Source organism: Pseudoalteromonas piscicida (assembly GCF_000238315.3).
Classification (GTDB): domain Bacteria; phylum Pseudomonadota; class Gammaproteobacteria; order Enterobacterales; family Alteromonadaceae; genus Pseudoalteromonas; species Pseudoalteromonas piscicida.
Genome location: NZ_CP011924.1, coordinates 57,672 through 173,014, shown reverse-complemented (window position 1 = coordinate 173,014; position 115,343 = coordinate 57,672). Strand labels below are relative to the sequence as shown.

At 43.3% G+C, this 115,343-nt stretch carries 101 protein-coding genes and 1 pseudogene (2 of these 102 cut by a window edge); 61 read left to right on the top strand and 41 right to left on the bottom strand.

All coding sequences use genetic code 11. The features are described 5' to 3' along the window. A protein-coding gene (locus PPIS_RS00875) for a DUF3019 domain-containing protein (RefSeq protein WP_010370801.1) crosses the window boundary here: on the bottom strand, nucleotides 1–284 show its 5' portion. It extends 115 nt beyond the left edge of the window; 284 of the gene's 399 nt are visible here — the first part of the coding sequence; the start codon lies at nucleotides 282–284; its stop codon lies off the left edge, out of view. Further along, complete coding sequence (locus PPIS_RS00870) at nucleotides 274–1,089, bottom strand: MipA/OmpV family protein (protein WP_010370798.1); 816 nt, start codon at nucleotides 1,087–1,089, stop codon at nucleotides 274–276. The genes PPIS_RS00875 and PPIS_RS00870 overlap by 11 nt, the downstream gene beginning before the upstream one ends. A gap of 211 nt (nucleotides 1,090–1,300) precedes the next feature. Here PPIS_RS00870 and PPIS_RS00865 point away from each other — a divergent pair, with 211 nt between their 5' ends. Genes PPIS_RS00865 through PPIS_RS00855 form a run of 3 tightly spaced genes read left to right on the top strand, consistent with a single transcriptional unit; the run spans nucleotide 1,301 to nucleotide 4,007 of the window. Continuing rightward, nucleotides 1,301–2,311 carry a phospholipase C/P1 nuclease family protein gene (locus PPIS_RS00865; RefSeq protein WP_010370794.1) on the top strand — a complete coding sequence of 337 codons (1,011 nt, stop codon included), beginning with the start codon at nucleotides 1,301–1,303 and terminating at the stop codon, nucleotides 2,309–2,311. Next, entirely contained in the window at nucleotides 2,311–3,489 is a 1,179-nt protein-coding gene (locus tag PPIS_RS00860) for a peptidyl-prolyl cis-trans isomerase (protein ID WP_010370792.1), read from the top strand. Before PPIS_RS00865 ends, PPIS_RS00860 begins: the two co-directional genes overlap by 1 nt. Beyond that, a complete protein-coding gene (locus PPIS_RS00855) occupies nucleotides 3,486–4,007 on the top strand; it encodes a hypothetical protein (protein WP_010370789.1) in 522 nt (173 codons plus the stop codon). Before PPIS_RS00860 ends, PPIS_RS00855 begins: the two co-directional genes overlap by 4 nt. A gap of 56 nt (nucleotides 4,008–4,063) precedes the next feature. On the opposite strand, the gene PPIS_RS00850 is transcribed toward PPIS_RS00855, so the two are convergent. From PPIS_RS00850 to dapE, 4 genes are all read right to left on the bottom strand, one after another. Beyond that, nucleotides 4,064–4,732 (bottom strand): hypothetical protein, encoded by a 669-nt coding sequence (locus tag PPIS_RS00850; RefSeq protein WP_010370787.1) that lies wholly within the window; start codon nucleotides 4,730–4,732, stop codon nucleotides 4,064–4,066. A gap of 27 nt (nucleotides 4,733–4,759) precedes the next feature. Next, a complete protein-coding gene (locus PPIS_RS00845; RefSeq protein ID WP_010370784.1) occupies nucleotides 4,760–5,131 on the bottom strand; it encodes an acyltransferase in 372 nt (123 codons plus the stop codon). 188 nt (nucleotides 5,132–5,319) lie between these two features. Continuing rightward, a complete protein-coding gene (locus tag PPIS_RS00840) occupies nucleotides 5,320–5,766 on the bottom strand; it encodes an Hsp20 family protein (RefSeq protein ID WP_010370781.1) in 447 nt (148 codons plus the stop codon). A 155-nt stretch (nucleotides 5,767–5,921) separates the two neighbouring features. Continuing rightward, nucleotides 5,922–7,103, bottom strand: a complete 1,182-nt coding sequence (dapE, locus tag PPIS_RS00835; RefSeq protein WP_010370778.1) for a succinyl-diaminopimelate desuccinylase — start codon at nucleotides 7,101–7,103, stop codon at nucleotides 5,922–5,924. Nucleotides 7,104–7,362: 259 nt separating this feature from the next. Between dapE and PPIS_RS00830 the strand changes: the two genes are divergently transcribed. Continuing rightward, nucleotides 7,363–8,013, top strand: a complete 651-nt coding sequence (locus tag PPIS_RS00830; protein WP_010370776.1) for an OmpW/AlkL family protein — start codon at nucleotides 7,363–7,365, stop codon at nucleotides 8,011–8,013. Nucleotides 8,014–8,087: 74 nt separating this feature from the next. Here PPIS_RS00830 and PPIS_RS00825 read toward each other — a convergent pair whose 3' ends face one another. Then, complete coding sequence (locus PPIS_RS00825; protein WP_026345578.1) at nucleotides 8,088–8,621, bottom strand: acyl-CoA thioesterase; 534 nt, start codon at nucleotides 8,619–8,621, stop codon at nucleotides 8,088–8,090. A 200-nt stretch (nucleotides 8,622–8,821) separates the two neighbouring features. On the opposite strand from PPIS_RS00825, the gene PPIS_RS00820 reads away from it, so the two are divergent. Beyond that, complete coding sequence (locus PPIS_RS00820) at nucleotides 8,822–9,388, top strand: hypothetical protein (protein ID WP_010370769.1); 567 nt, start codon at nucleotides 8,822–8,824, stop codon at nucleotides 9,386–9,388. A 24-nt stretch (nucleotides 9,389–9,412) separates the two neighbouring features. On the opposite strand, the gene tyrR is transcribed toward PPIS_RS00820, so the two are convergent. Then, nucleotides 9,413–10,969: a transcriptional regulator TyrR gene (gene tyrR / locus PPIS_RS00815; RefSeq protein WP_010370766.1), complete on the bottom strand. Its 1,557-nt coding sequence runs from the start codon at nucleotides 10,967–10,969 to the stop codon at nucleotides 9,413–9,415. A 434-nt stretch (nucleotides 10,970–11,403) separates the two neighbouring features. Between tyrR and PPIS_RS00810 the strand changes: the two genes are divergently transcribed. From PPIS_RS00810 to PPIS_RS00780, 7 genes are read left to right on the top strand one after another with little or no spacing between them, the layout of a single operon-like run. Further along, nucleotides 11,404–13,464, top strand: coding sequence for a CapA family protein (locus PPIS_RS00810; RefSeq protein WP_010370764.1), 2,061 nt, complete (start codon nucleotides 11,404–11,406; stop codon nucleotides 13,462–13,464). Nucleotides 13,465–13,479: 15 nt separating this feature from the next. Then, nucleotides 13,480–15,453 carry a hypothetical protein gene (locus PPIS_RS00805; RefSeq protein ID WP_010370760.1) on the top strand — a complete coding sequence of 658 codons (1,974 nt, stop codon included), beginning with the start codon at nucleotides 13,480–13,482 and terminating at the stop codon, nucleotides 15,451–15,453. Beyond that, nucleotides 15,454–18,558, top strand: a complete 3,105-nt coding sequence (locus PPIS_RS00800) for a poly-gamma-glutamate biosynthesis protein PgsC/CapC (RefSeq protein WP_010370759.1) — start codon at nucleotides 15,454–15,456, stop codon at nucleotides 18,556–18,558. Next, nucleotides 18,545–20,797, top strand: coding sequence for a hypothetical protein (locus PPIS_RS00795; protein ID WP_010370757.1), 2,253 nt, complete (start codon nucleotides 18,545–18,547; stop codon nucleotides 20,795–20,797). Before PPIS_RS00800 ends, PPIS_RS00795 begins: the two co-directional genes overlap by 14 nt. After that, on the top strand, nucleotides 20,784–21,536 hold the full coding sequence (locus tag PPIS_RS00790) for a hypothetical protein (protein ID WP_019647400.1): 753 nt from the start codon (nucleotides 20,784–20,786) through the stop codon (nucleotides 21,534–21,536). Before PPIS_RS00795 ends, PPIS_RS00790 begins: the two co-directional genes overlap by 14 nt. Continuing rightward, the gene (locus PPIS_RS00785) at nucleotides 21,515–25,738 is read left to right on the top strand and encodes a hypothetical protein (RefSeq protein WP_010370753.1); all 4,224 of its coding nucleotides are present in this window, start codon (nucleotides 21,515–21,517) and stop codon (nucleotides 25,736–25,738) included. Before PPIS_RS00790 ends, PPIS_RS00785 begins: the two co-directional genes overlap by 22 nt. Further along, a complete protein-coding gene (locus PPIS_RS00780; protein ID WP_010370750.1) occupies nucleotides 25,728–29,795 on the top strand; it encodes a capsular polysaccharide biosynthesis protein CapB in 4,068 nt (1,355 codons plus the stop codon). Before PPIS_RS00785 ends, PPIS_RS00780 begins: the two co-directional genes overlap by 11 nt. A gap of 11 nt (nucleotides 29,796–29,806) precedes the next feature. Here the strand turns inward: PPIS_RS00780 and PPIS_RS00775 are convergent, their stop codons facing one another. Further along, nucleotides 29,807–29,986, bottom strand: coding sequence for a hypothetical protein (locus tag PPIS_RS00775; protein WP_010370747.1), 180 nt, complete (start codon nucleotides 29,984–29,986; stop codon nucleotides 29,807–29,809). A 100-nt stretch (nucleotides 29,987–30,086) separates the two neighbouring features. On the opposite strand from PPIS_RS00775, the gene PPIS_RS00770 reads away from it, so the two are divergent. Beyond that, nucleotides 30,087–31,124, top strand: a complete 1,038-nt coding sequence (locus PPIS_RS00770; RefSeq protein ID WP_021032472.1) for an NAD(P)H-dependent flavin oxidoreductase — start codon at nucleotides 30,087–30,089, stop codon at nucleotides 31,122–31,124. A 114-nt stretch (nucleotides 31,125–31,238) separates the two neighbouring features. Next, complete coding sequence (locus PPIS_RS00765) at nucleotides 31,239–32,255, top strand: CDP-glycerol--glycerophosphate glycerophosphotransferase (protein WP_010370739.1); 1,017 nt, start codon at nucleotides 31,239–31,241, stop codon at nucleotides 32,253–32,255. Between the two features lie 71 nt (nucleotides 32,256–32,326). Here the strand turns inward: PPIS_RS00765 and PPIS_RS25115 are convergent, their stop codons facing one another. From PPIS_RS25115 to PPIS_RS00760, 3 genes are all read right to left on the bottom strand, one after another. Further along, nucleotides 32,327–32,488: a hypothetical protein gene (locus PPIS_RS25115; RefSeq protein ID WP_019647401.1), complete on the bottom strand. Its 162-nt coding sequence runs from the start codon at nucleotides 32,486–32,488 to the stop codon at nucleotides 32,327–32,329. 110 nt (nucleotides 32,489–32,598) lie between these two features. Then, complete coding sequence (locus PPIS_RS25110) at nucleotides 32,599–32,766, bottom strand: hypothetical protein (protein ID WP_017217813.1); 168 nt, start codon at nucleotides 32,764–32,766, stop codon at nucleotides 32,599–32,601. Nucleotides 32,767–33,010: 244 nt separating this feature from the next. Further along, nucleotides 33,011–33,484 (bottom strand): VOC family protein, encoded by a 474-nt coding sequence (locus PPIS_RS00760; RefSeq protein ID WP_010370736.1) that lies wholly within the window; start codon nucleotides 33,482–33,484, stop codon nucleotides 33,011–33,013. 197 nt (nucleotides 33,485–33,681) lie between these two features. Here PPIS_RS00760 and PPIS_RS00755 point away from each other — a divergent pair, with 197 nt between their 5' ends. Next, complete coding sequence (locus PPIS_RS00755) at nucleotides 33,682–36,234, top strand: Ig-like domain-containing protein (RefSeq protein WP_010370733.1); 2,553 nt, start codon at nucleotides 33,682–33,684, stop codon at nucleotides 36,232–36,234. A 117-nt stretch (nucleotides 36,235–36,351) separates the two neighbouring features. On the opposite strand, the gene PPIS_RS00750 is transcribed toward PPIS_RS00755, so the two are convergent. Next, nucleotides 36,352–36,555 (bottom strand): hypothetical protein, encoded by a 204-nt coding sequence (locus tag PPIS_RS00750; RefSeq protein ID WP_010370730.1) that lies wholly within the window; start codon nucleotides 36,553–36,555, stop codon nucleotides 36,352–36,354. A 314-nt stretch (nucleotides 36,556–36,869) separates the two neighbouring features. Here PPIS_RS00750 and PPIS_RS00745 point away from each other — a divergent pair, with 314 nt between their 5' ends. Together PPIS_RS00745 and PPIS_RS00740 are read left to right on the top strand one after the other, a co-directional pair. After that, the gene (locus PPIS_RS00745; RefSeq protein WP_010370728.1) at nucleotides 36,870–38,219 is read left to right on the top strand and encodes an MFS transporter; all 1,350 of its coding nucleotides are present in this window, start codon (nucleotides 36,870–36,872) and stop codon (nucleotides 38,217–38,219) included. A gap of 74 nt (nucleotides 38,220–38,293) precedes the next feature. After that, nucleotides 38,294–39,253 carry a hypothetical protein gene (locus PPIS_RS00740; RefSeq protein WP_010370725.1) on the top strand — a complete coding sequence of 320 codons (960 nt, stop codon included), beginning with the start codon at nucleotides 38,294–38,296 and terminating at the stop codon, nucleotides 39,251–39,253. A gap of 7 nt (nucleotides 39,254–39,260) precedes the next feature. On the opposite strand, the gene PPIS_RS00735 is transcribed toward PPIS_RS00740, so the two are convergent. Further along, nucleotides 39,261–40,367, bottom strand: a complete 1,107-nt coding sequence (locus PPIS_RS00735) for a helix-turn-helix domain-containing protein (RefSeq protein WP_248694164.1) — start codon at nucleotides 40,365–40,367, stop codon at nucleotides 39,261–39,263. Between the two features lie 197 nt (nucleotides 40,368–40,564). Between PPIS_RS00735 and PPIS_RS00730 the strand changes: the two genes are divergently transcribed. Beyond that, complete coding sequence (locus PPIS_RS00730; protein WP_010370720.1) at nucleotides 40,565–41,179, top strand: DUF2306 domain-containing protein; 615 nt, start codon at nucleotides 40,565–40,567, stop codon at nucleotides 41,177–41,179. A 64-nt stretch (nucleotides 41,180–41,243) separates the two neighbouring features. On the opposite strand, the gene PPIS_RS25590 is transcribed toward PPIS_RS00730, so the two are convergent. Continuing rightward, complete coding sequence (locus PPIS_RS25590) at nucleotides 41,244–41,375, bottom strand: hypothetical protein (protein WP_019647403.1); 132 nt, start codon at nucleotides 41,373–41,375, stop codon at nucleotides 41,244–41,246. Nucleotides 41,376–41,427: 52 nt separating this feature from the next. Here PPIS_RS25590 and PPIS_RS00725 point away from each other — a divergent pair, with 52 nt between their 5' ends. Next, nucleotides 41,428–41,997: a hypothetical protein gene (locus tag PPIS_RS00725; protein ID WP_010370718.1), complete on the top strand. Its 570-nt coding sequence runs from the start codon at nucleotides 41,428–41,430 to the stop codon at nucleotides 41,995–41,997. Nucleotides 41,998–42,118: 121 nt separating this feature from the next. Beyond that, complete coding sequence (locus PPIS_RS00720; RefSeq protein WP_010370715.1) at nucleotides 42,119–43,294, top strand: alpha/beta hydrolase-fold protein; 1,176 nt, start codon at nucleotides 42,119–42,121, stop codon at nucleotides 43,292–43,294. Here the strand turns inward: PPIS_RS00720 and PPIS_RS00715 are convergent. After that, nucleotides 43,286–44,152 (bottom strand): alpha/beta hydrolase, encoded by an 867-nt coding sequence (locus PPIS_RS00715; protein WP_010370711.1) that lies wholly within the window; start codon nucleotides 44,150–44,152, stop codon nucleotides 43,286–43,288. The genes PPIS_RS00720 and PPIS_RS00715 overlap by 9 nt on opposite strands. Nucleotides 44,153–44,559: 407 nt before the next feature. On the opposite strand from PPIS_RS00715, the gene PPIS_RS00710 reads away from it, so the two are divergent. Together PPIS_RS00710 and PPIS_RS00705 are read left to right on the top strand one after the other, a co-directional pair. Then, entirely contained in the window at nucleotides 44,560–45,300 is a 741-nt protein-coding gene (locus PPIS_RS00710; RefSeq protein ID WP_010370707.1) for a hypothetical protein, read from the top strand. Nucleotides 45,301–45,494: 194 nt separating this feature from the next. Further along, nucleotides 45,495–47,270, top strand: a complete 1,776-nt coding sequence (locus tag PPIS_RS00705; RefSeq protein WP_010370705.1) for a sulfatase family protein — start codon at nucleotides 45,495–45,497, stop codon at nucleotides 47,268–47,270. 50 nt (nucleotides 47,271–47,320) lie between these two features. Here the strand turns inward: PPIS_RS00705 and PPIS_RS00700 are convergent, their stop codons facing one another. The 8 genes from PPIS_RS00700 to PPIS_RS00665 all read right to left on the bottom strand — a co-directional run bounded on the left by PPIS_RS00700 (nucleotide 47,321) and on the right by PPIS_RS00665 (nucleotide 54,649). Beyond that, entirely contained in the window at nucleotides 47,321–48,223 is a 903-nt protein-coding gene (locus tag PPIS_RS00700; RefSeq protein ID WP_010370701.1) for a DUF808 family protein, read from the bottom strand. A 71-nt stretch (nucleotides 48,224–48,294) separates the two neighbouring features. Then, nucleotides 48,295–50,268 (bottom strand): DUF2207 domain-containing protein, encoded by a 1,974-nt coding sequence (locus tag PPIS_RS00695; protein WP_010370697.1) that lies wholly within the window; start codon nucleotides 50,266–50,268, stop codon nucleotides 48,295–48,297. A 204-nt stretch (nucleotides 50,269–50,472) separates the two neighbouring features. Then, complete coding sequence (locus tag PPIS_RS00690) at nucleotides 50,473–51,408, bottom strand: endonuclease/exonuclease/phosphatase family protein (RefSeq protein WP_010370694.1); 936 nt, start codon at nucleotides 51,406–51,408, stop codon at nucleotides 50,473–50,475. Between the two features lie 12 nt (nucleotides 51,409–51,420). After that, nucleotides 51,421–52,059: a DUF1826 domain-containing protein gene (locus PPIS_RS00685; RefSeq protein ID WP_010370692.1), complete on the bottom strand. Its 639-nt coding sequence runs from the start codon at nucleotides 52,057–52,059 to the stop codon at nucleotides 51,421–51,423. A gap of 23 nt (nucleotides 52,060–52,082) precedes the next feature. Continuing rightward, nucleotides 52,083–52,460: a MerC domain-containing protein gene (locus PPIS_RS00680; RefSeq protein ID WP_010370690.1), complete on the bottom strand. Its 378-nt coding sequence runs from the start codon at nucleotides 52,458–52,460 to the stop codon at nucleotides 52,083–52,085. A 310-nt stretch (nucleotides 52,461–52,770) separates the two neighbouring features. Then, nucleotides 52,771–52,956: a hypothetical protein gene (locus PPIS_RS00675; protein WP_017217836.1), complete on the bottom strand. Its 186-nt coding sequence runs from the start codon at nucleotides 52,954–52,956 to the stop codon at nucleotides 52,771–52,773. Nucleotides 52,957–53,097: 141 nt separating this feature from the next. Next, nucleotides 53,098–53,562, bottom strand: coding sequence for a hypothetical protein (locus tag PPIS_RS00670; RefSeq protein WP_010370688.1), 465 nt, complete (start codon nucleotides 53,560–53,562; stop codon nucleotides 53,098–53,100). Nucleotides 53,563–53,629: 67 nt separating this feature from the next. Then, the gene (locus tag PPIS_RS00665; RefSeq protein ID WP_010370686.1) at nucleotides 53,630–54,649 is read right to left on the bottom strand and encodes a PDDEXK family nuclease; all 1,020 of its coding nucleotides are present in this window, start codon (nucleotides 54,647–54,649) and stop codon (nucleotides 53,630–53,632) included. A 324-nt stretch (nucleotides 54,650–54,973) separates the two neighbouring features. Here PPIS_RS00665 and PPIS_RS25585 point away from each other — a divergent pair, with 324 nt between their 5' ends. Then, nucleotides 54,974–55,105, top strand: coding sequence for a hypothetical protein (locus PPIS_RS25585; protein ID WP_019647404.1), 132 nt, complete (start codon nucleotides 54,974–54,976; stop codon nucleotides 55,103–55,105). A 45-nt stretch (nucleotides 55,106–55,150) separates the two neighbouring features. Here the strand turns inward: PPIS_RS25585 and PPIS_RS00660 are convergent, their stop codons facing one another. Beyond that, nucleotides 55,151–55,678, bottom strand: a complete 528-nt coding sequence (locus PPIS_RS00660; protein ID WP_010370685.1) for a cytochrome b — start codon at nucleotides 55,676–55,678, stop codon at nucleotides 55,151–55,153. Then, nucleotides 55,671–56,681 carry a catalase family peroxidase gene (locus PPIS_RS00655; protein ID WP_010370684.1) on the bottom strand — a complete coding sequence of 337 codons (1,011 nt, stop codon included), beginning with the start codon at nucleotides 56,679–56,681 and terminating at the stop codon, nucleotides 55,671–55,673. Before PPIS_RS00655 ends, PPIS_RS00660 begins: the two co-directional genes overlap by 8 nt. Nucleotides 56,682–56,947: 266 nt before the next feature. Here PPIS_RS00655 and PPIS_RS00650 point away from each other — a divergent pair, with 266 nt between their 5' ends. The 5 genes from PPIS_RS00650 to PPIS_RS25105 all read left to right on the top strand — a co-directional run bounded on the left by PPIS_RS00650 (nucleotide 56,948) and on the right by PPIS_RS25105 (nucleotide 62,127). After that, nucleotides 56,948–58,369 (top strand): DEAD/DEAH box helicase, encoded by a 1,422-nt coding sequence (locus PPIS_RS00650; protein ID WP_010370683.1) that lies wholly within the window; start codon nucleotides 56,948–56,950, stop codon nucleotides 58,367–58,369. Nucleotides 58,370–58,464: 95 nt separating this feature from the next. After that, nucleotides 58,465–59,274, top strand: coding sequence for a fascin domain-containing protein (locus PPIS_RS00645; protein ID WP_010370681.1), 810 nt, complete (start codon nucleotides 58,465–58,467; stop codon nucleotides 59,272–59,274). Nucleotides 59,275–59,373: 99 nt separating this feature from the next. Further along, entirely contained in the window at nucleotides 59,374–60,762 is a 1,389-nt protein-coding gene (gene dbpA / locus PPIS_RS00640; RefSeq protein ID WP_010370679.1) for an ATP-dependent RNA helicase DbpA, read from the top strand. A gap of 168 nt (nucleotides 60,763–60,930) precedes the next feature. Next, nucleotides 60,931–61,560 (top strand): SDR family oxidoreductase, encoded by a 630-nt coding sequence (locus tag PPIS_RS00635; RefSeq protein ID WP_010370676.1) that lies wholly within the window; start codon nucleotides 60,931–60,933, stop codon nucleotides 61,558–61,560. A gap of 396 nt (nucleotides 61,561–61,956) precedes the next feature. Next, a complete protein-coding gene (locus PPIS_RS25105) occupies nucleotides 61,957–62,127 on the top strand; it encodes a hypothetical protein (protein WP_010370673.1) in 171 nt (56 codons plus the stop codon). Nucleotides 62,128–62,199: 72 nt separating this feature from the next. On the opposite strand, the gene PPIS_RS00625 is transcribed toward PPIS_RS25105, so the two are convergent. Further along, nucleotides 62,200–62,448 (bottom strand): DUF3297 family protein, encoded by a 249-nt coding sequence (locus PPIS_RS00625; RefSeq protein WP_010370670.1) that lies wholly within the window; start codon nucleotides 62,446–62,448, stop codon nucleotides 62,200–62,202. A gap of 226 nt (nucleotides 62,449–62,674) precedes the next feature. Next, entirely contained in the window at nucleotides 62,675–63,088 is a 414-nt protein-coding gene (locus tag PPIS_RS00620) for a GNAT family N-acetyltransferase (RefSeq protein WP_010370668.1), read from the bottom strand. A 102-nt stretch (nucleotides 63,089–63,190) separates the two neighbouring features. Here PPIS_RS00620 and PPIS_RS25675 point away from each other — a divergent pair. Then, nucleotides 63,191–64,027, top strand: a pseudogene (locus PPIS_RS25675) (SPFH domain-containing protein). Nucleotides 64,028–64,101: 74 nt separating this feature from the next. Here the strand turns inward: PPIS_RS25675 and PPIS_RS00610 are convergent. Then, on the bottom strand, nucleotides 64,102–65,211 hold the full coding sequence (locus PPIS_RS00610; RefSeq protein WP_010370665.1) for a TRAP transporter substrate-binding protein: 1,110 nt from the start codon (nucleotides 65,209–65,211) through the stop codon (nucleotides 64,102–64,104). A 285-nt stretch (nucleotides 65,212–65,496) separates the two neighbouring features. Between PPIS_RS00610 and PPIS_RS00605 the strand changes: the two genes are divergently transcribed. Then, nucleotides 65,497–66,639 carry a hypothetical protein gene (locus PPIS_RS00605; RefSeq protein WP_010370662.1) on the top strand — a complete coding sequence of 381 codons (1,143 nt, stop codon included), beginning with the start codon at nucleotides 65,497–65,499 and terminating at the stop codon, nucleotides 66,637–66,639. After that, nucleotides 66,639–67,592: a hypothetical protein gene (locus tag PPIS_RS00600; protein WP_010370660.1), complete on the top strand. Its 954-nt coding sequence runs from the start codon at nucleotides 66,639–66,641 to the stop codon at nucleotides 67,590–67,592. Before PPIS_RS00605 ends, PPIS_RS00600 begins: the two co-directional genes overlap by 1 nt. A gap of 100 nt (nucleotides 67,593–67,692) precedes the next feature. Here the strand turns inward: PPIS_RS00600 and PPIS_RS00595 are convergent, their stop codons facing one another. Further along, nucleotides 67,693–68,199 carry a hypothetical protein gene (locus PPIS_RS00595; protein ID WP_010370658.1) on the bottom strand — a complete coding sequence of 169 codons (507 nt, stop codon included), beginning with the start codon at nucleotides 68,197–68,199 and terminating at the stop codon, nucleotides 67,693–67,695. 311 nt (nucleotides 68,200–68,510) lie between these two features. Here PPIS_RS00595 and PPIS_RS00590 point away from each other — a divergent pair, with 311 nt between their 5' ends. The 5 genes from PPIS_RS00590 to PPIS_RS00570 all read left to right on the top strand — a co-directional run bounded on the left by PPIS_RS00590 (nucleotide 68,511) and on the right by PPIS_RS00570 (nucleotide 75,049). Beyond that, on the top strand, nucleotides 68,511–70,007 hold the full coding sequence (locus tag PPIS_RS00590; protein WP_010370656.1) for a cytochrome-c peroxidase: 1,497 nt from the start codon (nucleotides 68,511–68,513) through the stop codon (nucleotides 70,005–70,007). A gap of 20 nt (nucleotides 70,008–70,027) precedes the next feature. Continuing rightward, nucleotides 70,028–71,497: an ATP-binding protein gene (locus PPIS_RS00585; protein ID WP_010370654.1), complete on the top strand. Its 1,470-nt coding sequence runs from the start codon at nucleotides 70,028–70,030 to the stop codon at nucleotides 71,495–71,497. Nucleotides 71,498–71,512: 15 nt separating this feature from the next. Then, entirely contained in the window at nucleotides 71,513–72,211 is a 699-nt protein-coding gene (locus PPIS_RS00580; RefSeq protein WP_010370652.1) for a response regulator, read from the top strand. A 132-nt stretch (nucleotides 72,212–72,343) separates the two neighbouring features. Next, a complete protein-coding gene (locus PPIS_RS00575) occupies nucleotides 72,344–73,426 on the top strand; it encodes an MBL fold metallo-hydrolase (RefSeq protein WP_010370650.1) in 1,083 nt (360 codons plus the stop codon). A gap of 237 nt (nucleotides 73,427–73,663) precedes the next feature. Then, nucleotides 73,664–75,049: a hypothetical protein gene (locus tag PPIS_RS00570; RefSeq protein WP_010370648.1), complete on the top strand. Its 1,386-nt coding sequence runs from the start codon at nucleotides 73,664–73,666 to the stop codon at nucleotides 75,047–75,049. A gap of 100 nt (nucleotides 75,050–75,149) precedes the next feature. On the opposite strand, the gene PPIS_RS00565 is transcribed toward PPIS_RS00570, so the two are convergent. Then, entirely contained in the window at nucleotides 75,150–75,398 is a 249-nt protein-coding gene (locus PPIS_RS00565) for a hypothetical protein (RefSeq protein WP_010370646.1), read from the bottom strand. A gap of 74 nt (nucleotides 75,399–75,472) precedes the next feature. Continuing rightward, nucleotides 75,473–76,378, bottom strand: a complete 906-nt coding sequence (locus PPIS_RS00560; RefSeq protein WP_010370642.1) for a LysR family transcriptional regulator — start codon at nucleotides 76,376–76,378, stop codon at nucleotides 75,473–75,475. Nucleotides 76,379–76,507: 129 nt separating this feature from the next. On the opposite strand from PPIS_RS00560, the gene PPIS_RS00555 reads away from it, so the two are divergent. After that, the gene (locus tag PPIS_RS00555; protein ID WP_010370639.1) at nucleotides 76,508–77,242 is read left to right on the top strand and encodes an SDR family oxidoreductase; all 735 of its coding nucleotides are present in this window, start codon (nucleotides 76,508–76,510) and stop codon (nucleotides 77,240–77,242) included. 10 nt (nucleotides 77,243–77,252) lie between these two features. Here PPIS_RS00555 and PPIS_RS00550 read toward each other — a convergent pair whose 3' ends face one another. After that, on the bottom strand, nucleotides 77,253–79,943 hold the full coding sequence (locus PPIS_RS00550; RefSeq protein ID WP_010370636.1) for a DUF2339 domain-containing protein: 2,691 nt from the start codon (nucleotides 79,941–79,943) through the stop codon (nucleotides 77,253–77,255). A gap of 241 nt (nucleotides 79,944–80,184) precedes the next feature. Here PPIS_RS00550 and PPIS_RS00545 point away from each other — a divergent pair, with 241 nt between their 5' ends. Beyond that, nucleotides 80,185–80,733 carry a CIA30 family protein gene (locus PPIS_RS00545; protein WP_010370633.1) on the top strand — a complete coding sequence of 183 codons (549 nt, stop codon included), beginning with the start codon at nucleotides 80,185–80,187 and terminating at the stop codon, nucleotides 80,731–80,733. A 135-nt stretch (nucleotides 80,734–80,868) separates the two neighbouring features. On the opposite strand, the gene PPIS_RS00540 is transcribed toward PPIS_RS00545, so the two are convergent. The 3 genes from PPIS_RS00540 to PPIS_RS00530 all read right to left on the bottom strand — a co-directional run bounded on the left by PPIS_RS00540 (nucleotide 80,869) and on the right by PPIS_RS00530 (nucleotide 84,264). Next, a complete protein-coding gene (locus PPIS_RS00540; protein WP_010370631.1) occupies nucleotides 80,869–81,435 on the bottom strand; it encodes a hypothetical protein in 567 nt (188 codons plus the stop codon). 128 nt (nucleotides 81,436–81,563) lie between these two features. Beyond that, nucleotides 81,564–81,812: a hypothetical protein gene (locus tag PPIS_RS00535; protein ID WP_010370628.1), complete on the bottom strand. Its 249-nt coding sequence runs from the start codon at nucleotides 81,810–81,812 to the stop codon at nucleotides 81,564–81,566. 745 nt (nucleotides 81,813–82,557) lie between these two features. After that, nucleotides 82,558–84,264 (bottom strand): hypothetical protein, encoded by a 1,707-nt coding sequence (locus PPIS_RS00530; protein WP_010370626.1) that lies wholly within the window; start codon nucleotides 84,262–84,264, stop codon nucleotides 82,558–82,560. A gap of 189 nt (nucleotides 84,265–84,453) precedes the next feature. Between PPIS_RS00530 and PPIS_RS00525 the strand changes: the two genes are divergently transcribed. From PPIS_RS00525 to PPIS_RS00495, 7 genes are all read left to right on the top strand, one after another. Beyond that, entirely contained in the window at nucleotides 84,454–86,724 is a 2,271-nt protein-coding gene (locus tag PPIS_RS00525) for a TonB-dependent receptor (protein WP_010370623.1), read from the top strand. Nucleotides 86,725–86,726: 2 nt separating this feature from the next. Beyond that, a complete protein-coding gene (locus PPIS_RS00520) occupies nucleotides 86,727–87,677 on the top strand; it encodes an alpha/beta hydrolase (RefSeq protein ID WP_010370619.1) in 951 nt (316 codons plus the stop codon). A gap of 9 nt (nucleotides 87,678–87,686) precedes the next feature. After that, entirely contained in the window at nucleotides 87,687–88,928 is a 1,242-nt protein-coding gene (locus PPIS_RS00515; protein ID WP_010370616.1) for an esterase/lipase family protein, read from the top strand. A 110-nt stretch (nucleotides 88,929–89,038) separates the two neighbouring features. Next, on the top strand, nucleotides 89,039–90,055 hold the full coding sequence (locus PPIS_RS00510; RefSeq protein WP_010370614.1) for a helix-turn-helix domain-containing protein: 1,017 nt from the start codon (nucleotides 89,039–89,041) through the stop codon (nucleotides 90,053–90,055). 127 nt (nucleotides 90,056–90,182) lie between these two features. Beyond that, entirely contained in the window at nucleotides 90,183–91,808 is a 1,626-nt protein-coding gene (locus tag PPIS_RS00505) for a Na/Pi cotransporter family protein (protein ID WP_010370610.1), read from the top strand. 142 nt (nucleotides 91,809–91,950) lie between these two features. Continuing rightward, the gene (locus PPIS_RS00500; RefSeq protein ID WP_248694167.1) at nucleotides 91,951–93,990 is read left to right on the top strand and encodes a prolyl oligopeptidase family serine peptidase; all 2,040 of its coding nucleotides are present in this window, start codon (nucleotides 91,951–91,953) and stop codon (nucleotides 93,988–93,990) included. 552 nt (nucleotides 93,991–94,542) lie between these two features. After that, the gene (locus PPIS_RS00495; RefSeq protein WP_010370606.1) at nucleotides 94,543–96,138 is read left to right on the top strand and encodes a hypothetical protein; all 1,596 of its coding nucleotides are present in this window, start codon (nucleotides 94,543–94,545) and stop codon (nucleotides 96,136–96,138) included. A gap of 107 nt (nucleotides 96,139–96,245) precedes the next feature. Here PPIS_RS00495 and PPIS_RS00490 read toward each other — a convergent pair whose 3' ends face one another. The 3 genes from PPIS_RS00490 to PPIS_RS00480 are packed head-to-tail and all read right to left on the bottom strand — an operon-like array spanning nucleotide 96,246 to nucleotide 98,657. Further along, nucleotides 96,246–96,854, bottom strand: a complete 609-nt coding sequence (locus PPIS_RS00490; RefSeq protein ID WP_010370604.1) for a glutathione S-transferase family protein — start codon at nucleotides 96,852–96,854, stop codon at nucleotides 96,246–96,248. 24 nt (nucleotides 96,855–96,878) lie between these two features. Further along, on the bottom strand, nucleotides 96,879–97,940 hold the full coding sequence (locus PPIS_RS00485) for an NADP-dependent oxidoreductase (protein WP_010370601.1): 1,062 nt from the start codon (nucleotides 97,938–97,940) through the stop codon (nucleotides 96,879–96,881). Between the two features lie 24 nt (nucleotides 97,941–97,964). Continuing rightward, complete coding sequence (locus tag PPIS_RS00480; RefSeq protein WP_021032473.1) at nucleotides 97,965–98,657, bottom strand: type 1 glutamine amidotransferase domain-containing protein; 693 nt, start codon at nucleotides 98,655–98,657, stop codon at nucleotides 97,965–97,967. Between the two features lie 158 nt (nucleotides 98,658–98,815). Between PPIS_RS00480 and PPIS_RS00475 the strand changes: the two genes are divergently transcribed. Further along, nucleotides 98,816–99,721 (top strand): LysR family transcriptional regulator, encoded by a 906-nt coding sequence (locus PPIS_RS00475; protein ID WP_010370594.1) that lies wholly within the window; start codon nucleotides 98,816–98,818, stop codon nucleotides 99,719–99,721. 24 nt (nucleotides 99,722–99,745) lie between these two features. Here the strand turns inward: PPIS_RS00475 and PPIS_RS00470 are convergent, their stop codons facing one another. Next, nucleotides 99,746–100,315, bottom strand: a complete 570-nt coding sequence (locus PPIS_RS00470) for a hypothetical protein (protein WP_010370591.1) — start codon at nucleotides 100,313–100,315, stop codon at nucleotides 99,746–99,748. 147 nt (nucleotides 100,316–100,462) lie between these two features. Here PPIS_RS00470 and PPIS_RS00465 point away from each other — a divergent pair, with 147 nt between their 5' ends. Then, on the top strand, nucleotides 100,463–100,894 hold the full coding sequence (locus PPIS_RS00465; RefSeq protein WP_010370588.1) for a hypothetical protein: 432 nt from the start codon (nucleotides 100,463–100,465) through the stop codon (nucleotides 100,892–100,894). Nucleotides 100,895–100,908: 14 nt separating this feature from the next. Here the strand turns inward: PPIS_RS00465 and PPIS_RS00460 are convergent, their stop codons facing one another. Further along, nucleotides 100,909–102,432 (bottom strand): LytR/AlgR family response regulator transcription factor, encoded by a 1,524-nt coding sequence (locus PPIS_RS00460; protein WP_010370586.1) that lies wholly within the window; start codon nucleotides 102,430–102,432, stop codon nucleotides 100,909–100,911. Between the two features lie 146 nt (nucleotides 102,433–102,578). Here PPIS_RS00460 and PPIS_RS00455 point away from each other — a divergent pair, with 146 nt between their 5' ends. From PPIS_RS00455 to PPIS_RS00390, 14 genes are all read left to right on the top strand, one after another. Beyond that, nucleotides 102,579–104,060, top strand: coding sequence for an alpha/beta hydrolase (locus PPIS_RS00455; RefSeq protein ID WP_010370582.1), 1,482 nt, complete (start codon nucleotides 102,579–102,581; stop codon nucleotides 104,058–104,060). A gap of 280 nt (nucleotides 104,061–104,340) precedes the next feature. Then, nucleotides 104,341–104,649, top strand: coding sequence for a hypothetical protein (locus PPIS_RS00450; RefSeq protein ID WP_010370578.1), 309 nt, complete (start codon nucleotides 104,341–104,343; stop codon nucleotides 104,647–104,649). A gap of 162 nt (nucleotides 104,650–104,811) precedes the next feature. Beyond that, nucleotides 104,812–105,531 carry a fimbrial biogenesis chaperone gene (locus tag PPIS_RS00445; protein ID WP_249031236.1) on the top strand — a complete coding sequence of 240 codons (720 nt, stop codon included), beginning with the start codon at nucleotides 104,812–104,814 and terminating at the stop codon, nucleotides 105,529–105,531. 28 nt (nucleotides 105,532–105,559) lie between these two features. Next, nucleotides 105,560–105,868 (top strand): hypothetical protein, encoded by a 309-nt coding sequence (locus tag PPIS_RS00440; protein WP_010370578.1) that lies wholly within the window; start codon nucleotides 105,560–105,562, stop codon nucleotides 105,866–105,868. A gap of 162 nt (nucleotides 105,869–106,030) precedes the next feature. Beyond that, nucleotides 106,031–106,726, top strand: a complete 696-nt coding sequence (locus tag PPIS_RS00435; protein ID WP_010370574.1) for a fimbrial biogenesis chaperone — start codon at nucleotides 106,031–106,033, stop codon at nucleotides 106,724–106,726. Nucleotides 106,727–106,842: 116 nt separating this feature from the next. Then, nucleotides 106,843–109,191 carry a fimbria/pilus outer membrane usher protein gene (locus PPIS_RS00430; protein WP_248694166.1) on the top strand — a complete coding sequence of 783 codons (2,349 nt, stop codon included), beginning with the start codon at nucleotides 106,843–106,845 and terminating at the stop codon, nucleotides 109,189–109,191. Further along, on the top strand, nucleotides 109,188–110,051 hold the full coding sequence (locus PPIS_RS00425; protein WP_010370569.1) for a hypothetical protein: 864 nt from the start codon (nucleotides 109,188–109,190) through the stop codon (nucleotides 110,049–110,051). The genes PPIS_RS00430 and PPIS_RS00425 overlap by 4 nt, the downstream gene beginning before the upstream one ends. 148 nt (nucleotides 110,052–110,199) lie before the next feature. Next, entirely contained in the window at nucleotides 110,200–110,700 is a 501-nt protein-coding gene (locus tag PPIS_RS00420) for a hypothetical protein (protein WP_010370567.1), read from the top strand. Nucleotides 110,701–110,921: 221 nt separating this feature from the next. After that, a complete protein-coding gene (locus PPIS_RS00415; protein ID WP_010370564.1) occupies nucleotides 110,922–111,425 on the top strand; it encodes a hypothetical protein in 504 nt (167 codons plus the stop codon). 397 nt (nucleotides 111,426–111,822) lie between these two features. Beyond that, a complete protein-coding gene (locus PPIS_RS00410) occupies nucleotides 111,823–112,596 on the top strand; it encodes a hypothetical protein (RefSeq protein WP_010370563.1) in 774 nt (257 codons plus the stop codon). Nucleotides 112,597–112,833: 237 nt separating this feature from the next. Then, nucleotides 112,834–113,148 (top strand): DUF6172 family protein, encoded by a 315-nt coding sequence (locus tag PPIS_RS00405; RefSeq protein ID WP_010370561.1) that lies wholly within the window; start codon nucleotides 112,834–112,836, stop codon nucleotides 113,146–113,148. A 220-nt stretch (nucleotides 113,149–113,368) separates the two neighbouring features. Further along, the gene (locus PPIS_RS00400) at nucleotides 113,369–114,142 is read left to right on the top strand and encodes a hypothetical protein (protein WP_010370563.1); all 774 of its coding nucleotides are present in this window, start codon (nucleotides 113,369–113,371) and stop codon (nucleotides 114,140–114,142) included. A 237-nt stretch (nucleotides 114,143–114,379) separates the two neighbouring features. Beyond that, the gene (locus PPIS_RS00395) at nucleotides 114,380–114,694 is read left to right on the top strand and encodes a DUF6172 family protein (RefSeq protein WP_010370561.1); all 315 of its coding nucleotides are present in this window, start codon (nucleotides 114,380–114,382) and stop codon (nucleotides 114,692–114,694) included. Nucleotides 114,695–114,897: 203 nt separating this feature from the next. Continuing rightward, a protein-coding gene (locus tag PPIS_RS00390) for an RNA methyltransferase (protein WP_010370559.1) crosses the window boundary here: on the top strand, nucleotides 114,898–115,343 show its 5' portion. It continues 58 nt past the right edge of the window; only the first 446 of its 504 coding nucleotides appear in the window; the start codon lies at nucleotides 114,898–114,900; its stop codon lies off the right edge, out of view.

The following is a 115,343-nucleotide window of genomic DNA, read 5'->3' as shown; positions in this document are numbered from 1 at the left end:
CTCTCATCAGAGCTAAAGTCTAACTCATATTTAAAAGTATCCGCTTTGGCCCAACACTGGAGGATCTTTTTCGACAAACTCTCTCGAATGCAATAGTCACCTTCAGTTGGTGCATTTACCGTTACTTTGACGTCCGCATAGCAAGTCCTCCCCTGGTTCAGGGCAACACACTTGCTCGGTACAGCATGAAGTATTCCCACTGAGTTAGTTTCTTCGGCGTGGAGCTGGTGGCTCAACATGATCCCAAGAAACAACACTATCCATGTGATTAATTTAGAATACATATTTCACCCCAGTAAAGAATACTCTGGCGTGGCGAGAGCGAACTAAGGGGCTATCTAACGTATCTTGAGAACCAACTAACCATGATGCGCCTGCGCTAAACACCCAATCTTCTGCAATTGGATAATTTAGTTGCATTTGTACGAACGCCGAGGCCGAAGCACCGGGTTTATAGGGAGTCAAATAGTCATTGACCTCATCCTCTGAAACACCATAGAAGTAATTATGAAAATTACTAGAATAATAATTAGCGCCAAAGTTAAGCCATAAATCCCAGTTCCTTAATTCAAAGTTACGTGTCGCTTCGAGGTGAAAAACCCAACCATTTGTGTCACCAAAAACATCATAAACTATTTCAGCAACGGCAAGAAATTCACCGACATGGCGATAATAGGAAAAGCCTAGAGAATTATCTTGATCGCGTTTACGAATGCCTCTTAGCTCAGGTACCACATCGTCGGTATCGTAGTAACCACGTTCAGAAAAAGGCAACATATAACTACCATAAATGGCATCAATTCCCCATTCACCATTGTTGATAATTTGGTAACCAACATCCGAGCCACCAAAGAAATCTCCTGAGTGGGTATTCAAGTAAAAACTTTTATATTCTATTTTTGCATCGACTAGAAAAGTACCATGTTTGAATGTCGAGTCAGTGCCAATCAAAGCAGGCATTGTCATATCAACGTAAAAGGCACCAACACTCAGCTGCCAAGCAAACTCGTCATCAAGCTCGTCACTTTGTTCTTCGCAAATTCCATAAAACGGTAACAATAAACTGATTATTATAAGTAGTTTTTTCATAGTTCCATTCGTTTAGCGCAGGTGTGCCTAAATTCTCCCCGAGATCATACCTGACCCATTTGTGACCAACAAGCATCTTCTCTAATTTTTAACCCGAACATAATTTAACTTTATTTTAATAAATATTTCACATAAATTATTTTAAATAGCGCACTTTGCTTTAAGCATAAAAATTCGCGTTCACATCAATTAAAATCAATAGAGGCAATTCATGAAAAAATATTTACTCCCTTTGGCGCTAGTAGTCGCTGCTGGTCAAAGCCACGCATTTAGTCAAGAAACACATAAGCGTATCGTAATCGACGCTGTGAACTACATGGCGCAAAACCCGACAACAACACAATATGCAAAGCTACAAGCCTACGCACAAGCTAATGGTATGTCTGTATCTGCACTTGCCAACTTATTAGGTCAAGCGGCTTATGACGTCGATGATTTTGAAGATACGTTTTTTTGTGGTGCCATTACAGGTGACTGTGTACAAGCACCTCTTTGGGGTGCTGCTGAAAGCATCGTGAAATACACCAGCTACTGGCACTTCCAAAACCATACTCAAGGAGCTGATACTCACGGCAATGACTTCGGTGGTTATAATTATCAAAAGTTAACCGTGTGGGGCTCTGTTGATACGATGGCGGCGACTTGGCTAAAAGGCGATTATTTAGACGATGGTCATGGCGGCGAAACTGGATGGTTTAGTGCTGATGACACTGAATACGATAGTTATGGGATAACAGAAAAGCACTATCGTATTGATAGTCACTCAACGTACAGCATGTATGATGACTTTGAAGAAATGCCTTTTCAACCGATTGACAACTTAGGTCAGTATTGGTACCAAAGTTATGTGCAAAGCGGGAACCCACAAGTACTCGGTTTTGTATTTCACACCACGGATTTACTTCAACCACACCATACTTGGACAACATCAGATCTAAATCATGCTGGCTGGGAGTCTTGGGTGAAAGACTATTATGATCAAGAATCATTAAATGACTTTACTTTGGTCAAGCAAGCAATGAATAGTTTTAGTGCAGTTGATACTAACTCAACAGACATCCGCCCACTACTAACGCAAGGTGGCGCTTTCTCCTACTCACAAGGTGGTATCGTATTGAACTCTGAGGATCATTACGACCGCGTAAATACAGGAAAACAAGTGATCCCACATGCGATAGCTATGGTGGTTCACTTACTTAATCACGCGATGGACGTGAGATAATGCGATTTGTTTTACTTTTCTTGGTAAGCAGTTTTTGCTTACCAAGCTTTGCCTCACCAAGTATACCTAAAGCCCTGACGACTTTGGTTCATCAACTCTACCTAGAGCAAGGCCGAACGCTATCTAAAAAGCAAACTACGGCGCAGTTACTTGAAAATCAATTCTTATTATTCCAAGCGAAGCAACTTAACCCAAGTATTTTGGAGCGCCAATCTAACGTTGGTTTCAGCACCGAATATCATGTCGATAAGTTTCTCGCAAGCTCTCTCTTACATTGGTTCCCAGCACTTTCTCAGCTTGAAAAAAAACACTACCCTTTGGTATTTGATAAGGAGCAGATGCTGTCTTTACTAGGACAGTACCCCGCTGATGGGCGATACCCTGCTGAGCAATTACTCAAATGGCAACAGCTGCAGCTAACAAAATCAGCGCCACTGACACTCGCCCAAGTATTACATAGCCAATCAATGCAAAACCGCTTTAAACTTCACCAAGGAGAACTCGCGTTACTGCAAGCTATTGTCAATCAACATCTCAATCAACAGGCGCTATTTACCGCCGCAAAACCTTATGTTGCTAAGCAAGGTCTGACAATAGAACAGTTACGACAAGTGGTAACCGCAGAACTATTGAGGCCGAGCATGTTAGCATTTCTTGGTGTTAAGGAAGAGATGCATGGTGCAACGAGCCTGTATGTTGATACCCTAAGAAGTGAAATTCCAGAAAGCGCTATCGCGAAGTATTATGAGCGTCATAAGAAGCGGTTTAAATACATCAAGCAAGTCAGTGCGAGCGCAGCGAAATTTTCCGAACAAAAAGCCGCACAGCAATTTAATGATTATGCAAATGCACACTCATGGCAACAAGCCGTCGCTAAATATACCCCGATATTAATATGGCAGTCCCAACTCACTCCGCTGACGCGTCAAAGCATGCCGAAATGGGAAACACAGCTGGCGTTTAGTAATCAACAAGGCAAGATAACGCCTAGTATTCGCACACCAAGTGGCGAATGGCTGGTATTGTATAGCCAGTCACCGATATATGATTATTACGATGTGAAAAGTGAAACAGTACGCTACCAAGCACTGCGGGCACTGACCCAAGAGTTTGCTCAACACAAATTCGAGCAAGATTATATGGCTTGGAAAGCGGCAAACAGCGGAGCGGTAATATGAAGTATTGGCAAGTATTGATTGTCATATTTCTTGGGGCAGTGATCGCTGTATTCACACTGCGTTTTGCCAGCATAGGTTGGCAAAACCCCACATATAACGACCCCTCACATGCTGAGCCTGAGCAAGAGGAAAAAGTTGTAGTATTAAGCCCCCCTATCAATACTTATGCTCCTATCAAACCAAATGCAGAGACCTCTTTCAAAGGCGTTAAGCCAATCACGGAACCTGAATATCTGCCGCCAATAAACCAAGCTGAAAAGCAGATAGATGATTTTCAGGGCGATTTGTCGGATACCGAAGCTTACCAAGCATATTTGGATCAAAAAGACACCAAGCTAAAACAACTGTATATTGCGGCTGTTGATGGCAAAGTAGCGCAAATAGAAACGCTGCTAGCACGTGGGGTTAAAGAGGGATTACCACAACAACAGTTACAAGAGGCAAGAGATAAAATCACAGCACTTAAAGACATGCAAAGTAAATTGCGTACTGAATTGAGCGAACGTGATAACAAATAAAGTTAGCCAGTAGCTCCACTTGTGTTTCCTACACACTCAGTCAGAGAATAAAACTGTCAACGTACCTGAAGCTGAATGTTGCCGCTAGCTACATTAGGGTTTTTCATCACTGCATTGAGGACTACATCTTGTTGTCCTCCCTGATAATAACTAATAATTTCTTCAAGCACTTTTTTGGGAGTACTTGGATTCATGGCAAGTGAAAGGTGCGTAGCAAAGTCTCGTTTTAGACTCAAATAAGTTAGCGTGTTTGGTGCCGTCGCGGGGTTTTGTGCAACAGCGAGATCTATCACATCACCACTTTCAGGAAGATAAGAAACCAACGCTTCAAGTTGCTGAGCTGAAGTGCGGCTGTCTTTGGCTTGTTTTAACACTACAACATGTTGATTCATATTTAATAAGATATAAATCGCAATGCTGACAACACCTCCCCAAAGCACTAAGTGTGTATATTTGATGCTTAGCACTAAGCCATCGACATGCATGTCATGACGGGCAGCATGCATTTTCAAAAAGAAATAGCTAAAAATGGCACTAAATAGAAAAACCAAAAGGCTATAAATTAGCATCGCGTTTACGCCGGTATCTTGCGAAAAGGGCGAAAATTGCACTTGGTGATGAAATTGGGCAGACATGTGAAACAACAAAGTATAAAATCCACCCGCGATGAGTAACGATAACCCACCTGATTTCAACAACAATATCAGCTTATCTTTTAGTTCCATTCTTCATCTCTACGCAATATTTTTCTTCTACCATACAAGTAACTCGCTAAAAACACTACTTAGATAAAAACTAAATACAATGATCGAGCCGTTAAACAAAGATGCAATGAGAAAGTGCTGACTCGGATAACGATACCCCGTCACTTTAAATCCAAGCGCAAAAACCCCGAGTACAGCAAAGAATGGGGTAAATGTAAAAATAGTTTCTCCCACTACTAATCCAACAATAACGTCATGCAATGCGCCGCTCACGATAAAAGTAAACCAATAGCCAAGTTTTCCCCCCACTTTCGCTGTACATGGACGAAATACGAAGCGCGCCAAGTAATAACTCCAGATAGGATTCCAATAAACCCAGAAGCCATCGAAAGACTGAGCGCCGAAAGCGCGCCGTAACATGTTTCCTAGTGACTGACTATGACCCAGTGGTACACCATTTCGTCTTTTTACGTATTGTCTTAGTCCTAGTTTCATTTTCTGGGGGATAACAAGTGAGGCATAACTTTACTAATAACAAATGCTTTGTATTTAGGCAAAAAAAAGCCGCCTGACGGCGGCGAGTTGGAAATCAATAAATTAGATTGATATTACTTGTTTTCAAGCAAGTTGCCCGAGCCAATTTCTATTTTTCTTGGCTTCAGTGCTTCTGGGATCTCACGCTCGAGGTCAATAACCAGTAAGCCGTGCGCTAAGTCTGCGCCTAATACTTTGACATGATCACCAAGTTGGAATTTGCGCTCGAATCCGCGTTCGGCGATCCCTTGATGAATAAATTTACGCTCGTTGGCTTCTTCAGTCGCTTGCTTTTGTCCCTTTACGGTCAACGTATTGTTTTCTGATTCCAGTGTTAGCTCTTGCTCGGTAAACCCTGCAACAGCCATAGTAATTTGATACTTGTCTTTACCTAGCGCTTCAATGTTGTATGGTGGATAGCTAGGTTGTTTATCTGTTCTCGCAGCAGCATCCATCATAGAAGCTAAATGATCAAAACCGATAAATGAACGATATAATGGTGATAAATCTACTGTACGCATAATCTTGTATCCTCTTAAAGCTATACATAGGTGCTCACTCTTCAAAAAGAACCAATAAGCACTTTTAAAACAAATAGTTATTTAATTTATGAGGCCCTATCGGCGTCCTCATAAAGCTATTTATGGTCAGCAGATTTATTTTCAAGAAAATTCTTTTAAAAATTTTCAACTTTTTTAAAAAACCTATTTAAAACAGATAAGTATATTTTTTCTATCGCATGCAGGTCGCTGAGGGATAGATGTTCATTCACTTGATGAATTGAATCATTCTTTACCCCGCATTCGATCACTTGTGTTTTTCCGGTCGCAAAGAAGCGACCATCGGAGGTGCCGCCTGCCGTACTTAAACTCGGATATTGCCCCGTTGTTTCTTGGATTGCTTGTTCTACCAGCGTTAAGAAACAGTTTTCTTGCTTTGCGCCGGTATAAAACGACTCACAAGGCCGCTCCCAACTGATCGCTAACATGGCACCAGATTTAGCCAGCGACTCTTGGATATAGTGCACAACTTCTTGGCTCTTATAGGCATGGCTGTAACGAATATTAAAGGTGATTTCACATTCTGCTGGCACTAAATTATCCACGATATTTGGAACTGTGATCCCAGTAACTTGCAGCGTGGTTTGCGATCCCGCTTCATCTTTCCACCAAGGTAAAAGCGCGAGTTGACTAACCAACTGGCCTGCGATGTGAGCTGCATTAATCGTTTGTTCTGGATAAGCCACATGCCCCGCTCTTCCTTTAACTTGAATACGCCCAGAAATCGCCCCACGACGACCATTTTTAACCGTATCTCCTACCACTTGGTGTGAAGTCGGTTCACCAACCAAACAAGCATCTAGCTCGATGCCATTTTCAGCTAATCGCTCTGCAATCAATTTAGAACCAAACTCCGCCTCACCTTCCTCATCAGAAGTGAGCAACCAGTAAAAGCTTCCTCGTAATTTTTCACGATGCTGTAGTAATGTTTTGGTTGCAGCAAGCATTGCGGCAACGCCACCTTTCATATCCGCAGCACCACGTCCATACATCACGCCATCAATAATCTGCGCACTAAATGGTGGCACAATCCAGCCTTTATTATTTGCAGGCACGACATCCACATGACCAGAAAAAGCAAAGGTTGGTCCTTGAGAGAAGCGATAACTTGCAATTAAGTTTTTTACTCCCTGCACCTCAAACTGCTCAATAGTAAAGCCCAGCGCGGCGAGTTGCTCTGACATGAATGCGATAGTGCCTGCATCATAAGGCGTAACCGAAGGCGCTTGGATCAAACGCGTTAATATCTCTGTCGCGTATGAAGTACTGAGGTTTTGATACTGTGTTGCTAGTGACATAACTAAGAATGATTTGTAGGTGAAATCTAGCAATTATTTAAAGATGTAACTTTGACCACAGCATTGCAGTTTTAATGCAAATTAATGACATTGAGAAAACTTAATCTAAATCAAACTTTCAAAAATTTCTGAAATCTTACAATTTAAAAATTGATCTAGAACAGTTTTTCATTTTTTGAACCCTTTTAAGATGGCTTCATTGAAAACACACACTGTTTCACAGTTTAAAAATGTCCTCACATAGGGTTAGGAGAAGAAAATGAAAACTTTAAGCGCTGCACTTTTATCTACTCTGCTAGTTGCTGCTCCCTTCGCACACGCAAATTTCAGTGTTAATGTTGGTGCTATTAACGTAAACCCTGACAATTCGGCTTCTGCAATTGATCAAGATAACTCTCTTGGTCTAGTTGCTGACTCAAATACTCAGCTAGGTATCACGCTTGACTACCACTACAGCGATAACATCGTATTTGAACTGGTTGCGGCAACACCATTTTCTCACACAGTTGACGGTGCTGGTGGCTTAGCAGGTGCTGAAATCGCTGACATTAAACACTTGCCACCAACATTACTTGCACAGTATCACTTCTTTGATGCAAGCGCTAAGTTTCGTCCATTTATCGGTGCAGGTCTGAACTACACAGTATTCTTCGATGAAGAGCCAAGTGCAGCACTGAAAGCAACACTAAAAACTAACGACGTAGAAGTTGATTTGGATAGCTCTTTTGGTATTGCATTACAAATTGGTTTTAACTACGACTTAAATGAAAAGTGGGGTCTGCATGGCATGATCTCTAAAATGGACATTAATACCGATGCAACTGTTTACGCTAACGGCGTAAAGGCACTAACATCTGACGTAGAGCTAGACCCTGTTGTAGCAATGTTCGGTGTGAAATATAAGTTCTAATACCTAAACCGTATAGAACACAGAATTACTGTTACTTTCTCAATCCCCAAGGCCACTGATGTGGCCTTTATAGTTTATAGATTACTGTTTTTCTTTGCCTCTAACATGGCTTTCCAATGCATAATCTCAGGAGATAAAATAGGTACCTCACCGTCAAACCCAGCCACTTCTAGCATTTCTTCGACCGCAACTACACCGCCCTTACGTTTGAATACCCCACGCACATATGCAATCGCGTGCAGTCCACGCTTAGAATGAAAGCGCTGTTCAATGTAAAAGTATTTGTGATCCCATCCCACCACCTTAGTGGTAATGGTAAATTTTTGCAGCGGCTTGATATCGCGAATATAAGTAATCGCCGTTGCGTTCACAATTGGAAACCAGCGGCGTTTCATCACAGCTGCAAATAACCCAACTCGCTCTGTCATCCAAGTGCGTGCTAAGTCCATAAATGCGAGGTATCGTGAATTAGTCAAGTGCATATTGATATCGCAATCGCTTGGCAGGGCGCGGTACTCAATATCTATCGGAGACAAAATGGAATCTGCTGTTTGTTTATTCTGTCTTATTCTCCAAAACAGCAGCAGTAAACGAAAATATAAATTCATAACAATGGTCTTACCAGTTAATAATTTTTCGATTCTAGCATAGCAATTCATATTCTAAAGTGATTATTTTGCTACGCTTGCGTCTATAACCGATACATTACTTTGACCCTTGGTTGCGGTAATGCTGTCGGTAAACTAGATTAATAACCTGAGCTTCAAAAAATGAACGCCTTTCTAGCATGACCAGAAAGGCCCATAAAATGAGCTTAAAAACAATGAGTTCGGTTGTTACATACGCGAGCCTCAAATTAAGTAAAATAGCTGAAGTGAAGTCAATGAAAAAATTATCCCTTGTTACCTGTTCCACCTTATTTGCCTTTTCCAGTATGTGTTACGCAGACTTTGACTATAAAGGAGAAGGCGCGCTAACCTACCCAACCGGTGTAGAGAAAGCGTTTGAGTTTGGTTTTGCTTGGAACAAACAGACTGAACAGTTTCGCATCGGTGCAAATCATTATGACATGTCTGAACTACCAGAGTCTTACTCAGTTGCCATTACACTGAGTAAAGACGATACCCGCGTGTGGATCCAAGAATTCAATCAAGGTTTTATTTCTGAATTTAAGTGGCAAATTGCAGATCATCACATCTCTCTTGTGAAAAAAGAATTTAGCGACTCTGTAAAGGGTAATTACGTCTTAACGGTAAATGGGATAGATTACTTCTTTGCGCGAGATAACGTGAGTATCACAGTCTCTTTTGAAGAAGATGGCATCAAGAATATTAAGGTAGATGGCGTGACAAAAGACATGGGAACTAAATCATAAAGGCCACATTACGTGGCCTTTAGATCATACTTTGACTGTTTTTCTATTTATCCCATACTCACGCAGCTTGTTGGCTACGGCTGTGTGGCTTAATCCCAAACGTTTAGCCAATTGCCTTGAACTCGGATAAGCGGGGTAAAGCTTGCGCAACAAGGTTGCTTCAAATCGCTTCACCGCTTGGTCCAACGTCCCTTCAAAATCAGACTCCAAATAACCTAAGTCATGGGTAAAGGTCGGTAAGTTTAGATGCTCAGTACGAAGCTCTTTATCATCAAGCAACGAAACTGCACGATAAATGGCGTTTTCTAGCTGCCTCACATTACCAGGCCAAGGGTAACTCTCTAAAAACTCAATACATTCTCTAGCAAGTGTTGGCGCTGGATGACCATTTTGTTGGGCATATTTTTGTACAAAATGTTCAGCCAAAGGCCCGATATCTGCTTTTCTATCTCTCAGTGGAGAAATTTCAAGCGTTAGTACGTTAATGCGATAGTAAAGGTCTTCTCTAAATACGCCCTCTTGAACCATGGCAGGCAAGTCTTTTTGCGTTGCAGCTATGATGCGAACATTAACCTTAACTTCATTCTCGTCACCGACTTTTCGGAACGTGCCGTCTTGTAAGAAACGCAGTAACTTAGTTTGTAACTGGGTTGACATTTCACCCACTTCGTCAAGGAATACCGTGCCACCATCAGCCTGTTCTAATACACCACGTTTTGGCGCTGCATTTTCTTCATAGCCTGCATAACCAAAAAGCTCAGACTCGGCAACGTCATCTGGCAGCGAAGCACAAGAAAGCGCAATAAACGGCTTTAACGAACGGTTAGACGCATAATGACATGCTCTAGCCAATAGCTCCTTACCCGTACCAGTTTCACCTGTGATCAGAATTGGCGCTTCTAGCTGTGCCATTTTTCTGGCTTCACGCACGACTCTACGCATGGCTGTGCTGTGGTTATGAATCGTCGCAAAACTTTCTTGGCCATAACGACGAAACGCACTGACTTGTTGTCCTAATCGCGACTGCGATTTAATGTTAATCACCGCACCGGCTAATACATCGCCTTCGATCCCTTGGGGCACCGAAATTGGCAAAATATCAGCAATAAAATCTTCCCCACCCACTTCTACACGGGTTGTCTGGCCTAACACCTCTTTACCTTCTAACCAACGGGTAAAGTTAAACCCTTTCAAAAGGTTGTTAATGTTGGCACCGATCACTTCCTTTTCAACCATGTTAAGGTCGCGACAAGCTGCGTCATTGCAATGACGTACCCAGCCTTTAGCGTCGATAGAAATTACACCATCAGGTAATGCACTGAGCAAGGTATTCAGCTCATTATGCTCACGTTCTGACGGTAAAAACGCTGTGGTACGAACATCTTCAACACCATCGATTAAGCGGATCTCAGGCATAATCTTCTGAAACTGTTCAAATTCGATGGGTGGAAAGCTCACGTACATTCGACAATTTACTGAATCGACTTCTATACCTTTCAAATCGACACGGTAACTCACCAAGATATTGAGAATTTCTTGGGCAATACCAATACGGTCAGCGCAATGTATCTCTAGACGCATTTGTTCCTCAAAGCGGGTTTTCACAATTGACGAGATCATACTCTAAGAATAGCTGGCCGACTAGAAAAACGTAAAGAATATTGAACAGAATTTTAGCTATCCTCGCAAATTCTTGTCCTATACTAATGAAGAACTGAAAAAAGTTGTTTTTTAAGACGTTTTTAAGCACTTGTTAAGTTTTTGATTTCGAAACTTACATTCCATTTCTAAGGATTGCAACGCATAAAGAGTTACAGATATAATACTAAAGAATTGGATAATGTATCTTTTTTGAAAGCAGGCTAACCACAATGAAAAAAATCTTAAATGTAGTATTACTATTTGCGCTCACGGCCTGCTCAGTAGAGGACCCAAATGAAACAGGTCCTTCACAAATCGATAAGGATGAAGATAAAAGCCAATAAGATAGGGATAACCAGACGCCCAATTTAAGCGTGTTGCTGCAAAACACAGCAGCGACGCCCATTGCCAATGCAAGTCTCACGATAAATGATCAGTTATTTACCTCAAATAGCGATGGTATCTTTGACCTGTCGGCTCTAGCATACGGCGCTTATGTTGCGGAAATATCTCACCCCGATTATTTACCCTTAGTTTTTACCTTAGCGAATCAAAATAACAATGAACAGCAGCTCACGCTTGAACTAAAAGCTAAGTCTAGCACGCTAAAAACCTTACTTTTTGCGGGTGATACCATGTTTGGGCGTCGTTATTTCAACCCTGACCTCATTACCATGGGAAACTCATTGCCCAGCACCCCTGACGGACTTATCCAGCCCCAAAGCGCAGGATCTGATGCCCAAGCCCTAGTGCAGTTTATGCATCCTTTATTTAAACATGTCGATTTTGCTTCGGTTAACTTGGAGTCTCCAATCCTAAAAAACCCAACCACGGTCCATCCAAGTAAAGAGTTTGCATTTTTTAGTCTGCCAGAGTCATTAGTTGCCCTCAATGATTTGGGTATTGACTATATCGCACTTGGCAATAACCACGTTTATGACTATCGAGCATCTGGACTGAACGATACCTTGAAGTACGTCGAGCAAGCCGGACTAAAACACAGTGGCGCAGGCACAAGCGCGGCAGAGGCATTTAAGCCCTATAGTCTAAGCCTTGGTGAAGCAACCATAGACTTTGTTTCCGCGACTTCTATTACAGGCGATCAACATACCGTCACTTATGTGGCATCAGACGCTAAAGGGGGAGCTGCCGATCTAACAGATACCAATGGTATGAAAGAAACAGTGGTGCAAGCCAGTAACAACGGCCGCTTTGTTGTGGCTCAGCTTCACGGCGGTGATGAGTATTCATACGCACCAACGGCGTATATTTCAAACCGATTTGATTTACTTTCCAAAAATGGCGCTAACTTGATGATTGCCCATCATCCTCACGTTGCGCAAGGGTTTGGCTTATACAATGGCGTACCAAGCATACTTGGGCTAGGCAACTTTGTGTTTGAGCAAAATCGTCTTGAAACCTTTTTAGGACTGATAGCTGTGGTAGAGTTAGAAACTGCAGGCACACCTAAAATCAGTGCACTAAAAGCCTATCCCGTTTATCTAGAAGATTATGTTCCTAAGTTTGTAAGTGGCGACCTTGCCAATGCCCTACTAAAACGTATCGCTGAATTTTCTTCACCCGAAGTCGGTATCTCATTGCACTCGGGATTTGCAGAAGTCACCTTTGATAAACCGGTTCAAGCAAAAGCAACCGAGCAACAAGTTATTACCTTAGAAGCCGGTGAGCATATTGTCGATTTACGCCAATATTCAAGCAGTGCTGAGTTCCTTAGTAAACTCACAGCTAGTGATGCTCAAGCAGAGATTGTGCTTGGACGGGACTTATTGTTCTTTGGGGATTTTGAAGACTGGGACAGCGATAACGAAAAAGGGGAAGTCTCTCGTTGGTTAATTGAGGCCGACGATATCGCGCCGTGTTTAGTCGGCAAATATCGTGGCGTACAAGGGCTTTGTTTACAACGAACGCAATTTAACGAAACACCAACGCGTGTGCCGTTCAAACACACAATTCGTACCATGCCTATTACACCAGCGCCGAGCACAGCACAGGCTTACCATGAGCTCTCGCTCTTTGGTTATGCCAAAGGAGAGAACGCTGGTGAGTTTAAGGCTGATATTCGTATCTTAACATCAGAAGATAGCCTTATCTTTTCTGAGTCAACGCCCCAATTAAAGCCAGCGGGGAGCTATGAGTGGCAAACGTTTAGACAAGACATTACCTTACCTGACGATTCCGTTGTGCTTGGTGATGAAGGGCTGCCTGCTCGTGGAGTCCAGTTTGGCCTCTCCATGGCGCCACCAAGTAGTGGTGAAAGTGCCTTATTTTTAGATGATATTGCGATGATCTCGTGGCAGCGCCCTGTGCAACTTCAAAACGGTCAGTGGCAAAGCGCACAAATCCATGGCCAAGAATTTATTAAAGTAAAAGTAGCGAAGACGACTGAGCTGACTCTCACTTTTAGCCAACAATAAGAGAGTAAAAAAAGCATGTCGGTTTTTAGTCAATTAAACTTTATAAAACGCCAACGTGAGTTTTGGCTATTTATGAGCTTATTCGCTATTTTGTTGATCGCCTCAGCGTCCGGCTTGTATAAACAGGTAAACCTAATCGGGTTACAATGGTTTTCTAAGCTCAACACCACACAAGCAACGCAAGTAGTCGTGATTGAAGCGGAAAACTTACAACAACAACATCAGCAGTTGGTAAAAATACTCTCTGACTATCAACCAAAAGCCGTTGTGTTCTTTGCAAATACCGAACTTTCGCCACAACAATACGATGGCTCGATTTACTATCCATTCAATACGCAATCGGTTTGTCTGTTGGAAACAGAAAATTGGTATGGCAGCGCAATCAGCCTTGCACCACCAGCAAACACGTGTGACATACTGTGGGATAAAATATTTCCGCAGCATGGTGAATACCTCAACAAAATCATAGACTACTCGCTGCCTTATTATTCACTACCAAAATTCAGTGCGCAGAGAGTACTTGATGGTGACCTATTCACAGCACAACTCAGCGAAAAGGTCATCTTAGTTGCTCAGCATTCAAAGTTTTCACGCTTGAATAGTAATGCTTATTTTGGTGCGCAAGAACTTCCGCCTGTTTACCTACAGGCATTTATCGCCAATAGCTTTGCATCCGACAGCTTTATTCAGCCTTTAAATAAAGTGACGATAGTCGCACTCATGGTACTAGCATCAATATTTTTCTTAGTGTGGTACCAAAGAAATGCGACCAAGACCAATGTCATCATTGCGGTATCCACCAGCATATTACTGATCATAAGTGGCCTTGCTGCGCATCATTGGTACTCCGTGTTATTGCCGCTTGGTGAGCTGCTATCTTTGATATGGCTGACGCTACTTTGGGTGTTTATCTCTTTGAAATGGTCAGAAGAAGAAAACTTAAAGTCTCTCATCGCCCTGATCCAGCAACGTATGATGGGTCGATATCTACCACGGCACTTTCTTGAGCATAATGAACCTTGGGATGCAATAATCCAACTGGTTAATCAGCAGCTTAATCTGAGAAGAAGTATCTTTCTCACTCGCTTAGAGGGTGACCACAGAGTAACTGAAATACGCGCGATACACTGCCAGCTCAGTGATATCTTAGAGATGCGACGAGATTACGAGCGAGTACCTTATTCCGATGCAATCAAAGCCTTTGGTGCTATCAAAATTACTCGTCCTTTCTTCCAACATCTCGCGGAAGATGAGCAGCAGTATATCGCACCCTTGATGTACGCAGGAGATGTTCGGGGTTTTTGGGCGCTAACCGTCACTCCTCAAGATAACTTTGATGAGCAAGCATTTATTAAAAATGTAAATCTCTTTGCACATCAAATTGGTGAATTATTATTCCACTATAAAGTATTTTCTGCTGAGCAAAAAAACCTCAAAAGCACACTGACTCGGGCGCTGACTTTTTCTCTAAAGGAACCGTTAAGTCATAAAATCAAAAATGCAATTAATGAGATGGATCAAAAACTCACCTCATTGGAGCATGTCTTCAACCAGCTTCACAGTGCCAGTATTTTATATAACTTATTTGGCCAAATTGTGCAGGTAAATGAATCTCTTGAACGCTTTGCGAGAGAGCATAAGCTGTCTATTTTCGACATGTCCGCCTTAGACTTACTGTGTCGCTGTACCGAGATGGATAGTGAACAAGCTAAAGGAAAGCTGCGCTATTTAACCCTAAAACGTGGCAAAATCGTATTACCCGTATATTTAGACAATCGAACTTATTTACTAAGCATTCGCGCCTTACTCAAACAATCAACCAGCCTTAACGCCAGTACCCCATTTGAAACCAGCGGGGTGTTATTTGAATTTATTGACCTTGGCGAGCAGTTATCTCAGCTAGATGATAAAGAAGCCTTTTTAACACACTTGTCAGAGCAACTTGCGGTTAACGAGCAACTTTTGCCTGAAGAGTGGGATGACGAATAGATGGACTGGACGCTGACGCTATTCCCAAGTGCGGGCGGACTTGGGCAGTCCGTTATCACGTGTGTTTGGATAGGCATCGCGGTTGTTGCATTTTTCAATCTAAGGTTTGGCTTCCCGTTAACTGGTTTAGTGGTTCCAGGTTACCTAGTCCCTTTATTTATCGTGAGCCCAACATCGGCTTGGGTGATCATTGTTGAGGCCATTGTCGTTTATGGCTTAATGCGGTTTTTTGCCAAAACACTTGTTGAGCGACTGGGCTATGCAGAAATGTTTGGCCGCGACCGATTTTTTGCCATCGTTTTGTTAAGCATTATTGTCCGAGTTACCATGGATGTGCTGTTTTGGCCACTGGTCGCCGCGTACTTAACACAATGGGACATCACTTTTGATTACGCCGCACAGCTTTATAGTCTCGGGCTGATTATCATCGCCTTGACCGCCAATGTAATGTGGAATGGCGGCTTTAAATATGGCATAAAAGTCACTGCTATTCAGTTGATTGTTACCTATATCATCATTCGTTTTGGATTGATGACGTTCACCAACTTTAGCATTGCCAATCTTGCCGTCATGTACGAAGCTGTTGCGGCCTCCATTATTGCAGCCCCTAAAGCTTATATTATCTTGGTGATCACCGCGTTTATCGCATCAAGGGCTAATTTAAAGTACGGCTGGGAATTTAATGGCATTATGCTGCCTGCGCTGCTAGCTCTGCAACTGATGCAACCCACTAAGCTGCTCACATCATTCGTAGAAACAGCGGTTATTTTAGTCTTTGGATATGTAGTCTTAAACTTTACTCGTTTAAAACACGCCAATATCGAAGGCGCACGACTCATGCTGCTGTTTTTTAATATTGGCTTTGTCTACAAACTGATTTTAAACTACGTCGTCGTCGGTTACTTTCCAACCTTAAAAGTGACCGATACCTTTGCTTTTGGCTACATGCTATCGACCTTACTCGCCCTTAAAATTTACCAAAAAAATGCGCTAGGCCTTGTGATCCGTGCAACTTTTCAAACCTCAATTGTTGGTGGCTTTATCGCCATATGTATTGGTTTTGCAATTATGGTTATTCCAAGCCTATTCGTACAAAGTAATACATTAGCGATAAATGAAACAGCCAGCGATTTAACGCTCGGCCAAGTGATCAGTAATTACAAGAGCCAGCTGTATACTCAAAATGCGGCTAACGTTAATGTCAGCCAATATGTGACCGAGCAGCAACGTAGCCACTTTAAGCAAGCAATTAGGTTGCTTAAGCAGGATAGTGAGTCACGCTATGCCGAGGCCGCCACCTTACTGCGTCAAGCCGACTTTTCTTTGCAGCGTACGACACAATTTTTAGTAATAAAAGACAATCAACAAGATCATAAACGCGGCCTGTTTATCATTAATTTAGCTGCTCAAAAAGCCCATATCATCAGTGTGCCTTACCCCACCGCTGAGCGTCTTGCCAGCGAAGCTGGTGGGATATTGTTTTCGTATTGGCAAAGTCAGGCTATGGCATTTGGCAATGCGCGACCTAACCAAAGTGGCAATAAGAACGGCAAACAAAGCGAGTTCTACAGTGACTTTTTCATCGCGATGGATACCCCAGAGGTAGTCCAACTCAGAGAAATTAATCAGCAAGTAAGCCAATTGATGCACCAACACAGTTTAAAAGAAGACGCACAGATGTGGATATTTAACAGTGTGCCAAGCTCAGTACAACAATCTGAACTTGCTACCTTGTTTAACATCAACGATGCACACTTTGGTCTCGCGGCAAATGCACCTTTACCTTACAGCCAGTTCCATGGCCAAATGATTGAGGCGTATTTAAGCTCGGATAGCTATTCGTCGTTGCTAAGCGCATATGGCCTGCAACGTATCGACAAAGACATAGATAAAATAAGCACAAGCGATGAGAGCATACAGGCACTTATTGAAGCATTTTCCAGTCACATTAGCGCCAAAGGCAGCGGTGCATTTAGCGCACTGAGCGATACCAGTGCTGCACTGTGGGAATATGAAGTGTTAAGGCCGTTATTTGCTATCACCCAAAATCTTGAGATAGTGACAACGCCGGAAACGCTTGAGGTAAGACTGAGTCAGATAAATCGCGTAGCAAACCTATTACAGTACCAATTAACTTTAGTTGAAAATAATCAAGGGCAATTCGTTGCGCTTTCTCCTTTAGATACCAAATCTGCCTATGATTTGGGTCAAGGGGTGTACTTTATTGCCTTGCTGGCTAAACCATCCCTCACCATTGCGGTGCCTAGACCACTCTTTGAAAGTAACACCTTGGAGTTCTCTGGGCAGTTGTTTACGGCCACCCACGCAAAGTTACTGGCAATCGCTGGTGCTCACCCGTATACCAGCATCGATGCAAATGTCATGGCAGCCGACAACGTGCGGTCATTATTTAATGTGGTGTATCAAAGTGCACAGCGCTACTTTTACGACAACCCCTTACTTAATTTACAGATCCGCAGTCATAGCGCGCCTGCAAGCATCAGACCTTCAGCGCTTGCGTACCAATTTACAACGCCTAACCCTATTCATAATGACACCATTGCTACACTACAAAGGGTGCTAGCTGATCTTGGTGTTAATACTCAAACCGTATTAGGACAACAAGCAACAAGAGGCTTAGAACTCGGTACCACACCGCAGTCAGGATATCAGCTGTTCGCACCAAAAAGTGAGTTAGCGGCATTGTGGTTGGCATCGGATTTTAAATCGCACTTTGCCATTACCAACGATGCTTTATTGCAACGCCTTTTAGCCGTTGCACACACACCTAAGCTCAAAGTAATCGATTTGCTTGCCCTCTCTCCAAATGATTGGCATGAGGCGAGTGCGCAATTTATTGACGCACTTAATGTGGCCACAGGACGTTATGCCACCACCCAACATTTACCAATGCTCCAAGCGCTTTGTCAATTTGAAAGCCAATGTAAAATAAGCGCCTTCAGCACGCATAGAAATGGTGAGCTGGGATTAATGTTTACCCGAGATAACGTATTGCTCGCGCTATACTTACCAAGAAGAAATCGCGTTATTGATTTAGCCACTTATGCAAAAGCGGTTCATGAGGGGCGTTATGTACTGGATTAAGCAGATATTACGATTTGCTATTTTTATGGCTTTGCTGCTACTTTTTGTTTGGTTCGCCGTCACTTTATTTGTGTGGGTAAAATCGGCGGAGCCTTCAAATACCTCGACCTTGTTTAATATTCGCTCAAATGTGCATTGGCTAAAAACCGATAGTGCACTGAAGTTTTCCTTTTCTGCGTCTCGGACCATGTCTCTCCGGGTGTTGTCTAATGGAATATTCGAATCGCAGCCGTTGGATGATCAGCCTGTCAACTATGCTATTGAATATCAGTTACTTGATGCAAAAGGAGCGATTATTTATCGCGGTACTTATCACCATGCAGCTAAAGCCGCCTCGAACGACTTTCAGCAACAAGTAAAACAGATCATTGAAAACCGTGAAGCGTTGGCCGTGGCGTCTGGGCAATCCTTTTATTTAAATCGTGAAGAGTTACAACAGGCTGCAACCATCACGTTAAAGCTAATACCAGAAAATGCTCAGCTTAAAGGCGTGGTAGTACGCGTCCATGCCCAAACCAGTAACAGTATTATCGACCCTGCCAAAGCATGGCTGAAAAGGCCAACTGAGTGGCGTGAACGCATGACGAATTACCACACCATAGGTGAAAACGCCTTAACCAACGAAGAAAAATACAATTCGGTCATGTTAGATTGGCAAAAGCTAGCGCCACAGGGCGTGCCTAACATCGACTTTCGTGCTGACTTGTTATATGAGTCACTCCCCTACAATGTGCTTAATCATGATTTTTCGACCCAGCTAGACTTAGATAGTTTGTTTATTTCTGAGCAGCTAAGCGCAAGTTTTCGCGTCTATGAACACACTGAATATTTATTAAGCCATCCCGAAAATGCAAATCTTACTTTTGTTTGGCATGATTTACGCCAACTCAACGCGCCAAAGCCACTAACGCCTGAGATGCTAGCCACTACCCAATCTAGACTGAGCAACTTACCTACAGGCCTTGTTACCATTAGCGCAAACGCCCCCACCAGCATTCGGGTATTTAGCAATGGCGTCGACCCTATAGTCCCGCTGCATAGTTATTATTATATGCTCAACGCGCAAACGCCGGTTTACTATCAAGTCTCTCCTAAAAGCGATATCGCTTTAGAGTGGCGTGCGCCCATTGGCAGCACTCTCTCTGTGAGCCTCTACAGCAACAATGAGCGGATCAAGGACTATGTTTTTACCGCAACGGCAGAGCAAGCTTTGTTTGATAGACTGATAACTGAAACCACAGAGCGACAAACCTTACCAACCGCAGAGAAGCGTTATTTGGCAATACCAGATAACGTTAATCAAATCAAAATTGAAGCCGAAGACGCGATGGTAAAGCTGCAAGCCCGCAGCCCAACATTTAATTATCTGAATCATCGCTGTGACCCAGTGTGCGACCCTGAAAGTCCGATTTATCAGGGAATTGATGCATGGTTTAGCCAAAAGGCTGACAACCATTACCTCTTTCATACACAAAAACAGATAGCATCGGTGCGCTTATTTGAAGCGCCACCTGAAGTACCAGAGTTGCTGCCTCAATACCGATCCAAAGACTTAGATCAGCTTTTAGCTGTATCGGATATCGCGTTGGTGCCCATTGAGCAAGCTTACTTTGATAACTCAGTACCGCAAATGGAGTTTGAATATCGTCAGGTAGCTAAATCTGCACTCTTTAAGCTAGGTAAAGCAACAAGCTACCCAAGCAGTGTGATTGTGAAGCAAAAGCGTAAACCAACACTATTTGAAGTTCCGCTAAACAGCTTACAAATAGAGGAGTTAGCTAATACCCAAGCACTTTTCATCAATCAAGGGATCCCAAGAACCGTGCGGAAGATCCGCCTGTACAAAGTAGCGAAAGCAACGCCACTCACTGTTGCTGTTAGCGAGGATAACTTGCAACCTATCGCTTTGGTCGTCAAAGTGTTTAGTGCCGACCCTCAAGATGAAATTACGGTAGCAACCGCTCTGGATAGCACTAAGGTAATCACCCCAAGCGATGAATACACCATTTTAGCTAAACACTTTGTACTACATCTAAACCCAGCACAAACGAGGATGTTTTTTAACCCTAATCACGCGGAGCTGTACGAGTACCCAAGTATTACTTTGCCGCTGTTTCAAGACTTAACATCGCCTAAAACCATGACGCTTCGCTTTTCACATGATGTTTGGATAAGTGTATTAGAGGAACATGAACAGCCTGATGCAACATTAAACTGGTGGCAAGATGAGACACCTTAGTCGCTACGCACTTTACATTACATTGTGCCTGTCATTGAATGTTAACGCTGCGATTCCCGACAGCAGCAAAATGGCGCAATGGTTTAACCAACCTGTAGCGCTCGATGGCTGGCAATTTACGCACCAAGCAGAGCAATTTACACTGACGCCAAAGCCTCAAAGTGACGCGCACGGCGAAGTCACGTATGCGCCAACGCATCGGCCTTGCGTGGTGTCTGTTCCACATCGCTTTCATGATAAACATACGCTGACCATTGGTGAGCACATTTTCCAGCACAGTTGCCAAGTGTTACTGAACAACACAAAACACAGATACGATAACAATGACACTGGTAAAACCTATGATTACGCCAAGCAACCTCACAATATTCACGCGTCAGCTATCATAGCTTTTACATCTTTACACCCAATAGCAAAAGTGTTCCAAATACATGGGTTTAGTCAGAAGAAGCGAAAAACCGACGCCGGTAAACTAAGCGAAATAATTTTAAGCCAAGGTAAAACAAATGACGACACACTATGGAAGTTGAAGTCTTGTCTTGTTAAGCAAGGTTATCGGGCGCTGATTTACCCTCAAGAAGTGCAAGAACTTGGCGGGACGCAAAATATCATGCATCAGCTTGCGCTTCCTGAATATAGCTTCATCCATATTGAGCTAAGCTATCAAACAAGAAAGCAATTAATTAATAACAATCAACAACTAGAGCAGTTTACTAAATGCGTGCAATCACTTTTATAATGACACTACTGCTGTTTGCAACGATATCTCGAGCCAATGAGGTAGGGATACAAACGGCTGCCCAATGGATTGATCTGTCACGTATGCAATTTATCCAAGCCAATGCTAACAAGCACTTTGCACCGCAGCAAAAAGCGTGGCTGTTTTTGCCAAGTCACGCGTGGTTAGTAACGACACCAAATGCCCTCGAGACATTCGAGTTTTTTGCAGGGGAAACTCCAAAGCTACAACGTGCCATTCCAACGTCCGATTGGTTATGTATTCAATCCCGCTGCCAACTGAGTGCAACAGCACAAAACCGTTTAATTCAGGTTGCATACACAGGTGATAAAGCTCAATCTCTCGCGCTTTGGCAAGGCAGTATGCACAGCCATAGAGATCCGTATCGAAGAGCACTCAGACTGCCAGGACTTGACGACCAAATACTGCAATTAGCACAAGATACAGAGCACTGGTTTCACCTACAACCTACACAAGTGACAAGCGTATTCTTTGAGCACGCTAAAAAGCTCAAACTAGAGGTTCGAAAAGATCTGCACGCGATTGCGCAAAATGGTACTGTCACAATTAAAGTTAACGGTGAGGTTATCAGCACCATTGCAATATCAGATATCCAAGCGGATGAGTACCTTGAGCCTAAAGTCGGCTTATCTAACCAAGATTATATTGCTGTCCCGCAAGGTAGTTACCTCACTATCACAACATCGGTGCCTACCTACCTTAACTTACTACAAATGCACCGTGGTATTTACGACGACAATGCAGGAATAAAGCAGCAAGAGTCGTTATTTAATCCGTATTGGAATAAACAGCTGAACGAGCAGCTTAGCGCCCTTTACATGAATGGTGATACTTCTCCACTCACTTTTAGCGCTACTGATACAGCATTGGCGGTCAAACGTAAGCAAATGCTTAACGATATTGCCTCTACACTGTACTTTTTAACGCCAAGCTCCCCTCAACCGCTCACTCATCATGTTGCGATAAGTGGAGTAACACTGGGCAGCCGCAGCGCCGCTGGGCAAGTGCTGCTCACCTCGAGCGCTCAGAGAGTCAATTACATTACATCATCTCAGCCACTTAACTATCGTCTTGAAAACATAGTGAGAGTTGATAATGCAATTACCTTGTATGTTCGAGCAAGAACGCAAGAGCGCTTAACCATCACCAGCGAGCATGGCCGACATACGCTGCTTGTTGCGCCTAGCAGTCATTTTCAAAGACTTACCCTACACATAAATCCAGCATCCAAAGCTGTGACGATTGAAGGTGCTGCGCAAGCGCTTGATATCGCTGTAGCAGTCAACCGATTACAACCATTTCCCGACTTCTTGACCATGACGCAAGAAACGCTAGGCCAAGGGCCACTCGTTCAAGGTCTGTTGGCAAGAAGCAAACAAAATCGAGCGGACACTTATCATTTATCACTGAGTGGGCTGAGTGCGCCGGAAATAAGCGTTAAGACAGACAGCCACGACCAGTTTACCGCCACTAAAGTGCTTGCGGAACTGCAAATGGTAGCAAAGACCAAACCCCTCATGGCGCTTGCAAAACTAAAGCCGTATTTGAGTGGTCATAGTGAGCAAGTTACGTTAATGGCTTGGCAACTTAATATTGCTATTTTGACTCAGCTAGAACGCAGTGGAAACGCCGAGGTGTTACTAAAGTCATTGCTTAAAAGCACCGCCCAATCTTTAAGAGAATACGCTGCCAATGAGCTACTCTCGAGATATTTAGCAAGGAATGAATATATCCAAGCTAGCCTATTATGCGCTGCCCACGAAACCGATATCACGCAATATCAATGCAATGATATCCTGTTGACATATCTACTTGACTCCGGGCTTCAGCAAGAAGCGCTGTGGACAAGCCAGCAAATGGCATTAACACCAAAACAGGCCGAACAAATCGCGGCAATTCAAACAAATGAACTTACCGAACCACAATACAGCCTCAGTCACTATGGTTTACAAGTCGTGGAGTCACTGGATGATCAAACTGAGCACTATCCGCTAAGTTCAGATAAACCAATCAAGCTGGTTGCTAAAACACCTTTGACGCTCAAGCTAAGTGCACGTGCAGCCTACCAAGGACAAGAATACAAAAATACCCAATGGTTACTGTATGAACACAACACCAAAACCCGGCTTTTACCCATATTTAGTGATATTGCAGCAAACTTACAATTGCAACCACAAGCGACTCGGTTATCCATTGCATCACAGCAATATATTCAATTAGCAGCAAATGAAAGCCTCACGCTTTTCAGTAATAATGAGTTGTTTGTAGAGATCCGGGTGCAACCAGACACCGCGAATACTCCGGCTTTTACAGATAAGTCTGCACTCTTGGTTAGTCGCGCTGAAGCGCGTATAGCAAATGAGCTCAGCGCTAAAGAAATTGCGATAAATGCCTTGTATCAATTGAGTCAGCAAATATTGTCTAATGAAAGCTACAACAGGGTCCTTCAACGTCTACAGCCAAGCTTATCGGGTGATGCCGTTTTAACCGATTTATATGCCCGCTTGATGCGCTATGGTCAATGGCTTGCTGCGGAACAATACACTAGCTATGTTGGCACACAAAAGGTAAAAGTTGATACGCTTGCGGCGCAAAGCGTTGGTGACCAGATCACCGCACACCTCACAGAAAATCAGCCGTCAGGCCTGCCGCTCAGAGCAAACGAAATACTGACTATTGATTTTTCTGAGTATCAACAAGTGCAAGTAAGGGTAAAGTTTGCCTACTCTTCCGCCAAGCAAATCGTAGCACCGCCTGCTAATGTAGAACTAGTAGGGCCAAATCAAGGTGATGTGATCTCATTGCAGCCAACGCAACCGCTCTATTACGGCATTAAACAAATCGAGACGCAACAGGGACTATTGCAATTACGTTGGCTCAACCCTCTATCGGGGCAAAGCGTGAGCGTACGTCCGCAATACTTCAACCAAGGTCAATGGCGTGATATCCCATTGGATACGAGGCAGATTTTTTATCGCTCTGATGAAACAACCCCAATCACGGCGAAATTAACTCGAGATAGTCTGATTAAAATTGAAACCTTTGCCGATGGTATTAGAAATGAAGCCACCTATTTTCACCCAGCAGGACAAGTCTCACTAAGCGGCCAGCAACAACCAACGTTAGCACGCATGTCTATCTGGACGTTAAGTCCAACATTGCACCGCGTTAATCTAGTACCTGAAGTGCCAATGTTCTTAAAAGCCAAGCAACAGTTAACACCAACAAGTGCTGAGCCCGAATTTCAGCAAGCTCGCATTGAAACTGATGAAAGTAGCACTGGCGTCGAAGGATTTTTGAATATTGATAGCGACGACATTGTACAGACAACGGAGCCTAGCCCCAGCCGTACCACACTCGATTTAGGTGTATCATTGAGAGTGAAGGATGAGAATAACTGGTACCGCATCGATACTTTCTACACGATGGATAATCATCACCAAGACACCTTCTCTATTAATGGTCAATATGATTGGCTCTCACAGCAGTCGAACTGGTTTGCAGAAGCAAGAATGCGTAATCGCTGGCAGGATGCAACGGCAATCAGTGAAACCCATTTAAGCTCTAGTATTTCGGCAAAGTTTGGCCAAATTCACCGTTATAACAGCGGTTTTAGAAGCATTTGGTGGTGGCAGCCTTTTTACACGTACACCAGTATCAGCAAGGACGAATTTATTGCAGACGAGCAAATTGGTCCTGATATGTACACCTTTTACCGTAATAATCACAAGCACGGCTGGCAAGCGCATGCTGGGCTGCGCTATCAGCCTTGGGTTGATAGTTACTTCAGCTCCGGCGTTACACTGACGTCAAATCAAGATTGGCAAACGCTCGACAATGCACTGTTTTCATTTGATTGGTATCAATTTTATCAAGGCCATATTTTTCATGCCGGATTAACATCAAGCTATGTATTTGCCGATCAGAACCGTCCTAATCCAACATGGCAATACTTAACTCAATTGGGTTGGCAAACGGGCTTTGACTTTAGTCATAACACCGCGGGTTGGTTAGGTGTAACTTGGACTCAAGACTGGTTTAACAATACCCATCAGGTTGGGCTACAAGTACGTTTAGGCAACTTACAGCAAACCGCTTTTGCCCCCTATGCTCACGATGAAATTATTTTTGAATCGTTACAGCTAAGTCATTTATTAGAGCAAGATTTACATGAGCGTTGAAGCCTTAAAGAGTCAATTAGAAGCCCTATTTTTTGCCGAAACTGAAAAGTTTTGGCTGAACTTGTATCAACATAAATACAGTGCGTTGATCGACGAATTGTGTGCATGGGAACTCATTTACAATCGCCCTGAAAACGAGGATGAAACCGACTGGCTGGTACTTCAATCTATCGCCTTTTTACGCCATAAAATTGAGACTCTACATGAGCAAATTTTGCTGCTTGAGGTATCCCACACCGGATTTGTACAGCGTATCGCTAAGTCTGAATTTGCCAGTGAAAAAGAGCTTCATATTATTGCATATGCTCAAGAACTTGGCACCACTAAAGCCGCGTTAGAACAAGATAAAAAAGCTTTTTCACGATGGTTTGACGAAGGTGCTGTAGTTGCTCGATATCAACATCAAGTTGCCGCTATTGAGCAACAGGTTAAATTTTTAATCGCCAAACTTGGGGCGCTAACGAATCGATATTTACGTGCTCACCACGATACCCTAGAAAATGCCTGGCAACGCTTGGATTTACAGCCATTTTGCTTAAATTTACTCGCCCATAGTCAAAATCAACATATTCGTCATGGCTTGATCCGCGCACTGGTGAATATGGTCGCAACCTTAAACAACTATGAGGTCGACTCAGAATTAGACGCAGAGCTTATCGCCAAACTTATTGAATTGCTTGAGTCTGACAATATGCCCTATCAGGCAATCGTCGATATTTTAGAGATCTTAATACATCAACGCCCCACCTTTATTCGTGCCTACATGTGGGCTTTGCTTGAAGAAGCGAACGATATTGAAAATAGTCAGCAAGTTGATGCCGAAGTACTCTATATTTTGAGTATCTTTCCTAAAATTATTGTCAGCCAGCCAAAGCTTACAGAAAAAGATCTCAATATGCTTTGTGCACTCAGCGAGCACACCTTACCTAGGGTGCGCCAGGTTACGCTAGAGTTTGTCGAGTTTTATCCCACATCGTTTGCACAAGAGTTAATCGCCAAGCGGTTTGAGCAAGAGAATGAGAATGCCGTACTTTTTACCTTGATAAAACAGTTATCCGCCGACCGCTTTTGCCAACACGATTTTGCATTTTTACTGTGGCAACGTGTGCTAACAGGCGACTTTAGTATGCAGCTCAAGCGCTTAGCGCTTGAGCAAAGCGCGCGTATTATGCTGAATATGCAACTTGAATCAAATCAAGCCGATCTCTGCTTCAAAAGGTTTATTGATACCTTAAATGACTGCTTATCGAACGAAACGAACATCGCCGTTTGCCGTTATATCGCCAGAGCCAGAGAGCAGCTAGGTAGCTTCTATCATCAAGCCATCATCGCGCAGCTCAACGCTTCCCTTGAAGCCAACGAACAAAGTGACGCACTGGCAACTTGGTCTCGTGATGAACTGGGCCGCTCACTTTCTTATATCGCGCAGCGCGGTCAAAGTCTTAATGCCTCAAAAACAAAAGCTGGCTGGCGTATCCAACAAGGCTATCGTCAAGCAAGAAGGTTGTGGCGAGTAATACACGAAATAAGACAACCAAGTACCGATAAACGTCAAAGCTATTCTCATACCAAAGCGAAAAAGCCCAGCGTATCGATCCACGTCCCTAGCTGCACTACCGCGGAAATTAGCGAAACAAAAGTGCCGGGGGAGTTGCTCTTTAATATCGCCGAACAAACGAGTCGACCACATCTACCATTACTCGACTTTTTGCTAAGTGTACTGACTAATGACCACAGTAAAGAAGACGCCAAAACCTATACGCCGGATGGTATTTTAGCCGTTACTCCGCCATCAACTTTGTGGCGACGCCTTAAGGCGTACTGGACCATAACATGGCAGTTTGCAGAGCTAGACCGCTTACGAAAAGGCAACGAACTTGAGCAAGGTAAGTATTTGGATGCACTTAACACGCTGGGGTTTTCGCTACGCTTTAGTGCCTATGGCGACATCGCAAAAACGCCCTTTCCTGTCGCGAAAGACATTCAGCAACTTTATACTCGCTCTGGTGCCACCTCAGCGCTACTCACCATTTGGAGCAGCTTTAAAGAATACGTCGATGCCATTTATCAAAATAGTATTTCGCAGCTGGTTTTCTTTGTGCTTGCATTTATTAGCTACTTTTGGACTCGGCATATTTATGTCAGTAAAAGAATAAAGCAAAATCGCAAACACATTCCGGTGTCCATTGGCGGCTGGGGAACACGAGGAAAATCAGGAACCGAGAGGCTGAAGTCAGCTTTATTTAGCAGCTTGGCGCTGAGAGTCGTGAGCAAGACCACGGGCTGTGAAGCGATGCTTATCTATTCAAAAATTTCTGGTGAGCAATATGAGATCCCGCTATTTCGGCCTTTCGATAAAGCGAGTATTTGGGAGCAAGCTGATGTGCTACATTTTGCAAAACAGGTAAAAGCGGACGTTTTCCTGTGGGAATGTATGGGCCTGACTCCGAGATATGTGAAAATTCTAGTGCGCTGGATGAAAGACAATTTTGCTACCATTACTAATGCCTACCCGGATCATGAAGATATTTTGGGCCCAACAGGTTTGGATGTAGCAAAAGAAATGTCTGCCTTTTTGGGCTACAACACCCAAGTGTTCACCGCCGAGCAGAATATGGCCTCCGTGCTCAACTTGGCGGCAGAGCAAAAAAACACTTCGCTCATTCAAATTCATTGGGGTGATGGGTATCAAATCACGCCTGACATTCTCGCAAAGTACCCCTATGTTGAGCATCCGGATAACATCGCCTTAGTCTGCAAAATGGCGCAATATATTGGCATCAATAAAGACTATGTGTTCAAAGAAACGGCTTCTAGGGTTATTCCCGATGTTGGCGTGCTTCAGCAGTTTACGACCGCAAAGATTGGTGCAATCAGTCAAAGCTTTATCAACAGCATGTCTGCCAACGAACGCCTAGCAACGATAGAAAATTGGAAACGCTTAAACATCGTCGAACAGGGAAAGCAGGGGCAAATTGTTGCTCTGATTAATAATCGCAACGACCGCGTAGCGCGCTCGCAAGTATTTGCGAACATTCTGGCCAATGATCTGCATTTTGATGCCATTGTGGTGATCGGCACCAATATCGATGGCTTCTTTAAGTACTTTATGGTTGCACTGGATAATCTCTTACACAGTATTTTCAGCAATAACGACCACGACGCACTGCGCGATTTACTCACACGCTTTAGGCTCACATTATCGCGAGATGCACTGATCGCATCATTAAATACTACGGCAACCAAGCTGCCTGAGTCTGCGTTTTCAAGTCTCGACTCGCTGCAATCGCAACTTAATAGCGAAGACGACACACATCAGCCCACTCTAAAGCGTTTTGAGGCGTGGACGATTGCCCAGTCGCTTTTGGAAGTTGAAGACCTGAGCACCAGGCTTTCGCAAACAGCAGCGCTTGCAGAGCAACTTGCCGCCCTCAAATGTACGTTAGTGCATGATAGTGACATCAAGCCTGATGCCTTAAACCAAATCATTGCCAAACAAGCACTGCCAAATGAACACCAAATTATCGTCGGCATGCAAAATATCAAAGGTGCGGGACTGGGCTATGTGTACATGTGGCAAAAGTGGCAGTTGTTTCATCAGCATTGCGAGCGCCTAAGCCGCCGCAGCGTGACACAAACTGAGTTTAGAAATGGCTTAAGTAGAATTTTACAACAAGAGGAGCTCAGCGCGATTGAATGCCAATACTTAGCTGACAAGCTCGACTTGTTCGAAACGTTGCCCAATGCTCAAAGCGAATTTAGCCAAGCCGAATTGACGCAAATAAAGCGCAAACTAGAGCAACAAATGCAACGCTTAGAAAGTAAAGATAATACTCGGGCTCGCTCGCCACTAACACGCTTTTTGAATAAATTGGTCGAGTCATTTTTAGATGCCGGCGCGGCGGTAAAAAGAAAGAAAATAGCAGTTCAGGTATACAAAGATATCGCCGATTTTAGGATCACAATAGAAAAGGCAACCCTTATTTTAAGTGAATTAAATCGCTCGCAAAAACCTGGATGGTTGAAGTTACAAAATGGTAAGCGCCGCAAAAAATAGCTCGGCGCTTGTTACCCAACCACCAAAACGTAGATAAGTTTAATGATCAGCGTCACCATTAATAAAGGCAGTACATATTTGGCATATTTTTGCATTTTATCTAGCCCTAAACGCTGCTGATACTTTTCCAATAATGGTATCAAGACGACCAACGCGATGACTAAACTCACTAATAATATAACTACGTTCATCTTAGTTCCTCTTTCTAAACAGGTATCTTACAACCAGTATTCACTTCAAGCAAAATTCCAGCTATGCTCATAAACACATCTGACCAGTAGAATAACAATGATGAAAACTGCTATCACCGAATTATTCGGCATCGAAAAACCCATTATATTACCCGGCATGAGCTGGATTTCTGTCCCTGAGCTTGTTGCGGCAGTGAGCAATGCTGGTGGCTTAGGTATTTTAGCCACGGGCCCGCTCAGTCAAAACGAGACACGTCAAGCAATACGAAAAATTCGTGAACTCACCGATAAGCCTTTTGGTATTGGCGTGACGTTAATGATGCCAGGCGCCAAAGAAAATGCCAAAGTCGCATTAGAAGAGCAAGTGCCTGTTATCAATTTTTCTTTAGGAAAAGGCGATTGGCTAGTGCAGGCGGCTAAAGCCTACGGCGGAAAAGTCATTGCCACTGTGGTGACGCAAAAGCATGCATTAGCAGCACAAAAATCTGGCGTTGATGCGCTATTAGTTACAGGTCATGAGGCCGCAGCCCATGGCGGTGAAGTAACTTCACTGTGTTTAGTGCCGAGCATAGTCGATATTGTCGATATACCTGTAATTGCCGCTGGGGGATTTGCCGATGGTCGAGGACTTATCGCCGCGCTAGCACTTGGCGCAGAGGGCGTTGCGATGGGCTCTCGTTTTGCAACATCTAAAGAAAGCCCTTTGCATCAGCATGTCAAAGATACCGTTGTGGAAAAAGACGTTGAACAGACGATTTATTCCAAAAACTTCGATGGTCTTTATGCTCGAGTAATGAAAACCCCCATGGCTGAAAAGGCAACGCGCCGCCCGATGAACTTTTTCATGGCCACCATAAAATCATTCAAGGCCGCCAAAATGGTCGACATGCCCTTATGGAAGCTACTACTAGGACTGTTATCTCAATTCGATAAAATTAAGATGCTGTCGCTCTTTGGAGCCGCCACCGAAAAGCTTGAAGCCGCCACAATCCACGGAGATTTAGACCATGGCGTGCAGTTTATTGGTCAATCTCAAGGCTTAATTCGAGAAATAGAATCCGTACAAACCTTAATGGATAACATGATGGCTCAAGCCACTGAGGTGCATTCACGTATCGGCAACAACACAGCCGAGTAACGGATGTTTGGTATTGATGCGGTAAAAGCGGTATTATCTTGCCTAATATCGCTCTGGCCCTAGTTGCGCCACTAAAGTACTGACCATAAACTCTGATTTTATAAGTGACTTTCAATGCCTAAACATTATCTTTTCTACATTGAGCAGCCATATAGCTTTGCCATTCTGAGACCCCTCCAAAACGCTATCCGCGCTAACGGTGACGTGGTGAAATGGTTTTTAAAAGGTAAAGATGTAAACTCAAGTTCACTTGCACCAGACGAAGCGGAGTTACTGAGCGTAGAGGACGTAAAAGCGTTTAATCCCAGAGCAGTATTTGTACCTGGAAACGTTGTTCCTGACTTTTTCCCAGGTGCCAAAGTGCAAGTATTCCACGGATTAGAATATAAAAAGAAAGGTCACTTTGGGATCCGCGGTTTCTTCGATTTGTATTGTACTCACGGCCCAATTACCACCGCGCCATTTAACCAACTCGCACAAAAACATGGTTATTTCTCGGTAATTGAAACTGGCTGGCCAAAACTCGACCCTTATTTTGATTACACCAAGCAAGAGAATGAAAAGCCAGTCATACTGTATGCTCCTACTTTTTCACCCAATCTCACATCGCTTGAAGCATTACATGCACAAATCAAACAGCTCGCAGAGTCAGGAAAATACAAAGTCCAACTTAAGTTTCATCCTAAGACGAAACAGCAGTGGCAACAGATGTACATGGAACTTGAAACTATCAGCGATTTTGAAATCGCTGGGAATGACAATCTCATTCCACTTATTCAGCAAGCAGATGTGGTGATTTCTGATACCTCTAGCGCCGTTGATGAGTCGCTACTAATTGGTAAACCGGTTATCACATTTAATAATCACCAGCCTCAAGATGCCTTAATCAATATTACCGACGCAGGCAAATTATCTGAAGCGGTTGAACAAGCACTTAATCTGTCTGAGGCACAAAGTGAACGTATTGAGCAATATATTCAGCAAGTGCACCCTTACCGCGATGGTAAAAGCGCCGAGCGCATACTCGCAGCAACAGAGACCGTAATTGCTGCTGGATTAAAGCGTAAACCACTTAATTTATTGAGGCGCTATAAAATACGCAAAGCACTGAATTACATGAAGATAAGGTGAAAGCCGGTAACTTTTCGGAAATAAAAAGCTCACTTAAATGTGAGCTTGTTCGTGTTAATTTATCACTAATCTTAACAATCGCACTGCCAGTATTGGTTACCCGTTTCCGTCAAAGGCGGACGACACGGAATACGGCTATTTGCACCACCAGCGATGTTTGGTGTTTGCTCTTGAGGCAGGTTTTGTTGTTTATCTAATTGTTTTAATGCTGTTTTTTTTAATTTTAATTTCATCTTCTTATCCTTGAGTTAATCTTAATTTATAAATCATGTTGTTTAAGGTTGATAGTCCAACAAGTCGATCTCTATCCCATCAGGCCAACCTAAAACACTGCTCGACTATACTAACAACGGCACTGACCGTAATCCGTACCAGTCAACGTTTCCGTTAAACGGCATGGGATTCTAGTATTTGGCTCAGCACCGCCTGCTACTTGAGGGGTTTGCTGTAAAGGTAGGTTTTGGTTTTTATCTAGTTGCTTCAACGCTGATTTTTTTAATTTTAATTTCATTATCATTTCCTTGAAATAGTCGTTTAGTGATAAGAATTTATCACTAATTCTTAAGCTGCCATGAAAAAATTAAAAATTCAACATTATTAACAATAAAGTTAACTTTAAAATTCACCCCTTCATTAGAACAACAATTAACCATATGTTAAATAATGCTTTTTAACCACAAACCCCAAAAAACGCACCATTAAAAACAAACAAAAAATCAACAAACATGCAATCTACTGAGATAAGCTTACCTCAACTAGGCATCTTGTTGCTTATCCATAAAATCAGCCATACGCGCGAGCAACTCGGTTTCTGTGAGATCTTCTTTATGCGTGCCAATCGTCCAGACATGACCAAATGGGTCTCGTAGCGTTCCAGCCCTATCACCATAAAACTGATCACAAACGGGCGTAACTTGCTGTGCCCCCAATTCAATTGCCCCCGCAAACACAGTGTCCACATCGTCAACATACAACATCAAGCTAACGGGCGTACCACCAAGCTCATTGGGATCTTTAAAGTGCATATCAGGGCACATATCTGAAAGCATCACATAAGAGTTACCAATCAGCAGCTCCGCATGTGCTATTCCGCCATCTGGCATAGGTAACTGAAGTTTTACGCTAGCGCCAAAAGCAGCTCGGTAAAACTCGATGGCTTTTGCTGCACCAGCCACAATGAGGTAAGGCGTGAGTGAATGATAACCGGAAGGAATTGAAGAAGTCGCCATGATATGGATCCTATAAAGTCCGTTAAATTCCCTCTAAACCTAGCCGATTATTTGAAATATGCGAATTAAAATTGCGATGCTCATGTTATTGCAGCGATGAGATTTACTCATTACTCGAGTGTTGATTAACGAATTATTTACCTATATGCTAATTTGGTTTTGTTCATAAAACACACAACAACATGTAAGGGATCAGTATGAAACCAACTTCTATATTACGATTGGCTTGGACGAGCGGTGCTCTCATCCTCGCAGGCCAAGCAAACGCCTACGACTGTAGTAATTTAACCCTGTGGTCTGAACAACAAGTATACAGACAAGGGGATATTACAGAGTCCCAAAACCAAGCATATGAAGCTAAGTGGTACAGTCAAAACGACAATCCAGCAGGCCACTCCGGTCCTTATGATGTCTGGCGGTCACTTGGAGCTTGTGCAACGGGGTCAGGTCAAACGCCGAGTGTCGTACTCACCAGCCCAAATAATGGTGCTGTGCTGGGCGAAAATGACAGCGCTGTTTTTTCCGCTGATGCCAATGATGCCGATGGTGACCTAGCTTATGTCGAATTCTTAGTAAATGGCCAAGTTATCGCAACGGATACTAGCGCGCCATTTCAAACCACTTGGAGCGCAGTACTTGGCGAATACGATATCAGTGCAATTGCCACCGATTTACAAGGGCTAACCGGAAGTTCGCAATCAGCACGGATCACAGTAAAACCGGGCGGGGGAAATTTACCACCGAACGTATCCATTGTAGCACCAGCCAACGGCCAGCAATTCTATCAAGGCGATATGGTAGGGATCAGCATCACCGCTGAAGATAGCAACGGTACTATTGCGGGAGTAGAAATTAGCCTGAACAACCAGCTTGTCGCGAACCTAACAACCTCTCCTTTTGAGTTCCAATTCCAAGCGGAACAAGTTGGCGTAAACCAACTAAATGTAAAAGCGATAGACAATCAAGGCTTGGTGAGTGAGGCAAACCTTGCCATCGACGTGTTAACAAAAGTGGGAGGTGGCTGCCAAGGCCTTAGAGCATACAGCGCTGGACAAAATTACCAGACTGGTGAACTCGTCGCGCATAATAATCATAAATATCGCTGTGACATCGCAGGTTGGTGTAGCTCAAACGCGCAGTGGGCATACGAGCCAGGTACAGGCCAGTATTGGACCGATGCTTGGAGCGACTTAGGGATCTGCGCAATCGCGCCAACCGTAACGTTCGAAAGCCCGTCCAATAATGGTACTGTTTTGGTCAATGCGCCCACCACTATCTCTGTCAGTGCTCAAGATACTGACGGCAGTATTGCTACACTGTCACTCTATGCTGACAACACACTCCTCGCCACAGCCAATCAAGGAACACTTAGCCACAGCTGGACACCGACAACCCTCAATCCGGTAAGCTTAAACGCCATTGCCGTCGATAATGAAAGTAATCAAAGCGAGCAAACAATCACAGTGAATGTGACTGATAAACCGATTGCCGTTGATTTACTCGCCCCCACTAGCGGCAGCCAAATTACCTTGGGTAATTCCACTCAATTGATTGCACAAGCATCCTCTTTTGTTGGACAAATCACACAAGTACAATTTTATGCTGATGGCGTATTACTCAATACAGACGCAACGCCACCCTACGAATATAGTTATGCACCGGCCTCAATCGGCACAAAAACACTTTATGCCACGGCCACCAACGACAATAATGAACAGGTGTCCAGTAGCGGCGTGACAGTTCAAGTCATCGACAAACCCATCGGTAAAAAGCACAAACTGATTGGCTATTGGCATAACTTTGTCAATCCAGCTGGTTGCCCTATTCCACTTGATCAGATGTCTACTGCTTGGGACATCATCGATATTGCCTTTGCTGAAAATGATAGAAACTCGAATGGCACAGTGCACTTCACACTATTTGAAAAAGACATTCGCTCTAACTGCCCGCCTATCGACCCAGTAAAATTCAAATCCGACATGCAGGCACTACAAGCGCAAGGTAAAGTTTTTGTGCTAAGCCTTGGTGGTGCAGAAGGCACAATTACCCTCAATACGGATGCCGATGAAGCGGCATTTGTCAGCAGCCTCACCGGTATTATTCAACAATGGGGATTTGACGGGCTCGATATAGATTTAGAGAGTGGCTCGAACCTTGTGCATGGCTCTCAGATCCAAGCTCGGCTGCCAAGAGCATTAAAACAAATAGAACAAAATATTGGTGGCAATATGGTACTTACCATGGCCCCTGAGCATCCCTACGTACATGGTGGCATGATTGCCTATTCAGGTATTTGGGGCGCTTATATTCCACTTATAAATGAGCTACGCGACACATTAGATTTACTGCACGTACAGCTATACAACAATGGCGGCCTACCTAACCCATACGAACCAGGAAGTGCTCCTGAGGGCTCAGTGAACATGATGGTTGCTCATGCAAAAATGCTGATTGAAGGATTTGATCTTGCTGATGGCACCCGCTTTGCGCCACTTAGGGATGACCAAGTAGCCATTGGTCTACCTTCTGGCCCACAGTCGGCAAATTCAGGCCAAGCGCCCATCGGCAATATCATCAATGCCTTAGATTGTTTAACCAAAGGTACAGGATGTGGCACTATTCAACCCAACAGGGCTTATCCGAACTTTGGTGGCGTGATGACATGGTCGATTAACTGGGATAAGTACGATGGTTATAACTTCTCTCAACCCATTGGCGATAAATTAACGCAGATGAATCGAGGAAATTAAAGTTACATTGGCCTGGGCTTGGTATTTACGTCAAACGTTATTCTGAGCTCAGGTTGATGAATCAATAAAATACAAAGAATAAAGGCAGGTACTGCCCAGCTCCTGCTTACTTGATTGCTAACAATTTTCAGTCGTGTAGTTATCGCATCGAGCGCTTGTACAAAGTGCAGTGGTGATTAAATCACACTCTTTAGTCGTGGTTTCACAACCAATCGTGCCAGGCCTCGTTGTATAACCGCCTGCCACATTAGGCGTCGCTGCATAATCAAGTGATTGGCTGTTTTTAGATAAAGACTTTAATTTTTTAACCGTTAATTTCATTGGTAATCCTTTTTTGTTTTATTGATAAATTCAGGAACTAGCTCATAATAATTTAGTCCTGAACTTAAGTTGTATCACCTGAACAAAAAACACTCAACCCAATTAAAGCAACTATTCAATCATTCGCGTGTTATCACTGTATTTTTGCCAGAACCACACTGAATAACCCTATAACTTAGACTATGTAGCAATCAGCCAACGACACAAACAAACAAGGCTGATAAATGGTCAACAGCTTTTTGCTTGGAAATAAACTATTTCTCCCCTACTATTAGAGCGTTACACGCAAATTCATAATGAATCCCAAGGTCGATATGAAATCTTTTCCATCGCTTTATTTAACAAATCTATTCTTAGTCGGTGGGACAGGCCTGCTGACTACTTACTTAGCGCTTTATTTAGGCCAGCACGGCGTCAGCACGTTTTGGATCGGCTTGCTTACCTCGTTTTATTACTTGGGTTTGTTGCTCGGTGCCAAATTAGGCTACCACCTGATCAAATCAGTTGGGCATATTCGCGCGTTTGCGGCAAGCACAGCTGCAGTGACGGCCTGCGTAGCAATACATGGGGTGAGTGACAATATCTATCTTTGGCTTGGACTACGACTTGTGGTGGGTCTTGGCATGATGTGTAACTTTATGGTGCTCGAAAGCTGGCTGAATGAACAAGCAGCACCAGAGCAGCGAGGGCGGGTATTTTCTTTTTACATGCTCACTTCCTACCTCGGTATGGTAACTGGGCAGTTTGCGCTTTCTAACTTCCCCGAGCTTGGCTATGCGCCGCTATTTTTAATTGTTGTTGCTTTATCCTTTGGAATTATCCCTATTTCAACGACGAGGCGGATCCACCCTAAGCCACTTAAACCTATTCAAGTCAGTCTGTTTACCTACTTCAAAAAAGTGCCTCAATCTCTTACGGCGGTCTGTTTTGCCGGAGTGATTAATGGCAGCTTTTATGGCCTTGCCCCGACTTTTGCCAGCCAATCAGGATTTAATGCCGAAGAAATTGCTATGTATATGTCGGTAACAATTTTTGCAGGTTTGCTTGCACAGTGGCCAATGGGCATTATCTCTGACCGAGTTCGCAGAAGTATCTTACTGCGCAGTAACGCTGTTTTTATTGGGTTGATTTCTCTTTGTATATTTTTACTGCCACTGAGCCCAAGCTACAGTCTTTGGCTGACTTTTGGCTTTGGGTTATTTGCATTTACCATGTACCCACTTTCTTCGGCACTAGCAAACTCCCGTGTTGATGATGAAGACCGTGTTGGTGTTTCTTCCGCATTGCTGGTGGCGTTTGGGGGAGGTGCCTGCGTTGGCTCGGCCGCTATTGCACAGATCATGTCCCATTTTGGTCATCAAGCCTTATACGCTTCGTTAAGCGCACTAACCGTTGTTATGTTTTTACTCCTCCACTTTATCAACGCCAGACAAAAAGCTGAGCAGCCAGAGCCTAGCGACTATGTGGCTGCGACTTCTGATATTACCAGCTCACCGCTCGCAGCCACCATGGACCCGCGTATCGAAGAAAAAACAGCACACGAACAGCTACTTGTCGTTGACGAAGATGCGCCTCGCGATAACGACGATGAACTCGACGACAATGATCAAAATAGTGAGCCAACCGAGGAGCTGGACGAAACGACTAACAAACCTCAGCCATAGTCTGACTGATAAGCACTCGTCACCAAAGATTGCTTAATCAAGGTGTTATCAGCTATGTATATAGAATGTAGCTGATGACTGATGAGTATTGTGATTTGCAAAACACTTGGATTGCCTTTGGTGGCGTTATGCTGCTTACGGCTTGTACCATAGCCAATAGCTGTGAGCTTGCTGTACTTGATGGTAGTGTCGTGCTCAATTCCTCAAAGATACAGCCTAAATGTCGTTTTAAACAAGATCAAACCGGCCAATTGTCTGCTGTGGCTAAGTTCACCTCAGTACTAACTCATCAAGCGCCAAATTCTAAAATAAAGCGGCTATCACAGAAGCAAGCTCAGCAATCATGCAACATCGACGATACACAAGGCAGTTTGACTTGTACATTCAATGGCAAAAGCGACCACTTCGCGCTGACTAACACCATTAAACAGGGGAAAATCGCATCAACAAACTGGCAAGATGATGAATATGTTTACCTTGGCTGGATGACCAACACTGAGGTATTAATGGGCTATATTGCGTTTGGCGCGCTTAACAAACACAGCGCTCCCTTTTTCATTCCCACCTCCCAGTTTTGCCAATATGGTCTAAGCTCGCATATTATCGACCTTGGTAAGGGCGACTTATTGTGCCAAAACCACGAGGGGCTTTGGTCTCATAGCCGTTTACTGCCCCTACCGCAGCCCTGCCAACAACCACAACAAATGATCCAAGATAAAGGTGGGATTTGGGCGCTGGAATTTGTCGAAAGTAGCTATCAATGGCGGATCTGCAGATACAACGATAACGCAGGTAGCCTATTAGCCGCATACGAATACAGCATAGATTTAAAAGCGACACTGGCTCGGTATGACTTACAGCCCAGTGATTACACCCAACTTACTTTTTTATCCAATGACGATACTAACGCTATCGCGAATGCGGTAGAAATAGATAACGTCTTTCCGGTCAGTGATATTACACCAGAGCTTGACCCACAAACGATAGAGCTGCCTATTCAGCAGCTACAATACAAACTGACTAAACTAGATTAATCGCCACTTACTCTTGTGCTTCACGTAGCACTTGCGTTTGGCTATTTTGCTTTCTAAATTGGTTTGGCGTGGTTCCCGTAGTGATTTTAAATGCTCTAGTAAATGGTCCAACCGATGCGAAACCACTTTCCAGGCCAACGACAAGTACTGGCCAATGCTGTTTAGCGGGGTCTTGTAACAGCACTTTGGCATGCTCAACCCTCAACTCATTGACCAATTGGCTGAAATTTCGCGCTTGCAGGTTTTGTCGTATCACTCGGCTTATTTTGTATTCAGGTTCATTAAATTGCTGAGCCAAGTCAGCGACTTTTAACCCTTCTTTGAGAAAGCCTTTTTGCTTGATAAGAAAGTGTTCCACCTGTTGCTGGAGCGCAATATCATCCTCGGTTTGTGTTGGCTCATTTGATTCAACGCACCTAACGGATGTAATTGTATGTTGAGATGAAAATCGCCAATACAGTAACACTTGCGCCGTCAATATAATGAGGATGGCTGCGCTTGTCACTGCCCATTCTTGAACCTCACGATTGTCGGCAAAGCGATTTTCGATTAGTTTAGTGCCTGCGACGCAAATAAAATAAGCGGATATAAATAGCACCCTTTGTGCTTTTTCTTGCCCTTGAGACTGTGAGAATCCTCGGCACCCTTCCCAAAATGCCAGCATGAGCACACTAGATGACAACAACAAGGTAAGCTCATACGCCGCAATGTTAAGCCACTCAACAAATCCGCGAGCGTTCATGTGTAATTGACTATCGATAAACAAATAACCTTGTCGCCATATGACCAAGGCAGCAATAGCAATTGCAAACACAACATGCCTTTTTAAAATGGCCTGTTTTTCTCTAAATAGTGCCCTAGCAAGCAACCAAAACCCATTACAGGTCACGCAAGCGCCCATGCCAATTAAATACTGATATCCATTTAAGGAATCTTGAGTCAGCTTTTTGGTCGTGGCCAATGCTATCGAGCCGCACACTAAAGCAAAGAGTAAATGTGCTGCTTTTTTCTCTTTTACAAAAAGCTGAGCAACAACCAAAGTGCAACATAGGCTAAGTAAAAGTAGGTAATAGTTTTCAATAGTCATGGTGATTGAAGGAATATTGATCGACACAGAAACTCTAACAGCCACACCAAAAGCATTCAAATTAACTTTGTAAATAACCATTACATCAGGTCAAGTAAACTTAACACCACCATTTTTAAAATTCGGCCTACTTTCTTTGCTTTGATTTTCAAAATCAAAGCGACGAGATAGCAAAATCTTGTCATTTTATATATCAAGTTCATTGATTTATAAGGATAAGTATTTTGTCTTCCCTCAATCTAACCAAAACAACTGGGCTTTTCTTTAGTCCCTTTAGCGTATTGAATGGTGCCGTAAAGAGCTGGATATGTATCGCACTGCTCGGGCAATGGATGTTTGCTGTTTATATCTTAGGCCTATATGCCATCCCGCTTATCGTGGGACTCACAGAGCAAAGTGCAGCGGTTTCACCGGCGAGTGGACACACAAAAGATGCCAAGGTGTTTTTTAGCCATGTTTTACCCGCTGTGATTTTGGCCACCAGCGGTTTATTACAGCTTATTCCTGCGGTGCGAAAACGCTTTCCACGCTTTCACCGCTACAACGGACGCGTATTTTTTATTCTCGGTATTTCGGGCGCACTCACAGGATTATATCTCACTTGGGTAACCGGTCTTAGGCTAAGCGATGTTGGTGCCATTGGGATAACACTCAACGGTATGTTAATTCCCATTGCGATATTTTTTGCTTGGCGCACTGCCATACAAAAAAATATCGCCGCACATCAACGTTATGCCGTACATAGTTTTTTCTTGGTTAATGGGGTGTGGACGTTTCGTCTTTATTTGTTTGGTTGGTACATGGTCAACCAAGCTTCAATGGCAATACCGCAACCTTAGATGGCCCTATCGATATATTTATTTCGTTTGCCTGCTATCTGCTACCAATGGCACTCGCAGAACTCTACTTTTGGGCAAAACGCCAAACCAAAGCCAGCGCACCGGTGTGGATAATCGCGGTGATGATGAGCTTAGGTTTTGTGATCACCGCGATTGGCGTTTGCGCGGCCGCTGTCATGATGTGGTGGCCACGCATTTCAGCCGTCTTTTTTAGTTAAATTACAGTTTAATCAGTTAGGAGTAGAAACATGCTTTCAGTCAAAGCGAACAAAATCAACAAAGGCCTAATTACATCGGCAATCTTGCTCGTGATATTAACGCTGATGTGGCAACATTTAAATGGCGGAATAGTGAGTCACCACTTACTTCACAGATCTGATTTTCCGGCAATATCTAACGCATGGGGAATTATCATAATTCCCGTATTAGCTTGGCTTACTGCACTGCGGCTACATAAAGCAATTGGCACAGAGCGCATTAAAAAAACAGCACCCGTGGTTATTCCTACTGAGTTTTTGGTCGCATTCTTTATGATGTTACTCTTTAGCTTGTTGCAATCAGCCCTTTGGGAGTTCGGTTATCAAAGCCTCACCATGTATACAGCCTTAGGACTTTTGATAGCTGGATTATTTTATCCAATCTACCGCGCAGAATGCATATTGGGACACGTGGTCGGTGCTAGTTTTACCTTTGGTTATGCTATTCCACTGATCGGCATTTTAGTGATGGCAATCGTTTCAGTGTTTTCTCTTTTTTGCTTAAAACCTATCTTTTCTAAATTACTTAAGAAGACACAAACACCAATGAGAATGGAGTAATAGTGACCTTGCAAAGCTCAAGACAACACAAATAATTCCTAGGCGCTGCTATATAACCCGTTCCTTGTCGTTTTGACTCGTGTTAAATTAGCGATGATTTTTAAGCAGGGAACGAGCGGTTATGCAAACTAGGTTAGTTACTCACATTGTTATCGTGGCTATTTTTACATTGCTGTCAGTTGGTAGCGCAGTTGCTAATAACTCAGCAGATCCGAACTCGACACTGCAGCTTTCGTCCGCTTATTTTTCGCAAAAAAGAACGGTTCATATCGTCCTGCCACCAAGCTATGAGCAAGGTAAAACAAGCTATCCAGTGTTATATCTGACTGATGGCCAGAGCAATCTTGAACATACCGCTTCGGCGGCTCGCTTCTTGGCACAACAACATAAAATACCTGAACTTATCATTGTTGCCATCGAAACCAACGAACACCGCACTCGAGATCTGACCCCGTCTTATCACAAAGGCAGCCTTGCGGTACTGGGACATTTTGCAGGTCCAACACGACAGCAAAATCCGGGCGGTGCAAAAATGCTACTGCAATTTATCGACAAAGAACTCATCCCATACGTAGACAAGCATTATCGCACATCAGGCTATCGCGCGTTAGCAGGACACTCATTCGGTGGGCTGTTTGCAACCTATGCGCTACTTGAAAAACCCGATTTATTTAATGGTGTGATGTTGGCAAGTCCAAGCCTTTGGTGGGATAAAGAGCGATTATTAAATGACTTACTGGCAAAAGCGTTAATCAACAAGTGTATCTACATCAGCATGGCAGACGAAAGCGCAATCATAACGCAGCCATTTCAACGTCTTAATGATGCTTGGCGAAAGCCAAATGGCATTGACTTCAAAGCGCAGCACTTTAGCGGCGAAACCCATATGAGTGTCGTCTACCCAAGCTATTATCATGGTCTGCAGCACCTCTTTAACCATTATCAGCCATCCTTGAAGGTAGCTGCTGCCGGTGTTACTCAGCTGGAAAATCATGTCGCCATCGCTAAGTCACTATATGGACTCAAGACTTACCCCTATAGTGCGCTGACTTCGCTCGGGTATGCCGCCCTATTCGAACGTAACTTCACTGCGGCCATCAACCTGTTTAGCTTTGTGAGCCAGCACAACTCAGAGTCTCTCAATGCACTGCAGCAATTGGCGATGGCTTATCAGCAAAAAGGAGATAAGCCATCACTATTAAAGACCTACCAAGCCATGCTTAAGCTTGAAGGGCTAAGTGAAAGCGAACAAAAACATTTGCTCTCTGAAATCAAAGCATTGCAACACTTACATTAACTGATTTTTTCTAAAGTGATGATATTCACTCAACGCAAGTGGCACAGAAACCACTGGGTTTTGTGAATGCCCCGCGCCCTCGCTAATGCTGTGTCCCCAACGCACATTGACAGGCGCATGTTGTTCAAGTGCATCTAATAAACCGTGAAATGCCCCCGTAATGATGTCATTCTCAGCACCGCCGATGGAGAGGTAAATATACTTAGGTTTGCCTTGAACATTGGCTAGGCTTTTTGCGAATTCTTTTACGACAACCGAGTCGTCGTACCACGCAGCAGGACTAAAAGCAAAATAGCCATCAAAAAGCGCTGGTTTAGTCACCATGGTATAAAGTACAAAACTTCCACCAGCAGAGAACCCGCTTAATACACGGTTGTCGTTAATTGAGTAGTTAGCTTCTAAATAGGGTAACAGCTCGCTTTCAACAAATTGCAAAAAACGATCTGCACGACCAAAAATGGCAGGATCATTGTCACTCTCTGGACGGGCCTCAATCGCAACATCTTGTCGAGCATAAGGCGGCACTAAGTCGCGGTTGCGGGTCTCAGTCCAAAATTGATTGGGAATAGACACTAAAATTGCATCTTCTACCCTACCTTGTTCAGCAAGGCTGCTTAGTACCTCATCCCACCGCGCGAGATTAAAGTTGCCGTCGGTGCGAATAATGAGTGGATAACTATGTGCCTTGTCATATTCTTTTGGGAGGCGAATAAAGACCTTTCGATCTTCATTAAGCACTTGTGAAGACAACACTACATCAACATAATCTGAAGTGTAATGAGACTGATACTGGGTAAACTTCCAACCAACAGCTACGCTGGCGATTAAACCTAAGAAAGAAAATAGATATCGCTTCATAAAACTTCCTGTCATTGTTTTTATTATTTCGTACTTTTGAATACTGTTTACTTCATCCTACTGTATATTTTTTAGAAACTAAATCGCAACTGCTATTATATCAGGAAGATAAGCATAACATCATGAAAACACTAAAATTTATGCCAAATCTAAATGTAAGGTTATGTTTTAAAAAATAAATTTTCGCTGTAATGAGGTGTAATGGATAAAATCAGAATCTACCCTACCCTTACGCTGCGCAACAAATTTGCAACCAATTAAGTTCATTTTTTTTACTCGCGCAAATCATGTATCTGCATCAGCAGTACAGCCAGATACTTCTTACACCATTTGAACAATATCTTGTCGCTGTTGTGAGATTTTCCGATTAGATAATGCAAATGGTATCTTTTGAGATGGAGTTCACGATGATGAAAATCTTAGTATCTGCCATTGTTTTGACAACCACAATGTCGAGTTTCAATTCGCTCGCTGCGCCTGAATCTTATGGCGTACTTTTTTTAGACCGCAGTAGTTCAATGAACACGTTACGCCCAGATGGACAAAGCCGATGTTCGTTCTCAAAGCAACAAGCAGTGCAAAAAGTATCAAAGTTCTTTTTAGATGCCACAATTAATGGCCAACAGCTAAATGTGAAAACGTTTGCTAGTGGCGGTCAAATTCAATCCCTAACTAACGGGTTTGTCGGTTTCAATGCGGCAATGATGGCACTCTATCAACTAGATCCAGAAGGGTGCTCAGGGTTAACTGCACTTGCACAAGCTATGTGTGATGGCGCTGATGAGTTAAGAGCAAACTACTCAACAGAAGCCGCTAATGGCGCACTGTTAAGAGTGTATGGTTCTACTGATGGCGGCGAAAATGACAGCCCAGCCTCTAGCTGTGGCGGCTCAAATTGGCAAACGAGCGTAACCTCTAAATACCTGTTTGAGCTACCACCTGTGCAATTCAATGCCACAATCTATACAGGCACAGTGCAAAATATTCTAGCTAATAAAGATAAGATGTATGTATTAGATGTTTCATCTGCATCTCAGTCGGTATCTAGTACCCCTACATTTCAGTTTCTTAAACAGCTGAGTATTGACACTGGCGGTACTTACGAGGAGATCAGCGACTCAGATGGCGGCGACCCAGGCGACTGGTAACTCACCAAATACCAAAACATATATAAAGGCCGATAAGGCCTTTTTCTATTTATCGTAGAGAAAAGACAGAATGTTGTTTTTACACATTATTTAAAATAAAAAAACAATTAAATTACATAAAGCGCAAATATCTAAGGATCTTCAACTACACTCTTCGTGGGCATTTACCCTGTGCAAGTTAAAAGGAGATTGTAATGAAGATTAATGGCAAACAACCGAATTTTCTAATCATTACCACCGATGAAGAGCGTTTTCCTCCGCCCTACGAAAATTCACAAGCAAAAGAGTATCGACTCAAGCACAGTGCGTGCATGGCAGAAATGCGCCGCTGTGGCATGGAATTTATGAACCATAATGCAGCAGCAACGGCATGCGCACCGAGTAGAACATCCATTTACACGGGACAATATCCATCCCTACACGGCGTCAGCCAAACACCTGGAATTGGCAAGTCGTCATTTGATCAAAATATGTTCTGGCTGGCTCCCAATACCGTGCCAACCATGGGCTCTTGGTTTCGCGAAGCGGGTTATCAAACCTATTATCGTGGTAAGTGGCACCTCTCCGATGAGGATATTATCGTGCCGGGGAGTCAGCAAGCGCTGTATAGTAACTCCGAAACCGGAGAGCCTTACCCAGCAAAACAAGCTCTCTATGAGCGCGCAGAGCGCCTAGATAAGTTTGGCTTTAGTCAATGGATAGGTCCTGAACCTCATGGCGCTGCAGAGAACAATTCAGGTACATCTCGAGATCCGGGATTTGCCAATCAAGTTTGTGAAACCCTTAAACAACTTGAAGAAAAGGCACAAAACGGCGACCAAACGCCATTTTTACTGGTTTCTTCATTCGTAAACCCACACGACATTGTATTAATGGGACAAAAAGATTGGTTTTCCAACTTTTATGCCGAAAAAGAAGCCGGTAACCTTCCAAGTGTTGCGCCAGCCCCAAGCCAAAATGAAAGCTTAATGGACAAGCCTAGATGCCAAAAAGACTATCAGCTTATGTACCCGCATATGTATCTACCACAGCCACCAGATGAAACCTATCGACAGTTTTATTACTACCTTATCGCAGAAGTGAACAAGCATATAGAACAGGTATTTAACGCGTTAAAGCAGTCATCTTTTTATGAAAATACGATTGTCGTTTTTACCTCAGATCATGGTGAGCTACTAGGTGCTCACGGCGGTCTACATCAAAAATGGTACACCGCGTATCAAGAAGTATTAAACGTGCCGTTTATTATTTCTAACCCAGTGCTTTTCAATCAACCTAAACAGCTTGATATCACCACATCACATATCGACTTACTGCCTACCCTGCTTGGTCTAGCGGATATAGATATTGAGCAAACTCGTACTCAGCTTGCTAAAGATCACAGTAAAGCACAGCCACTCGTTGGCCGAAACCTAGCCAACGTCATTTTAGGTGAAGCGTCGCCCCGAGAAGAAGCTATTTACTTTATGACCGATGACAACATCGAAGTTGGCAGTGATATGACGAATATGCTTACCGGTAAAGCTTACAATAGTATTATCCAACCGAACCATATTGAAGCTGTGGTAACACAACTACCAGATATCAGCGGTGACACGAAATGGAAGTTTGTACGTTATTTTGATAACGCTAGATTCTATGAGCAAGACCCGAACTTAGTTGATCTTGGTGGTAACGATGAGGCTACCACGCAATCGTCTGTGAGTAATGTCGTTGGCGTTGGCAACTCTGACGGAATAACAACCTCTCAGTTCATTCCCAGTGAATACGAGTGTTATAACTTGAGTGAAGATCCGACGGAAGAGAACAACCTGTTAAGCCCGTTTTGCGAAACGCCATTGGAGGCGCGGATTTTAAAAGCGCTTCAATTTACGCTACGGGAGCAGCGTAAAGCCAAACGTTTATTACCACAAAACCTCAATGAAGCACCGCAAAAGCCAGTCAACCAGCAAGTGCCGATTAGAAGGTAATCGAAAGGCTCTGCAAGTAGCCCTGAAATATACGGGCTACTTGCGATTATTTATGCTTTTTTAAACACTGCCAACAACTGACTTAGCACCGCCGCAATAATGACACCAATCACCGCCCCCAAGCCAAGCTTGGCGATAATATTCAAAAGCCAGCTTATTGCAGGGATCAGCTTTTCAATAGCGTGAACAATTTCTTCGAGTAAGTGGAACTGGTGAGCCAAAATATCAACGCCAACTAAAAGCATTGCCAGCACACCGGCGACCGACAAAAACTTCATCAGACCGTTGGCAAAATAAAGCAGCCCCTTACCCACCCCACGTTTTATCGCCGCAAGTGTAGTCTTACTTGCGTCCTTAATCATGGCTAAACCAATATCATCAAGCTTAACAATCAAGGCCACAATCCCGTAGACCCCGACTGTCAGTGCAAGCCCAATTAACGAAAGGACTATTGCTTGCTTTTCAAAAGGCTGATCAGCAATCGCACCCAGCGCAATAATGATAATTTCCGCCGACAGAACAAAGTCGGTAACAATAGCGCCCTTGATTTTGTCTTTTTCAAACTCGACCAAGTCAACACGCTCATCCTCAAGCGCTTTGACAAACTCATCGGTTTCTTGCTGTTGCTCCTGACGGTGAAAAATAGCGTGGAGAATTTTTTCGCCGCCCTCGAACAGCAAATACAGCGCCCCTAAAATTAGCATAATGGGGATCATAAACGACGCAAAGTAACTGCAAGCCAAAGCAACGGGCACCAAAATAAACTTGTTCAGCAAGGAGCCTTTAAACACCTTCCATACCACTGCAAGCTCCCGATCTGGTTTGATCCCGCCCGATAGTTGCTCTGCGTTGACGGCAAGATCGTCTCCTAACACCGGAGCGGTTTTCGTTGCGGCTAATTTTGTTAGCGCAGCGACATCATCGAGCAAGGCAAGTAAGTTTGCGGATGGCATAGCACACTCCTTTCGTTTAAGTTATTCATCAGGTGCGGTTGTCAAATTACTGCTTACGTTAGCAACAGACCCTAATACGCAATATTTTTATCATAGGCCAAACATGATATTGCAGGCATGACCGCTTCAAGACAACTTAAATGTTGCTTTAATTCTCTCGGCTCGGTAATTTTTTTATACCGGATCCAAGGGATCAAAGGCATAGTGTCGTCCAGCTCAGCTGTTAGGTAGGCCTCATACCCTTTAATCCACTCATTCAACAAACCAAATGCATACGCATAAGGTAACAATGCTTCGTACTCTGCTTTTTCGACCCCTTCAGCGAAGCAGTGCTGACTCTTAAGTTTAATGTATTGATAAAATTGCTGAGACTGCAATACCCAAGCTTTAAATTGCTTGGAGGGCCCGATAAATGAAAAGAAAGCCGCAATAAAACCCAGGTAAAAGAAGTGAAAAACCACACTGGTACCATTCACCAGCTCATCATCACCATCAACACACATCCATAATAAGAATAAATAGGTAGGAATATAAATTAACGCGCGTACAAGCCACATTTCTCGGCTCTTTTTATCTTCGCTGCGATGTTCTATAAACATCTCTACAATAAGCACCGCAATTAATAATATTGAAGTGCACAATAAAACTACAATTAAACTCCCCGCAAACACTTGCCACCCATTGCCAGCACCAACTCCAATCACAACAAAAGAAGCACTTAACCAAAGTAAAATAGGCACAATAAAAGCAAGAAAGTTTACATTATGCTGAGCTTTCCCCACTTCGGCATTATTCACATAATGACATATTGTTTCTGTGAAAGACGTTCTCCCCTCGTTTCCTTTGTTAATAACAAAGCGGTTTTTTATTACTCGTTTTCGCTTGCGTTTTCCACTCGAGCTTTGAACGTCTTGCTGTTGATAAAAGTAACGTTGCAGTTTACCGCTTAACCCAACCGCCTCTGGCTGGCTCGGCGCTTCAGGATTTATCTGAATTTGATCCAGCTTTTTTGGCTCAACATTACTAAATTCATCATTGTTTTTACCCCGTTCGCTAATGGTTAACTGTTTCGCCACTGCAAGCTTTAGCACCTCAGCTAACACATCATTTGCTGTTAGCATGCGCTCGATATTTGCAGCAACCAGCTCTCTCACCAAGCAAATCGGTAAGTCTGGTGGTTGAGTTGAACAAGGATGCGCATCGGCAAGTTTTGGCAATGCGTGGAGGCGCTTACGCGTTTGCCACACAGCCAATGCAAATAATATTAAAAACGGCAAAGCAATAAATAACACTCTAAACGGATACCAAATTTTGCGGTAAAGAAAGTTATCCTTAAACACACCTTTTTCAAACGCGAGGGCGATTTCTCCCTGCGCTTTATCTGCTATCTCAGATTGGCTCTCGAATAGGAGCTGATTGCGTCCATCAACCACCCCATCGCGTATCAAAAACGCATCATTTTTTAGGTGATCGACAAACAATTGGTGCTCCTTCAGCGTCGCAGTTTGAGGATAGAGAATGGAGACGGTAAGCTTTTTTATTTTAAGATTAACATTCGGAAAGAGTGCATAAGTCAATTCATCCAATGCCGGATAAAATCGCATACGGTTTTTTGATTGATATCGCACTTCAAATTGCTGAGCTTGTCCTTGCTTTGGAAGCTGCTCTTTGCTTATTACAAGCGTGACTGCACTTCTATCGTAGTTATACTTCAGTGCATAACGCACTTCTTGCTCGTCGATTTTTACTGAGTCAATGCTGATATCGCTCAGATAGTGTGTACCATCTGGATACCTCACATCCAGCTCAATTGTTTGCGCGAGCCCCTGCCAATCGAAGTTTCCCCCTTGCAATATGCCTTGCTGAGTAACTTGAAGTGCACCAGTTTTATTAATATCGAGCTTAACTTGTAGCTGAGAGAAGTGAGGATCTGCTACCGACGCATCTTTAAATCTCAAATAAGCCTGAGAAGGAACGCTCACAACCAATAAAATGATTGCCAGCAATACACCATAAAGCATGGTAAACCAACAGCGTTTAGTCATCGTTCAAATCCTTTGAATGCAAAGCGCTAAGTCTATGTAACTCAGCTCAATTTGCGCAGCAGACTAAAGCAAATAAGGTCTAATTTCAACACTAAAGTTACCGTTAAAGACGCCGATTTTGCCGATTAGACCTTGATAATATTTGCACATCACCGGTTGAATTTTTGGTTATATACGCTCCCTTTGTTATAACGAACAACCGTCTTAACGCATGCTAATTGACACCGAAATAGCGCAATGATCGCTGAGCATTTTCTCTTCAGACATATCCGCAAAAAAGTGTACGCTGGGGTCGAATTTCACCGTGTTTGCAAGTTTGTTGCTCAGCAATATATGGTCAATCGGCACAGGGTAACGTGGGTGACAACCTGTCAGTGTTTTAGTTGCGTTTACCAAAGGTACAGAAGCATTATTTTGATGCTTGGTTAATTGCTGCCAAAATTGATTGTCGCCATGGCTTAAACGATGATTAAAGTCACCCAACACAATGGTGTTGCTATTTGCATGTTTCTCCAACCAAGATTTAAGTACTGGTAACTGATCTGCCAACAATCGACAGGCCTTTTTATCCGAAGTCGAGTAGTTATCAACAAAACAGCCACTTTTAAGGTGAACATTAAGCACTGAAAGCTCACCAAACTGAGTATCTAAGGCCACAACTAGACCATGTCTTAATCCTTCAACATCCACGCTAAGTTCGCTCACGTTATCCACTTTGCTTGGGACTAGGTTATTTCTAATCGCAAACGCGGTTTTCTGCTGTGTAGACAGATTGCCACTTCCTCTACAGTCGTACGTCGTGCTATTAGCTCGACTTGAAATCAGTAATTGCCATTCACTACTTGGAAAGACCTGCTCTAATGCCTTAACCGATGCGACTTCCTGCAGCGCAATAACGTCTGCATTAAGCCCTTTTGCATAATCGCGCAGCGCGCTTATCTCCTGCTCGTCACGAGGCCTACATCCTGCACTCGATGGATATGCTAAATGCTCCATGTTCCAAGTCGCAATTTTAAGCGGAGCGACGGTTGCTTGGCCGCTTACCGCGGAGGAACCGATATTTGAAGGCTCCGACTGGCATCCCAATAGCGAGAGGCTAAAAATAGCGCTAAATGCAAATGCAGTTAATTTTGTTGTCATAATGAATCCAATCTAGGCGATAAAATCTAACGTCAGTAGCAATCGTTTTTCTCCTATTACTACCGCTGGTGAGCGATGCACTAAGCCACGGCCTTCATTACCATCCCAACGCTCACCTTTTAATAATGCCACATCCCCACAGGCAAGCTGTATTGCGTCTGCTTCCGAGGCCACAGTCAGTTTGTCGCCATCCCTTGATACATGCTGGTTTCTAAGCCACTCACTGCCAGCGCCAGCTAGTGTTGTCACCAGTCGTACAGGTACTTTATCAACATGAAATTTCGGGCACATTGCAGTCTTGAGCATTTTTAACCGAAAACCAACGACGCGAAGTTCAAATAAGCAGCTAAACATATCTACTATTTCAATAATATGCGCCACCATCGCATCGCTAAAATTCAGCCGCTTTAACGGCTCACTAACTTCACAGGTGATATTGCTAGTCGCAATTTGTAGCGCTAATTCTAGCTCTTTTGCTGCTTCTAAGTAGCGACCAAACTCTGCTTTCAAAGCAGGTGATAATGCATGTTGCCAAATCACAATATTGGTGTCGGGCTCATAAATCTTGGTTAACACGGTAGCGTGTTCTGACTGCTGATGATGCACTGAGTCCACCTCAAGCAACGGCTCTAAGGGCATAAGGCTATTCATAGTAACTCCAAATAAGGTTTTATTTAGTGAAAATTGCGACGCAGCGCATAGTTTCGAAGATGAGCGCAGGAGATGAGTATAGAGCCAAGCACTGTGAACAAGGTTTCTCCGCGTTGTTCACCTAAAATAGTTGCTAGCACCAAGAATGTGCAGCCCACTAACCCCAAGCCCACGACAAGACTTGACTTATGCCGCAAATAGCCAAATCCAAGGGCCAATACGCTAATGGGTAGCACGGCTATGAGTAACCATTCGTGAAAAGCTTCATCAGAGAGCGCTAGTAAACCCGCAAAGGGAGGAAGTACAAATAATAAAAAAGGTAATATTAAACAATGGACTAAGCACAGCATAGATAACCCAATTGCTGCCTTGTCTCCAAACGACTGTACTTTTGCGTTCACGCTTTCTCCTTTGTCATGCTCGCCCACAATTGATACAATATAACATACCAATCAAAAAAGAGTAAAACGTTAAAGTCGTACAACAACAAGAGTGTTCGATACAAAGCCCTGAATACAAAAGATGCGTGTATTTAAAGCATCTAGAGAGTCAATCTCTGCTTGTTGTGATTTTTATGGTGTTGTAGCAAATAAACTCAAAAGCACTTTGGAAGGTATTTATAAAAAAGGAATGCACTGAATTACAATTCACAGGTTTGAGATTCAGAACAAACCTATGAATTGATGAGCAACCGCTGACTATGGGGAAAGGTTATGCGTTACACCCCATCGTTTCACACTCTGGATATGCAGATGGACAATGCGTTGTCCCACAAAAATAAAAGTCTGTATAACCTCGATTATAACCACCAGCAATTTGCAAAGTAACATTTTTAGCTATTTGGCTATTATCTTTATTGAGTACTTTCATGTTCCTTTTCTTAAGGCTCAGTTTCATTTTATTTCCTTGATAATCATTGTTTAAAGTTTCTAAAATGGAAACTAGCTAACGACTATACTGGCAGCGGAGAAACAAAAAATCAACATATAAAAACTTACGCATAACTTCCTAACCAATGCCTTGCTCAAAGGCACACTTTTAACCATGATGCCTTCGTATACGCTTAATTAAACCGGATTTATCGAATTCCAATGAGACAATGTTGGTTTTATTGTATTCAATGATTTTGTCTAGATGCGCTGGCTTTACCTTACCAGACTCCGTCATTTTGATAAAAATGACATTTGAGCCAGTCATAACCTCATTGATAGTAATACTGCTGTTAATGACTTCATCTTTAAGCTTTCCGATCATATCTTGCCGGAGTTTTGATTTATCGGTATAAGTGAAATTGTATTTAACGTGTTCGTCAATAAAGCTGTCTGACAACAAAGATAAATAATTTTCAATATCCTCAATCTTACTACTCGGTTGCTGGCGCGCATTTTTAGCTTGGACAAACGCCTTACCCTTTTCAATTAATTGTTCAGGTGTAAATTCGTTCCCAGCTACACTTGAAAACGATACAGCTATCAACATTAACGCAAAGCTTAGTTTTTGCATATCACTCTCTTTTGTATGCCTAACGCGTTAAGCTGCGGCAGCGAAGCAGTCCGGCAGCCTTGACTTATTATGTGCGATGTAAGTAATTGTTAAGCTCCTCGACTAACTCAAGTGCTTCATTTTTTGTTAGATAAGGGACCTTTATAGTTCTAGCCCAAAAGAAACTTTTACCTGTTTTTGAGCTAACTTCTGAAAAAGGCATAGCCAACAGTTTGTTATCTTTCCGGTTCGGAATAGGAGTCAAAAACTCTACATCTCGATACAAAGTTTCACTGTCTGGAGCTTTAACCTCTCCTTTTACTTTTGCTGCAGCTATTAAGCCACACCATTTGTGCGAGAAGAAAACAATATCTCCTACATGAACATGGTGAACAAACCTCTTCGCATCACCATATGCCTCAAGACGGCTATTATCCATCATCGACCAAATAGAATTCTCATCCCAACTACGATTTGTATCAAATAATACACCTTTTACATCACTTGGATTCTTGTGCTTATCATATGGAAGCGCAAAGAATTCAAAGTACTTTTCTCCAGCAAGTTCATAAACTCGATATGGTAGGAAATCAATAGATATACCATTTTTCTTCCAGTAATCGATGGAAGATACTAATGATTCATCGGCTGCACTACCGATAACTAATAGGTGTTGTTTATTATTTATTTCTTTTGGATCTAATTCATGCTCAAGACTAAAAGCCTCTCTGTGAGCTTCAACTAGCGACATTTCGCTTTTGCTATATTCTTTGAACTTTTGTTCTAACTTTTGGTAGCTCCATTGACCAGCGTCTTGCGCATATCTTAGTGCTTGATGGACGGCATCTTTCCCAACTGATGCACGCTTTAATTCAAATATAACTAATTCACCATTTTCATTAAGTGCATATATATCAGCTTCCGCTTGCCATTGTCTTTCCTGAAACACAGGCATCAATCTAGCATCTTCAAACAACACATCTAAGATGCTATTTGCAATTAAGTTTTCTAGATCTTTCTCAAGTTTTCCAAAACTAGAAAAGTCTTTGAACTCTACAGGCTCTAACTTTTCAAAAGCTTCGGCTTGTTCTTCTATTTTGTAGAGCATCTCTGCATTCCTTTGAGTACCTAATAGCTCATTAGCGTGAATTTTTGAATATCTCACTTATCAACAAGTAAAAAACAACAACATTCAAGCTAACTTTATTTATTATTTTTAGTAACCTACCAATCAAACATTGTCATTTCAACATGCAAATCGCCTGCAACAGGCTAGCTGTGAATTATCCAAGCCATTGATTGGCTCGCTAAGAACAAATCGCACCTAGCTAACGTATTAAAAGCGCTCAATTTTAAATGGCACATACGAGATATTCGAGAGTTTTTACATCTCGTTATTTATTTTGCGCTTCTAGACTTTGGCGCAACCTGTATGGTTAGTAGTATCAAAGGAAGCGATTATAAAAACTTACTAAGAGCGGCGATGGAGCAAAGCTATACCGCCATTAAACAAGTCGCGTGCAGCATGAGCTATTTCGACACCTATATGACACCAGAGTGTTAGGGCGCGGTTATTTAACTGTTTTTACTTACAATGACTCTTTGTCGATTACAACATGCTTTTTAGCACGCCATCTTTTCTTATAAAGTGATGGTAAAGCGCCGCCCCGATATGAACTGCAAGTACTGCAATCAGTAGCAATACCGCTAAACCATGCCCTTCGCGAAACACGGCGAAGTACTCGATGTGAGGCACCATCGCGGCTGGAATGGTGAATAAGTCGAGCACCACAATTGGTCGCGCAGCATAATACTGCATCAACAGGCCGCTAGTCGGTATAATTAACATCAATACGTAAAGCAGCCAGTGGCTGAGTTTGGCCAGTTTGACCTGTATTGTCGACATCCCAGATGGCAAGCTGGGTGTAGGTGACTTTATTCTAATAAGAAAGCGCAATAAAAGTAGCAAAAGTGCCAGCATACCAAATGCTTTATGTAACCCCAGTAAAGTAAGCTGCCAAGGTTCAAGCGCACGTACCATCGTAAGGCCAGCAAAAATCATAGCAAAGATAAGTAATGCCATAGACCAGTGAAGCACTCTCATCGCAAGATTAAATCGTGTTGTTTGATCAGTCATTCACTGTCTCCTCAAGTGCGCCCATCAATTGCTCCTTAGCCCTACGGCGATAGGACTCTGCATAGGCAGCAGAGCGCGCTCTTAGAATTGGATCTTCGGTTGCATTAACACCGCTAGGTAATATCAAGGGATCAAAATTGAGCGCATGGCAGTTACCCGATAGTTGCGGTTGCCAATGCGTTATGAAGATCCCTCCAGCATCTACCTTCGCGCGATTACTGGGCCAGAGTTTGGCTGGATTATTTTCATCATCTTCTTGCTTGGCAAATATAAACTGCCAATTGAAACGTACAGCCCCTTTCTCTAATCGAGTTGCAAATTCTTGCTGTAGCGCGTCTTTGCCAGTGTAAGGATTTTTACTTTCTTCATTTAATGGCAGCATTTTCCAGCGAATAGCCTGACGCTGCGCTTTTTCATCAACCAAATAAAACGCATTAATACTATGATAAGTCTCAAGGGCAAAGCTCGGGCTTGGCGTGTAACTCGCTTTCCAAGCCAAAAAATCCGAACTCTCTGGATGCTTAGCAAAAAAGTCTTTTACTGCCTCTTTACCCTGCTTCAGAGCAACAATTTGCTGATAAAAATCATGGGGATTTGTTACCGCCATCACTGGAGGCGTATTCATCGCAATATTCCAACGCTCAGCACCGGTTACGAAGCTCAGCGCGAAACTCCTTACCGGTGCAGTCAACTCAGCAGCGTGCGGATTATTTCCAGCAATGGACAATCGGCCAATAAATGGATGCGTACCGGCTTTAAAAACTGTTGCGTTTGAGTACTGAGATAGCCGTCCATTCGATTTAAATTCTCCTGACACACAAATCCCTTTTGCGTGTGCCCGGCGAAACCCAGGGAAGTGGTTTTGCCCTTGTTGCAAATCGACAAATTGCTGGGCGGTGACTTGCTCGGTTTGCGCTTGTGTTAATGGTGAAAGTAACAACGCAACAGCAAGACTCGCAAAATAAAACCCCTTTTCTAACAAGGATACAGATGTGTATTTCACAAAACAGCTCCTAAGTTAAGCCAGTTTTCCGAATTAGTGACTTATATACAGCGCAAACTGGTCGTGAATAACTAATGCCATCAATAGACCTGCAGTACGAACGTTTCCTTTCATTTATTTTGATTGTAATCCTGATGTTTACGCTATGCTTTGTTATCTACCCGCCTATCATTATTTAGCTTGGGCCTATTTAACAGCACGGCGAAATTGCTTAAGCGGAGTAAATACTGTACTCTTGCCCGCCGCCCAATACAGAGTACAAAATCATGAGCTTTAGCCACTTAGGTTTAGCCCCAGAAATAAATCAAGCCGTTGTCGAACAAGGTTACGACAAACCGACTCCGATTCAAGAGCAAGCCATTCCTGCTATTTTAGAAGGCAGAGACGTGATGGCTGCGGCGCAAACGGGAACAGGTAAAACAGCGGGCTTTACATTACCTTTGTTGCAAAAGCTGATTGCTGGTACTAAGCCTCGTGCGAACAATGTACGCGCGTTAATTCTAACGCCGACCAGAGAGCTTGCTGACCAAGTATGGCAAAGTGTTGCGCTTTACAGTAAACACCTGCCTATCAGCTCTGAAGTTGTTTACGGCGGTGTGAAGATCAATCCGCAAATGATGAAGCTGCGTAAAGGCATTGATGTTTTAGTGGCAACACCTGGGCGATTACTCGACCTTTACCAGCAGAATGCTGTCAAATTTGATGACCTTGAAGTACTGGTATTGGATGAAGCCGACCGTATGCTAGACATGGGCTTTATTCACGATATCAAGCGCATCATCAAAGTATTGCCAAGCTGCAGACAAAACTTGATGTTCTCTGCCACTTTCTCTGAAGAGATTAGAGCATTGGCAAAAGGGCTAATTCATGATCCAGTAGAGATTTCTGTGGCACCAGCAAACAGCACAGCAAAAAGCGTGACTCAATGGGTATACCCGGTAGACAAAAGTAAACGTACGAGCTTACTCAAGCATTTAGTGCAAACGCATGATTGGCAACAAGTGTTGGTATTCACCCGCACAAAACACGGTGCCAACCGCTTGGTTAAGGATCTAGAAAAAGACAAGATCAATGCCGCAGCAATCCATGGTAATAAAAGCCAAAGCGCTCGCATGAAAGCCCTTGCTGGCTTTAAAAATGGTGAAGTACGTGTACTTGTTGCTACTGATATTGTGGCAAGGGGCTTGGATATTCAAGAGCTGCCTCATGTCGTGAACTTTGACCTGCCAAATGTTTACGAAGATTATGTTCACCGTATCGGCAGAACAGGCCGTGCTGGTGCGACAGGTGAAGCTATCTCGTTTGTTACCCAAGAGACAGCAAGCGATTTATTTGGCATTGAGCGATTAATTCAACAGTTGGTGCCACGTAAAGTGGAGCCTGGGTTTGAACCGCAACTTGCCGTACCTGAGTCAAAGTTAGATACGCGCCCAATCAAACCGAAAAAACCAAAGAAACCGAAAAAGCCAAAGGCGGCAGACGCTGAACAAGCACCTTCTGCTCAGCCGAAAAACAAACCTAAGCAAAATTCAGGTCCTCGCAACAATAGGCCAAGTGGCAACGGCAAGCCTGCTGGTAACAACAATAGCAACCGCAGACGTCGCCCATCATCACCTGCAAACAAGCCAAAGAGCCAACACTCTGGAGAAAAACGTACACCACGTCAGAAGCCCACTTCTGGCAATTAATGGTGTAAGCAGGTGTAATAGCATTTGCAACACCTTCTCCTAAGCTAAAAAGGCTGTTAATCGTAACAGCCTTTTTTCGTCAAAGGAGCTAGACAATGAATATCTTGAAATTGATACTGTTCACATTGTTTGGTAGTACATTTTTAGCGCACGCTGGTACGCAATATGTGACCCAAGCTGCGAGCAATATCACAGAAACCTCCGCTCAATTAAACGGCTATTCCGCCTCTACTATTGGTTTAAGTGGAGAAACGTTTGATTATGGCCCAACCACTAACTACGGCTACAGCGTACTCGCAACACCGGCTGGCGTGAATGGCCCGGTTAGCGCACAAATAGCGAACCTAGAGTGCGGCAGCGAATATCATTTCCGTTTTCGAGGAGATCCAAAGCCACCTCGCACCACCATTCAAGGGGAAGACCTAACCTTCACTACAGCCCCATGTGGCCCGACGATTTTTACTAATGTGTCGTTTGAAACGGGCGGACAATATTACTTCGTTGCAGAAAACAATGGCGGTAATACAGTAAACGCCAATCGTATTGCGATTGGCCCTTGGGAACGGTTTAATCTTATCGATGTCAACGGCGGTAACCTGTTTGATGGCGACACCATTCACATTCAAACAGCCACTGGCTATTACTTTGTTGCAGAGCAAGGTGGGGGCGCTGAGTTAAATGCTAATCGAACGGTGGCTTCTATTTGGGAAACCTTCACGATTGAGTTGCCGAATAATCCCGGTGCTTTGATCCAAAATGGCGATAAAGTGGCGCTTAAGTCAATCAATGGTCACTATATCCAAGCCGCAGGTAATGGTGGCGCGGGAGCCAATGTGCATCCTACCGTCATAGGCTGTAATGCCACTTACCCCTGTTCATGGGAAATGTTTAAGATTATTTTTTAACGCACTTGGCCGTGATAAAAAATTTTATCACGGCCTTACACGCGCTATCCATTCGAGTCATGTTATAATTGCTGTTTTAGAACTACAGAGACAGCGACTTTGACTCAGCCACTTTTTTCAAGTACCTCACTTTCCAGCGCCTTACTCGATAACCTCGCGTCATTGGGGTATCACACCATGACTGACATTCAAGCACAAACCTTACCGCTTATCTTGGCGGGTAAAGATGTCATTGGCCAAGGTAAAACAGGCTCAGGTAAAACCGCCGCTTTCTCTTTAGGACTATTGCATAATTTAAATGTAAAACGCTTTCGTGTGCAGGCGCTTGTGGTATGCCCAACTCGAGAGCTTGCCGATCAGGTGGCGGTTGAAATTCGCAAGCTTGCCCGTGCTGTTCATAACATCAAAGTGTTAGCGCTGTGCGGTGGCGCGCCTATGGGTCCACAAATTGGCTCTCTTGAACACGGTGCGCACATCATTGTGGGCACGCCAGGGCGTATTGAAGAGCACCTGCGCAAAGGCCGTTTGTCGCTAGATGAAGTGAATACCTTTGTACTGGATGAAGCGGATCGCATGTTGGAGATGGGTTTTGAAGAGTCACTACAGTGCATCATAGATCACTGCCCTACAGCACGCCGAAATCTGTTATTTAGTGCAACTTACCCACCAAAAATAGAGCAGCTCGCGCAGCACATCATGAAAGATGCTGCCAAAGTCACGGTTGAAGCGACACATGATGATAGCTCAATTGAACAGTATTTTTACGAAGTCGACAATAACGATGCAAGATTGCCTGCGGTACAAAAGCTGTTAATGCAATTTCAACCAAACTCAGCGGTTATCTTCTGCAACACCAAGGCAGAGTGCCAGAACGTATGCGACAGCCTGTATAGCCTAGGTTTTGATGCGGCTGCACTTCACGGTGACTTAGAGCAAAAAGACCGTGACCGCACATTGGTTCGTTTTGCGAATAAGAGCGTGACCATTTTATTGGCAACGGATGTCGCAGCCCGGGGTATCGACGTCGATCACGTAGATATGGTGATCAACTACCATATCGCCCATGACCCAGAAGTACATGTTCACCGCGTTGGCAGAACTGGACGTGCAGGCAATAAAGGTGTGGCATGCTCTTTAATGAGTTATAAAGAATCGCATAAAGTAAATGCCCTCGAAGACTATTTAGGTAAGACCATTGAGCCCAATACCCTGCCAAGCGACCAAGTGTTAAATAACAAAATTAACCGAGCGCCGATGGTAACCATTCAAATCGACGGCGGTAAAAAAGCAAAATTAAGACCAGGTGATATCTTAGGTGCACTGACCTCAAATCAAGCGTTAAAAGGTGACCAAATCGGCAAAATAAAAGTCACCGCGATGTCATCATACGTTGCGGTTGAGCGCAGTATTGCCAACGTGGCACTTAAAACAATCTCAGAAGGAAAAATGAAAGGCCGTAACTTTAGAGCTCGCAAAGTAACAAAGTAACAGGTCACTCTCCCCTCTCTATGGTGGTCAATTTTCCCCTGACCACCACGACTTTAGATTATCTATACAATTACTCGCCTATTTATAACCTATTTCCACCACAGGGGTTTAAATCTACACCATGACCCCAAGGTCTTAGTTAAGCAAACACTTTAAAGGAGTTTATCTATGAAGACCTTAATCATTGGTGCCAGTGGTCAAATTGGAAAAATGACGACAAAGAAAATGCTGGAACAAGGCCATGACGTCGTGGCGTTAGTGCGCAATAAAAGCAAGCTAGCTGATCTTCAATCTGAGCAACTTACTATCATTGAGCAAGACCTTGAAGGCGATTTTAGCTCAGCCTTTGGCAACGTCGAGCAGGTAATATTTAGCGCAGGCTCTGGTGGAGAGACTGGTGCGGATAAAACCCTACTTATTGATTTGTGGGCCGCCATTAAAGCAATTAACTATGCTGTGAAAGCAAACGTTAAGCATTTTATTATGGTCAGCTCTATTGGCGCCGACGATCCTGATAACATTGAAAGTGAAATCAAACCGTACTTGGTAGCCAAACACATGGCTGACCAACACCTACAGAAAAGTATTGTAAACTACACCATCGTCCGACCGGGTGCGTTACAAAATGAGCCTGCAACCGGCGGGTTCTCCACTTCACGCCCTGCAAATAGAGAAGATGCCGTAATAAGTCGAGAGAATGTCGCAGACGCGCTAGCTTACCTTGCCACTCAACATCCTCAGAACCTAACATTTGAGCTATTTAACGGCAAGCAGTCAGTCGAACAAACGCTGTGCTAATAGAGTAACTATGTCTCGGGGTTTAACGCCTCGGGGCAAACTTAGGTGCTTTATTTGGCTAAGTGTTGAGAATATTTACCGCTACATCGACATAAAAAGCTTGCTTTAAAAAATGCAATTCTATATTATCCCTCTCTTGCTTTAACTTCCTCTCAAAATAAAGCAAACCTCAAGTAATGCCTCCTTGCCTTGATCCAGTAAGTCCGCATAAAAAATACAAGTAGAGCTTAATATAGTCAGGCGAAATCAAGCCAATTACGAAAATTGGTATAAGCTGTCATGCCCGTCTCGGGTCGTTGCGAGGACAGTGTCTTCTGTTCGCTAAACTGTAATGAAGCTCATCTACTATCAAAAGCATCAGCTAATTTGCTGTGCATTATAAAAGTGAGTTTTATTATGTCATATACATATAACGGAACAGAGATCCGTGTTGAGCAACCAATTCGCTCAATTTCGGTGAACAAATCTAAAGTGATCTTTGCTGACGGCACAGGCCGTAAGATCACACAATTCGCCAATGGCGGCGAAGCACGTCAATTTCTGAGCTGGTTAACTTCAGCACATTAATTGAGTGGTAATATAATTGATGTAAAAAATGCCGGATAAAGTCCGGCATTTTTGTATCTTTGTTTGTTAAGCTTAGCAGTAGTAAGCTTCAACAGTCCCTTTTGACTTCAGTAGCAAAGGCTGACCACGACGGTCTAACGCCTTTGGTGATGCTACCTTAATCCAGCCTTCGCTGATGCAGTACTCTTCAACATCCGTGCGCTCTTTTCCGTTGAAACGGATGCCAATATGGTGTTCTAGCACTTCTTTAGCATAATGTGGGCTGCGAGGGTTGATTGAAAGTCTATCTGGTAGTGCTGGTTTTTCAGTTGAATCTGTCATCGTTTTTCTTCAATTATTTAAGCATGCTGTATTGTAGGTAATCCCGTGCGTGCGCTCAATAGCTGAGCGTCCTATATTCGCAATTGAATTAAAAACTGTCCCCCCTAGGCCTAGTGGGATTCTGAAGTTTAGCTAACATTATTACTTAAAAATGCCTTGGCACATTCACCCACGTATCGGCGGCCGAGATTATCTCCACTCAACCACTCTCTCCACAGAAAACTTGTTATAACACCTTTACCATAAAATACTTACAGCCATCTTTAGGGTAATGCTCTTGGATCCATTGAGTCTCGTAGCCATGCTTTTCATAAAACGGCATTGCCTGAAAATTTAAGGTATCGAGTAAGCATTTCACGCACCCTCTTTGTTTGGCTGCCGCTTCTAGGCTTTCTAGTATCTGTGAGCCGATATTTTGACCTCTAAGTGTCTCAGAAACCCACAAAGTATCTAGCAACAACCAGTTACCAAAAGTACGCGCGGCTGCACCTGCAACAACCTCTCCAGACTCATCCTTTACTTCAACCGCCAATGGAAGGCGCTCTGTGACCTCCCAATTCGCCCAGTTAAACTCGCTAATTTTACTACTTAAAAAATCGACAAATTGTTGATCAGGATTTTCTACTACGGATATTTTCACAGCTACGCTCCGGTTGACTTCGTTGAACTAAGGTAATTGTTGTTCGTTTTAGTATTGTCACCTATCATAGCCAACAAAATACCTATAAAGGAATCATCTATGATGAAATCAAAATCTAGCATTGGAAGCTCAATTGTATCTATTATCGTGATTGGCATTGTGTTACTTTTTTCCATCACATCTTGCACAAATCCAAGCACACCCGCAGGACATGAAGGCTATGTTTTTGAGCAACCGAGATTTTTTGGTTCTGGTGGTTACCAAGGTAGCTTAGTAGGTCCGAGCAACTATGGTTTTTCCCCGCTCAGAAATCAAGTCGTCAATATCGATATGCGCCCAAACACTTATACAGAACGCTTTGAGATCTTAGCCAAAGATGACTTGAACATCAGTTTTGATTTTCATGCAGTCATTGCAATTAAGCCAGACACAGTAAAAGATGTCGTTGAAAATTATGGTGCAGAGAATTGGTATCAGCGTTTTGTTCGCGAAACTTTCAGAACCTATGTTCGCGACGAAGTCCAACAATACGATAGTGGCGCATTAAAAAGCAAACGCGAACAAATTGCTGAAATCGTAACAAAGCGCTTAAAAGGCTACCTATAGTCAGCGCCATTTGATATCAAACAAGTGGTGATCGGTAACATTAATTATCCAGATATTGTAGCCAATGCTGTAGAAAAGAAACTCGCTGCGCAACAGCTGCTAGCAGAAAAAGAGACTCAAAAGGCCATTGCTAAAAAAGATGCTGAAATTCGGATTGAAGAAGCAAAAGGTATCGCTGAAGCGCAAAAGATCATCAACGCCACACTTACTGCAAACTACTTACAACATGAAGCGATAAATGCGCAGCTAAAAATGGCAGAATCTCCCAACCATACAACGGTTTATATTCCGGTTGGCACCAACGGCATTCCACTGGTTAAAGAGAGTCGATAACAAAGTACCAATAATTCGTTTGGGTTGGGAGTAACAATAGCGAGAAGGCCTGTTGTTGCTCTCAACCTAGGTTATTAAATAAACTCTTTTTCTGTTGCATTTACCAGCTGTTGAAATGCGCGAGTACTGCCGAGGAGCTCTCGCTTTACCTTATTCCACTGTGCATTGTGGTGACCAAACCTTAATTGCCATTCGCGCTTTTCGTCCACACTTAAAGGGTGCAGCTTTGCGCCCAAGGCCATGAGCTCGCGCTCACAGTGTTTTTGCAGTTGCTCTATCTGCGCAATATGAGTATGAAATGTTTGCTTACCCGCGTCCTCGATTTCCCCTTTTAAGCGCAGCGGTAAACCATCTAACCAATGCTGATTTGCGACGGTCACCCAAGCATCGGGAACACTTTCGAGTAAAGCTATCTGCCCTATCTCGTTTTTTAGCAGATCAGGACCTGAAAACAAGCCAACAACGCTAGGGTCAATAACCTCTATATGTTCTGTTCTTGCCATTTTGGCCACTTGTGCCCAAGGCACATCAATAACATTTGCCGACGTCATACTGTAAAAATGACTCAAAACCTTAGAAGCAGGTACTCTTAGCACTACTCCTTTAAGTTTTTCAGGCAAATTAATCAAGCGGTTGAACTGCTTTGTGCTTGTTAGGGTGCGACCTCCAACGAGATGATGCATTAAGATATTCAGTTTTCCTTGTTCACTAATAGGCTTAATAACAAGTGACTGCCATTGTGGCGAACAAATTAGATTGAGAAACGCGCGATTTGAGCTCGCCCAAAATGGGATATTAAGGATATCTAGCACAGGTAACGCCCGAGACAGATTTGACACAGAGATAAGTGCGGCCCCCACATGTCCCCGAGTCACTGCCGCCATTAACTCGCGGCCACTTCCAAGCGCGCCACTATGGTGAACATCAACATAGATTTTACCGCGAGTCATAGACTCAACATTCTCCTTAAGCACTTGATGCATGTGCGGGATAAAGTCACTTTGATCCGCAGGGTATGGGGAAGCTAATCTTAAAATATGGAGGGCAGCACTGCGCTTAGCCATTTCTTGTTCTCGTTCATCTTCTGAGAATAAATTTAGTGCAAGTACTTGGCTAACCGGAAATGAAGCACTCAAACATGCCGCTAGTGAAGCTTCAAGAAATTGACGTCTACTCTTAGACATGGGAGTACAACCTAAATTCCATACCTCAATTAAAGATAGCTGAGTCGATCACTATTTCAATAAGCTTAGATGTAAACCCAAATCAAAAACACAAAAAGCTCACTTGTATTTAACAAAATTTATACTAGTCTATCTTGGATTCACCACAAGGAGTGTACTGCTAGTTTATTCATCAAAAGCGATAGCTTTACTATCATTACTTTTGTCTCGCTGGGTGTTTTCTTAAAACAAAGCAAATTTAACGCAGTAATCACGTTCATATCGATTAATAAAAGGAGATTAACGATGAACAGAAGAAATGCACTAATCTGTGTTGCCTTGGGATTTTGTGCCCACTTATCCGCCAAGACACCTCAACCAACCCTTTCGATCAACACTAACCTTGATTATGACGGCCTCATTACAACACCGAATGGAAAGGCTTATTTTGGTCAGCAATGGTTTGAAAATGCCAGTGAAGTCACTTTGTACCCAAAAAATGGCAACAGCGCGCTTTGGACATTAACATTAACCTATTCTGATGGCAGACCGGCCGTTGGTAAAACCATTACTATAAATTCAACTTATAACACGCTCACCACATCAAGTTGGCGAGATAAAAATACCATGGCAAACCGCTTTCCGAGTGGTTCAAGAGCAACGGTAATTCAAAGAATAGACCAAGGGCTGTTCCGATTACGTGCTCCTTACGAAGCTTCAAGTCTAGTGACCGATGCTAATGGCCAAGTGAAAGTTACCGTAAATAACTTCCATAGCTGCGGTAATGAACAACAGCCAGGTTCTGATAAGTTAACAGCCTCAACTGGTAACTTGCAGGCTCAGCTAATTGTAAAATGCGCAGTAACAGGCTTAGTCAACATTCCAGACCGCGCAAGTGAGGGGCTTACTACAGCTGGTTTAGTTGGCCGCTACTTACACCCAGACTTGCTAAGTGCTTTACAAAATTTAGGACAAGCTTGGAAAAACGTACAAAACAAACCTATCGGGATGCCAAATTATCTCACAATAACGGGAGCAACCATGCGCTGGGGTGGAATAAATCCTCCTCATTTTACGCACAAGTTTGGTGGTACAGTAGATATTCGTCCGATAGGAACATCATCAGGCCCGGTTAGCGTTGGTGACGCACACTACCATCGCCAAGCCACACAGACTATAGTTGACGCTTTGGTACAATTAGGCGCAACTAAAATTATCTTTGCCGATAATTTGAAAGGCGTTACAGATGTTAAATCAAATCATAAGAATCACCTACATGTCAGCTTCTTAACTGAACCTTTAGAACCTTGGCTTGCTCCTAATGATAACGAGCTTGATCGCGAAGGTGAAGCTTGGCATGACTACAGCAATATCTACGATACTAGCTATTTCGTGCCTCAAGTTAAATCGTTACAGGTTACCGACTTTCATTTTGAATTAGGAAAGTAATGACGAATATCGCTTGGCTAATTTATCTCGCTATCTTTAGCATTTCGGCAAGCTTTGATTTATTAAGCTGCGAGCTCGCTATGTCTAGCGATAAAGTAGCCTTAGCACCCTCTACTGAGCGGCCAGAGTGCCGCTTTGAACAATCAGACAATAATGAGTTAAAGCCAACATCGTTGCCGCACACGCGTTTTATTCCACCAAACTATCCAGATGCTGCAATACCTCTCAATTTCGATAGGGTTCAGTCAGCCTGTAAACTTAAGAGTGACACCATCCATTGCCAGTTTGCTGACCGACAAGGCGCTTTGCCTTTAGCTACTAAATATCAACGAGGTCGGTTAAGCTATGATCAGTGGCGCGTAGACAATGAATATTTTATTGGATGGACCTCGCACGACCCAGAAAGACCTGTCGGATTTATGGTACTTTCCAGCACCAAACCCGCCTATTGGTTACCTGTGGAAGATGCTTGTAAAGCAAGACTCAGCACACGAGTCGTGACGCTTAATAGCAAAGAGAATCTCTGTTTGAATCACCAGGGTACTTGGCAACGCAGTAACACACAGTCACTACCTGCGCCTTGTGAAAACCCATACACTGTTGCTACCGATAAAAATGGGGTGTGGGCTTTACAGCTAAACAATGAAAATCAAAGTTGGAATATTTGCCACTTTGATCACGCATTACAACTGGTGAAAGCATATCAATATCAACTTGATTTACCGCGTTCGCTAGCGCCATACAAGCTTGTACCTACATCTTTTTCTCAGGTTACCGCCTTATTCGGCGAATATGACAATGCACCAGCATACGCATTTGATATTAGCGCTGTTGAACCGATGTTTCTATCAGCCTTCCCGAGTTCTATAAGGCGCTTCACAGTACCTCTTGCATCAGCGAAATATCGTTTAAAAGAAATGACTCACGTTAATTCTTCGTTAGCAGCTAAGTAGTCAATATCAACTAATTCGATGATGTACCAATTACCAGAGTAGGAATAAAACTCTTTATTCCTACTCTAAGGGTCAAATTGAACTATATTGGCATGCCGATCTAAAAGCTGAGTTGATTTAGAATTGAGATTGTCATACCAAAGCCATACTGCTCAGGTCCATCCAACCGAACCTTCATTGTTTTACAACTCCCGCCAGTGCTGATCCGCTTCGTAATATAGTACCTAGTACCAAAATCACTCCCTGAAAAACTGCCGCAAGATACGCTAAGCTTAGCGTCTTTACTCGCATACCCTGAAACATCAAAAATTAGCTCCTGACCAAAATCACCATCAACCGGTATCGTCATTTCATAACCCACAATATACTTCACTAACCTATATTTACCCTCACTTCCATATTTTTCGTATCGAGTCGCATGGATTGGCTCGAAGAAGTAATTAAGCAATTCATACCTTGCTCCACCCACATAGATAGGCTCTATATTCGTTATATTGTTTTGATTTGATTGTTCGGGTAGATACAAATTATTAGGCTTGGCACAAGTTTGGAACCCTGCCAAAACCAGTAACGTTCCAAAAATAAATCTCGACAATTTTGCTTTCATTAAATGATTCCTTTTAGTTATTAAATTTCTACTTCTTTGTTATGCCTAATACTGGCAATAGACTTTTAAATAATTTTTATATGACAGGAAAATTTGATAACAGCTAAATAGAGAACAATAGCGTTCAGCTCTAGCCCCAAAAAAAAGAACGTTCCAAACAAAGGTAAATGTTAACATTTTCATTACCTCTGTCAACTAGGAAGTAATTGGTAGTCACCAAAACTCAAAATATAAAAAATTCAATTTTCACATTCTCTGCACTTTTGCCTGCCAATTTTAAAACTCGAATCACAATAAGGTTTGGAATAACGATGAACAACGCGAACTTTCTACGTGCAATAGCACTTGTTACCGCGGTGGCAAGTTTACCAATAGCTGCACAACATAAACCTCTACCACCTCCGCCTCCAGGCCAGCCACAACCGAACTCGGCACTGGATGATGAACTCTCAGAAATTATTACTGCTCGCGGTATTACTGGCAGAGTTGCGGGTGCGCAACAACTGCCGAGGATCTCAGATCCCATTGCTCAGCTCGGCATGCAGTTATTTTTTAGCAAAGCCCTTGGGGGAGAAAAATCAGTCGCCTGTGCGAGCTGTCACGATCCAAGGCTCGGTGGTGCCGATGGCCTTTCGTTGCCAATAGGTACAAACGCAGTAGAAAGTGATGTGATAGGCCCAGGTCGTCAAGCAGTCAACGATGACATCAATATTCCACGTAACTCTCCCACCATTTTTAATACCGGATTTGCCAACAACGCTTTATTTTGGGACGGTCGTGTTCAACGTGTGACTATCACTGACGACCAGGGCGATGAAAGCAGTTTTATCAGTACGCCTGATTCAGGCTTTAACCAACCAGATGTAAACGCGGCAGATTCACTAGTTGCAACCCTGTCTCGCTTTCCTGTCACCTCTCGTGAAGAAATGCGTGGAGAGGCTTTCGAAAGTGCCGAAACCAATGAACAAGTTCGCTCACACTTAGCCCAGCGTATTGGCGATTACGGTGAAGAGGCAGGAGGCTTGGCCACTAATGATTGGCTTCAAGCCTTTAGAGAAGCATTCAACTCACAAGCTGACGCGCAAACCTTAATTACCTTTGATAGTATTGCCTTTGCGCTCGGCCAGTATCAAGCGTCATTTGTGATGGTGGATACCGATTGGCATCGCTATGCCCGTGGTGACCGTGGCGCACTTAACGATCAACAAAAACGTGGTGCTAAACTCTTTTTTACTCCAGTAGCTGAAGGCGGTGCAGGATGTGTTGGGTGCCACAGTGGTGAACGTTTCACTAACGATGGTTTCTTTAACCTCGCCTTTCCACAGTATGGTATTGGTACACAAGATAATCAGGCCGATATCGGACGCGCTGCAATTGACCCCTCGCCTCGCAACCAATTTGCGTTTAGAGTCCCGAGCTTAATCAATGTTGCTCTGACTGCGCCATATGGTCACGCAGGAGCCTACGAGTCGTTAGAACAGGTGGTCAATCATTACTCAAATCCTGAGCAAACCGTCGAGCAATTTTTTCAACGTGGTGGTGCTTGTGGATTAAAGCAGTTTTCCTTAACCGCTCAGTGTGACACACTAAACCTACAAGCGAGAGAAAATAGTGAAGCGGCGTTAACGTTACTGCGCCAATCTCCCTTTGTTGCCGCCAATTTAGCGCCACAACAAAAGCAGGATCTCGTTGCGTTTTTACATGCCTTGACAGACAAGTGTGCAAAAGACCAACAGTGCGTAAGAAGATGGGTGCCAAACCGTCGCACACCAGACCCTGATAATTTACGCTTGCATGCACAACGTTAACCGGTGGAATAACAACAACCATGAAAATGACCATTCGCGTCAAACTATTGCTGATAATTTTGATAGCCAACACCACATTGGTGCTGGCTATCTATATCGCCAATAAATTAGCGTTTGAAAAGAGCTTTACGGCCTATCTTGAAAATACCTCTCGGGCACAGCTCAAAAATGTGGTAACGCAAGTTGCTGAGACTTACGCACGCCATGGTTCTTTGGACTGGGTGTATCGAGGCTCAGAGGATTGGGACAGCATAGTACGTAGCTTCTATGGTCTTTCTGAGGATGAGCGCCCACGAGACAGGCAACATTCTCGTCCACCACCAAGGCATCGTGAAAGAGGCGACGGAGGGCCAAGAAGACGTGACGGCCCCCCACCGCGTTTTGACAATAAAAAACGCCTGCTGATCAAAGACGCACAAGGCAATATTATTATGGGCACACCGAAAAGTAAGCAGACTTCGCTGTGGTTCCCAGTCTATCAAAGCGACCATTTGGCGAAGCCTAAACGCGAACAGATTATCGCCTACTTAGGTGTCGAGCAAAGTGGCTTGATACGCAATGACTTCGACCAATTGTTTGCAGAGCAACAACGTAAACAGTTCATCATCATTGCGCTTGTCGCCCTGTTGGTTACTTTAGTGATTGCCGTGCCTTTTAGTAAATATATGGTCAACCCAATCGTGTTGTTGCGCCGCAATGCAAAAACACTGACACAAGGAAATTACGATGCTCGCGTCGATATCGCGAGTAAAGACGAACTCGGTTTGCTTGCCAGAGATATGAACCGTTTGGCAGACACATTAGCACAGAACCAAATAGCTAGGCAGCAATGGATAGCGGATATTTCGCACGAGCTACGCACGCCGATTGCCGTGATCCGCGCGGAACTTGAGGGAATGATTGATGGCATTATCGCAAGCGATCCTGAACAACTTATGTCCCTTAATGAAGAGATCCAACGATTGACTCGGCTAGTGGACGATTTACATCAACTATCGCTGTCAGACCGCGGTGCACTTACTTACAACATGGATAACGAAAACCTTTACGACCTGCTCTCACGCACGTTTGCGAAAAGTAGTCACCAAATTGAAAAGCACCATCTTGCTTATTCCTTGCAATGCGACGAACATATTACCTTAGAATGTGACGAGCAGCGCCTTGGACAGCTATTCGACAACTTACTGCAAAACACCTTGCGTTACACAGACTCCTCAGTTGAACAACCGGGAAATCTCGATGTAAAAGTCATACAACGACAAGATAAAACGATAATTTACTGGCAGGACAGCGCACCTTCTGTACCACAAGAACAGCTAAACAAACTATTTGATAGGCTCTATCGAGTAGAGGAAGCGCGGAGTAGAAAAACGGGTGGCTCTGGCCTTGGTTTAGCCATTTGCCAAAGTATTGTTGCTGCCCACAACGGAAAAATCACTGCGGACTTGAGCGAACTGGGTGGTCTCGCTATTATTATTGAACTGAAATAATAATGAGTTTCCCCCGTGCCAAACAAACATATTTTAATTGTCGAAGATGAACCAAAACTTGCCGATATTTTAAGTAAGTATTTGGCTCAAGCCGAGTATACCAGCCATTGTGTTCATGATGGCGCTTTAGCTGAAGAGGCTTTTAAACAACAGCAACCCGCCCTTATCTTACTCGACCTCATGCTGCCTAATCTTGACGGTATCGAAATTTGCAAGCGGATCAGAACTTATTCTAACGTGCCAATTGTCATGATCACCGCCAAAGTAGAAGAAATCGATCGTCTCCTTGGTCTTGAAGTGGGTGCTGATGATTATGTGTGTAAACCTTATAGTCCAAAAGAAGTCGTCGCAAGGGTGAAAGCGATTTTAAGACGCGTGACGCTAAATGAGCGCGGCACAGTGTCAGAAACCGAGAGCAAACTTAAATTGGACGAAGAGAGCTTGTTTGTCTCCTTCCTTGACGCGAGAGCGACACTCACTTATGTCGAGTTTATGCTCTTAAAGGCAATGTACGGACACCCATGCCGAATTTATAGCCGCGACTTATTGATGGATCACATCTACGATGACAGCCACATTGTTAGCGACAGAACCATAGATAGCCATATTAAAAATATTCGTAAAAAACTGCAAAGCATCGCGCCTAAATACGACTTTATCCACTCTATTTACGGAGCGGGATATAAGTTTGAGGCGCAGGAACGTAATTCCTAGTCTCTAACCTACAATGAGAGTTGGGTTATACACTAATCCAACTCTCACCTAAGGCTTAATTCACCGCTACACCCCATTCCCTTTTATTGGTAAACTCCAAAAAATAACTAATAATTATAAAAAGGAATGGGCATGAAAAGGCTTGCTTTGGCAGTCATAATCACATTAACAGGCTGCAGTAATAGTAATGTTGTAGAGCGAATAAAATCTGAGTCTTCCGCGGTAAAACATAGCTCTGTAGAAGGGTATGAAGATAGATATTCCAACATCTACAATAAGTTTAAAGATTATCCCGTGACCTGCGAAGAAAACTGCTATCCAGTCACCCAACAAATTCAATGTCAGTCCGAAATGCAAGATTGCACGTACGTTGGCAACAACCCCACTCTCTCGCTCAATACCGGCTTTGCTATCCAATGGCTCGGACATGCGAGTTTTAAAGTCAACACCAAAGATGGGCAACAGTTTTTGTTTGACCCCGTCACGGCTCAATTTGACTGGCCTGTAAACTGGGCATTTCGCCTCTCAGAAGGGTTTAATCGCAAGCAACCTGCACAGCTCAGTCAAACAGAGTTACAGCAAACCAATGCGGTTATGTACTCCCACATTCATTACGATCATTTTAACAAGAGCGATATCGAAGCGATTGGTACTGGACCAAATTACCTCACCCCGCTTGGATTTGCAGAGCACTTTCCTGAAGATGGATACAAAGTTTCTGAAATGGAGTGGTATTCAAGCAAACAACTTGGTGAAGTAACCGCACACTTTGTGCCTGCAAATCACTTCAGCAGCCGTATTTGGGTGCCGTTTTTATACGAAGATCATGGCGCTGCACTATGGGGTGGCTGGATATTAGAACACCAAGGCAAGACTCTATTTTTTGCTGGAGATACTGGATATTCACCGCACTTTAAAGACATTCAAGAAAAATACGGTGATATTGATGTGTGCCTACTTCCAATTGCCTCATACTACAGCGAAGAACATCCTGATTGGTATCGTAAAGTACACACCACACCAGAAGATGCACTGACTGCCGCAAAAGAGCTGGGCTGCAAGGTTATGGTGCCGTGGGGCTACGGTAATGCTAGTTGGAAAATGGGAGATAAAACTTCGCATTCAGCGCTTTTCCGCTTACTGCATATGCAACAAGTGCTAAAAGCCCAAACGCCACTGTATATTTTAAATGAAGGTGATTCAGTGCACCTATAACCTTATGCTAGCGCACCAAGTCTCTAATTGATTTGGTGCGTTATAAAGCCTCCTATTTTCTAGCTTTTCTCAGTGATGGTTAATTATGCTTTTTATTGGCTAAAAAGTGGTATAGATGACAACAAAAAACAATTAATAAAAACAGATACAACAAGTAGTTATAAGGCCTATTCCGGTTTTGTTCAGGTTAATGTGTTATAATTACAAAGTGTTAATTCAAGGAGGCACCATACCCGAGTGAGCAGAGCCAAACTAAGTCAAGACGAAAGCTTATCTTTTAAAATCAACTATCAACTCCTTCCCAAAGAGACAAACCAACTCGACCTGTATTTTTCAATCCCAACCGATATGGGGATTAATACCAACACGTTGAACGAAGTAGACTACTTTAATGCCAATATAAAAAGCCACAGTGCATATTACTCGGAACAGCTCCACCTCCCCTTGGTACGTAGCCGCTTTATCAGCCAAAGCAAAGGTCAAAAAACGGATTACCGCGTTAATCTAAATCTATTTTGCTACCAGATCCGCATTGCGCTAGATGCCGATGTAAAGCAGACATTGAAGCTAAAAGAGGCTGATGAGTTTTATCCAGCCGCACAATTATTGGTGGAAGAAACCGAACGCCTATTGAAGAAGCTCAGGCGTTACACGCCGCCAGATAATAAGCTTAAGCCTTACTATCAAAACGCAGATAACTACCTCAGCTGGCATACTGAGCAAGCGTTTTTGAAACTCCTCTCCAGCGGGCCGAAGTCAAGCGATTTTAGTCATGAGCGAAGCTGTATTGTTAGTTTCTGTCAACGAGAAAGCCAATACCGCGAGGAGCAGAGCTACAACTCGCAAGTCACGTTGGACGACCCAAACCGCATTACCAATAAAATGAAATTGCTTGAAAGACTCATCGAATATGGCGTTGTTTTTAACAAACAAACCATCGACTTAAGTACCAATCTAAAGCGTTTAGTTCGCGGTGTGGTTACTGGTATTATCATGGCCTTCGTGATGTTTATTGTGCTCAACGCCCGCTCTAACTTTCAAGAAGTCACCGTCGCCCTTATCGCTTTGCTTGGGGTAATTTATGGCCTTAGAGAAACATTCAAAGAAGACTTAACCCAGTGGGCATGGCGTCATATTCAACGCGGCCGGCCAAAGTGGCGCAACAAGTTTAAAAACTCAGTGACGGACGCTATCGTTTGTACACAAACGATATGGCTGGAACATATTCGTAAAAAAGACCTACCAGAAGACGTTGATAAGCTGCTAAAGAAGCGTCGACAGCAAAATAAACAAGCTGCGCATCTTCTGCATTTTTGCTGTAAAAACCAAGTGCATATTGATGAGTTTTTACCCGGTTACGAAGAAGTACAACAACGTATCACCTTTAACATGAGTTCGTTTGTACGCTATCTAAAAAAAGGCGCAGGAAAGCTTTATAGCCTTGAAGGGAAAAAGGTCTCTAAAAAGTCAGTTGAACGTCGCTATCAAATCAACTTGGTAATGCGGTTTAAATCTTCTCAGGGAATACAGTTAGAAAGATATAAACTCACCATGAATCGTTCTGAAATCGTCGCCATAGAGCTTATGGCAAGCGATTCCGTGTATATTGAAAACAACGCTTAAGCACAGATGCAGTTTCATATAACCACCGACAAAACGGATTGGAAGCAGGTTTATCCTGCACTCCAATCCTAAATCCAGTGATGCGGCTACTCAAAAGATGTTAATGTGCTTTCTTTGGTCCGTAACGAACCATGTCTTTGCCGTTTTCATACACGTCTTGAGATACCCAACGACCCAACAACAATTGGTGTTTATCATCCAAAATCGCAATAAATGGTCTACCATCGCTGTTGTTCGTTGCCAGCGCCACACCAGCCACGTTTTGTAACCCTAAGCCACCGTTATCAATTAGCAACAAAAAAGCTTCCAGCTCGTCCAAGGTTTCAATGATATCTTTATCGTTGATCATCTCTTTACTCTCACTTACTCAGTATGCAGCGTAGAATACCAGTTCTGTTGAAGTGATTGAACCTGACGCCACAATTACATCCTATTCAAACTATGGCTTAATGCTTCCCATACACACTGTACGGCTTTACTGCGGCCTTGTTTACCTAAACACACTAAATGAATTGGTTGGCGGTCAGGATGTGCGTATTGAGTTAAAATAGGCACCAACTGACCTTGGTTTAATTCCTGTTGAACGTAGTAAGGGTCTCCCATCACAATCCCCTGTCCAAACACCGCCAGTTGCACCATTGCACGGGCATCATCACAATACGCTACGGCATGGGGCTTGATGTTGAACACCTGACCGTTTTGATGGACAAATGGCCATTTGTCCATGGTGGTGCCTTTATTTTTAAATACCAAGCAACGATGACTCAATAAAGCATCGGGAGAGTCAGGCGTGCCGGCTACAGCCAAATACTCCGGACTGGCAAACCAAGCAAAAGATTTTTCACCGATTTTCTTAGCAAGTAATGAAGAATCAGGTAAATGCCCTATTCGGATAGCAATATCTATCTGATTATCGATTAAATCAACAATATCGTCCGTCAAGTTCAGCTCGAAGCGTATATCAGGAAACTGTTTAGAAATATCATGTAGTTTAGCCAGCAAATAGCGCTCAGCCATCAAGGTCGAGCAGCTGATCTTTACCTTACCGCTTGGTGTTAAACGTTGCTGCTCACTTAACTGCTCAGTCTGGCTTAATACTTCCTGTAACTTTTCGGTACTTTTGAGTAATTGGCTGCCGCTTTGGGTCAGTGCCAATTTACGCGTACTGCGCTCTAATAAACGCACATTGAGCTGCTGCTCTAGCTGCGATATGCGCTTACTGACTGACGAGCGTGGTAACTGCACTTTATCGGCAGCGCCCTGAAAACTACCTATAGAGGCCACTAGCCTAAATAAATACAAATTTTCTAATTGCTTGTGTAATTCCATTTCATTGTTTCTCTAAGAGAACTTATCAATTCGTTTTTTATCATCTTATCAGCACGAATTGCAATCACTACAATGTCATTTATACCATCGTATAACGCATAAGGATTTACCATATCATTACCAACCATCTTGATCACTGGCGCAACCGCTGGAATTGGATTTGCAGCTGCCAAGCATTACCTCACCCAAGGCTGGAAAGTCATTTTTACGGGAAGAAACAAAGACAAAATTGCAACGGTCGAAAACCAACTGCTAGCATGCGCAAGCCATCCCTCACAAGTGCTAGGGCTAATCTGTGACAGCAGCGTTCCAGCCCACTTTGAAAGCTTACCAGAGGAGCTAAAAGCACAAGGTATTAAGCTTGACGCGGTGATTTTAAATGCAGGTGTATTCTATCCAAAACCTTTTGCTGACAATGAGCTAAGCGATTTAAATACGACCATGCTTATTAACTTCACAGGCCCTGCAATGCTATTACAACGCTTGTTACCTGTAATGAATAATCCATGTAGTGTTGTTTATGTATCAAGTATTGCGGTACAGCGTGCTTTTGCAGGAGCGGCAAGTTATGCCGCTAGCAAAGCCGCATTTGAGGCGCTTGCAGCGACGCTCAATTTAGAATGGAGTGATCGTGGAGTACGTATTAACCACCTGCGTCCTGGGGTGACTCATACTGAAATCCAAAATAAAGCAGGAATGAGCGAGCAACAAATAGCCGAGCTAAATGCAGGGTTGTCGTCGATTCCATTAGGGCGCATGTTACAAGCAACAGAAATGCTAGCAAGCTTAGACTTTTTAACTGGCGAAGGGTCAACAGCAATGCGCGGTGCGCACATCACTGTTGACGGTGGTTACTGCTTGTAAAAATGTGGGGTCAGTCCGCCGTTGGTTTTACCTCTCTGGGCTGATCCTGCATTTTTTGAAACAGCCAACCAATTCCCACTAGGCATAAGCCTAAACCGATAAAAGACAAGGCTCGCAGCAAGCCTTCAAGATTTGCCATATCGACCACAAAGGCTTTTAAAATAACAATGGCTAGCCCTGCAAAACCGGCGTTAATCAGCACTTTATGCTCTATCCGCTTGGCAACAAAAATCAATACGGTTGAAATCAATAGCCAAACAATTGAATAGGTATATAACTCGGGTTGTTCCATCGGCATCGACAGCACAAGGAAACCCTCATGAAATAAGGCCCGAATTTCACCGTTGATAAATAAGATCCCTAGCAAGGCTATCAGGCCGTATACCAAACGCTTAAATTGCGGTGGCATTAACTTAAACTGGAGCATGACAGCAAATACGCATGCTGGTATCAACCACTGCAAAAGTAGCCAATTAATCACACCGCCTCCAATATATTGCCTATCCAAAAACGGATTATTGGCAAACGAAATATCGGCGTGGAGCAACGCGCTTCCAAGTAATAGCAAGCTCGCGGCAAGCGGATAAAGTCTGTTGCCCTTGTCGCTGAGCTGCCCTCGGCACAGATATACAGCGCCAAGCACTAGCCAATTCAAAGCTAGCAACACGGATTCTTGGAAACTGAGGTTAGTAAAATCAGGGTAGTCACCAATCAATAGATAGCTTGTTTCGGTCGTGACCAGAAGCGCCACAATATGCATTGCGACACCCATAAACCAAGTGTTCAGGGTCTTTGAAGGGTTGTATTTGGTAGCAAACCAAATAATGCCCAGCACCAACGGATAGACAACAAGTGTCCAGTGTATGGATAAAATCGTTTCGTGCTTGTAATCTGCAAGCCAAGGCGCAAAAGTAAGACGGGTAACAACAGCAATAAGTGCAGCTTTATACAACCAATCAGGTAAACGCACTTTGTACTTCCAGCTCAAATAACTCATAGACGCTACTTGTGCCGCAATCGCTAAAGTCAACGAGCTTGCCGAGAGTAACATCGTAAAACACAAACTCAGCATAGCGTTCGCCAAAATAAGGTAAGTGACCTGCTGAATATTTGTATCCGTTTTCATCGCACAATACGAAGCAAAAAGCCCGATGACCAACATTTCAACCGCCCATACAGGATATAAAATTGCTTCTGCGACTTTAGGAGAAATAGCGTAGCTTACACCGTAAAGCGCAAGTGGTGCCAAGTTCAACAGCATCAAATAAGCGAGTCTTGATGGATATCGCTTAATCATCATCATGCTAAATAACAACATGATGACCACTGCTACTTGGATAAACAAATACTTACCGATGAAAGGAAAAAGTACGTCGTCGTAAGTGCCCACTTTGGGCATCAAGTAGAATGAGAGAAGTACAAACAATAGCAAATAAAATGGCCAACTATCCAATGCACTATGTCTATAAGCCGCACACAAAACAACGCTAGCAAATAAGACATTAGCCCAAATAAGCGTATCGATTTGGGTTTTTATTATTAGCGCACATGCGATAAATAACAGTGGGAGTAAAATTCCCAACTGCTCTTTTCTTGGCATTAATAGATCTTTGATAGGCAAAGGACTTATCATTGAATTCGTCAGTCGCCAACCCAGTACGTCTACCAACACATATAAGTACATAGAGATAAGCGCAAAAATCAGCAGCACCCAAAAGTCGCCGCTTCCACCAACCGCAACCGCGGTGCAAAACCATAAGAAATGACCAACAAAACTTTGCCACCACAACCATTTGCGCTTCACATAATCCGCAACCCATATCGCAGAGAGTGAAACAAAGCTGATATACAGCAGTAACGCACCGATATTATTAGAACCTGTCGATACCAAAGCAGGCACGACATACGCACCAACGATGCCAATACCGGCGAGCACGGGGCCAAATCTCAGTGCCAAAGAGGTCGCAGCCAATGAAATAATAGCGAGTAAAACAAAGGCCATATTAGCCGGTATAAAATGATAGAAATCAAAAGCAACCAATGTCATGGCAAAGCAAGTGATCACGCCACCACTGGCAAGCGCTGCAGAAATGTATGGAGTATTAATTTTTAGCTTTTCTTTGTAGCGATTTACGACTTCAGCGGCAGTAACCAAACTGATTCCAAAAAGGGCCCCCAGTATCACTCGCACACTTGGGGGAAGAAGTCCGACTTCAATAGAGTACTTAGCTAGAAAAACGCCGCCAAGAGCTAGTACTACGGCACCTATCCAAAAAAGTCCATTTCCTTTTAATAAGGAATCTAAAGTAAAGTCAAATTCAAAGGCAGGTTTACTCTTACTAGGCTTAGCTCTTGCGATAGTGACCGTACTTTCAGGCTGCTGAGGTTGTGTATGATTGGCTGTTGCCGTGGATTCGCCCAATGCAGTCCGTGCTGTTAATGATGTACTATGAGCTGTTTCGCCATTCTTTTGTCCACACTCAGATAGCTTATTCTCTGAATGTGTTTGCTCTGAGCATGCTTGATCTGATAATTCACGACCTTCAAGTGTCGAGATCCGGCGACTTTGCTGCTCTATCGTATTTTGTAACTGATGTACTTTTTTGACAAGTTGCTTGAGCCTTTGTCTATCTTGTAGAGCGAAAACAGCGCCAATAAATACAAAAAGATAAAAAATAAAAGAGATAAACTCCGTTTCCATACGATTCCTTATTTGTTTGCTAGGCCCTAGCTAACCTGTATTAGAAAGAGTATGAGATCAACCACACCAATAAATCAATCTCTCATGATGGGTGCCATAACTTTAGCAAGCCACATAGAAGTATGATGACTTGAAATTTTCTAACATTGGCCAAAAATGCACATGCGCCCGTTGTCATATTACCTCCTTGTAAATACACTAAAAAATTATATTTTAGGGACGTTGTTCTAAGGCTTTTTCTATGCGTTTTTTATCACTTTTACTCGTTGTTGCGGTTTCTGGCTGTAGCTATACTCAGCCAAACTTAAACCCAAAACAATGGCGTTTTGCGACCGATCCGCATGGCAGCCAAGCAATTCTGAACGGCCCGCTTGTTAATGAAGAGCAAGTTGCAATTCAGTTTAAACGCGTACCTCGAGTCGACAAACAAAACAACTCTTGGGTAGAACTTATTTACGACTTGCCCACAAAACAGCTCCCCTCTCAATTCAACATCGCACTGACTTATAAAAGTGATAACGCTTTAATCGTTAAGTTATCGCAACAGGAGTATGGCGGTTCAGGTGATAAAAGCTATGCTCACTACCAAACTAAATTACCTGCATCAAACACTTGGCATACAGTCAACGTATCTTTGAGTGATTTTGCCAGGCCTAATTGGACACCTGCTTGGTCAAAAGACAAAGGGGTCATACTCAAGCATGTTTCAGCACTTTACTTCGTACCAGATTTAACGGATGTGGAAGGTGGTGAAGCAAGCCTTGCAATAAAAAGTCTTCGAATTGAGTAATCCATTGGTTAGAAATGATGTACACGAGATGTGAGATATTGCGGCTTTTCGCTAGGGGATAATTTGGCCAGCGCATATAACGGTTAAATTATTAGCGCTGGCGAATCCGAGGCAATTAAGCTTTTGATAGCTAAATTACGCACCTAATGCCGTTAGCTTTTCTTTTAATTCTTCTTTATTGATTAGACCCATTTCGTGCTGCTTTTTGGTTTTACGAATTTCATCGAAATTGTCTAGTTTCAAACGCGCTTTAGCCAGCTTAGTATCAAATTCGTCTTGTGAGATAACATCAAGCTTTAGCGCTTTTTCTAGCTTCTCCTTTTCACCATCAAATTCTTTTTGGAAAACCGCTTTTTCCTGAATAACAATCTGATCTTTTAGTTGCTTCTCAATAGCAATAACTTCTGCTTCTAAATCATCTTTACGCTTAATTAATGGGTCGATACGCTCGATAGTGTCTTGCAATACAACTTCAAGGTTTGCACCATCGTTTTTGATTAGGTTTTCAATGTATTTGCGGCCAATATCTTGGTATGCAATATTAAGTTGACCATCGATTGATGCGATATCTGATTTCAAACCAGCAAGCTTTGCATTGTCTTTTGTTGAAGACACAATATCACCGCTTAGTTTACTGGTAGATTCGCCAATACTACTACCAATAGATTGCGCTTGAGTTTTGAATTTATTTAATAGACTCATGGTTATTTTTCCTTAAATAGATTGAGATTTTCAATTTATGTAATATCTAATACGGCAGACAAACCGACAAAATATATTTCAGATTAATTAAGTAATAATTATTAAGCCCAGAGTATCTTGACTTAACTTTAAGAGACTCGTTTCTTGCGCTTCGACATGATGCGTTTAGTGCCACTCCACGCCATCCAGCAGCCGAATAACACAGCTCCCACGACCAAAGAGTAAATAGCAAAAGAGGCAACTTTAATAATAAAAATGACGAGTAAGGTGATAAATAGAACAACAAACAACAAAAGCTTTGGTGATTTAGCCAGTTGCTTGGCAATAAAAGAAGGCAAAAACGCACTTAATATGCGCTCCAATCTTTGAGCATTCATAACACTATAATCCTTGTGTTTAAGTGAGATTATTTTAAGACGGACGGTAGGTTATCAGTTTTATTTCTACCTGCCAAATTAATTATAGGTTAATTATCAAACTGAACAATCCCAACCTCCAAACCAGTTATTAAGTGTAATTTACAGCAGAAATGAAAATTAAAACCATTACTTACAAAAAGTTATCACTTAAAAAAATGTTGCACTTTGAAATTTTAATACCTTTTTTATCAACAATTGAAACTAGCCAATTGTTAGTACCCGAAACAATACTGTTTTATTTGAGTAAATTTCGATAGTGCCTTCCAGATTTAGGTCAACACTTATCCAAGATTTTGCATGGCTTCACCCAAACGCTAGATCGAAACCAACGTCTCCACTAGGGATACTTTCACACCAGCTGTTAATCATAAAATATTCTGCAGGTATCCCTGAAGCCGTAAGCCTTGGGGAGTGGTTAAACCCAAAGCGTGAGTAATACGCAGGCTCACCAGTCAGCACATAAAAGAAATCTTTTAGCAAAGAATTACTGTCGAACCTGTAAGTTAGACACATCACTGCTAATAAGTAGATACAGCGACTATGTATAGGGGGGAGTATGGATATTAATCATAAATAACCTGAGCTGCGGTTGAATAAATAATGTTGAAATGTGATACAAGCTCAAATTCGTATCACACCTCACTATGGTTGCTCGTCCAACTTTTTTAATAAAAATATCGCCTCCATACATCCTTGGGTTAGATTATTCGGTCGTTAATTTTATGTAAGGCGTAAGTGCACCGACTTGATCCAAACAGCGGATTTGGGCAACAGGTTGCTTTGCTCTATCTGCAAAATTAACAACGCCACCGCGCTGACATTTTGCTTTGAAAGCTTGATAAGCCGATCCCCCATTTTTAAGCAGATCCACTCCATCTACAAACTGTATCTCCATGTCATGGTCAAATACTTTGCAGTTCTCTATCGGGTAGGTCTTGATATAGTCATCGTAATAGCTGAGGCTAATCCTGCTGCAATGAGTACGCATTAGTTCTATTATAATCTCTTTACCCCAATGTTGATGGTAAAAACTAGGGTAGTCCGTTGACACAGCCCCCTTTAGCACAGTGCCTTCAAACCAAGTCTCTATTTCGCTGAGGTTATCTTCCACTCTTTGATCGCTAAAACGTCCCAGCACCTTAGCAAGCCTATCATTACCGATTAAGCCATTTAGTACATTAAAGTAATCGCTTTGATTGTATGAGTAGGCCTTACTTTGTGCGAATAGATGTCGCCAGATATCAAAAAGTGACAGCGAGGGGTTTGTAGCTTGAACCTGATAATGACTAGCAAGCGCCATTACCGCGCCACAAGAATAATAGTTTTTGTATCGTTGCAACTTCGCTGATTCGTTAAGCGCCGTTTGCTCTTTGTTCAATAAACATTGATTGGCTGACTCTTCAAATTTTTGTAACCACTGTTTAGCGTCAATAAAACCAAACTCAAGCATCGCAAAGTTAGCAAAAGCATCGGCTCCCCCTTCGTGAAGCCAAGCATGTCCATGGTCTTCAACCGCATACATTTGACCATTCCAAAAATGAGCGGATTCATGAGCAAGAAAGTGGAAGAGCTGATTAAAACGCTCACTGTCTTTGTTTTGCCAACGTTTACCATTCACACTTAACTGCACCAGTCCAGCTAACGTTCCCCCTTCATAATTGGCAAAATCGTCAGCTAAGTGTGCATAATTAAAAAATACCACTGGCTTGAAGTTAAGTGGTTGATCAAGTTTTTTGGCGTAATAGTCAAATAATTTGGGGAAATACGTTTGTGTGTTTTGCCACACCCACTTAGGCAGCGCAGGATCTACCACCGCTATCATGTTGTCATTCTCAATGGGAGTGATCGTGCCAAAGTAAATATAAGTTCCATCTCCGGCTAAATCCCAGCTTGCCTTATGCTTATATCGCTTGCCCGAGAAAACAATATCGGTCTTAGGGCTATAAAAATAAAACCGGGTCCCATCAAATATAGGCTCAGATTGCGCAGTTAACTTTTCACTAAGGCTAAGATGATTGGTGTAAAACAAAACGCTGCCATCACTGTATTGCACATTTTGGCTGTAGTCTTTTAGGATAAAACCATAAAACGAATCAAATGCAAGCGAGAAAGACGTAAACTTTTTACCATACGCTGCGGTGATTGATAGTACTCCATCTTCTTGCTGCCACTTTAAGTCCGGTTGAGTTATTTGGTAGTGCTGCGTGCGGTCGAAGTTGCTTTGTCTTGCAAAGCTTACCCGCTCAACTGCTTTAGGCAATTTGTACTGTATCAACCATGAATCCGAGGCTTGCTGATAATGGACATGGATCTGCAGCTTATTTTCACTCTCAGATGCCAAAGTCGGCGTTGATAGCATTAGTAGCAACGAGAATAGCAAAGTAATTGTTAATGTTATTGTATTTTTCATGCAACTCGGATTGTATCTTTTCTAGGTGCAATAAAATTAACCTATTTATTGACTAAATACTAGTCGAGTACGGCTTTGCTCTACCCTGAGCTAATTTGCTCATCAAGTTGACTGTTTTTGTCCTAGCTATTGAATTTTCTTCATTCCTATACTGAAGAACATAATAATAACGACGAAAGGTTACTCAGCATGATTGCAGCAACTCAATCGCACAGAGTCAGTTCAACCAAAGGAATACCACGGCATACCTTGTCACTTCTGATAGCGACAGTATTATCAGGCCATAGTTATGCCGAAGCGGAATCCACGCTTAGCTCTGAGCAAAGCAAAAAAATTGAGCGGATCAGCGTTACCGCAACGCGGCAAACCGAAAATCTACAAGATGTCGCGCTTGCGGTGACCGCCCTCTCCGCCTCAGAGCTTGAGAAGATGAACGTACAAGATCTCGGTGACTTGGCGTCTCACGTTCCGAACCTCAACCTGCACTCAGGTGATGCTTCCAACGCGGTCATTTATATTCGCGGAATTGGCCAAATTGACTCTATCTCATTTAACGATCCCGGCGTTGGTGTGTATCTTGATGACGTATATCTTGGGCGCGTCCAAGGTGCCTTTTTAGATGTTGTCGACCCTGAGCAAATCGAGGTATTACGTGGTCCACAAGGCACCCTTTACGGTCGCAATACCATAGGTGGCGCGGTGCGTTTCAGTAGTGCCAAACCTTCGCAAGACAACGAAGGGTATGTCAGCGTGGCGCTTGGAAATTATAATGCTCGAACGGTAAAAGCTAGCGTCAACGGTGCATTGGTTGAAGACACGCTCTCTGGACGTTTTGCGATTGCCAAAAGTAGCCGAGATGGTTTTAGTGAGAATCGCTATAACAATAGTGACGACCACGACAAAGATACCTTAGCATGGCGCGGCAGCTTACTTTATCAACCAAGTGAGAATTTTTCGGCCTATTTAGTCGTCGATGGCTCGAACGCATCTCCCTCAAGCTCACGCACTCCACATCGAGAAACGCCTATCTATTCGGTGATAAAAGAAGGCTATTATGCGCCTGAGGAAGACCCTTTTGTCGTTGACGTTAACTACAACGATTTAGAAGAGCTCGATACCTCGGGAGCGAGCTTAACACTTGAATATCTCACGGGCCACTCGGTATTTAAATCCATCACTGCTCGACGCGAAATGGAATACCGCACGCACTTAGACTTAGATGCCACTCCCGATGCATCATTTGGTATTTTTAACTTCGAAGATCAACAGCAGATAAGCCAAGAATTTCAATGGTTATACAAAGACGACAAGTTCTCCTTGGTATCTGGGCTCTATTACATTAATGAGGACGATCTGAGTTTTGGCGGCTCCGTAGCACCGGACTTTTTCGTTATGGTGGCGCCAGAGGTTTACCTACCTTGGCCTGTGATTAACGCAGGAGAACGCGATCAAGAAAATACCAGCTCAGCCCTCTACGCTAACCTCTCTTGGTCTTTGACTGAAAAGCTCGACGTCACGCTTGGCGCACGCTACACCATAGAGAAAAAAGAAGTCACGTCCAACGGCGAGGAGTTTTTTGGCACCGGTGTAACAACAGCTGAGGAAATGGAGGCGGTATTCGGCACGGGGATTGGCTATAGCCCTACAGGCTACAGCGCATCCAAGGAGTGGAAAGAATTTACCCCAAAAGTGGTGTTCGATTACACCATCTCTGACGACAGTATGGTTTACCTAAGCGCTGGAAAAGGGTTTAAAAGTGGCGGTTTTAACGGCCGGATCACCTCATTTGCACAACCTTTTGAACCAGAAACCTTGTGGAGCTATGAAATTGGCTCTAAGTCTTTATTGAATAATCAGAATATTCGCTTAAATACCGCGGCTTTTTTCAATGACTACAAAAACTTTCAGCTCAGCCGCTTTTCTATCGACCCCGACACCGGTGCGTTTTTATCACTGTTTGAAAATGCAGGTAAAGCCACTATTTACGGCGCAGAAATGGAGCTCGAAGCCGTGGCTTCCGATAACCTCACTCTGAACCTCAATCTGGGCTATTTAGGGGGCGGTTATGATGAGCTCATCGGCGACTTTGGTAAAGAAGTCAGCGATGAAAGGGAGCTGGTTAATTCACCCAAATGGAATGGCCGTGCAAGCTTTGAATACTTCTTTAGCGCCTTTACACAAGGCGAATTTTCACTACGTGCTAGTGCCGCCTATCGCAGTAAAACCTATCTCACCGTGAGCAGTTCAGAGGTACTCGCACAATCTGGCTACACCCTCTTTGATATGTCACTACACTACCGCTCCGCGGACGACAGTTGGGAAGCAAGTTTATACGGCAAAAACTTAGGCGATAAACGCTATCGCCAACACGGCTTCGATCTTAGCGCAGCACCTGGGGTTCAACTTGGTTATTACGGCGCACCTAGAACGTACGGTATCAACCTTAAATATAAGTTTTAATTATGAAATTAGACAAACAAACACAAGCATTGTTAGACGACCTCGCGGCTCAAGCTGGCGACATTCATGACATCGAAATCTCCATTGAGACCTCACGAGAAGGCGCAAGAGCGATGTTTTTGGGGCTCGCGGGAGAGATTGAAGCAAAAGTAAGTAGCCAAGACCTACACATTGAACACAATGGTATTCACGTGGGCGTTCGCTGTTACCGCCCAGCGCAGTCTTTGGCAAGCCCCAGTCCCGCGGTGGTGTTTATCCACGGCGGCGGCTGGTCCATAGGAGATGTCGACTGCTATGACGGACTGGTAAAAGACTTATGCCAGCAATCCGGTGTCGTTTTTTTCAGTGTCGAATACAGCCTTGCGCCCGAGCATAAGTTTCCATGCGCCCTGCAACAAGTAATAGCTGTAGTTGATTGGCTGCAAGAAAACCACCAGCGCTTGGAGCTAGACCCCACTAAGATTTCCCTGATGGGCGACAGTGCAGGTGGTAACTTAGCGCTTGTTGCAGCGCATAACTTACATCAACAACAACCAAACACCCTAAGTAACTTATACCTAGTTTACCCGGTGGTTGACTCCTTTTCTCCCCATGAAACCTATCCGTCACGCATGCAGTATGGCGATGGAAACTTGTTGCTAACCAGAGAGGCAATAAAAGACACCTGCAACTGGTATCTCGCACCCGAGCAAAGCGCGGCGGACGTCAATGTCTCGCCATTATTTATTGAAGACATGACGCATCTTCCTGCCACCAGTGTGCTGCTTGCCGGCTGCGACCCACTTTACGATGAGGGAATGCTGCTCGCCAAAAAACTAAAGCAAGCGGGCGTGCTTAATACCTTAACCTGCTTTGAAAATACCATACATGCGTTTTTCTCCTTTGCCGTGCTCGACGTCTGCAAGCTCGCGCGCAGTAATATCGCCAATCAGTTAAAACATGACTTGACCTAGGATAAAAATATGAAAAACACAAACACAGCGTTGCGCACTCACACTTATGGATTGCTCGTTTTTATCTCACTCGCAGCAAGTGGTTTAGCGCACGCTTCAGCGACACTTGAAGCCACCTATACCTCTGGTATTAATAATGGCTGGCAAAAGGTTGAAAGATGGCGAGATAGCTCAGGGCATATCGGCAATGAAAGCTTTCCTGCTGACGGCCGTGGCGATCAATCAGGTCAGCGTGCTACTTTCTTTGCATCTAACCAACCAAGCTCTGCGCAGTTTCTGCTTTATCATGCGCCGGGTTGGGATAGTAACAGCCGCCAAACACCGGTGTTGCTGATCCACGGTGCCAATCAAGATGCTGATTTGGCTTGGGCAAATCCGAACGAGGCCGGTAGTTACGGCTGTGGCCGACAAAACTGCCCTTCGCAAGGCTTAATGCAAACGCTTGCCAATGATGATTACAAAGTCTTTGCCTTAAATCTGGCGCATAAAAATGGCGATGGCTTTATCTGGGCGGAGCAGATCGCCAATGCCATCGCTCAGGTTAAAAATAAGACGGGGGCAACGCAAGTCGATTTAGTCACTTGGTCAAAAAGCGCGTTTAATGCCCGCATGTATATTTCTTCTTTGACCAATGCTTGGAGCACTAAATTCAACAGTGATGTACGCAAACTAGTGATGCTCGGCGCCCCCAACAACGGCATTGATTGGTCATTTCGTCACGGCGTTAATCATACCTATGGTGCTTATTCGCAATGTGGCGGCAGCATAAATGGGCCTACTGCGCATGATCAGATATTATGTTTTGGCTTATGGTATTCAAGTTCTGAGTGGGTTTACGACTCGCCTTACTTTCCAGGCTCCGCGCAGATGCTAAAAGCACTAGATGATAAATATGCACTCCCCACCACAGAACAAGATTGGTACACCACTTACTACGGTGGCTTAGGGTTTGTGAGCAAAGGCCGAGGTATCGCAGCGTTTACGGTCGACTCACTGGTAGACCAAGTTCGTAGCGCTGGCACCGACAGCAGCGTTCAAGTTTATAATCTTTGCGGCGATCAGGCCGACATGGCATTTATTCACAATGAACATACCGGCCCTTCCGATGGCGTTGTATTTATCAGTAGCTGCATCGACAGCACAGGAATAAGTAACTTGGCTGGCTCAGCGGTTGTGGCCACCAACCATCTAGAGCTTGGCTGGGAGCCCAGTGCAATCAACCAAATCAAAAATTGGTTAAGTACACCCTAGATGAGTGGTGACAAAATACTGCACTAAAGTTGCAACGCAAAACTATTGCTATCTAGAGTTGATGTTGATTAACTGAATTGTTGAGAGTGACAGGATGAGCTTACGTATTTATGTCAAACACCGCCATTGCACCTTGCTACGTGCAATTGATGCAGCACACACTCACCGCAGCAAAACTGGAATTTGCTGCGGTCGCTCGGTCTTTGGCTATCAATAAAGCCATTGACGCCCTAGATGCCATTGAGTTTATGCGCGTGATGGAACACTGTGCTGTCGAACTCAATGACGAAAGTCTAAATCTCAACCGCAAAAAGCTTCTGCCTGGCACCAACGAATTTGTATTCAATAGCCTGCGCCATTGCCGCACCATTACTCAGCTCTTACAAGAGCTTGCCCGTGGCTATAACTTTATCCACGCGGGAACTTACAATTTCTGCGAAGTATCACACTCTCAAGTGAGTTACATAATTGATGATGCAGCCTTTGACTACGCCACGGCCGCTGACGCGCAATTTTCTCGCTGTATGTTAGATAGCATGCTGATATTGATCCATGGCCTCGTAAAATATGTGTGCGCCGAAACCACCCAAGTTCAACTCACACTAGTGCAGACCAAAAGTGACTCAAACTCGCTGCTAAATTCGGTTATCACCCACATTCCCATTAAACCCTTAAGCAATCGCTACTTACTCACCTATCAATACCAAGAAACGAATCAATCATTAGACTTGGCGAAGTTAGAGTACCTAACGCTCAGTACCATTTACCATTCACTGGCAAATACGCTCCATCATCAGCAGTCGATTAACGACCATGCCAACTTACTCGATAAAGTCTATAGTGAGCTTAACGCGGGAACACTGTGCCAAGAACAAATGGCTGACAAGCTCAATATCAGTCCGGCAACATTAAGACGAAGGCTCGCTGAGTATCAAACCAATTTTAGGCAACTCAAAAATAACGTACAGAACAAGCAGGCCAAACTGCGACTGACTCAAGGCAGTAGTTTGTATGAGGTGGCGCACACGCTGCAGTTTTCAGATGAGCGTAGCTTTATCCGTGCGTTTAAGTCGTGGAACGGCGTAACGCCTATGCAATTTCTGCAGGGTTTGAGTTCAAAACCCTAACTATTAAATTTTGTTTAGAGCTGCTAATACAACTCATGTAAAAGTTGACGTTAAACAAAGCAAAGCACAACAAAAATGATATTGTGCTACGAGCAAATAGAGTAAGAATATAGTACGTGGAAAGGATATGGAAACACTTCAACTTGCAGGAACGCTACTCGGCGGTTTGGGGATATTTTTAGTTGCGATAAGCATGATGACAGACGGCCTGAAACTAGCAGCCGGGTCGTCGCTGCGCCGAGCGCTTGGTGTGTGGACCAAAACCCCTCAGCGCGGTATTGCATCTGGCTTTTCCATGACAGCCTTAGTGCAGTCTTCCAGCGCGGTTACCGTGGCCTCTTTGGGCTTTGTGAACGCAGGTCTTATTACCATGCATCAGGCGCTTGGTATTGTCTATGGCGCCAATGTTGGCACCACCATCACTGGCTGGTTAGTGGCCGCGGTTGGATTTAAATTTAATATCCAAGCTATCGCACTCCCCTTGATAGGCATTGGTGCCTTGATGAAGTTGCTACTTCCTCGCTCGCGACTAGCGTCGGCAGGCATGGCCTTAGTTGGTTTTGGGCTATTTTTTATCGGTATTGATATTCTCAAAGGCGCATTTGAGCATATTGTCGCTGCTTTTGATTTAAGCCAATTTACCGCAGAGGGAATAAACGGCATGTTGACCTTTTTGCTGGTGGGTATGGTGATGACAACTCTCACTCAGTCTTCCAGTGCTTCCATCGCCTTGACCATTACCGCCGCTGCTAGTGGTATGATTGGATTATATGCCGCAGGCGCGATGGTCATCGGCGCAAACGTCGGCACCACGTCAACATCTATCTTGGCATCCATTGGCGCAACTTCTAATGCCAAACGCGTCGCAGCGGCTCAGGTCATATTTAATGTGTTCACTGCGATGGTCGCTTTCGCGGTGTTGCCAGTGCTGTTTTATCTCATCAACCATTTTACCGCGCTTTTCGGCGTCACTGCTGATCCTGCGTTGTCATTGGCACTTTTTCATACTTTGTTTAATATTTTGGGCGTGCTACTCATCTTTCCACTCAATGACAGGCTCGCTGGCTTTTTAATGAAACGATTTTGTAGTGCCGAGGAGACGGCTTCGAGGCCACGCTTTTTAGATAATACCATCGCCCAAACGCCAGAGCTTGCAATCAATGCGTTATTGCTTGAGTCCAAACTCGTTGCAGATAAGGTGTTAGCCCAGTTTGATAAATGCCTACTCCCAACCGATAAACTCGCAGTTGAACAGGCACTCCATGCAATCCAATCTCTGTGTCAGCAAATTAGCCTTTTTATTGTGTCGGTAGAGCAATCAGCATTATCATCACAGACCACCTCACTACTCGCTAAACTCATGCGTATTGAGCAGTATTTGTTTACTTGTAGTCACTGTGTAGAACAATTAACGGAACACGCTCCATATAAGCAACTCGCAGAGCATCATGACTTGCATGCACAATTGAATGAATACCAAGCCCAGCTTAGCCACTTCATGAAAACCAGTTTACATGGGCAAAGCGTCACACCTGCAGAGCTGTCGTTGGCGCAAGAGACATTGCAACGTTTACATGACGATGTGAAAGACGACTTAATTCTAGCAGGTACTCACGCGTCACTGGCGATAGATAAGATGGTAAGTAATATCAATACACTAGCGGAGATGTGGCAACTTTCACAGCAGTGGCATAAAGCAATGTTGCTGATCCACGCCATTGAAGCGCAGCTCTCTCCATCACAAGCAGATTAAGTGTGAATCAATGTAAGCAAATTGCGCTTTTTTAATCAGCGCACATTCCTATTTTGACGACTTGATGATAAAACGTAATAAACAACTACAAAATAGGGACTAAGTTTTGAGAAAAAAAATTACTAATATTGCGACACTATGTATGCTAACCACCTTTGCTGGTAAATCTATGGCATTAGAAAAGGATCCATACCTATGGCTTGAAGAGATTGAAGGCAAACAAGCGCTAGAGTGGGTAACGGCACAAAACGATAGCTCACTAAAACAACTCAAAAGCCACAGCCAATATAATCATATCTTTCAAAATACATTAGATATTATCAATGATCGGTCTCGTATTCCTTACGCAACTGAACGTGCAGGTTATTACTATAATTTCTGGAGAGATGCGGATCATGTAAGAGGCATATACCGCAGAACAACCCTTGAAGAGTATAAAAAAGCGGATCCTAAGTGGGAAACCGTTCTCGACTTAGATGCGCTAGCAAAAGCTGAAGACGAAAACTGGGTTTATGGCGGGATGAACTGTCACTATCCAAAGTATGAACGCTGTTTGGTGTATTTATCGCGCGGTGGTGCTGATGCAAAAGTCGTGAGAGAGTTCGACATTCCAAGCAAATCTTTTGTAAAAGATGGATTTTATTTACCTGAAGCAAAAACCTCAGTATCTTGGTTCGACGAGAATTCAATATTTGTTGCAACAGATTTTGGAGAAGGCTCATTAACTGACTCAGGTTATGCTGGAACGGTTAAAGTGTGGCAACGCGGTACGCTGCTGGACGACGCTAAAACGGTCTATCAGGCAAATAAAAGTTCTATCAGTGCCGGAGGTTTTACGATATACGACCAAGGCAATACAAATCACTTTCTATACGATTCTACAAGTTTTTATACTCGCGATGTCTATAAACTCGAAGGTGATAAGCAGATAAAAATTCCAGTGCCTAGCGACGCAAGCCTCCTCGGATTAAACAATGGCATGCTCTTTATCCAGCTAAAATCTGCTTGGAAGCATTTTTCACAAGCAGAAGTAATATATGCCAACATTAACGATATGGATTCTAAAAATATCCAGTTTACGAGTTTAATCAAACCAACAGCAAATCGTTCAATAGAAGATTTGAGTTTTACCAAATCTTCTATACTAGTTACCGTGTTAGATGATGTAAAAAATAAGGTTTTCCGCTATATGCCTAAAGCGAATGGGCAGTGGAAAATAGACCCAGTGAACTTTCCTGATACCGGTTCATTATCCGTTTTTGATACTGATCCCAATAGAGACGACTTTTTTGTCACCTACACGGACTTTTTATCACCGACCAGTCTTTACTTAGTCGAAGGTAAATCACTTGGAACAACAAAGCTCAAAGGTAATAAATCACATTTCGACGCAGATAAGTTCGTTACCCAGCAAAAATTTGCGACATCAAAAGACGGTACAAAAGTGCCTTACTTTATTGTTCATAAGAAAGATATCAAGTTAGATGGTAGCAACCCTACTTTATTATATGCCTATGGTGGCTTTGAAGTTTCTATGCAACCGTACTACTCGGCATCAACTGGTAAAAACTGGTTAGAACAAGGCGGTGTTTATGTGCTTGCGAATATTCGTGGCGGCGGTGAGTATGGACCAAGCTGGCACCAAGCAGCACTAAAAGAAAATCGCCACAAGGCGTATGAAGACTTTGAAGCCGTAGCAGAGCAGCTGATTGCAGACAAAGTAACCAAGCCTCAACATTTAGGTATTAAAGGTGGTAGTAACGGTGGATTGCTAGTGGGCGCCGCTTTCACTCGCAGGCCTGAACTTTACAACGCCGTTATTTGCCAAGTGCCATTACTCGATATGAAGCGTTTTAATAAGCTACTCGCTGGCGCAAGTTGGATGGGCGAATATGGTAATCCAGATGTTCCTGAGGAGTGGGAATACATTAAAACGTACTCGCCTTACCATAACCTAAGTAAAGACAAACAATATCCAAAAGTATTTTTCACAACCTCAACCCGAGATGACCGCGTTCACCCAGGCCATGCACGTAAAATGGTTGCTAAGATGAAAGATATGGGATTTGAAGTTCTGTATTTTGAGAATACCGAAGGTGGCCATGCAGGCGCTGCAAACAATGAACAGCGCGCGATGGTAAATAGCCTTGAGTTTGTTTACCTCATGGACAGACTCAAATAGCTTTAAAATTTACTATCTAGTACGTTAAAAGCGCTCAACTTCATATTGAGCGCTTTTCTCATTTCACCTACTTGGCAAAACTAAGCTCATGAGATTCAAGTGAAAATTGCTCGCCAGTATCCAGTGAAATTTCGATATAAAATACATGGTTCTGTTTGTAAGTGGGCTCACCATTCAGTGCAAACTGGATGAAAATAAATTTAGCAATTAAAAAGCATATCCACACTGCAAGAACCATAAATTATTTTCATATAAACTAAGTTAAGTATAATAAAAACTCATAAACCTGTTAATAAAAAAGGTAGAATTAGGAGTTTGAGATCTTCTTTAATTTAATAGAACCAGAAATAAAAACTAAATAAAAAAGAAATAAATCATACGTTATTAAAGAGATACCAAAAAGCAATCAACTTCACCCTACTTTCTCGCCCTCTAACAACACATAGGATTAAAGCAGAGATTATTAGCATAAAAATTAAATTATTAAAATTACGCAAAACAGAAATTAATGTGCTAGTTATGTAAATGATTATTTATAAAAAGGAAAGAAACATGAAATCATTAGTAACTTTAGTTTTTACTCTGATGCTTACTGCATGCGCACATTCACCCGACAAGAAAGCCTACCCCGATTACAACGATTATAAAATGGACACTCAAAAACATATTCTAAGGGTAAATCGTCATGGGTACATTATTGATAGTGATTTTGCTGCAAAACCGCTGCTTTCTCGGCAATCACAGCGTGCAAAACCTGTAACTGAAGTAAATCAACAAATTGAAAATATGCTTATTGAAGCTATAAAGCTTAGCTGCATTAAATCGGGTTTTACATGTAATGAACTAACATCGTTAGATTCCCTTTCTACAGAAATAGTTTCAAAAGTAAATGAAGTCAAGATATTGGTTTATGCGCATGGAGGGCTTAACACATACAAAGATACTGATGAGCGGATGGAAGAGCAACTTCAGCCTATTTTGTCTGAGGAGTCTGACTGGCATTATCCTATTTATATATCATGGCCATCTAATATACCGGGAACTGTATTTGAGCACTTTTTTGAAATACGTGAAGGCAGAGACACTTCAGCTTTGGCTGGTATTCTAAGCTCTCCATTTGTCTTATTTGAAGACTTGGTAACCGCAATAGCTAGAGCTCCGGCAAATATCTATTATCAATTTACAAATGATAAGGACAGGTTCGCATCAGGCTCAAGCAATAAATACTTATCAAATGTCTGGCGTGAAGCCAACTATCAATATCAAAACCATTTTTTTAAAAATAATTCTGACACTTACGAATCAAATGATTATTACGTCAACAAGCTAGACAATATAAAAGTCAATCAAAGTACTTATCGTAATCAAGGCTTTGTTAACGGGGCAAAATCTGCAGGAGTCATCGCAGTCACTCCCATCAGATACGCCACAGGAATTTTGTGGAATGGTACTTTAGCTGGGGACAGCTGGGATATGATGAAGCGTCGAGCAAGAGCTATAGCCTACCCTACTGGTGAAGTTAACGAGACCGTTCGAACAGATACAAATAAAGGTATTGGCCAAAGTGTTGGCTTTCTCTTTGAAGAACTCTTTAAACTTGAAAACAAATATCCAGATTTACCGATCAAACTAACTCTAGTTGGACATAGCATGGGGACGATAGTTTTCAATAACCTACTTACTCGCTATCAGTCTAAATTTGAGCAAAGTAAGTCCCTTGATTCTATTGTTTACATGGCCGCGGCTGCAAATATTAGTGACACTCTATCAATCATTCCCGATGTGTTAAAAAATAACCCAAAAACAATCCACTTTTACAACCTAACTCTCAACAGAGTAGCCGAAGTTGCTGAAACCTATGGATTAGGCTTAGCACCAAGCGGCTCTTTATTGGTCTCTATTGATAAGTATCATGATGCGCCCGAACATCATTTATTGCGTACATTCGGATCTGAAGTGAATATCCATTCCTCTCTTATAGCTATAGCTGCAGCTTTCAAAAACGTTATGGATCCTGTTATATTAAAGTCTTATAATAAAGACAATGATAAGCTCCCTTTCAAACACGGTCATTTTGGAAAGCTAAAGTTTTGGCAATGCGCAGAATGGCAAATTGATGCTGAAGATATTGCAAACAACTGCAAATAAAGCAAAACTTGATAGCTAGAAACTCTATCTAACATGGTCTTGTATTCAGGCGTAAACGAGAGTAATAGGGCGAAATCAAGATCTTATAGACTTCGCCTCAAAACCGGCTAACCGTGGCTTCGTGCGGCTTGATATGCGGCGCGAGCTTGCACTTTTTCAAGATAGGCCTTGATATTGCCATGCGCTGTGAGCAAGCCGACGTTGTCTGCGATTTCTAGCATCACCGTCATCATAATATCGGCGGCGGTAAAGTCGTTGCCTGCAAAATAGCTTTGCTTGGCGAGTGTGGCATCTATATAAGAAAAGTCGACATTGACTTCTTTAGCAATGTAACCATCCATTGGTTTATCGCCTGTACGCTGCTCCATCTTCATCATCAAAGATGCGATCACCGGCAGTGCCAATGACCCCTCAGCAAAGTGCAACCATTCTTGATATTGATAGTATTCAGGTGTCCCCGCATCTGGTCGCAAACTACTGTCTTCTGTCTTATCTAGCAGATATTCCATGATGGCTCCAGACTCACATAAGACTAGGCTGTCATCGACCAACACGGGGGCTTTTCCGAGCGGATGCACCTTTTTAAGACTTTCAGGCGCAAGGCGCGTTTCAGAGTTTCGCTCGTGCTCAACAAGGTCATAAGGCATGTCGAGTTCATGTAAAAGCCAAAGTACTCTTGTCGAGCGTGATTCGTTTAAGTGGTGAACAGTTAACATCTATTTATCCTTCCTAAAATTTAGTTATACCAGCTCGTCTGGACCTAAGCGCACGACAAGTTTGCCGAAGTTTTTACCTTCCAATAAGCCAATAAATGCCTCGACAGTATTATCCATCCCCTCGACCAAGTGCTCTTTGTACTTAATCTTGCCCGCGTTTAACCACGGCAGCATCGCTTCGCTGAACTCGTTGTATCTATGCCCATAGTCGTCGAATACAATAAAGCCTTGCATTTTCACTCGCTTAATCAGCAGCGTCGCCATCAGCATCGACATACGATCGGGTCCCGATGGCAACTCGGTGGCATTATATTGAGAGATCAACCCACAAAGTGGAACCCGGGCACTTGAGTTAAGCAATGGCATAACCGCATCGAACACCTTGCCACCCACATTTTCAAAATAGACGTCAATTCCTGATGGACATGCCTGCGCTAACTGCTCAGCGAGATCATCCTTGCGGTGATCAAGACAGGCATCAAAGCCAAGTGTCTCGGTAGCGTAACTGCATTTTTCGGCGCCACCAGCTATGCCTATTACTCTACAGCCTTGCAGTTTTGCTATTTGCCCAACAAGGCTACCTACAGCACCGGTTGCTGCGGCAACGACTACCGTTTCTCCAGCTTTTGGCTGGCCGATATCCATCAGTCCCATGTAGGCAGTAAGGCCTGGCATCCCTAACACACCCAAGCTATATGATGGGTTGGGTAAATTGTTATCTAACTTAAGTAAGCCCGTGCCATCCGAAACGCTATAGTCCTGCCAGCCACTCATCGCGAGTACCCAGTCACCTTTGACAAATTTAGGGTTATTTGACGCTTCAACTCGGCATACTGTGCCACCCACCATCGCTTCACCAATAGCAACCGGCTCAGCATAAGATTTTGCATCGCTCATACGGCCACGCATGTATGGATCTAACGACAAAAAGACGGTACGAAGGAGCACCTCGCCCTCTTTTGGCGTTGGGATCTGTGCTTCTTCATAATTGAAATTTTCTTGCGTTGGTGCACCATGTGGGCGTGACGCCAAGGTAATGCGACGATTCGTTTGTGCGTTTTGAGCTTGGTTTATTGCGTTACTCATGATTTATTCCTTTTAATAAGCAGGTTACAGCTGGTTTAGGTACGTCAGCATTTTCTCAGCGACAAGTTCAGAGCTTGCTGGATTCTGCCCTGTAAAAATTAAGCCATCTCTAACAGCAAACACATTCCAATCATCGACTTTCTGGAAATCAGCACCTCGTTTAACCAGCTCATCTTCTAATAAAAATGGCACAACATCAGTCAGCCCAACTGCCGCCTCTTCACTATTCGTAAAGCCAGACACCACTTTGCCTTTTACCAGATACTCACCCGACGTGGTTTTTACATCCATCAGCACAGCTGTTGCATGGCATACCGTACCAACCGGTTTATCTGCAGCTAAAAAGGCACTGATCAATTGGATTGAATTGGTATCTGTTGCTAAATCCCATAATGGTCCGTGACCGCCAGGATAAAACACAGCGTCAAAATCTGCCGCGTTCACCTCTGCTAGCGGCAGCGTATTTGCCACCAGTTCCTGCGTTTTTTGATCATCAAAATACCGTTTAGTACTGTCGGTTTGGAAATCAGGCTGTTCGCTTTTTGGGTCAATTGGCGGCTGACCACCTTTTGGTGAAGCAAGCGTTACTTCTACCCCTGCATCCACAAAGGCATAGTAAGGTGCAGCAAACTCTTCAATCCAAAACCCTGTCTTCTCACCTGTGTTGCCTAGTTCTGCATGTGACGTTAGCACCATTAAAATTTTCTTTGCTGTCATCAAAATTACCTCTCATTCTTTCTTCAAACTTCAGACTATTTAGCCTGCGGATAAATATAAAAATATGAGCTGAAGACTAGTTAAACAATGCAGACAAAAGCTAACTCTTTGTTCAAACAATTGATACAATCAATTTATCAAAGTCGATGGAGTAGTGCGTGGATATTTCGTTTGAGCAACTCAAAAGCATGGTTGTCTTTGCCCAAGTTATCGAGCAAGGCACTTTAATTGGCGCCGCTAGGCATTTAAATTTGTCTCGCGCAGTGGTGAGCTACCATGTTAAAAAACTGGAGTCACAGTTAGGCATAAAATTGCTCAATCGCTCGACTCGCACCATTTCACTTACAGAGGCAGGTCGCGAATACTATCAGCGCTGCCGTGTGATTGCAGAGCAAGCCTTTGCCGCAAACCAGCAAATTGAGAATTTAAAGAAAGAACCAATCGGTCTAATAAAGCTTACCTGCCCTGTTAATGTTGGCTTGCAAACCATAGTGCCTGCACTCAATGAATTTAGAGCTATGTATCCTAAGATCCAGCTCGATATCATGCTCACAGATGAAGTCGTCAATATCATCAAAGAAGGCATTGATCTGGCCATTCGAGGCGCCCCACTTCCCGATTCAGGTTTGCAAGCCAGTAAACTTTCAGTGCTAAAAACCTGCCTGTGCGCATCGCCCGACTATTTGCAAAAGTACGGCGTCCCCAAACACCCTACCGATCTCTACCAGCATCAATGGGTGATTTACAAGCTGACATCGGGGGCACTCACATTGAGTAAAGGGGCTCGGGCTTATAGCATCACGATGAAAGGCGATATAAGCACCAACAATGCCGCCGCACGCACTGCTTTTGTTGAGGGAGGTCATGGTCTTGGACGAATTCCAACTTACGATGCATTACCAAAAATACAGGCCGGAACTTTAGTGCCTGTATTAGAAGATTACACGCTGCCAGACATACATGTTTATGGCGTTTTTCCAGAAGGCAATGCCAACTCTAAAAAAGTGCGACTACTGCTCGATTTTCTAAAAGGGTATTTTCAGCGTCAATTGGTTGAAGCGTAAGCCTCAACCAATTGCATATTTAGCCTAGTAACTTTCAGCGGGTTTAAGTCCGTAGCGCTTTCCCAATTTGATAAGTCTGGGCTCTGCTACGCTTGGTTTTACCGTCAATACTTGGATAGGTAAATCATCTTCAACCTGCAACTTGTCATAAAAATCTTTGTTATCCAGAATAAACTCACCTTCACGACTGCCCTGAAATTGATAGCTGTACTCAACGAAATAGAAAGTCTCCCGATGCTCCACTTCTCGGTCATACTCGTCCCGGTGAACATACGTATTAGATTCAATTCTTTTGTTAGTAATGGTGCCGAGAAGGTGTTTACCAAACTCTTTCGTCAATTCTTTTTCGTAGTAGTAGCGAATACTTGATGGCAGGGAAAAAGCGTACATTCCAAGAGGTATCAAGATAAATATAGCGCCAAAAATAACAGCCCCAATACCTGCACCGTATTGCTCAGTTACCCCAATGTAAATAATGAATCCACCAACAATATAAAACGGAATGCCAACGGAGATAAAACCCAAATGCTTACCAATTGCAGCAAACAAAAACTTCAGCTTTGTAGAGAGTGATAACGATTTTTCCTTGGTCATAACAGACTATGCTCCTTGCATAAGATTTATACTGCCACGATAATAAAATATTTAGCCCTTTTGGTCGAGCAGTACCTCAGCTGCAGGATGAGATACTAATGTAAAGTGACCACACAATGATGAATAGGGATATGCAAGGAGGCTTTCATGAAATATTTAGCACTTATAGCAACGATCAGCATAAGTAATTTAGCGGCTGCACAAGACGAAGTAGCAGCAAAGTGGCAACTGGGACAATACGCTGTATCCATCGGTGAAAAATGTGTCATTACCATTTCAACCCGCGCTTCAAAAGAGATAATAGCAAACGGTTTCAATAACGATAAAGCCTGTAAAGTCGCCTATCTAGCCCAAACCAACATTCCCAACGCTTACGTGATAGGTGGTGGACATATTCTTATCGTCGAACAGCAAACTATCCAACAAAAGAGCTGCAGACGTGTATCAAAGGCACTTTATTTACCAACCGATGGTCATGCCGCATTGAGCAACACTCAAATAGAAAGCGGCAACTGCGACGGCCATATAGAGCCAAACGGAGCGATGTATTTAATTTCAGCTCTGCAAAACCCAATTTAAAAGATCAGCTGCGCTTAGGGTTTATTAGACGCTTTAAGCGTCGCCCTAACCGACGGGACAAGCCGACGACTGACGGGAACACTTGCTCCATTGGTTAATTTCAAGTTGCTCTGATTATTATCACTTTCTAATGACACCACTTCATTTAGATTAGTTAAATAAGAACGATGTGCTTTTACAAAAATAGAGGGTAAAGCAAGTTCGAGTTGTTTTAGTGAGCCTATAAACAGCTTCTGCGTGGTATCTTTCATGTGCAGCTCAACGTAGTCCCCTGCGGCTTTGCAAAACGCGATATCCGTGAGCACAACATAGTCAGTTTTACCTGCAATACTGACTTCCAGCTTAGAAGGAGATTGAAGTTGTTTGTTCTGCGCGAGTTTGAACTCAAGCTTGGCAATATGAGCTTGATCACTACTCAACTGTACTTGCTGAGCACGATACTCTTTAGCTTGACGAATGAAAAGGTAGACTAGCAAGACGGCAATGATCACAAAGTGAGTAATTTCGTGGAAGCTTGATGCAACAAATAGCACGGTTGCAGCCACCAACAACTGCACCACAAACCAAACCGCTAAATTATTGTTTTTGGCGCGTCGCCAACAATAGCCTAGCTGGACTAGGCTAACGAGTAATGGCACAAACACTCCGGCCGTGGTTTTAGAGTCAAAGCCTGGCGCAAAAATAATAACAATAAGCGTGATTAGTGTACCGATATAAATCCAGTGAAGCGCGTGCTTTTTTGCAACTTTTAAGGAGCTATATACAAGCAACAAAGTGCCAAATAAAAACGACAACGCCGTCACAGTCAATAGTCGAATATCATGCCACACATAGCCATAGTCAACTACTCCTCGCGATATTTCAGCACTGAGCTGCATTGTCGCAAGCAGGCACAGTGCGGAAAATATCCGAACGCTTGTATTGCCATAACGACCAAAGCTCAGACTTATAAAGTACAACGCGCCCAACAAAAAGGCACCAACCAAAATCAGGCCTAAGCCACTAAATGATTGAATATATTGCTTAGGATCGCCAAATTGCCCTATCCCAACAAAATGTATTGGGTATCCTAATGAAATAAGGCTATGCTGCGCAGACAAACCAAACACCAGCTGATTGCTTTTCTTTATAAGTGAGTCTGGCAAATAAAATACGCTGTCCATTTTGCCTATTTGCTCAGCTTTATCTACGGCAGGAAAACCGCTGTTCCCTACCTTACTACCATTTAAAAAGACTTCGCTTGATGTTTTAGCAAATAAATACAACCCTACGGGCCTTGGTATTGAGGCTAATTTCGCTCGCTCAAATTCGATTAACACCCAAACAGCCTGATTTTGCGGGTCTATCTCAGATAATTTCGCTCGGTAACATTGCGGCTCAGTAAACTGTGGAATTTCTTTTGGTGAGACTGACCATGGGCAAACCATCACGGCTTGATCATAAGAAAATGGCAACAAAGGTTGGCTGGCATAAGCCTTACCTAGAGCGCCCGAGCAACACACAGCCATCACTAAATAAAGTACAAGATTAATATTCACACTCTACCGCTTTTCCTTTAACCGTTCGTCGGCCTTTTACTACCGCTGAGCCTACAAACCAATAAATATAGGCCTCTCATAGAAGTTCACTACCCCATAAAGTTGCCATGGTATTCAATAAGAACAAACTATTAAGGAGTAATACTATGCGATCAACACACACATTAATAGCCGCGTTAAGCTTATTCACTTGCTTATGCGTAAGCGCAGAGAAAGGCAGCGATAAGCAAGTGCTGTACAGCAATGAGCAACAAATCGAGTTTCAAGCCAACAGCAGAGAAACAACGGATGCCATAGCTGGGCACCTCTGGGTGCCTGAAAACAGGAATAACCCCAGCAGCAAAAGAATTAGAATTAACTATGTGCGCTTTCCTGCAACCCGCAACAATAAAGGTTCCCCTATCGTATATTTATCTGGTGGCCCCGGCGGTTCAGGGATCGCGACTGCCAAGTGGCGAAGATTTCCTTTATTTCAAGCACTAAGAGAGTTTGGTGATGTTATTGCGCTAGATCAAAGAGGTACGGGCCAGTCAGAGCAAGCTGCTCCTTGCGTGTCTAATGAACATATTGCGCTTAATTCTGTTACCACTGAAGCGCAAATTGCAGACCGTTACCGCAAAGCCGCATTAGAATGCTTTACTCTATGGAAGTCTCAAGACATTGATATATATGGTTATAATACCGAGCAGAATGCGCTAGATATAAACGACTTACGAAAACACCTAAAAGCTGACAAAGTATCACTTTGGGGGATCTCTTACGGCAGCCATCTGGCACTCAGTGCCATAAAAGCGATGCCAGCGCATCTTGACAAAGTAATTATCGCCAGTGCTGAAGGGCTCAATCAGACCGTTAAACTACCTTATCTAACCGATCAATACTTTGAAAGAATTCAAGGAATTATCAATCAGCAAGCTCTTAAACAACAAGTTTCGGATCTACCCGCTTTGATGCGCCGAGTGCACAGTAAACTTGAACAACAACCTATTGCACTTCAAATTACACAAAAAGACGGCTCAAAAACACCCATGTTATTTCAAAAGCATCATATTCAGTCGTTAGCTAGCATGATGATTGCCGATCCTAACCAATATCTTGCCATGCTAATTCATATTTATTTAGGTTTAGATAATGGCAATACCGAGCTGTTAAAGCATGTTTTACAGCGTGGAATGTTTACCGATGAGCCCATTACGTTCAAATTGATGCCGCTGGCGATGGATGTGGCTTCAGGGATCACCGCTAAACGCCTTGCAAAAGTGACAAACCAATCGCCAACGGCCTTGCTTGGCGACAAGCTTAACTTTCCAATGCCAACACTTCACTTGATAGATAAAAAACTAGATTTAGGCGATGGTTTTAGAACCGCTCCCCTATCCAACATCCCAACTTTATTGTTTACAGGGAGTCTAGACGGTAGAACTTATCCAGAAGAACAACTTGAAGCTGTGAGAGGGCTCACAAATTTGACCCTGATTATGGTGAACAATGCGGGCCACAACCTTTATACAAGCTCACCCTTGGTGCTCGCCAGAATGCAAACTTTCTTAAGCGGAAAACCCGTCAGCGCAGAAGCAATCCAACTACCGCTACCAAAACTTGCGCTGTCAGCACCTTATACCAATTGAATTAATTCTCCAATCAATTTGAAAGGTGAAATAGCATATTAGCTTCGTTAAAAATTTCTCATTTAGAACAACTAAATAGCAAAATTTTTGCCTTGCTACTAAAGCTATTTCCCCGCTTCAAAATAGATCATTTACCTAATACAACTGGTATTAACCCCAAAAACGACTCTAAGTGAATTGAAAAAGCAATTCACTCTGAGCGGGCTATCAACAACAAAGTTGTTGATAGCCCATAAGCTTGAGTATAATTAGGCTTTTGGCCTCTTACATCCATAGCATTATGAAAAAGCTCTCAAAAGTACAAGAAAAACAACAAGCTTTGGTACTGACCATTGCAGATAAACTCGAAGAACAAGCTCGTGCAGAAATTCCCGGCATGGTGCAATGTTGGTTTGATGTGGAATATCACTTGTTCCCCGGCTCATTAATACTCTTTTTCCAATTTGAGAACGAACAGGCACTGGAAGCCGCAAAGCCAGAACTCCTTAAATGGCAAAAGCGCTTAAGCGCCGCCATGCTGAAAAAAGGAGTGATTTTAAAAGATATGCGTAAACATTTAACCTTTACTTTGCTTGGTCCTGAAGACTGAAGCAATGTAGATTTATTCGGGTTTGTGAAAAACTGTCACTCTTCTAATTTCAACCATACTATTTGGTTATTATTAAAAAAAGTGTATATGTTACCCTTGTAATACCAAATAGTCTGGGTATCGTGTAGCGGAAATTTTGGTCTTCTCAGTGTTGGAGTTTGAATGCGTATATTGTTGTTATTGCTGTTTTGTTTAGCAGCTCAGGCTTTGGCTTACCAAGTACAACCTATGATTGTCGACCTCTCGTCACATGGTAAAAAGTCACTCGTGACCTACCGCCTCCAAAACCCCAGTGACAATCCTTTACCCATCGAGATAGAGGTACTTAAACGTACTTTTGACGAGCACCAAAAAGAAGTGCTGATCAGCGCCGAAGAAGACTTTATTGTGCTGCCTCCGCAAGTGGAAGTACCGGCAAAAAGCTATCAAGTATTCAGAGCAAAATACCTAGGCTCGCCCGAACTCAAACAAACACAGTCTTATCGCATTGTCTTCAAACAGCTGCCACTTCCCGGAGAAGATGAAGCATCTGGCGTTAAAATGGTATTTAACTTTGCCACTTTAGTGTTTGTAAGTCCGGATGGTGTTCAATCGCAAATAAACAGCGCGCTGCAATGTGAAGAGCTAACCGACTGTACACTCACCCTAAGTAACCAAGGCGACCGAGTACTAGACCTATCGCAGTTTGAATACCGTTTCCACGATGGCGCAACTGTCATAGATTGGGTGAAGTTTCAGTCAGTTACTTCAGGCCGTATCATTTACCTAATACAACTGGTATTAACCCCAAAAACGACTCTAAGTGAATTGAAAAAGCAATTCACTCTGAGCGGGCTATCAACAACAAAGTTGTTGATAGCCCATAAGCTTGAGTATAATTAGGCTTTTGGCCTCTTACATCCATAGCATTATGAAAAAGCTCTCAAAAGTACAAGAAAAACAACAAGCTTTGGTACTGACCATTGCAGATAAACTCGAAGAACAAGCTCGTGCAGAAATTCCCGGCATGGTGCAATGTTGGTTTGATGTGGAATATCACTTGTTCCCCGGCTCATTAATACTCTTTTTCCAATTTGAGAACGAACAGGCACTGGAAGCCGCAAAGCCAGAACTCCTTAAATGGCAAAAGCGCTTAAGCGCCGCCATGCTGAAAAAAGGAGTGATTTTAAAAGATATGCGTAAACATTTAACCTTTACTTTGCTTGGTCCTGAAGACTGAAGCAATGTAGATTTATTCGGGTTTGTGAAAAACTGTCACTCTTCTAATTTCAACCATACTATTTGGTTATTATTAAAAAAAGTGTATATGTTACCCTTGTAATACCAAATAGTCTGGGTATCGTGTAGCGGAAATTTTGGTCTTCTCAGTGTTGGAGTTTGAATGCGTATATTGTTGTTATTGCTGTTTTGTTTAGCAGCTCAGGCTTTGGCTTACCAAGTACAACCTATGATTGTCGACCTCTCGTCACATGGTAAAAAGTCACTCGTGACCTACCGCCTCCAAAACCCCAGTGACAATCCTTTACCCATCGAGATAGAGGTACTTAAACGTACTTTTGACGAGCACCAAAAAGAAGTGCTGATCAGCGCCGAAGAAGACTTTATTGTGCTGCCTCCGCAAGTGGAAGTACCGGCAAAAAGCTATCAAGTATTCAGAGCAAAATACCTAGGCTCGCCCGAACTCAAACAAACACAGTCTTATCGCATTGTCTTCAAACAGCTGCCACTTCCCGGAGAAGATGAAGCATCTGGCGTTAAAATGGTATTTAACTTTGCCACTTTAGTGTTTGTAAGTCCGGATGGTGTTCAATCGCAAATAAACAGCGCGCTGCAATGTGAAGAGCTAACCGACTGTACACTCACCCTAAGTAACCAAGGCGACCGAGTACTAGACCTATCGCAGTTTGAATACCGTTTCCACGATGGCGCAACTGTCATAGATTGGGTGAAGTTTCAGTCAGTTACTTCAGGCCGTTTTATAATGCCAAATCACACTATGGTGATAAATTTACAACCATTGCTCAATGACAAGCCGAGTAAAACAGTAGAGCTTATCAATCTACTGGCTTCTAAGTAAAAAATAGCTAGATGTTAACAGTGCGCTCAAGCCTGGGCTTGCCTCGTTTAAAACAATTTTGGTTTACTCCACTTTATCTGATGTGGACAGCCCCCGCATGGGCGGCAGTTTATTCAATGGATTTTCCTGTTCGGCTGAATAATGCCGAGGTGGGGCAAGTTTCTGCCTCTGTAGATGGATACGATTTAAAATCGGTTTCAGCCATGCAGCTAAAGGAAAACCTACAATCGGTATTAAGTAAAGACGTACTCGATTGGCTCTCAAGTCTTGAGGAGCACGAGGTCACCCTATATATGTTACAAGCAAAGGGAATTACGCTTGATCTCAAGGCACAAGATCTCACTATAGACATGTCACTAGCAGAAGCGGCCATGGCTACAGACACGCTTTCTTATGGCAGAAAGAAATACTTTGAACAACCAACACAAGAAGCGCGTTGGGCTTTACTGAATAATCTCAACCTAAACCATGAGCGTAGTGACAATAATCAAAGCTACCACTCACAATTCGAATGGCTTATAAATGCCAATGTTGGCGGTAGCAACGGCATAAATATGCACAGTTCGGTTTTTTGGGAAAGCGGCAGCACCGAGCAAAGTCACGTCTACCGTGGTGATACGGCGGTATTTTACGACCAGCCCGAAAAACCGAGACGATTCACATTAGGCGATACCCAAAGCAGTAACAATGGCCATTTATCGGGTGCTCCACTTGCAGGCTTCAAAGTCGCAAGCGCCTATTCAAAGCTACAACCCCAACGTAAGATCACCCCAGGTAACAGCCAACAGTTTATGTTACCCCGCCCTGCAACACTTGAGATATTTATTAATGAGTTTTTGATTTCTAGAGTACGCCTCAAAGCGGGACGCTATGACCTCAATGACTTACCGTTGACTTCAGGCATAAATAATATTCACGTTGTTGCGACATATGCCAACGGTGAAACCCAGCACTTCCATTTTACTAGCCACTATAACTCTCGGCTATTAGCTCAAGGAGTGAGTGACTACTCGCTAGCAGTTGGTTTTTTATCGGTAGTAGATGATGGTCGTTATCATTATGACGACGACGCGCTGCTTTCTGGCAGTTACGAATATGGCGTTACCGACAAACTCTCACTTGGAGTTAATGGCGCGGCCCATCCACAAGGGCAAGTATTTGGCTCAATCACCACATTCAGTAGCCCTTTGGGCAATGTATCGCTGCGTTACTCGCAAAGTAAAACGTCTGATATTTCCGGCAATGCTTTCTCGATAGAAACCGAGCATAGTATTTTTGGTCATGGTAATTATGGCTCGCCCAACTTACGTTTGGGCTATGAAATCATGGAAGACTTTAGCAATTCGCCTTGGCTTGAAGAAGTCACGCTCAGCAATAACAAAAGGGCTTTTGCTGACTACAGCTATATTATCAACGACCACATAGACTTTACGCTCAACGCAACGCGGCAAGTAAATAATGAAGATTTGGTCACTAAAAACCTCTCTGCTGAGCTTAACTTTCGCTACGAAGGGGCTAGGGTAAGAGTTGGGTATAACCATAATGTCAGTGACGATCCTCGTGTCGTCTCTGAAAATCAATTCGTGCTTAACTTCACGTGGAACCATTACAACCGCCAAGACAACGTCCGCACGAGAGCTCAATATAACAACCGTAGTAAAGTCGCCAGCGTAAGCTATGCCAAAACTAACAATAACTACGTCAATGACTATGGCTATGAATTACGGGCGGAAAAAGGCAGTGGGTATAGGCAAGAACAGCTAAAAGCCAGCCATACTAACGCATTTTTTAGAGCTGATATGACCGCAAGTAATTACACTCGCTCGCAATTTACGAGTGACAGCTCCGCCAGTGTTAACTTATCGTCAAGTATAGGATTTGCTGATGGTCACTTTGGTATGGGTGCCACCACTACCACTCCTTTTGCTGTAGTTACTAAGCATAAAACATTAAAAAATAACGACGTATTAGTTAACGTTGACCGCTTTGGCCGTGCACAAAACCAACCAACGCAACACATTGGCGCATTAATTGATTTAGGCGCTGGCTACACCAACTATCAATTTAATATTGATGTACCCAACGCACCTCTGGGTTATGATTGGGGTCCAGGCACTTATAAATTAGTAGGTGGCGCCAATACAGGGCACCATATTCAAGTAGGTTCGGACCTGTCTTATACCGTGATAGGTACAGTGGTCGACGAACAAGGCACACCTATTGCACTGGGAAGAGGACAAGTAATAAGGCAATCTAGTGCAAGTGACAACGCTCCCATCAATCGCACCTTTTTTACCAACCGAGTGGGTCGATTTGTTGTAGAAGGAGTCAGTACAGGTAGCTACCTAATCGAAATTAACGACATCGTCGGACGATTTACCGTGAATGATGGCGAAAAACGATTTATCAAAATTGGCACCATCACGCTTGAGCAAGCACAATTACAGGGAGATCCAAACAAATGAAGTTCGCACTATTTTTGCTGCTTGCACTCAGCTATTTGATCTCGCCTTTTGCATTAGCCAAGCGCAACAAATGTGATGGCAATTTTTTGGCGACCTCTAACTCAGCCGAAATAAAAGAAGAGTATGGCAATCGAGTAACTGTATATTTACCGCTAAAAATACAAGTCTCTGATTCGCTTTTAGATTGTGCCGATGAAATCTGGGTTGAAGATACGTATTATTATTCGTTTGTCTTCTCGGGCCCGACTGAAGATAAATACGGTAGACTACTGGACTCTCAATACAAACGTATTAACGTTAAAAACGGTATCGCCAAAGCAGCCTTAACTAGCCGCTCTACACAAATGTGGATGCGCTTAAGGCACTACAGTTTGTTTCCTGCGGGTTATTACTATGGTGCGATAAAAGTGTCTATTGTAAGGCGCAACAAGGTCATCGCAGAGCAATATCTGGAGATGACCTATTATGCTGAGCCACAAATCGCCATCTCGCTCGATAACTCAAGCAAAGGTAAAGTGTCGGGCGATGATGGTCACTACCTCATAGACTTAGGCGAACTAAAAACGAATATGCGCTTTTACTGGGGTATAAAAATATTGAGTAATAGCTCATACGATATCGTCCTAGACTCTGAATATAACGGCTTGCGTCATGAAACCAACAAACGAGCCCTTATTGATTACGCAATTAGTTTCGATAACGTCAAAATATCGTCATCGGAACGTTTAACGCGAAGCTATAATTTCTATCCCGGCGTCAGAGATTCGTGGTTTGGCTTTGAATTTCAACTAGGCAATACCGAGCTTATGCCTGCAGGCTACTATCGCGACAATTTATCACTCACCGTATACCCAAGATAATAACTTGAATTATAAGAACAAAAAAACAAAACAATAAAAAAAAATAAAACTTAAAAACATTGGCACACCAATTGCTTTTAATTTGAAATAACTAGGTATTCAACCTAACACAGATTATAAAGCAGTACTTTATTCAAGGGGATGCGCCATGAACACATTACTTAAATCACTATTTGTTGCCTCAGCAATCACGTCAATGACTGCGGCAGCTGCTGTAGTAGAAACAACAGGAAATGAAGCAAGTTTCACCTTTGAAGGTACTATTGAAGCCATGTGTAAAACTGATAGTGGCTCAAACAGCGTAACTAACTTAAATCTAGATTCTACTCAAGAAACTCAAGAAATTGGTACGCTAGACGTGTGGTGTAACACAGGTGAAAATGCAATAACTGAATATAGCTCAGCTAACGGCGGCTTCTTAGTTGCTGGTAACGGCAAAAACAGCAAAATTGCTTACACGCTAGATATCGGCAGCACTTCAGGTGTTGACTTACAAAGCGGTACTTATAAGCACCTAACTACGCTTGCAGGCACAGGCAGCGCAGGTGACACGCAAGCAACTACGTTAAAGATCACACCACAGTCAAATGGCTTAAACGATGCGGGTACATACTCTGATACCATCACAGTAACGGTTAGTCCTAACTAACAAAATAATGAGGCAGCGAGCGTTTGACAAAAGCACTCGTTGCCCTCCCCCAAATAAAGTAAATGACCGGGCAAGTAATTATACATCCCGGCGATTACTTTATAGCGCTAAGGTAATGTTCTACTCTCCCCAAATCTACAGATAAAATATCCCGCAGCCCGTGGCATTTCACTTGCAAATTGAGACATAACTGCTGTACTTTATTTGAGGGGGAAGAAGCCATGAACACTATACAAAAATCACTCTTTGCAGTTTTAGTAAGCGCACCTATGTTTGTGCATGCTGCAGTTATTGATACAACGGCTTCTGAAAGTAAATTCTCTTTTGAAGGCACTATAGACCCCACTTGCAAAACAATTAGCACTGAAAACAACACCACGGGACTAAACCTAGACGCATCCCAAACTACCCAGCAGATTGGCGTATTAGAGGTTTGGTGCAATACTGGCGAAAACGCAACCACTTCTTATAGCTCTGCCAATGGCGGATTTTTAGTTTCCGATAACGGTCAAGGCAGTAAACTGGCTTACACCCTAAATATTGGTGATAGCGAAGGGATAGATCTGCAAAATGGTGTATATCAGCATACCAATGCAACAGCTGCAGGTACCGGTAGTAGTGGTGAAACCAAAGCGACGCCGTTGAATATCACCCCGCTTTCCAACGGCCTAAATGCCGCAGGTACTTACTCAGATGTCATCACAGTAACGGTAAGTTCAAACTAGCTACAAGATCAGAAAGCACCTTTGGCTTTTCTAAATAACCTGAGGTTTGGATAAGGAATGTTCCAACTCATTGTTGCTAAAGCACAACTTAGTTTTCTCCTTGTCTAGCCAGAGAGTTTTAGGGAAAACACCGCTTCCGCGTCCTGCTCTCGCTAAGGTACCTACATCCTGTAGGCAAGGCGAATTTACGCACCAATAGCTGGCTATTGGAAGTGAATTCAACGCAGTTAGCGCTAAAACAGGCTGCTAGAAAGGCATTAATTATCCGCAGCTCAGGTTAAATAGGCAAAGCTCTCCCCTTCTCCATCGACTCACTTAACCCAGCCGATTCCATATTGCGTTATTTTCAAGTAAGCTGCTAAGGCTCCTTATAAATCTCAAAAAAGAGGAAAGTACGTTGGATAAGAGAATTGAACCTGAGCTTCCCAGTATTACGCCAGATTTAGATCAGGTTGAAGCCTATAAAAACTCCACCACTCAAGCGAGCCATAAAACCTCAGCACCAAAAGAAAGTACCAAACAAACAAGCCAGCCCACCAAAGGTATGGGGATGATGAATTGGTTGGGTGCAATCTCGATTATTGCATTGGCCGCTGCGGCGTTTGCGCTCTACCAACAAAACTTAACAACCCAGGCACAATTACTCGAGTCAACAAATCGCATTGCCGAGCTTGAACATACCCTCACCGCCACAGATGAAGAGATGGACTTGTCCGCGGGTGCAATGCAAGCAAAATTGAACACACTAACCGAGCGCACAGACGAGCTTTGGTCACAGATGGATAAACTATGGGCGTCAGCGTGGCGAAGAAACCAATCAGACATCAAAAAGCTCGAAGAGCAAGCAAGTAATAACGCTAAAAACCAGACCAGTACGACTACCAAAGTAGAAACACTATCGCAGAGTCAAACAGAGCTTGCTTTAAAACTATCGCTATTAGAAGAACAACAGCAAGCCGCTAGTGTGCTAAAAAATCAAATTGCAGCCATTAATGGCGATGTTGATCAGTTAAAGTCTCAAGCGCAAAGCAGAGACTCTAAACAGATAGAGATCGGCGCAAGCCTTACCCAAATAGAGATGACACAAACCGCACTGGCAGAAAAATTAGAGCGTTTGGAGCGTAAATTGGCAGCAGCCCCCACAACTCAAACGCAACCAAAAGCGAATTAATCCGCCATTATCAATGGTACATTAGCAATATGAGTTGGTAGCGAACTAACGCAACCAACTCAGCTTTTATTCTCTTCGGCATTCACAAAGTCCCTCGCCAGTTCACAAAATATAACGTAAAATATCCCATTACATTCCTGTATTTATTCAGGCGTAAGCTTTACGCTTAAATTAATACACATTATCTACTCAGGCATACTGTTTTGCCGATTGAGTATTTCTTGCTTGAAGGCAACTATGAAAAAGACATTTGAACTAATTCACCCTAAAATCAAACTTGAAAGACGCGTTGACGCGGTTAAGCATGAGCTTAAAAAATACCTAAAGCGCGAGCGCAACAAAACTTTGCCAGCGGGCGCTGATTATTGGGATTTTGATTGTAAGTTTGGTAACACAGAAGCCGAAGCCGAGCCAGTGCACCTATCACAACTAAACAAGTTGATTGATAAAACGCAAACTGAAAACCTCACTTCCTTTTATGTAGAGATTTTAGCAAAGCCAGGCTATAGAAAATCAAACGATTTATCTGACGATGAGTTAGAAGACTACTAAGCTCAACTTCTGTAGGTCGAGCTTTAGCTCGACAACATCTGCCCTACCCAAAAAACGCAGATTAGGCTGCTAGAAAGGCATTAATTATCCGCAGCTCAGGTTAAATAGGCAAAGCTCTCCCCTTCTCCATCGACTCACTTAACCCAGCCGATTCCATATTGCGTTATTTTCAAGTAAGCTGCTAAGGCTCCTTATAAATCTCAAAAAAGAGGAAAGTACGTTGGATAAGAGAATTGAACCTGAGCTTCCCAGTATTACGCCAGATTTAGATCAGGTTGAAGCCTATAAAAACTCCACCACTCAAGCGAGCCATAAAACCTCAGCACCAAAAGAAAGTACCAAACAAACAAGCCAGCCCACCAAAGGTATGGGGATGATGAATTGGTTGGGTGCAATCTCGATTATTGCATTGGCCGCTGCGGCGTTTGCGCTCTACCAACAAAACTTAACAACCCAGGCACAATTACTCGAGTCAACAAATCGCATTGCCGAGCTTGAACATACCCTCACCGCCACAGATGAAGAGATGGACTTGTCCGCGGGTGCAATGCAAGCAAAATTGAACACACTAACCGAGCGCACAGACGAGCTTTGGTCACAGATGGATAAACTATGGGCGTCAGCGTGGCGAAGAAACCAATCAGACATCAAAAAGCTCGAAGAGCAAGCAAGTAATAACGCTAAAAACCAGACCAGTACGACTACCAAAGTAGAAACACTATCGCAGAGTCAAACAGAGCTTGCTTTAAAACTATCGCTATTAGAAGAACAACAGCAAGCCGCTAGTGTGCTAAAAAATCAAATTGCAGCCATTAATGGCGATGTTGATCAGTTAAAGTCTCAAGCGCAAAGCAGAGACTCTAAACAGATAGAGATCGGCGCAAGCCTTACCCAAATAGAGATGACACAAACCGCACTGGCAGAAAAATTAGAGCGTTTGGAGCGTAAATTGGCAGCAGCCCCCACAACTCAAACGCAACCAAAAGCGAATTAATCCGCCATTATCAATGGTACATTAGCAATATGAGTTGGTAGCGAACTAACGCAACCAACTCAGCTTTTATTCTCTTCGGCATTCACAAAGTCCCTCGCCAGTTCACAAAATATAACGTAAAATATCCCATTACATTCCTGTATTTATTCAGGCGTAAGCTTTACGCTTAAATTAATACACATTATCTACTCAGGCATACTGTTTTGCCGATTGAGTATTTCTTGCTTGAAGGCAACTATGAAAAAGACATTTGAACTAATTCACCCTAAAATCAAACTTGAAAGACGCGTTGACGCGGTTAAGCATGAGCTTAAAAAATACCTAAAGCGCGAGCGCAACAAAACTTTGCCAGCGGGCGCTGATTATTGGGATTTTGATTGTAAGTTTGGTAACACAGAAGCCGAAGCCGAGCCAGTGCACCTATCACAACTAAACAAGTTGATTGATAAAACGCAAACTGAAAACCTCACTTCCTTTTATGTAGAGATTTTAGCAAAGCCAGGCTATAGAAAATCAAACGATTTATCTGACGATGAGTTAGAAGACTACTAAGCTCAACTTCTGTAGGTCGAGCTTTAGCTCGACAACATCTGCCCTACCCAAAAAACGCAGATTGCTCGACCCCAGCAAAAACGTAGGTCGAGCTTTAGCCCGACAACACCAACAATACCAACTGGCACAAAATCAAGCGCATGATATAATCGCTCGTCGAATTTTTGCTGGCGCTACTGCCGGTATAGTGAGAATTAAAAAGTATGAGCGAGTCATTTGTAGCAATCGGATTAGTAAACCCTAAATCACCAACCAACGTGGGTGGCGTATTACGGGCCGCAGGTTGTTATGATGCGCAAGCCATCTACTTTAGCGGCAATCGTTACGCCAGGGCTGCAAAGTATCATACGGATACAAAAAACGTTGCCGACAACATTCCCATCAAACAAGTTGATGATTTCATCAGTTTAAAAGTAGCAGGCCGTGCACTTGTCTGCGTTGAGCTGGTAGAGGGCGCAACCCCACTGCCACAGTTTGCTCACCCCGACAATGCGTTATACATTTTTGGCCCTGAAGATGGCAGTCTTCCACAAGAAATCGTGGATACCGCAGACGCCGTAGTGTATGTACCAACCACAGGCTGCATGAACTTAGCGGCAACAGTCAATGTATTGTTATATGACCGCATGGCAAAACGCTCAACAGGATT

What these genes read in the sequence shown, in the direction of transcription:
- PPIS_RS00870 (WP_010370798.1), bottom strand. Translation starts at nt 1,089, where the DNA reads ATGAAAAAACTACTTATAATAATCAGTTTATTGTTACCGTTTTATGGA.
- PPIS_RS00865 (WP_010370794.1), top strand. Translation starts at nt 1,301, where the DNA reads ATGAAAAAATATTTACTCCCTTTGGCGCTAGTAGTCGCTGCTGGTCAA.
- PPIS_RS00860 (WP_010370792.1), top strand. Translation starts at nt 2,311, where the DNA reads ATGCGATTTGTTTTACTTTTCTTGGTAAGCAGTTTTTGCTTACCAAGC.
- PPIS_RS00855 (WP_010370789.1), top strand. Translation starts at nt 3,486, where the DNA reads ATGAAGTATTGGCAAGTATTGATTGTCATATTTCTTGGGGCAGTGATC.
- PPIS_RS00850 (WP_010370787.1), bottom strand. Translation starts at nt 4,732, where the DNA reads ATGGAACTAAAAGATAAGCTGATATTGTTGTTGAAATCAGGTGGGTTA.
- PPIS_RS00845 (WP_010370784.1), bottom strand. Translation starts at nt 5,131, where the DNA reads ATGTTACGGCGCGCTTTCGGCGCTCAGTCTTTCGATGGCTTCTGGGTT.
- PPIS_RS00840 (WP_010370781.1), bottom strand. Translation starts at nt 5,766, where the DNA reads ATGCGTACAGTAGATTTATCACCATTATATCGTTCATTTATCGGTTTT.
- dapE (WP_010370778.1), bottom strand. Translation starts at nt 7,103, where the DNA reads ATGTCACTAGCAACACAGTATCAAAACCTCAGTACTTCATACGCGACA.
- PPIS_RS00830 (WP_010370776.1), top strand. Translation starts at nt 7,363, where the DNA reads ATGAAAACTTTAAGCGCTGCACTTTTATCTACTCTGCTAGTTGCTGCT.
- PPIS_RS00825 (WP_026345578.1), bottom strand. Translation starts at nt 8,621, where the DNA reads ATGAATTTATATTTTCGTTTACTGCTGCTGTTTTGGAGAATAAGACAG.
- PPIS_RS00820 (WP_010370769.1), top strand. Translation starts at nt 8,822, where the DNA reads ATGAGCTTAAAAACAATGAGTTCGGTTGTTACATACGCGAGCCTCAAA.
- tyrR (WP_010370766.1), bottom strand. Translation starts at nt 10,969, where the DNA reads ATGCGTCTAGAGATACATTGCGCTGACCGTATTGGTATTGCCCAAGAA.
- PPIS_RS00805 (WP_010370760.1), top strand. Translation starts at nt 13,480, where the DNA reads ATGTCGGTTTTTAGTCAATTAAACTTTATAAAACGCCAACGTGAGTTT.
- PPIS_RS00800 (WP_010370759.1), top strand. Translation starts at nt 15,454, where the DNA reads ATGGACTGGACGCTGACGCTATTCCCAAGTGCGGGCGGACTTGGGCAG.
- PPIS_RS00795 (WP_010370757.1), top strand. Translation starts at nt 18,545, where the DNA reads ATGTACTGGATTAAGCAGATATTACGATTTGCTATTTTTATGGCTTTG.
- PPIS_RS00790 (WP_019647400.1), top strand. Translation starts at nt 20,784, where the DNA reads ATGAGACACCTTAGTCGCTACGCACTTTACATTACATTGTGCCTGTCA.
- PPIS_RS00785 (WP_010370753.1), top strand. Translation starts at nt 21,515, where the DNA reads ATGCGTGCAATCACTTTTATAATGACACTACTGCTGTTTGCAACGATA.
- PPIS_RS00780 (WP_010370750.1), top strand. Translation starts at nt 25,728, where the DNA reads ATGAGCGTTGAAGCCTTAAAGAGTCAATTAGAAGCCCTATTTTTTGCC.
- PPIS_RS00775 (WP_010370747.1), bottom strand. Translation starts at nt 29,986, where the DNA reads ATGAACGTAGTTATATTATTAGTGAGTTTAGTCATCGCGTTGGTCGTC.
- PPIS_RS00770 (WP_021032472.1), top strand. Translation starts at nt 30,087, where the DNA reads ATGAAAACTGCTATCACCGAATTATTCGGCATCGAAAAACCCATTATA.
- PPIS_RS00765 (WP_010370739.1), top strand. Translation starts at nt 31,239, where the DNA reads ATGCCTAAACATTATCTTTTCTACATTGAGCAGCCATATAGCTTTGCC.
- PPIS_RS25115 (WP_019647401.1), bottom strand. Translation starts at nt 32,488, where the DNA reads ATGAAATTAAAATTAAAAAAAACAGCATTAAAACAATTAGATAAACAA.
- PPIS_RS25110 (WP_017217813.1), bottom strand. Translation starts at nt 32,766, where the DNA reads ATGAAATTAAAATTAAAAAAATCAGCGTTGAAGCAACTAGATAAAAAC.
- PPIS_RS00760 (WP_010370736.1), bottom strand. Translation starts at nt 33,484, where the DNA reads ATGGCGACTTCTTCAATTCCTTCCGGTTATCATTCACTCACGCCTTAC.
- PPIS_RS00755 (WP_010370733.1), top strand. Translation starts at nt 33,682, where the DNA reads ATGAAACCAACTTCTATATTACGATTGGCTTGGACGAGCGGTGCTCTC.
- PPIS_RS00750 (WP_010370730.1), bottom strand. Translation starts at nt 36,555, where the DNA reads ATGAAATTAACGGTTAAAAAATTAAAGTCTTTATCTAAAAACAGCCAA.
- PPIS_RS00745 (WP_010370728.1), top strand. Translation starts at nt 36,870, where the DNA reads ATGAAATCTTTTCCATCGCTTTATTTAACAAATCTATTCTTAGTCGGT.
- PPIS_RS00740 (WP_010370725.1), top strand. Translation starts at nt 38,294, where the DNA reads ATGACTGATGAGTATTGTGATTTGCAAAACACTTGGATTGCCTTTGGT.
- PPIS_RS25590 (WP_019647403.1), bottom strand. Translation starts at nt 41,375, where the DNA reads ATGCGTGGCCACCACATCATGACAGCGGCCGCGCAAACGCCAATCGCG.
- PPIS_RS00725 (WP_010370718.1), top strand. Translation starts at nt 41,428, where the DNA reads ATGCTTTCAGTCAAAGCGAACAAAATCAACAAAGGCCTAATTACATCG.
- PPIS_RS00720 (WP_010370715.1), top strand. Translation starts at nt 42,119, where the DNA reads ATGCAAACTAGGTTAGTTACTCACATTGTTATCGTGGCTATTTTTACA.
- PPIS_RS00715 (WP_010370711.1), bottom strand. Translation starts at nt 44,152, where the DNA reads ATGAAGCGATATCTATTTTCTTTCTTAGGTTTAATCGCCAGCGTAGCT.
- PPIS_RS00710 (WP_010370707.1), top strand. Translation starts at nt 44,560, where the DNA reads ATGATGAAAATCTTAGTATCTGCCATTGTTTTGACAACCACAATGTCG.
- PPIS_RS00705 (WP_010370705.1), top strand. Translation starts at nt 45,495, where the DNA reads ATGAAGATTAATGGCAAACAACCGAATTTTCTAATCATTACCACCGAT.
- PPIS_RS00700 (WP_010370701.1), bottom strand. Translation starts at nt 48,223, where the DNA reads ATGCCATCCGCAAACTTACTTGCCTTGCTCGATGATGTCGCTGCGCTA.
- PPIS_RS00695 (WP_010370697.1), bottom strand. Translation starts at nt 50,268, where the DNA reads ATGACTAAACGCTGTTGGTTTACCATGCTTTATGGTGTATTGCTGGCA.
- PPIS_RS00690 (WP_010370694.1), bottom strand. Translation starts at nt 51,408, where the DNA reads ATGACAACAAAATTAACTGCATTTGCATTTAGCGCTATTTTTAGCCTC.
- PPIS_RS00685 (WP_010370692.1), bottom strand. Translation starts at nt 52,059, where the DNA reads ATGAATAGCCTTATGCCCTTAGAGCCGTTGCTTGAGGTGGACTCAGTG.
- PPIS_RS00675 (WP_017217836.1), bottom strand. Translation starts at nt 52,956, where the DNA reads ATGAAACTGAGCCTTAAGAAAAGGAACATGAAAGTACTCAATAAAGAT.
- PPIS_RS00670 (WP_010370688.1), bottom strand. Translation starts at nt 53,562, where the DNA reads ATGCAAAAACTAAGCTTTGCGTTAATGTTGATAGCTGTATCGTTTTCA.
- PPIS_RS00665 (WP_010370686.1), bottom strand. Translation starts at nt 54,649, where the DNA reads ATGCTCTACAAAATAGAAGAACAAGCCGAAGCTTTTGAAAAGTTAGAG.
- PPIS_RS25585 (WP_019647404.1), top strand. Translation starts at nt 54,974, where the DNA reads ATGGTTAGTAGTATCAAAGGAAGCGATTATAAAAACTTACTAAGAGCG.
- PPIS_RS00660 (WP_010370685.1), bottom strand. Translation starts at nt 55,678, where the DNA reads ATGACTGATCAAACAACACGATTTAATCTTGCGATGAGAGTGCTTCAC.
- PPIS_RS00650 (WP_010370683.1), top strand. Translation starts at nt 56,948, where the DNA reads ATGAGCTTTAGCCACTTAGGTTTAGCCCCAGAAATAAATCAAGCCGTT.
- PPIS_RS00645 (WP_010370681.1), top strand. Translation starts at nt 58,465, where the DNA reads ATGAATATCTTGAAATTGATACTGTTCACATTGTTTGGTAGTACATTT.
- PPIS_RS00635 (WP_010370676.1), top strand. Translation starts at nt 60,931, where the DNA reads ATGAAGACCTTAATCATTGGTGCCAGTGGTCAAATTGGAAAAATGACG.
- PPIS_RS25105 (WP_010370673.1), top strand. Translation starts at nt 61,957, where the DNA reads ATGTCATATACATATAACGGAACAGAGATCCGTGTTGAGCAACCAATT.
- PPIS_RS00625 (WP_010370670.1), bottom strand. Translation starts at nt 62,448, where the DNA reads ATGACAGATTCAACTGAAAAACCAGCACTACCAGATAGACTTTCAATC.
- PPIS_RS00610 (WP_010370665.1), bottom strand. Translation starts at nt 65,211, where the DNA reads ATGTCTAAGAGTAGACGTCAATTTCTTGAAGCTTCACTAGCGGCATGT.
- PPIS_RS00605 (WP_010370662.1), top strand. Translation starts at nt 65,497, where the DNA reads ATGAACAGAAGAAATGCACTAATCTGTGTTGCCTTGGGATTTTGTGCC.
- PPIS_RS00600 (WP_010370660.1), top strand. Translation starts at nt 66,639, where the DNA reads ATGACGAATATCGCTTGGCTAATTTATCTCGCTATCTTTAGCATTTCG.
- PPIS_RS00595 (WP_010370658.1), bottom strand. Translation starts at nt 68,199, where the DNA reads ATGAAAGCAAAATTGTCGAGATTTATTTTTGGAACGTTACTGGTTTTG.
- PPIS_RS00590 (WP_010370656.1), top strand. Translation starts at nt 68,511, where the DNA reads ATGAACAACGCGAACTTTCTACGTGCAATAGCACTTGTTACCGCGGTG.
- PPIS_RS00585 (WP_010370654.1), top strand. Translation starts at nt 70,028, where the DNA reads ATGAAAATGACCATTCGCGTCAAACTATTGCTGATAATTTTGATAGCC.
- PPIS_RS00575 (WP_010370650.1), top strand. Translation starts at nt 72,344, where the DNA reads ATGAAAAGGCTTGCTTTGGCAGTCATAATCACATTAACAGGCTGCAGT.
- PPIS_RS00565 (WP_010370646.1), bottom strand. Translation starts at nt 75,398, where the DNA reads ATGATCAACGATAAAGATATCATTGAAACCTTGGACGAGCTGGAAGCT.
- PPIS_RS00560 (WP_010370642.1), bottom strand. Translation starts at nt 76,378, where the DNA reads ATGGAATTACACAAGCAATTAGAAAATTTGTATTTATTTAGGCTAGTG.
- PPIS_RS00550 (WP_010370636.1), bottom strand. Translation starts at nt 79,943, where the DNA reads ATGGAAACGGAGTTTATCTCTTTTATTTTTTATCTTTTTGTATTTATT.
- PPIS_RS00545 (WP_010370633.1), top strand. Translation starts at nt 80,185, where the DNA reads ATGCGTTTTTTATCACTTTTACTCGTTGTTGCGGTTTCTGGCTGTAGC.
- PPIS_RS00540 (WP_010370631.1), bottom strand. Translation starts at nt 81,435, where the DNA reads ATGAGTCTATTAAATAAATTCAAAACTCAAGCGCAATCTATTGGTAGT.
- PPIS_RS00535 (WP_010370628.1), bottom strand. Translation starts at nt 81,812, where the DNA reads ATGAATGCTCAAAGATTGGAGCGCATATTAAGTGCGTTTTTGCCTTCT.
- PPIS_RS00530 (WP_010370626.1), bottom strand. Translation starts at nt 84,264, where the DNA reads ATGAAAAATACAATAACATTAACAATTACTTTGCTATTCTCGTTGCTA.
- PPIS_RS00525 (WP_010370623.1), top strand. Translation starts at nt 84,454, where the DNA reads ATGATTGCAGCAACTCAATCGCACAGAGTCAGTTCAACCAAAGGAATA.
- PPIS_RS00520 (WP_010370619.1), top strand. Translation starts at nt 86,727, where the DNA reads ATGAAATTAGACAAACAAACACAAGCATTGTTAGACGACCTCGCGGCT.
- PPIS_RS00515 (WP_010370616.1), top strand. Translation starts at nt 87,687, where the DNA reads ATGAAAAACACAAACACAGCGTTGCGCACTCACACTTATGGATTGCTC.
- PPIS_RS00510 (WP_010370614.1), top strand. Translation starts at nt 89,039, where the DNA reads ATGTCAAACACCGCCATTGCACCTTGCTACGTGCAATTGATGCAGCAC.
- PPIS_RS00505 (WP_010370610.1), top strand. Translation starts at nt 90,183, where the DNA reads ATGGAAACACTTCAACTTGCAGGAACGCTACTCGGCGGTTTGGGGATA.
- PPIS_RS00500 (WP_248694167.1), top strand. Translation starts at nt 91,951, where the DNA reads ATGCTAACCACCTTTGCTGGTAAATCTATGGCATTAGAAAAGGATCCA.
- PPIS_RS00495 (WP_010370606.1), top strand. Translation starts at nt 94,543, where the DNA reads ATGAAATCATTAGTAACTTTAGTTTTTACTCTGATGCTTACTGCATGC.
- PPIS_RS00490 (WP_010370604.1), bottom strand. Translation starts at nt 96,854, where the DNA reads ATGTTAACTGTTCACCACTTAAACGAATCACGCTCGACAAGAGTACTT.
- PPIS_RS00485 (WP_010370601.1), bottom strand. Translation starts at nt 97,940, where the DNA reads ATGAGTAACGCAATAAACCAAGCTCAAAACGCACAAACGAATCGTCGC.
- PPIS_RS00480 (WP_021032473.1), bottom strand. Translation starts at nt 98,657, where the DNA reads ATGACAGCAAAGAAAATTTTAATGGTGCTAACGTCACATGCAGAACTA.
- PPIS_RS00470 (WP_010370591.1), bottom strand. Translation starts at nt 100,315, where the DNA reads ATGACCAAGGAAAAATCGTTATCACTCTCTACAAAGCTGAAGTTTTTG.
- PPIS_RS00465 (WP_010370588.1), top strand. Translation starts at nt 100,463, where the DNA reads ATGAAATATTTAGCACTTATAGCAACGATCAGCATAAGTAATTTAGCG.
- PPIS_RS00455 (WP_010370582.1), top strand. Translation starts at nt 102,579, where the DNA reads ATGCGATCAACACACACATTAATAGCCGCGTTAAGCTTATTCACTTGC.
- PPIS_RS00450 (WP_010370578.1), top strand. Translation starts at nt 104,341, where the DNA reads ATGAAAAAGCTCTCAAAAGTACAAGAAAAACAACAAGCTTTGGTACTG.
- PPIS_RS00445 (WP_249031236.1), top strand. Translation starts at nt 104,812, where the DNA reads ATGCGTATATTGTTGTTATTGCTGTTTTGTTTAGCAGCTCAGGCTTTG.
- PPIS_RS00440 (WP_010370578.1), top strand. Translation starts at nt 105,560, where the DNA reads ATGAAAAAGCTCTCAAAAGTACAAGAAAAACAACAAGCTTTGGTACTG.
- PPIS_RS00435 (WP_010370574.1), top strand. Translation starts at nt 106,031, where the DNA reads ATGCGTATATTGTTGTTATTGCTGTTTTGTTTAGCAGCTCAGGCTTTG.
- PPIS_RS00430 (WP_248694166.1), top strand. Translation starts at nt 106,843, where the DNA reads ATGGATTTTCCTGTTCGGCTGAATAATGCCGAGGTGGGGCAAGTTTCT.
- PPIS_RS00425 (WP_010370569.1), top strand. Translation starts at nt 109,188, where the DNA reads ATGAAGTTCGCACTATTTTTGCTGCTTGCACTCAGCTATTTGATCTCG.
- PPIS_RS00420 (WP_010370567.1), top strand. Translation starts at nt 110,200, where the DNA reads ATGAACACATTACTTAAATCACTATTTGTTGCCTCAGCAATCACGTCA.
- PPIS_RS00415 (WP_010370564.1), top strand. Translation starts at nt 110,922, where the DNA reads ATGAACACTATACAAAAATCACTCTTTGCAGTTTTAGTAAGCGCACCT.
- PPIS_RS00405 (WP_010370561.1), top strand. Translation starts at nt 112,834, where the DNA reads ATGAAAAAGACATTTGAACTAATTCACCCTAAAATCAAACTTGAAAGA.
- PPIS_RS00395 (WP_010370561.1), top strand. Translation starts at nt 114,380, where the DNA reads ATGAAAAAGACATTTGAACTAATTCACCCTAAAATCAAACTTGAAAGA.